This window comes from Streptomyces sp. NPDC020780, assembly GCF_044334475.1.
GTDB lineage: Bacteria > Actinomycetota > Actinomycetes > Streptomycetales > Streptomycetaceae > Streptomyces.
The window spans coordinates 21,485-134,325 of the sequence record NZ_JBIRTB010000001.1 but is presented as its reverse complement, the minus strand read 5'-3'; the positions used below and the strand labels follow the sequence as shown (position 1 = coordinate 134,325).

Here is a 112,841-nt window from a genome sequence, read left to right as displayed (position 1 = left end):
GGACCACAGGCGTCCGGCCCTACCGAACCGCCCGGGCGTGCGGCCAGGAGGCGGTCAGCTGCCCGTCTCGAGCGCCGCGGCCATCTCCGCCAGACGCTCCATGGGGGCCGAGCCCGTGACCACCGTGGTCGCGCCCTTGCCGTGCAGCACGAGGGCGTCGTACTTCGGTCCCTCCCAGCGCTGCCACTCCTCGCCGGCCACCCGCTGTGTGCGCCCCGTGTCCTCCGCCTGCCGGCTGACCTGGGGCACGTACTTCTTCGCCGGTGTCGTGGACTGCTCCACCGCGACGTACCTGCCGTCCGGGTCGAGGAAGCCGAGGTGCCAGCCCGCGCCGTTGTGCCCCTCGTAGGAGACGGACGTCGGCTTCCAGCCCTTCGGCAGCCCGTCCGGGGCGGCGACCGGATACGGAGCGGCGCGCCGCGCGGTCGCGAGCTCGACGCGGTAGTCGACGGCCTTCAGAGGGTCGGCCTTGTCGTCGTGCGGGATGAAGAGGTAGACGACGCCCGCCACTGCGGTGATCACGAGCATCGACAGGAACATGTCCCGGACCGTCTGCTTGCCTCGCTTGCTTGCCACGGACTCAATGGTGGCACGAGGCGGTACGCCACCGGCCAGCGGGGCGCCGCTCATACGTGCCCCGCACTGCTCATTTTATCGACCTACCGATAGAGTCACAGCACCCTCTTTTCCGGTCGTCGTCGTACAGAAAGGTGCGCTCCGATGTCCGAGCATCATCTGCCGTCCCAGCTCGAGGTCTCCCCGGAGGCCCCCGACCGCAACCTGGCCCTGGAGTTGGTCCGGGTCACCGAGGCCGCCGCGATGGCCGCCGGGCGCTGGGTCGGCCGCGGCGACAAGATCGGCGCCGACGGCGCCGCCGTCAAAGCCATGCGCACCCTCGTCTCCACCGTCTCGATGAACGGCATCGTCGTCATCGGCGAGGGCGAGAAGGACGAGGCCCCCATGCTGTTCAACGGCGAGCGGGTCGGCGACGGCACCGGCGCCGAGGTCGACATCGCCGTCGACCCGATCGACGGCACCACGCTCAACGCCAAGGGCATGCCGAACGCGATCGCCGTGCTGGCCGCCGCGGACCGCGGTGCCATGTTCGACCCGTCCGCCGTCTTCTACATGGACAAGCTGGTCACGGGCCCCGAGGCCGCCGACTTCGTCGACATCAACGCCCCGGTGTCGGTGAACATCCGGCGCGTGGCCAAGGCCAAGAGCTCCACCCCCGAGGACGTCACCGTCGTCATCCTGGACCGCCCCCGGCACGACGGCATCGTCAGGGAGATCCGGGAGACGGGCGCCCGGATCAAGTTCATCTCCGACGGCGATGTCGCCGGGTCGATCATGGCGGCCCGCGAGGGAACCGGTGTCGACCTGCTCATGGGTATCGGCGGCACCCCGGAGGGGATCATCTCGGCCTGCGCCATAAAGTGCCTGGGCGGTGTCATCCAGGGCAAGCTCTGGCCCAAGGACGAGGCCGAGCGGCAGCGCGCCCTGGACGCCGGGCACGATCTGGACCGGGTCCTGTCGACCGATGACCTCGTCAGCGGGGACAACGTGTTCTTCGTCGCCACCGGAATCACCGACGGTGAACTGCTGCGCGGTGTGCGGTACCGCGCGGAGACGGCGACCACGGAGTCCCTGGTGATGCGCTCCAAGTCGGGCACGATCCGGAAGATCGACTCCACGCACCGCCTCTCGAAGCTGCGCGCCTACAGCGCGATCGACTTCGACCGGGCGCAGTAGAGCGGGGCGGCGGGTGTTCGGGGCCGCTGGTGCGGGCAGCCCCGAACCCTGCCGGACCGTCGTGTACGAAAGGTCGAACCCCCGGCCCGTAATGCCAGGAGCCTCGGACGAGGCGCCGGTTCCCGTACCCGCAGGCGCCGGTTCCCGTACGGGGGGCGCCGAAAGGGCGACGCTCCCGTGCGCCGGGCGTCAGCCCGCTGCGGCTATGCGCTCCCCGGGGGCCGCCGCCTTGAGTTCGATGTCGCGCCTGCGCCGCCGGGCGAGCGCCACGCGGCGCTCAGCGGCCGTCAGGCCGCCCCACACCCCGTACGGCTCGGGCTGCATCAGCGCGTGTTCCCGGCACTCCACCATGACCGGGCACCGGGCACAGACCTGCTTGGCCGCCGCCTCGCGGGACAGCCGGGCAGCAGTCGGCTCCTTCGACGGGGCGAAGAACAGCCCCGCTTCGTCCCGGCGGCACACCGCCTCCGCGTGCCAGGGCCCCGTCTGGTCCTCCCGCGCGGGACTGCGCTGGGACGGCACGGCGGCGACCTGCAGGGGCTGATGCGGCAGTTGCAGCACGGTCCACTCCTGACGACGGCTTCGGCTTCGTGAGCGAGAGGCGATGCAGCACTCCCTACCCGCTGTACGCACGCCTATGCACTGAGTGGCACCGACTCCGGCTGCCGGCAAGGCCGCGCGGCCCTGTTCTGGCCGAAATGCGGCGGGAGCCGGTCAGCGGTTCTCAGTGGCCGAGGTGTTTGCGCAACTGGGCGTGGAGATCGGCGACGAGCTTGCCCCGCTTGGGCCTCGCCTCGACGTTGCCGAAGACCGAGTAACCGTTCACGACAACCACCGGGGCCTCCGGGTCGGTCGATTCCAGGGTGTCGACCTCGAAGTTGCCGAAGATGCCGGTGCCGCTGCCGCGCAGCGAGATGTTCTCCGGCACCTTGATCTCTACGCTGCCGAAGATGGACGTCGCGTTGATGACCGTCAGACGCTGGCCGAAAAGGGCTTCCGTCAGATCGATCTCCACGCTGCCGAAGAGCGCGAAGGCGTTCGTCCGGCCTCCCACGCGCCAACGCCCTCTGCGTGTCGAGCTGCTGAAGACCGCGACGAGGTTCTCCGCGGGGCCGGCCGGGGCCTCGGGGCCGTAGGCGTACGGGGACGCGGCCGGGCGCGCCGCACCGCCGCTCGCCGGCAGGTCGCTCACCAACGGCTCCAGCTCACCCACGGTCTTGGCCCGGTAGACCAGGTCCACCCGCTCGGCGTGCTCCTCGGCGGTCAGCCGGCCTTCGGCCATGGCCTCTCGCAGGATGTCCGCGATCCGGTCGCGGTCCGCGTCGGACGCACGGATGCCGGCGGGCGCGGGACCGGCCGGAGCGTCGGGCTGCTGGGGCTGCTTCTCGAGGTCCACCGGGTCAGCGTACCCAGACGCGATAGATCGCGACCAGTACCTCTGCGGCCCCGCGCCGGAATACTCCGGGCGGGCGCGCCCGCCCGCCCGCACCACCGTGGGTGAGCCCTACCTCACAGGTTCGGCGCGTCGGCGGCGCTCTACCCTGGTGGATGCGCTGCCCAAGGGAGGTCAGCCGCTGTCGCCGAGTGAGGAATGGCCGTAATGCCAGAGTTTGCGTACTCCGATCTGCTCCCGCTGGGAGAGGACACCACGCCGTACCGGCTGGTGACCGCCGAGGGCGTCTCGACCTTCGAGGCCGACGGCCGTACGTTCCTCAAGGTGGCTCCGGAGGCCCTGCGCACGCTCGCCGCCGAGGCCATGCACGACATCTCGCACTATCTGCGCCCCGCCCACCTGGCGCAGTTGCGGCGCATCGTGGACGACCCCGAAGCCTCGTCCAACGACAAGTTCGTCGCGCTGGACCTCCTGAAGAACGCGAACATCGCCGCCGCGGGTGTGCTGCCCATGTGCCAGGACACCGGTACGGCGATCGTCATGGGCAAGCGCGGGCAGAACGTGCTCACCGAGGGCGGTGACGAGGAGGCGCTGTCGCACGGCATCTTCGACGCGTACACGAAGCTCAACCTGCGTTACTCGCAGATGGCCCCGCTGACCATGTGGGAGGAGAAGAACACCGGTTCGAACCTCCCGGCCCAGATCGAGCTGTACGCCACCGACGGCGGCGCGTACAAGTTCCTCTTCATGGCGAAGGGCGGCGGTTCGGCCAACAAGTCGTTCCTCTACCAGGAGACCAAGGCAGTCCTCAACGAGGACTCCATGATGAAGTTCCTGGAGCAGAAGATCCGTTCGCTCGGCACGGCGGCCTGCCCGCCGTACCACCTGGCGATCGTGGTCGGCGGTACGTCGGCCGAGTTCGCGCTGAAGACCGCCAAGTACGCCTCCGCGCACTACCTGGACGAGCTGCCCGCCGAGGGTTCCCCGACCGGTCACGGCTTCCGGGACAAGGACCTGGAGCAGAAGGTCTTCGAGCTCACCCAGAAGATCGGCATCGGGGCGCAGTTCGGCGGCAAGTACTTCTGCCACGACGTGCGCGTCGTCCGTCTCCCCCGCCACGGCGCCTCGCTGCCCGTCGCCATCGCCGTGTCGTGTTCGGCGGACCGCCAGGCGACCGCGAAGATCACCGCCGAAGGCGTCTTCCTGGAGCAGCTGGAGACGGACCCGGCGCGCTTCCTGCCGGACACCACCGACGAGCACCTGGACGAGTCCGGTGACGTGGTGAAGATCGACCTGAACCGCCCGATGGACGAGATCCTGGCCGAGCTGACCAAGTACCCGGTCAAGACCCGGCTGTCGCTGACCGGCCCCCTGGTCGTGGCGCGCGACATCGCGCACGCCAAGATCAAGGAGCGGCTCGACGCGGGTGAGGAGATGCCGCAGTACCTCAAGGACCACCCGGTGTACTACGCGGGTCCGGCGAAGACGCCCGAGGGCTATGCCTCCGGCTCCTTCGGCCCGACGACGGCGGGCCGGATGGACAGCTACGTCGCGCAGTTCCAGGCGGCGGGCGGCTCCAAGGTGATGCTCGCCAAGGGCAACCGGTCCCAGCAGGTCACGGACGCCTGCGACGCCCACGGCGGCTTCTACCTCGGCTCGATCGGCGGGCCGGCGGCCCGGCTCGCGCAGGACTGCATCAAGAAGGTCGAGGTCGTCGAGTACGAGGAGCTCGGCATGGAGGCGGTCTGGCGGATCGAGGTCGAGGACTTCCCCGCGTTCATCGTGGTCGACGACAAGGGCAACGACTTCTTCACCGAGCCCGCCGCGGCCCCCACCTTCACCAGCATCCCGGTCCGCGGCCCCGGCCTCGGCTGACCGACGACGGCAGAAGGGGCGCTCCGGCCGCGGGGCGCCCCTTCGGCGTGCGGGCGGGAACGCCAGGGCCGACGGGCGGGTGGCGCGGGCGGCCGAGGGGTTCCCACGCCCCCGTTCCGTGACGACCATCACTGTGTTCCGGCGTCCTGCGTGTCGACCGGACACCCCGCTCCGGGCGTATGCCTGGTGAGGCGAGAGATCCGGGAGTGGCCGTTGACCGTCGAGGAGTTCGAAGAGTTCTACGCCCAGCGGGCGGCGCGGCTCACGGGGCAGTTGTACGTGATGCTCGGCGACCTGCACGAGGCACAGGACGTGGTGCAGGAGGCGTTCGTCAAGGGGTGGAACCGGCGGCGGCACCTGGACCGCGACGGGCAGCCCGAGGCGTGGATCCGCACGGTCGCGTGGCGCCTGGCGGTGAGCCGGTGGCGCCGGCGTCGGCGTACGGCGGACGCGTGGACACGCACCGGGACGCCGCCGGACATCGACGGTCCGGGGCCGGAGCGCGTGGCACTGGTGGAGGCGTTGCGCGGACTGCCGCCCCAGCAGCGCCGCACCCTGACGCTGCATTACCTGTGCGACCTCACGGTCGAGCAGATCGCCGGTGAGACCGGGCTGTCGGCCAGCACCGTCAAGACGCACCTGGTCCGCGGCCGGACCGCGCTCGCTCACCGCCTGCAGGACCCGCGCATGGAGGAGGTCACCGGTGCCTGAGCCCCACGAGACGCTGAGATCACTGTTCGAGCAGGCGGCCGCGGCCGGGCAGTCCCACGCCCGGCCCGCGCCGGTGGCGGCCGTCGCCGAACGCGGGCGCCGGGCCCACCGGCGGCGCCTCGCCGCGCTCGCGGCGTGCTGCCTGGTCCTCGTCGGGGGCACCGTGGCCACGTCGACGTCCCTGTCGGCGGGCGCACCGTCCCCGGTGACGCCGGCGACCGGCGCGACCCGCGGCACACCGCCGCCCGCTCCCGCGCCCACCACCGGCAGGCCGCCGTCCGGTCGGTCCGGTGCGACGGAGTCCCCTTCGCGGCCGCCCGGTGCCCGGACGACGGACCGTGCACCCACGACCGCCGGTACGCCGACGGGCTCGACCCCGCCCCCGCCCCCGCCCGGCGGCACCGCCACCGCATCCACACGCTGACCGCCGCGTTCCCGTGACCCGGCGACTGCGCCAGGCCCGCCCCCTCCGGAGAGCACCGTATGTCCGCCACGTCGTCCCGCCCGCGTGAGAGCGCGCCCGTGCCCGAACAACGTCCCGCGCCGGAACGGCTTCCGGCTCCCCCGCCGGCCGGGGACCGGGCCGCCGCCCGCCGCGCGCCGTGGGCCGTCCTCACCTCCCGGCGCCTGCGCCTGGATCCCGCCGACCGGCAGATCCTGTGGCTGTACCTGCTGACGCGCGTGGCCGTCTGGGGGACCGCCTACGCCGCCACCAGGGTGTTCCCCGCCGACCGCGGCGCCCGTCACTCCGGCTCCGTCGCCTCCGCCTTCGAGCGGTGGGACTGGGGGCACTTCCTGCACATAGCCAGGGACGGGTACTTCTTCGGGCGGTCCGGCCCCTGGACGGCCGGCTGGGACCACCGGGAGGCCTTCTTCCCCGGGTTCCCGCTCATGCTCCGGGCCGTCCACACCGTCGTCCCGGACTGGACCGCGGCCGGTCTGCTGGTCTCCTTCGTCTCCGGCGGCGTCGCCGTCCTGGCGCTGGCCCGGATAGCCCGGCTGCACCTGCCCCACCAGGACGTGGGCCGGCGTGCCGTCCTGATGCTGCTGTGCTCGCCGTGCGCGGTCTTCCTCGCCGCGGGCTACTCGGAGTCCCTCTTCCTCGCGCTGGCGCTCCCCGCGTGGCTCGCCGCCCGGCGCCACCACTGGGCCCTGGCCGGCACCCTGACCGCGCTGGCCACCACGGTCCGGGTGAGCGGTCTCTTCCTCGCCGCCGCCCTCGTGGTCCACTTCCTGGTGTCGAAGCCCGCCCACCGGCGCCCGCGCCATCTGCCCTGGCTGGCCCTGCCCGCCCTGCCCGTGGTCGCCTACTCGTCCTACCTGCACGCGCACACGGGCGACTGGATGGCCTGGAAACACGCCCAGGAGAAGGGCTGGTACCGCACCTTCCACACCCCGTGGGAGGCATGGGGCAACACCTGGAACGCCGCGTTCGGCCACGCCCACGACCCCGGGTACGCCTTCATGTCCCAGGCCGAACTCGCCGCCATGGTCGTCGGGCTCCTCCTGTTCGGCCTGCTGCTGCGGCAGCGCCGCCCGGCCGAGGCCCTGTACGTCGGCCTCAGCCTGTGGGCGCTGGGTACCTCCTACTGGTACACGTCCGTCCCCCGCGCCACGCTCCTGTGGTGGCCGCTGTGGATCACGCTGGCCGTGTGGAGCCTGCGCAGACCGCGGTTCATGAGCGCCTACCTGTGCCTGGCCGTGCCCCTGGCGGCCGTCTTCGCCCTCGCCTTCCTCTCGGGGCGGTGGGCCGGCTGACGCCCGGGGGCACGCAAACCGCATGCCCCGGAACGGCGCCGGGGCTGGAGTACAAGGGAGGGGGAATACGGCGGGCCAGCCCCGCGCTCGCTCCAGCAGGAGGTTCACTGACCATGGACGGATCGGCCGACAGCACCCGGTACCGCATCGAGCACGACTCGATGGGCGAGGTGAAAGTACCCGCGCACGCCAAATGGCGGGCCCAGACGCAGCGCGCCGTGGAGAACTTCCCCCTCTCCGGCCTGCGGCTGGAGCGCGCGCACATCGAGGCCCTGGGCCGGATCAAGGCCGCCGCGGCCAAGGTCAACGCCGAACTGGGGGTGCTGGATCCGGAGATCGCCGAGGCGATCCAGGAGGCCGCCGCGGAGGTCGTGGACGGGCGGTGGGACGAGCACTTCCCCGTCGACGTGTTCCAGACGGGTTCCGGTACCTCGTCCAACATGAACACCAACGAGGTCGTCGCCACCCTCGCCACCGAGCGGCTGGGCCGCGAGGTCCACCCCAACGACCACGTCAACGCGTCCCAGTCGTCCAACGACGTCTTCCCGTCATCCATCCACATCGCCGCGACCGCGGCCGTCACCGCCGGCCTGATCCCCGCGCTCGAACATCTGGCCGAAGCCCTGGAGCGGAAATCAGCCGAGTTCGCGGAGGTCGTGAAGTCCGGCCGTACGCATCTGATGGATGCCACGCCCGTCACGCTGGGCCAGGAGTTCGGCGGCTACGCCGCACAGATCCGCTACGGAGTCGAACGCCTCCGGGCCTCGCTCCCCCGTCTCGCCGAACTGCCCCTGGGGGGTACGGCGGTGGGCACCGGCATCAACACGCCCCCGGGGTTCTCCGCCGCCGTGATCGCCGAGGTCGCCCGCACGACGGGCCTCCCCCTCACCGAGGCCCGCAACCACTTCGAGGCGCAGGGGGCCCGGGACGGGCTCGTCGAGGCGTCCGGGCAGCTGCGCACCCTCGCCGTGTCGCTCACGAAGATCTCCAACGACCTGCGCTGGATGGCCTCCGGCCCCCGCACCGGCCTGGCCGAGATCAATCTGCCCGACCTCCAGCCCGGCTCGTCGATCATGCCCGGGAAGGTGAATCCGGTCATTCCGGAGGCCGTCCTGATGGTCGCGGCCCAGGTGACGGGGAACGACGCCACGGTCGCCGCCGCCGGAGCGGCCGGCAACTTCGAGCTCAACGTGATGCTTCCGGTCATCGCCAAGAACCTGCTGGAGTCGGTACGCCTGCTCACGAACGCCGCCCGGCTGCTCGCCGACCGCACGGTCGACGGCATCACCGCCAACGTGGAACGGGCCCGCACGTACGCGGAGTCATCGCCCTCGGTCGTGACCCCGCTGAACAAGTACATCGGCTACGAGGAGGCCGCCAAGGTCGCCAAGAAGTCGCTGGCGGACGGCACGACGATCCGCGAGACGGTGCTGGCGGCCGGTTACGTCGAGCGCGGCGACCTGACCGTGCGGCAGCTCGACGACGCCCTGGACGTCCTGCGCATGACCCGGCCGTGACCGGTGCCCCACCGGGCGGGGCCCTCTAAGATCCTTTCATGACAGCCACGGACGCAGGGGCTACCGAAGCGGGGAACAGCGGGCGCTGGGCGCCGGGGGACCACATCCTCTGGCGCTACCGGGGTAACGGCGGTGACGACGCCGTGCACATCTGCCGGCCCGTCACCGTCGTACAGGACACCGGCGAACTGCTCGCCGTGTGGATGGCGTCGGGCACCGAATGCGTCAAGCCGGTGCTCGCCGACGGCACCCAGGTGCACGCCGAGCCGCTCGCCACCCGCTACACCCGCCCGCGGACCACGGTGCGTTCACGCTGGTTCGGCTCGGGTGTGCTCAAGCTCGCCCGTCCCGGCGACCCCTGGTCGGTGTGGCTCTTCTGGGACCGCGGCTGGCTCTTCCGCAACTGGTACGTCAACCTGGAGGAGCCCCGCTCGCGCTGGTCGGGAGGCGTGGACTCCCAGGACCACTTCCTCGACATCTCCGTGAATCCCGACCGCAGTTGGCAGTGGCTGGACGAGGACGAGTTCGCCCAGGCCCAGCGGGTCGGCCTGATGGACCGGGCCACCGCGCGGCGGGTACGGGCGGCGGGACAGGCCGCCGTCGAGGTCATCCGCGCCTGGGGCTCCCCCTTCGCCGACGGCTGGGAGCACTGGCGGCCCGATCCGCGGTGGCAGGTGCCCCGATTGCCCGATGACTGGGACCGCACCCCTGTCAGCAACCTGCCGTGAGACCCTTGGTGCACCCCAGGGGGACAAACGTAGGATCATCCCCCGTACGCCGCTCCCCCGGACCGCTTCACCGCAACTCGTGGGCGCGCACAGTCAACTGACCACAAGTCACCGTACACATCGCAGGTGTCGCACGGACCACGGAGCCGGGTGACGCGTGCGGTCGAACGCACCACTACGAGGGGGTGGAGACATGCGTGCTGCCCGCTGCCCCGCCACCGGACAGACCCGTACCGGCCCACTGCGCGGCCGAACGGTTTCGGCCCCGTACGCCGGGGCATCCGGTGACAGCCGTTGTTCTCACCGCTCTTGCCGGGGCACAGTGGCGCCCCACGAGGTGATCGCCTCATACAACCGGCCCGGACGGACGGAACCCCACGCGTGACGGAGCATCCCCCCTCCCACGAAGGCCGGCAGCCACTCGCCGCCCGGCCGCAGGAACGCGCCCGGCCCCGGCAGCAGGAGCTCGCACCCGGCGCCGCCGCCACCGCCTCGATCCCCGGCCCTTCGGCGGCGCCGGACCCGGGACCGGCCACAGCCGCCGAGACCGCCCCACCGGGCACCGACCACCAGGCGGCCGCCCGGCGCGAGGGTGACCGGCTGCGGTTCGTCGGGGCGGCCACCCGCCGGATCGCCCGGGGCATAGACCTGGACGAGATCGTGCTGGGCCTCTGCCGGGCCAGTGTGCCCACGTTCTCCGACGCCATACTCGTCTACCTCCGCGACCCGCTCCCGGTCGGTGACGAGCGCCCCGTCAACCCCTTCGTGCTGCGGCTGCGCCGCACGGACAGGCTGCGGCTGACCGACGAGGACACCGACGGCGGGCCGGAGGGCGAGCGGCTGCGGCTGCCCGTCACCGGCCCGCTGGCCGGGCTGATGCCGGCCGCCGACCTCTGCGAGGTCCTGACGGGCGGCGCGCTGGCCGAGGTGCTGCGCGGCGTACGCCCGGTTTTCGGGGACGCCGCCGCGGCGCGCGTCGCCCTGCCCGAGCTCCTGGGCGCCGGTCTGAGCGTGCCCACCGGGCACCGGGCGATCCTGGCACCACTGCGCGGACGGCGCCGGGTGATCGGTGCCGCCGTGTTCCTGCGGGGCACGGACCGCCCGCCGTTCGAGGCCACCGACCTGCTGGTCGCCGCCCAGCTGGCGACGCACACCGCCCTCGGCATCGACAAGGCGGTGCTGTACGGGCGTGAGGCGTACATCGCCGACGAGCTGCAGCGCACGATGCTGCCCGACTCGCTGCCCCAGCCCACCGGCGTACGCCTGGCCTCCCGCTACCTCCCGGCGGCCGAGACGGCCCGGGTGGGCGGTGACTGGTACGACGCGATCCCGCTGCCCGGCAGCAGGGTCGCGCTGGTCGTCGGCGATGTGATGGGTCACTCGATGACCTCGGCGGCGATCATGGGCCAGCTGCGCACGACCGCGCAGACGCTGGCCGGTCTCGACCTGCCGCCGCAGGAGGTCCTGCACCATCTGGACGAGCAGGCGCAGCGGCTGGGCAGCGACCGTATGGCGACCTGCCTGTACGCGGTGTACGACCCCGTCGCCCACCGGATCACCGTCGCCAACGCGGGCCACCCGCCGCCCGTCCTCCTCCACCTGGGCGGCCGGGCGGAGGTGCTGCGGGTGCCTCCGGGCGCGCCCATCGGCGTCGGCGGGGTCGACTTCGAGGCCGTGGAGCTGGACGCCCCGGCCGGCGCAACGCTGCTGCTCTACACGGACGGTCTGGTGGAGTCGCGGATGCGCGACGTCTGGACCGGCATCGAGATACTGCGCGAGCGCCTCGCGGCCACGGCCCAGCTGACCGGGCCGGATCACTCGCCGCCGCTGGAGGCGCTCTGCGACGACGTGCTGGACATGCTCGGCCCCGGTGACCGGGACGACGACATCGCGCTGCTGGCCGCCCGGTTCGACGGGATCGCTCCGAGCGACGTCGCCTACTGGTCCCTGGAGCCGGAGGACGCCGCCCCGGGGCGGGCCCGCCGGCTCGCCCGCCGGGCACTGGACCGGTGGGGGCTGGACGACCTCTCGGACGAGATGGAGCTCCTCGTCAGCGAGGTGGTGACCAACGCCGTGCGGTACGCGGAGCGGCCGGTGACGCTGCGGCTGCTGCGCACGGACACGCTGCGCTGCGAGGTGGGCGACGATTCCCCGCAGCTGCCCCGGCAGCGCCGGGCCCGGGAGACGGACGAGGGCGGGCGCGGCCTGTTCCTGGTCAACCGGCTGGCGAGGCGCTGGGGGGCGACCCGGCTGTCGACGGGCAAGGTGGTCTGGTTCGAGATGGCCACCTCCGGCGCGTAGGCCGTCGGCGGACAGGGTGGAGGGGCGGCGCCGGCCGGCGCATGCCCCTCCACCGCGTTCACTGCACCGGCAGGTTGGGATCGCCGGCCGGGCGCTCGCCGGGCGGCTGGTCCACGTTCCCCGTCGTCGCGGGCGCGCTGGGCGTCTCGCTCGGTGTCGAGGAGGGCGACTCACTCGGCGGCTGGGTCGAGGGCGATGCCTCGCCGGGGGTCTCGCTCGGGCTCTCGGAGGGCGCGTCCGGCTTCTTGGACGGGGTCTCCCGCGGTGACGGCGTCGGCGACGGGGTGGCGGAGGGGCTCTCGGTCACCGAGGTCTCACCGCGTTCCACGCCCTCCAGGTCGAAGGTCGCGTCGGAGCCGCCGCCGAGTGCTCCCAGGGTGTAGTCCGCCCAGATCCTGGCGGGGAAGCCGCCGCCGTTGGCCCGGCCGGAGTTGGCCGTACCGGTGAGGCTGACCTGCGTGCCGCCCTGCGGCGACTCGCCGTACAGCGCGACCACCGTGGTGAGTTCGGGTGTGTAGGCGGCGAACCAGGCCGACTTGTTGTTCTCCGAGGTGCCGGTCTTGCCCGCGGCGTCGTACGCGGAGGTGTTGGCCTCGTGGCCGGAGCCGATGTCGACGACTTCGGTCAGCGCCTTCGTCACGGTGTCGGCCGACGTGCGGCTGATCACCTGGCTGCCGGTGCCGTCGACGGGCTCCATGGCGCGATCGCGGTGCTCGGCGGTCTTGACGATGGTCGGGGTGACCTTCTTGCCGTGGTTGTCGAGCGTGGCGTAGACCCCGGCCATGTCCCACGTCGAGGCGTTCATGGTGCCGAGCGTGATCGCGGGGCTCGCGGGGAAGTTCTTGTCCGGCACTCCCAGGGAGAGCGCGGTCTTCTTCACGGCGCTCGGGGTGACGTCGACGACCATCTGTGCGAAGACGGAGTTGATCGACTTGTCCATCGCCTTCTGGACGGTCGGGCTGTCGTAGCTGACGTCGTCCTCGTTCTCCGGGGCGAACGGGATGTCGCTGCCGACCACGGGGCGCTTGCTGGTGCCGTCGTAGACCGTGTCGAGGCCGATCAGGTCGCCGTCCTGGGTGGTCGAGCCGTTCTCCAGCGCGGAGGCGAGGACGAGCGGCTTGAAGGTGGAGGCGGGCTGGTAGTCCCTGCGGGTGGCGTTGGATATGTAGTGCTCGGTGGCGCCCACACCGCCGTACAGCGCGAGGACCTTGCCGGTCTTCGGGTCCACGGAGGTGGCGCCCGCCTGGACGGTCGCGTCGATCTTGCTGTCCTTGCGGTCCAGCCGGCTCTCCAGCTCGCGGTCGACCGACTTCTCGAGCTGCTTCTGCTTCTTCCTGTCGATGTTGAGGGTGATGGTCCAGCCGCCGGCCTCGCGCATCTCCTCGGTGACGCCCTGGCGCGCCATCTCCTGGTTGGCCGCCTCGACGAGGTAGCCGGTCTGGCCCTCCATGCCGGGGGCGGCTTTCGGCGACTGCGGGACGGGGAAGGTGAGCTTCGCGCGCTCCCCCCTGTCCAGCCATCCCTCGTCGACCATGTTGTCCAGCGTGTAGGCCCAGCGGTTCTTGACGAGCTTCTTGCCGGTCGGGGAGGCGACCGCCCAGTCGTACTGGCTGGGGGCCTGGAGCAGCGCGGCGAGATAGGCGCCCTGGGAGACGTCGAGATCCTTGGCGTCGACGCCGTAGTAGGCCTGGGCCGCCGCCTGGATGCCGCTCGCACCGCGCCCGTAGTAGACGGTGTTGAGGTATCCGGCGAGGATTGCGTCCTTCTTCATGCGCTGGTCGACCTTGAGCGAGATCACCAGCTCCTTGAGCTTGCGGGTGACCGTCTGGTCCTGCGTGAGGTAGTAGTTCTTCACGTACTGCTGGGTGATCGTGGAGCCACCCTGCTTGCCCTTGCCGGTCAGCGTGTTCACCATGCCGCGCGCGGTGCCCTTGAGGTCGACGCCCTGGTCCCGGTAGAAGGACTTGTTCTCGGCGGCGACGAAGGCGTGCTGGACCTTCTTGGGCACGACGTTCAGGTCGACTATCTCCCGGTTGACGCCGGAGCCGGTCCGGGCCAGGAGAGAGCCGTCGCTGTACTCGTAGACGTTGCTCTGCTTCTCGGCCTGGGCGTTGGCGGCCGGCACGTCGACGTACAGGTAGAGCGCCGCGAAGGCGCCCATCACCAGCAGGCAGAGCCCGAAGAAGGTGCCCAGCAACTTCCGCCACGTGAAGAGCCGGCGTATGCCGCCGCTTCCGGCGGCCCGGCGTGCATCCGCTCGACCCATTGCAGTGGTGCTCCTGTTCCTCGCTCGGACCGCTCCGGTCAGACCTGCCAGCTAACACCGAAAGCCTGGACAAATGACAAGCGATCCGGTCTTTTCCGGGCGTGAGAATGAGCACCCGCCCTTGATGGAACCGACTCACGAGGGGTGCGCAGGGTTGCGAAACCAGTTAATGTGTAATCACATTGCTAGCGCGGTGATGCACCGCATGAAACGGGGGACCCATGTCCGCACCTGACGACCGCACCGGCACCACAGGCCCTGGCGCCGACCTGACACCGGATGCGCCCGACATGCCCGCTCCGCAGGTCAGAGAGGTGACGGCCCACTCGATACCCGGCGGCCTCGGCCTGCTGCTGACCGTCCTCGGAGTGTTCCTGGGGATCGGGCTCGCCATCCTCGGCGGAGTGCTCGGCTCCGGCGGCCACGACGGCGTCGGCGTCCCGGTGCTCATCCTCGGCCTGCTGCTCTCCCTCGCCTCCCTGTTCTGCATGAGCGGGGTGAAGATGGTCGCGCCCGGCGAGGCCCGCGTCATCCAGCTCTTCGGCAGGTACGTCGGCACGATCCGGGCGGACGGCCTGCGGTGGATCAACCCGCTGACCTCAAGCCGCAAGATCTCCACCCGCGTCCGCAACCACGAGACGGCCGTCCTGAAGGTCAACGACGCCTACGGCAACCCCATCGAGCTCGCCGCGATCGTCGTCTGGAAGGTGGAGGACACCGCCCAGGCACTCTTCGAGGTCGACGACTTCCTGGAGTTCGTCGCCACCCAGACCGAGGCGGCCGTTCGGCATATCGCGATCGAGTACCCGTACGACGCCCACGAGGAGGGCGGCCTCTCGCTCCGCGGGAACGCGGAGGAGATCACCGAGAAGCTGGCCGTCGAGCTCACCGCACGCGTGCAGGCGGCCGGCGTCCTGATCATCGAGTCGCGTTTCAGCCATCTCGCGTACGCCCCCGAGATCGCCTCCGCGATGCTCCAGCGGCAGCAGGCCGGGGCGGTCGTCGCGGCCCGCCAGCAGATCGTCGAGGGCGCGGTCGGCATGGTCGAGATGGCGCTGACCCGGATCGCGGAGCAGGACATCGTCGAGCTCGACTCCGAGCGCAAGGCGGCCATGGTCAGCAATCTGATGGTGGTCCTGTGCGGGGACCGCGCGGCCCAGCCGGTGCTGAACACGGGCACGCTCTACCAGTGACGGACGACACGGCCCCCACCTCCGGCGGGCCCCGGCGCGGGCCGCAGCAGCGCAAGCAGATGCTGCTGCGGCTCGATCCCGCGGTGCACGACGCACTGGCCCGGTGGGCCTCGGACGAACTGCGCAGTGCGAACGCCCAGATCGAGTTCCTGCTGCGGCGCGCTCTGGCGGAGGCGGGGCGGCTGCCGGGGGCCGCGGCGCCGATCCCGCGCCGCGGGCGCCCGCCGAAGGCCCCGCCGGCACCGCCCGGGGAAGCCGGCCCCGAGGGCTGATCCCGGCTCAGGGCTCCGGCTCCCCGCGCTTCGAGCTGGAGGTTCGGGCCGGGGCTCCGGCTCCCCGGGGGCTTCGGACCGGGAGGTTCGAGCCAGGTGCTCCGGACCGGGAACCCCGGGCCAGGGACTCGGACCGGGAGGTCCGACCAGGGGTCCGACCAGGGGTCCGACCAGGAGGTCCGACCAGGAGCTTCAAGAGGAGAGGTTCGGGCCAGGGGCCCCGGCTTCGGGAGCTCCCGGGCCTGTATACATGCGAGGTATACGCCCCGTGTACAGTGCTCCGCATGTCAATCGGTCACACCCTCCTCGGGCTCCTCGAGTCCGGCCCCCGCCACGGTTACGACCTCAAGCGCGCCTTCGACGAGAAGTTCGGCCACGACCGCCCCCTCCACTACGGGCAGGTCTACGCGACGATGTCCCGCCTGCTCAAGAACGGGCTCGTGGAGGTCGACGGTGTCGAGACGGACGGCGGGCCGGAGCGCAAGCGCTACGCCATCACCGACGCCGGTGTCTCCGACGTCGCCTCCTGGCTCGCCCAGCCCGAGAAGCCGGAGCCGTACCTCCAGTCGACCCTCTACACGAAGGTCGTCCTCGCCCTGCTCACCGGCCGCAGCGCCGCCGGCCTGCTGGACGCCCAGCGCTCCGAGCACCTGCGCCTCATGCGGATCCTCACCGACCGCAAGCGCAAGGGGGACCTCGCCGACCAGCTGATCTGCGACCACGCGCTCTTCCACCTGGAGGCAGACCTGCGCTGGCTGGAACTGACCGCCGCGCGCCTGGACCGGCTCGCCGAGGTGGTCGCCCCGTGATGCCCGCCGGTTCCCTGCTCACCGCCCGCGACCTGCGCAAGACGTACGGCTCCACGGCCGCGCTCGACGGCGCCTCGTTCTCCGTCCACCCGGGGGAGGTCGTCGCCGTCATGGGCCCCTCCGGTTCCGGCAAGTCGACGCTGCTGCACTGCCTCGCCGGGATCGTCGTCCCCGACTCGGGCACGATCAGCTACGCGGGCCGCGAGCTGTCCGCCATGTCCGACGCCGAGCGCAGCGCCCTGCGCCGCAGCGATTTCGGCTTCGTCTTCCAGTTCGGTCAGCTGGTCCCCGAACTGACCTGCGTGGAGAACGTCGCGCTGCCGCTCCGCCTCGGCGGGACCGGGCGCAAGGCCGCCGAGCACACCGCCCTGGAGTGGATGGAGCGCCTGGAGGTCGAGGACCTGGCCGGCCAGCGCCCGGGAGAGGTCTCCGGCGGGCAGGGGCAGCGCGTCGCCGTGGCCCGTGCCCTGGTCGCCTCCCCGAAGGTGATCTTCGCCGACGAGCCGACCGGCGCGCTGGACTCCCTGAACGGCGAGCGGGTCATGGAACTGCTCACGGGCTCCGCCCGGTCCGCCGGCACCGCCGTGGTGCTCGTGACCCACGAGGCCCGTGTCGCCGCGTACTCCGACCGCGACGTCGTGGTGCGCGACGGACGGTCCAGGGACCCGGAGTTCGCCGTATGAGCCGGCTGCGCGACCTCGCCCTCGGCGTTCGGTTCGCCGCCGCGGGCGGGCGCGAGGGCTGGGCCCGGACCGCGCTCACCGCCATCGGCGTGGGACTCGGGGTGGCCCTGCTCCTGACCGCGGCCTCCGTGCCCCATCTGATGGACCAGCGCACCGCCCGCGGCCAGGCCCGTGACGAGGCCCGGGTCTCGCGCGACGCGGCGGTCCCGCGGACGGACAGCACGGTCCTGCGGATCAACGCGGAGACCGAGTACCGGGGCCGTACCGTCGGCGGCTTCCTGATGCGCGCGGAGGGTGCCCGCCCGGCCACCCCGCCCGGCGTCGCCGCCTTCCCCCGTCCCGGGGAGATGGTGGTCTCCCCCGCCCTGCAGGAGTTGCTGTCCTCACCCGAGGGCGCCCTCCTCAGAGAACGGCTGCCCTACCGCATCACCGCGACGATCGGCGACCCCAGCCTGCTCTCCCCGGGCGAGCTGTACTTCTACGCCGGCAGCGGCACCCTGACCACGGCCACCGGCGGGCACCGGCTCGCCGGATACGGGGCTCCCGCCAGGGACGAGCCGCTCCCGCCGACCCTGGTCCTGCTGGTCAGCATCATCTGTGTCGTCCTGCTGGTACCCGTCGCCGTCTTCATCGCGACGGCCGTGCGGTTCGGCGGCGAGCGCCGGGACCGGCGGCTCGCGGCCCTGCGGCTGGTCGGTGCCGATATCCGCTCGACCCGCCGCATCGCGGCCGGGGAGGCGTTGTTCGGCTCCCTGCTCGGGCTGACCGCCGGGGTGGTGTTCTTCCTGGTGGGCCGCAGGTTCGTCGGCGCGATCGAACTGTGGAACCACAGCGCCTTCCCGTCCGACCTGGCGCCCGCACCGTGGGCGGCCGCGCTGGTCTCCGTGGTGGTCCCGCTCTCCGCGGTGTTCGTCACGCTGTCCGCGATGCGGTCCGTGGCCGTCGAGCCGCTCGGCGTCGTACGCGACACGGCCTCCCGCCGCAGCCGCCGCCTGTGGTGGCGCCTGCCGGTGCCGGTCGCGGGACTGGCCGTCCTGGGACTGACCGGCAAGGTGGACGAGTTCGCCCCCGTCGACCCGTACCCCGTCGCGGCCGGCGCCGTCCTCGTCCTGGCCGGGCTCGCCCTGCTGCTGCCCTGGCTGGTCGAGGCGTGCGTCGTCCGGCTGCGCGGCGGACCGCTCTCCTGGCAGCTCGCCGTCCGCCGCCTGCAGCTGAACAGCGGGCCGGCGTCCCGCGCCGTCAGCGGCATCACGGTCGCGGTGGCGGGAGCGGTGGCCCTGCAGATGCTCTTCGCGGCGATGGGTGACGACTTCGACCGGACGACGGGCCAGGACCCCACCCGCGCCCAGTTCTCCACGTTCTCCGAGCGGGTCGACGGGGACGCGGCCACCCGGACCATCGACGCGTTCCGGGCCACCCGGGGAGTCGAAGCCGTCATCGGCACGGTCGAGACGTTCGTGACGAAGCCGGGCACCTACGGGCCCGGGGACGTCCAGCCCACCACCGCCCTCACGGTCGGTGACTGCGCGACCCTGAAGGAGATCGCCGAGATCGGCTCGTGCCGGGAGGGCGACGCCTTCGTCGTCCACCCCCGGGGCGACAAGGAGCTGGCGGACTGGGTCGACGAGACGGCCCGCAAGGGCGAGGAGATCGAGCTCAACCCCACCGTGGGCGAGGACCGGAGCGCCACGTCGGTGCGCTGGACCCTGCCCGCCGACGCCCCGACCGTCGTCACCGCACGCGATCCGCTCGGCGAGGAGCACTGGGGCATCATGGCGACGGTCGGCGCGATCGACCCGCGCGCCCTGCCCACCGCGCAGACCACCGCGCAGATCCGGATCGACGAGAGCGTCCCGGACGCCGCCGAGCACGTCCGCAACACGGCCGCCCGGCTCGATCCCGGCATGCGGGTCACGACCCTCAGCTCCGTGGTGCGCGATCGCCAGTACGCCGGCGTGCAGACGGGTCTGCGGCTCGGCGCCGTGGCGACCCTGCTGCTGATCGCCGCCTCCATGCTGGTCTCCCAGCTGGAGCAGCTCCGCGAGCGGAAGCGGCTGCTGGCGGTGCTGGTCGCCTTCGGCACACCGCGGGCGGTGCTCGGCCGGTCGGTGCTCTGGCAGACCGCCGTCCCGATGACCGTCGGTATCCTCGCCGCGATCGTGGGCGGTCTGGGACTGGGGGCCGCGCTGACCTGGATGATCGACGAGACGGTCACGCGGTGGCTGCTGTTCCTGCCGATGGCGGGAGCGGGCGCGGCCCTCATCGCGGCGGTGACCCTGCTGTCCCTGCCCCTGCTGTGGCGCCTGATGCGCCCGGACGGCCTGCGTACGGAGTGACGGGGGCAGGCCTGGGGGTGGTCCGGCCCGTGCGGGCCGGACCACCCTCATCCGCCTTCCGCCACCCGCACCGGCAGGTCCGCCATCGCCCCGCGCAGCGCGGCGGCGAACTCCTCGAACTCCTCGTGCCGCGCCGTGCCCGCGCGTACGGCCAGCGCCACCCGCCGCGAGGGAGCGGGGTCCGTGAAGTACCCGGTCGACAGCGCCTCGTTGCGCCCGGTCTCCACCGTCACCGCGGTACGGGGCAGCAGGGTCACCCCGAGCCCGCCCGCGACGAGCTGCACCAGCGTCGACAGCCCGGCCGCCGTCGTCGTCACCGGTGCGCCCTCGGTGCGGCCCGCCTCCCGGCAGATGTCCAGCGCCTGGTCGCGCAGGCAGTGCCCTTCGTCGAGCAGCAGCAGCGGCAGGTCGCGCAGCGTCTCGCGCGGCACGTCGACGCGGCCGCCCAGCGGATGATCCTTCTCCATGACGAGCACGAAGTCCTCGTCGAACAGCGGGAGTTCCGTCACACCGGGCACGGAGAGCGGTACGGCGAGCAGCAGCAGGTCCAGCCGGCCCGCCGCCAGCCCGTCCAGCAGCGAGGAGGTCTGCTCCTCGTGGACCTGGAGGTCCAGCTCCGGGTACCGGTCGTGGACCAGCCTGAGCACGGTGGGCAGCAGGTAGGGCGCGACCGTCGGGATCACCCCCAGCCTGAGGACGCCGGTGAACGGCGCGCGCACCGCCTCGGCCTCCTCCATGAGCTCGCCGACGGCCCCCAGGACCGCGTGGGCCCGCAGGGCGAGCCGCTCCCCGGCGGACGAGAGCAGCACCTTGCGCGTCGTACGCTCGATGAGCTGGACACCCAGTGCCACCTCCAGCGCGGACACGGCCCCGGAGAGCGCGGGCTGACTCATCCCGATCGCCGCCGCCGCGTCCCGGAAGTGCAGATGCTCCGCCACGGCCGCGAAGGCGCGCAGCTGGGAGAGGCTGGGCTGCTTGGGCCTGCCAGCCTGATGTACATACGTCACTGATAGGTACCTCCGATCACCACGGCCGAGTGTAGCTATTTCCGTGATCAATGCACTCTGTGCCAGAGTGGTGACCGTCCAACCCTCAGGAACGCCCCCAAAAAGGGATTTCCTACGCTTCAAGGAGTGCGCGTGCTCACTGTCGGTGACAAGTTCCCCGAGTTCGACCTGACCGCTTGTGTGTCGCTGGAAAGCGGCAAGGAGTTCGAGCAGATCAACCACAAGACCTACGAGGGTCAGTGGAAGGTCGTCTTCGCGTGGCCGAAGGACTTCACCTTCGTGTGCCCCACCGAGATCGCCGCCTTCGGCAAGCTGAACGACGAGTTCGCCGACCGTGACGCCCAGATCCTCGGCTTCTCCGGCGACTCCGAGTTCGTGCACCACGCCTGGCGCAAGGACCACCCGGACCTGACCGACCTGCCGTTCCCGATGATGGCCGACTCGAAGCACGAGCTCATGCGTGACCTCGGCATCGAGGGCGAGGACGGCTTCGCCCAGCGCGCCGTCTTCATCGTCGACCAGAACAACGAGATCCAGTTCACGATGGTGACCGCCGGTTCCGTGGGCCGTAACCCCAAGGAGGTCCTGCGGGTCCTCGACGCCCTGCAGACCGACGAGCTGTGCCCGTGCAACTGGACCAAGGGCGAGAACACCCTCGACCCGGTCGCGCTCCTGTCGGGCGAGTGAGCTGATACGGACATGGCTCTCGACGAACTGAAGTCCGCCGTTCCGGACTTCGCCAAGGACCTGAAGCTGAACCTCGGTTCGGTCATAGGTAACAGCGAGCTCCCCCAGCAGCAGCTCTGGGGCACCGTCCTGGCCTGCGCGATCGCCTCGCGCTCGCCGAAGGTGCTGCGCGAGCTGGAGCCGGAGGCCAAGGCGAACCTCTCCGCCGAGGCGTACACCGCGGCGAAGGCCGCCGCCGCCGTCATGGCGATGAACAACGTCTTCTACCGGACCCGGCACCTGCTGTCGGACCCGGAGTACGGCAACCTCCGTGCGGGTCTGCGCATGAACGTGATCGGCAAGCCGGGCGTGGAGAAGGTCGACTTCGAGCTGTGGTCGCTCGCCGTCTCCGCGATCAACGGCTGCGGCCAGTGCCTGGACTCCCACGAGCAGGTGCTGCGCAAGGCCGGCGTGGACCGTGAGACCATTCAGGAGGCCGTCAAGATCGCTTCGGTGATCCAGGCGGTCGGCGTGACCCTCGATGCCGAGGCCGTCCTCGCCGAGCAGTAACCCCTGTACGAGAAGGGCCCCGTGGACGACCGACCGTCCCCGGGGCCCTTCTTACGCGCTGTCCCGCGTGTCACGTGGCGGGCGCCTCGTCCGGGGTGCCCGGGGCATCTCCCGCGCGGCCCGGCCCGTCGGCCGGCCGCGGTCCGGGGTCCGTCCCCCCGGGGGCCGTCCGCGCCGGGGACGTCCACCCGGCGTCCGGGTCGGTCGGCGCCGCCGAGACCGCCGTGGCGCCGTGCGGGCCGGGTCCGTGGCGCAGGGCCGGTTCCAGGCTGTACGACCGCAGGTAGCCGACCACCGTGTTGGTCACGGCCACCAGCGGCACGGCGACGACCGCGCCGCCGATGCCCGCGATCATCCCGCCCGCGGCGACCGAGAGGACGACGGCGAGCGGATGCACGCGCACGGCCCGGCCGAGGATGAACGGCTGCAGGATGTGGCCCTCGATCTGCTGCACGGCGAGCACCACGATCAGCACCATCAGGGCGGTGAACACGCCCTGGGTGACGAGCGCGACCACGACGGCGAGCGCTCCGGAGACCACGGCGCCGACCAGTGGGATGAAGGCGAACAGGAAGATGAAGACGGCGAGCGGTACCGCCATCGGCACGTCGAGGAAGTAGATTCCGAGCCCGATGAAGATCGCGTCGATCAGGGCGACGATCACCGTGCCGCGCACGTAGGCGGTCAGTGTCCGCCAGGCGCGCGGCCCCGCGCCCGCGACTCCCGGGCGGGCCTGGGCGGGGACCAGCTTGAGCACCCACTGCCAGATCCGCTTGCCGTCGTGGAGCAGGAAGAGCGTCGAGAACATCGCGAGCAGCAGCCCGGTCAGGAACTCCACCATCACGGTGACGCCCTGGAGTCCGGCGGAGGTGATCTCCTCCGTGTTGGTGCCGATGGTGTCGCTGAGGTTCTTGGCGATGTCGTTGATCTGCGACTCGGTGACGTGGAAGGGACTGTCCAGCAGCCAGCGCTTCAGCTCGTCGATGCCGTCGCGGACCCGGTCCGAGAGCGTGTCCAGGTTGTCCATCACCTGCCACACGACGAACCAGCCGACGAGGCCGATGACGACGAAGCCGAGAACGGCGGTGACCGTCGTGGCGAGACCGCGCGGCAGCCCGAGCCGCTTCAGCCGTACGACAGTGGGCTGGAGCATCGCCGTGACGAGCAGCGCGGCGACGAAGGCCAGGATGACCAGCTGCACGGCGCTGATGACCCGCATCAGCACCCAGAGCGTGCCCGCGAGGACGAGCAGCCGCCAGCCCGCCTCGGCCGCGACGCGCATCCCCCACGGGATGGCGGCGACCGGATCGGGCCTGGCCGCGACGGCGGGCGCGTACGCGGGCGGGCGCGGCACCTGTTCGGGGGCCGGGGCCGGCGCGGCGGAGAAGTCCGCCCCGCCCACGTCCTCGTCCCCCAGACGGTCGTCCTGGGCGCGCCGCTCTTCCAGGCGCGCCCCGATCTCGGTGAGTTCGGCACCCAGTCGGCCGAACCACCCCGGAAGTCTCGACATGATGTTCCCTTTCCCCCGCCCGCGCCCACCACGCCCCCCGGAGCTCTACGGACCGACCGTACACGTGAAGCCCCGCACCGTAGGACGGTGCGGGGCTTCACGAGGTGGAGAGCCGGGCGGGGCTCCCAGGGTCGTCCGGGTGGCTTCGCGGGCCTCCCGGCGACCTCCTAGTACCAGCTGTTGGCCTGCCAGAAGGACCAGGCGCCGCACGGGCTGCCGTAGCGGCCGTCCATGTAGCTGAGGCCCCACTTGATCTGGGTGGCCGGGTTGGTCTGCCAGTCGGAGCCGGCGGACGACATCTTGGAGCCGGGCAGCGCCTGCACGAGGCCGTACGCGCCGGAGGAGGGGTTGGAGGCCCGGTAGTTCCAGGTCGACTCGTGGTTCACGATGTTGCTGAAGCACTGGAACTGGTCCGCGGGGACCATCTGGCGGGCCATGGCCTGGACTTCCGCCACGCTGTAGGACCCCTGGGCCGAGAACGAGGAGGCGTCGCGGACGGCGGACCGGCTCGCGCGCTCGGCCTCCGCCTTCTCCTTGGCCTCGCGCTCCGCCTCGAGCTTCGCCTCGGCCGCCTTCTTCTTGGACTTGGCGTCCTTGGCGGCCTGGATGCGGGCCGTCTCCTCGGCCGACCTCTTCGCCTCCGCGTCCGCCGCTGACGCCTGGGCGTCCGCCTGCTGCGTGAGCGACGCGGTCTGAACCTGGGCCTGCTGGCCCGCGGGGATGTCTGCGAGCAGCGTGGTGTCGGCTGCGGCCGCCTCGAAGTTGTTGCTGTCGTCGACAGCGGGAGTGCTGCCCGACGCAACGCCTACGACGGCGCCAACGGTGGTGACCGCGGTGGCGGATGCCACGGCGAACCCCCGGACCGAAATCCGGCTCACACGGTGTCCTTCCAGCATCGCCCGCTTAGGTGACCTCGCGGGCGCAATCGTGCCCCTGACACTGGCCTCCCTACTGCTTGGGTCACGGGAGGCACGGGCCCGGTGGGCAGCTCCCCTGCGGGAGTTGCCGCGTGGTACTCGCGGGCGGCATACGGACGGCGGTTGTTGAGTTGTGTGGTGCGTGACGCCTCTGGAGGCGCCCAAGTGCCGTATGCGGGGCCTGACGGAAGCAAGACTCTGCCGGACGGACACGGCCTGTTGCAATTCTGTGTCGGGTGTTAAAGCTCACACCCCGTTTGGCGCACCTCTTTTTCGGAAATGACGGCGCAGCATGATGCCGCCCGGCTAAGCTCCTTCGCTCGCCGGGCGGCACCAATCGGATCTTCCCTGTCAGATGTGGCCTTCCTCCAGCATTTCGGTCACGAGTGCGGCGATCGGCGAACGCTCGGAGCGGGTCAACGTGACGTGGGCGAAGAGCGGATGCCCCTTCAGTTTCTCGACCACGGCCACGACTCCGTCGTACCGGCCCACCCGGAGGTTGTCCCGCTGGGCCACGTCGTGGGTGAGCACCACGCGTGAGTTCGTCCCGATCCGGGACAACACGGTCAGCAGGACGTTGCGCTCCAGCGACTGGGCCTCGTCCACGATCACGAACGCGTCGTGCAGGGAGCGGCCCCTGATGTGGGTCAGCGGCAGGATCTCCAGCATCCCGCGCCCCAGCACCTCTTCGACGACCTCGCGCCCGGCGACCGCCGACAGGGTGTCGAAGACGGCCTGCGCCCAGGGGCTCATCTTCTCGGCCTCGCTGCCGGGAAGGTATCCGAGCTCCTGGCCGCCGACCGCGTACAGCGGCCGGAAGACCATCACCTTCTGGTGCTGTCTGCGTTCGAGGACCGCCTCCAGTCCCGCACAGAGCGCGAGGGCCGACTTGCCGGTGCCCGCCCGGCCGCCCATGGAGACGATGCCGACGTCCGCGTCGAGGAGCAGGTCCAGGGCGATGCGCTGCTCGGCGCTGCGGCCGTGTATCCCGAAGGCGTCCCGGTCACCGCGCACGAGACGGACGTTCCCCTCGGCGGTGACCCGGCCGAGCGCCTTGCCGCGCTCGGACTGGAGGACCAGACCGGTGTGGACGGGGTACTCGGCCGCCTCCGGGACGTACAGCGTCTCCTCGCCGAACAGCAGGTCGACCTGGTCCGCGGCGAGGGTCAGCTCGGCCATCCCGGTCCAGCCGGAATCGGTGACGGCGAGCTCGGCGCGGTACTCCTCGGCGAGCAGGCCGACCGAAGACGCCTTGATCCTCAGCGGCAGGTCCTTGGAGACGACCGTGACGTCGTACCCCTCGGCCTGGAGGTTGCGCGCGACCGCGAGGATCCGTGAGTCGTTGTCCCCCAACCGGTAGCCGGCGGGCAGGACGCCGGGGTCGGAGTGGTTGAGCTCGACGCGGAGCGTGCCGCCCAGGTCCCCGAGCGGGATCGGGGCGTCCAGCCGGCCGTACCTCACACGGAAGTCGTCCAGCAGGCGCAGGGCCTGACGGGCGAAGTAGCCGAGCTCGGGATGGTGCCGCTTGGCCTCCAGCTCCGTGACCACGACGATCGGGAGCACCACTTCGTGCTCGTCGAAGCGGGCCATGGCGTTGGGGTCGGCCAGCAGGACGCTGGTGTCGAGAACATAGGTGCGCCGGTCGTTCATGCGGCGCTTGCTGGTCACCACGGAAGGACGTACCCCCTCGGACGAGGTCGGGGAGTGCGACGGGCGTCGCGCAGCTTCCCGAAGGGAGAGGACGGACCGGGTTCGGGTCCCCTGCGCGGGCCGAACACCGGCCCTCCGCGTCGGCCGCACGGTGTGCGGTCCTTCGTGTGCAAAGGGCCTCCCGGGCGAGCGGGCTGGGTGCCGCTCACTTGGCTGCGACGTCCGCCTGGTTGGTGACCGGACATCGACCTGAGAGGGGTATTCCCAGCCACACGCGAAGCCATGCCGCCGCCTGCGACAAGGTCAGCACGCGTCCCCGTGAACGGACGGCGGCCACCGGGTGGACGACCGGGGCCGGCGTGCGGCCGGACGCGGGGCGGGGGCAGGGCCGCGGGCCCCTGGAAACCCGGGGGGTCAGGTGCCGTAGCGGCGATGGCGGGCCGCGTAGTCACGCAGGGCACGCAGGAAGTCGACCTTACGGAAGGCCGGCCAGAAGACCTCGCAGAAGTAGTACTCCGAATGGGCGCTCTGCCAGAGCATGAAGCCCGACAGCCGCTGCTCCCCGCTGGTCCGGATCACCAGGTCGGGATCGGGCTGCCCGCGGGTGTACAGGTGTTCGGAGATGAGGTCCGTGGAGACGACCTCGGCGAGCTCCTCGAAGGTCGTGCCCTTGGAGGAGTGCTCCAGCAGCAGGGACCGTACCGCGTCCGCGATCTCCTGGCGTCCGCCGTAACCGACGGCGACGTTGACGATTATCCCTCCCCGGGCCCCACCGGCCCCGGAGGCGCCCCCGACGCCCGCCGTGGCCTCCTCGGCCTCCTTGAGCACCGTCTGGGTACGTGCGGGCAGCAGGTCGAGCGTGCCGACGTGGTGGATCCTCCACCGGCCGTCGGAGGCCAGGTTGCGCACGGTGTTCTCGATGATGCCGAGCAGCGGGACGAGTTCCGCCTCCGGCCGGTCGAGGTTGTCCGTGGAGAGCAGCCAGAGGGTGACGACCTCCACGTCGGTCTCGCTGCACCAGCCGAGGAGCTCGGAGATCTTGTCCGCTCCGGCCTGGTGCCCCTGCACGGCCGAGCCGCCGGACGCCTTCGCCCACCGCCGGTTGCCGTCGAGGATGACCCCGATGTGCTTGGGCACCTGGTCGTGGTCCAGGCGGCCCTCCACCCGGCGTGCGTAGAGCCCGTACACCAGGTCGCGCAAGTTCACTGAGTTCACCCTCTCGGTTCCGTACGGGCCCGCGGCCCGTCCTCCCCGTCGCCGGGGCCGGGGGTCGTCCCCCGGGGGAGTGCCGTGCGGTCCGCACACCGCGCTCCCGCGCCGTGGATCGGCACGTCCCGAAGCGGCCACATTACTGCGGGCGGGCCACGGGGGCCCACCCCGGACTGTCACAACCCCGTGATAAGGGTGAAAGGTGACTGATTCCCTTTCCTACCGCGCCGACGCGTCGCGCTACGACTCCATGGAGTACCGCCGCACGGGCCGCAGCGGCCTCAAGCTCCCCGCCGTCTCACTCGGCCTGTGGCACAACTTCGGCGACGACCGCAGCCTCGGCTCCCAGCGGGCGATCCTGCGCCGTGCCTTCGATCTCGGCGTGACCCATTTCGACCTGGCCAACAACTACGGCCCGCCTCCCGGCTCGGCCGAGCTCAACTTCGGCAAGCTCTTCCGGCAGGACTTCGCCCCGTACCGCGACGAGCTCGTCATCTCCACCAAGGCGGGTTACGAGATGCATCCGGGCCCTTACGGGGAGTGGGGCTCCCGTAAGTACCTGCTGTCCTCGCTCGACGCGTCGCTGCGGCGGATGGGCCTGGACCACGTCGACATCTTCTACTCCCACCGCTTCGACCCGCACACCCCGCTCGAGGAGACCATGGGGGCGCTCGCCTCCGCGGTTCACCGGGGCAAGGCCCTGTACGCGGGCGTTTCCTCGTACAACGCCGCACAGACCGCCGAGGCGGCCGGGATCCTGCGCGAGATGGGCGTTCCCGCCCTGATCCACCAGCCCTCCTACTCGATGGTCAACCGCTGGCTGGAGGCCGACGGCCTGCTCGACACGCTGGAGACGGCCGGCATGGGCTGCATCTCCTTCGCGCCGCTCGCCCAGGGCCTGCTCACGGACAAGTACCTCGCGGGCATCCCGGAGGGCTCGCGTGCGAGCCAGGGCAAGTCCCTGGACCCGGGCCTGCTCTCCGACGAGATGGTGCGCCGGCTGCGGGGGCTGAACGAGATCGCACGTGGCCGCGGCCAGTCGCTCGCCCAGCTGGCCCTCACCTGGGTCCTGCGGGACAGCCGTATGACGTCGGCCCTGATCGGCGCGTCGAGTGTGCGGCAGCTGGAGGACAACGTCGCCGCGCTCGGCGCACCGGCACTGTCCGCCGCCGAGCTGGAGGAGATCGACACCTTCGCGGTGGACACCGCTCGCACGAACATCTGGGCGAACCGGGGCTGACAGCTCCTGGGCGTTTCATCCAGATCGGACCGGTACGGCACGAAGGAGAGACCCTCGCCTTCACCTTGCCTCCGCACCCTCCGCACGGCCTTCACGGCGGGTGCCGGGGCGGGGCGCAAAAAAACGGGCCGGTCCGTGGGGGGGGGGATACGGACCGGCCCGAGGGGGGGTTTCCACCATAACCCTTCGTAAGTGCTGATGGGTGCCGCGCCACTCCACAATTACTCTCCGGATGCGCGGGAACGCGCTGCGGAGACGTTTCCGGCAGGCGGCGACCCGGCACAGCTGCCGTGCCGGGCCCTTGCGAGGACGGCCGCGCGCGGGCCCCGGCACCGGCGGAACCGGTCGGAGTGCGGGGACGCCTGCCACCCAGGACCGGCCGCCCTGGGTGGTGGCCGGACACATCCGGTTCTCCTCGGCCCCGGCACGCGGGGTGCAGCCGGGTGCCTGCTTCGACGCGTTCGCCGTTGCCTCCCGGCCCCGCGCACGGCTCCACCCGTGCGCGGCGTACGAGCGCGCCCGGACGGGCGGTCAGGCGGGCAGCTTCCCGGTACTGCCGGTGGACGGCGCCGTCACCGGGGTCCGGCACCGACGGCGCTCCGGGAGACGCATCGCGGTGCGACGCGTCACGGGTAGACGCGTCTCGGGTAGACGCGTCTCGGGGAGGCCGAGCCGCTGCCCGGTTCCGGCGCCGGGCCGGCGCGGTGGGCGGGTGGAACGGCTGGACCTGATGCCGGCGTGCACCGCGGAACTGACGGCGGAACAGGTCGCGGCGTGAGCACACGCGCAGGTGGAGCGCATGCGCAGGGGCCGCCCTCATGTCAGTGGGGAACGAACCGGATCTCCACCGTGTCGCCGCCGTTGACCACGAAATCGCCGTTCTCGCACCGGATCACGGCCTCGCGCACCTCGCCGTACCCGTCGCGGGTCTCGTGCGTCCCGATGACCGTCCATGCCCCGCCGTAGGGCGGTGGTGGCAGCCGGTTCAGCTCCGCCAGCTGCCACTGGCCCGCGGGGACACACCAGTCGGGCAGACGGGGCCAGGCGCCGGAGGTGATGCGCAGTGACCTGTCGGAAGCGCAGGTCAGGAGCACCGACTGCCCGTCGGCGAGCACGAATTCGACAGCTTCCGGTTCACCCGTGCATCCTTCGGGCCGGTAGAAGAGGCCCTGCACGGCGGTGATCCGCGCCCCCGTGAGCCAGTCGGCGTTGCCGTGGCGCGGGCGGCCGGACGGCCGGTCCTCCCGGCCTGGGCTCAGCTCGTCGCCGGACGTTTCCCTTCCCACCGTCATGACCTGCTCCTTCGTTGTGCGCTCAACCACAAGGGTCGCACCACCGGTGAGTAGGACGGTGGGTCAGGTGACGCAGTTGCGTCCGGCGACGGTGAACTCCGCCCGAACCGGGTGCGGTTATGTGCGGTGCGGCATGCGCGCCTCGATCAGGAAGCGGGTGGAGTGCGCGACGAACGGCCCCTCGGCCTCGATGCGGCGGTGCAGGGAGCGGAGCCGGGGCAGGTAGGCGTCGACGGTGAAACCCGGAACCATCCAGATGACCTTGCGGAGGAAGTGGACGACGGCCCCGATGTCGAGGAACTCGACGCGTAGCCGTTCCTCACGCAGGTCGACGACGTCGAGCCCGGCCGCCTCGGCGCCGGCGCGGGCGCGCTGCGGATCGCGGGCCGTACGGGTCCCGGCCGGCTGCGGACCGAGGAAGTACTCGACGAGCTCGAACACGCTGGCGGGACCGACCTGTTGGGAGAAGTACGTGCCTCCGGGCCTCAGCACCCGGGCGATCTCCTCCCACCACGTGGTCACCGGGTGCCTGCTGACCACGAGGTCGAACGCCTCGTCCCCGAAGGGCAGGGGAGGTTCGTCCGCGTCCGCGACGACGACGGCGCCGCGCGGGTGCAACAGGGTGGTGGCGCGGGCGACGTTCGGGGGCCAGGACTCGGTGGCCACCGTCAACGGGGGGAGTACGGGCACCGAGGCGAGGACCTCACCGCCGCCCGTCTGGATGTCGAGAGCCGCCTCGGCCCGTGCCATGCGGTCCGCCATGGCGCGGGCGTACCCCCAGGACGGGCGCTGCTCGGTGGCCCGCCCCTCGAACCAGGAGAAGTCCCAGCCGTCGACGGACACGGCTTCGGCCTCGGCGACCAGGGCGTCGAAACGCGCCTCGGAGGCTGCCGACCCGGTTCGGGACGCGCGGTCGGAATCTCGTACGGACCGGGGTACCGGTCGCGGTGCGGGTGCGGGTGCGGGGCCGGCTGAGGGCGTTTCTCTCATGCTCATGAGGGAAGGGTGTCAGCCGGTGGCGGAGCACGCGACCGTATATCCGGGTGCGCCGGCGCACCCGTACGTCCGCACTCCGGGCTGGTCAGGAAGCGAGTCCTCCGGCCAGGAGGCCGAGGAGCGCCCCCGCGAGCATGAACGGGCCGAACGGGATGCCCGTCCTGCGCCCGGCCCGTCGCAGCAGCATGAGGCCGACGCCGTAGAGGGCGCCGAGCAGGAAGCCGGCGAACCCGCCCGCACACAGCACCGCCCAGCCGTACCAGCCGAGTGCGACGCCCAGGGCGAGCGCGAGCTTCACGTCACCGAAGCCCATGCCGTTCGGGTTGATGAGGAAGAGCAGGAAGTAGAAGCCGCCGAGCGCGGCCCCTCCCAGGAGGGCCGACGGCCAGGAACCGGCGTGTCCGGGGAGCAGGGCCGCGCCTCCCAGCAGCAGGGCGGCGGCACCGGCCAGCGGCAGCGTCAGCCGGTCCGGCAGCCGGTGGACCCGGCGGTCGATGACGGCGAGGAGCACGGCGACGGGGGCGAGCAGGAGCCAGACGGCCAGTTCGGGCCGGGCTCCGGTCGCGGCGGCCAGGACGGTGCAGACAAGCACGGTGACGGCGGGGGCGAGGACCGCGGGCGCGTAGCGCGCGGCCGGGAGGCGGACTTCGGGGGCGGTGCCCCTGGGAGCCGACGGGACGGCTACGGCGCAGGCTGCGCACCGGGTCGAGCCGAGCCAGCCGCCGCCGGGTCCGGTGAGCGTGTGTCCGGCCGGACAGGCGTCCCGCCAGGGCTCCTCCGGCTGGACGGAGAAACGGTACGCGGCGCGCGGCAGCAGCAGTCCGGTGGCGGCGCCCCAGAGCACGGCGACCGCGGTCAGTGTGGCGTCCACGGCCCGACCCTAATCGGGACATCCGGCGGGGTCTTGGGCCCGGGGGCCCACCAGGCGCCGTTCCGGACCCACGCGGTGGCCCCGGAGGCTACGGTCGGTGCCCATGGGGACATGGCGCAACGGCAGCGGCGTACTGACGGTCGGCACGGGGCCCGGGAGCCGGGAGGTGCCGCTGCGGATCGCGGCCTCGTACGGGGCGCGGGCGCGCGGACTGCTGGGCGCGGACGGGGTCGACGGGGCGCTGCTGATCACCCCGTGCGCAAGTGTGCACACCTTCCGGATGCGGTTCGCCCTCGATGTGGCCTACCTGGACCGGGAGTTCACGGTCCTGGCCGTCCGGACGATGAGGCCCGGCCGCCTCGGGCTGCCCCGGCCCCGCGCCCGCCACGTGGTGGAGGCCGAGGCGGGGGCGATGGAGAGGTGGGGACTGCGTCCGGGCACCCGGGTACGGGTTACGGCGGCCGAGGACGCCGGGGCTTCCCGCCCGGCCGCGGACGGCGGCCACGGGCCCGGCTGAACGCAGACAGGTCGCGGACCCCCCGCATCTCCGCCGGCCACGCGACAGCCGCCCCGGACCCACCGCGCCCCCAACCGGCCGCGGACGGCTGCCGGGCGCCGCCTGAACGCGGCCGACCCGGGAGTCCGGTCACGGCGGTCCGGAGCCCAGGAGGGTCCAGGCGCCGAACGCGGCCGAGCCGAGGGCGAGCACGGCGACGCTCACGGCCGCCCGGATTGTCGTGCGCCCGGCGAGGGCGACGGCCGGCGGGAGCAGCAGCGGGAAGGCGGGCATCATCAGGCGCGGCCGGGACCCGAAGTAGCCCGAGCCGATCAGCGAGACGACGACGATCCCGATGCCGTACACCAGCACGGGAAGCGGCTGCCGTTGCCGTACGCACAGGAACACCAGCCATCCCAGCAGTCCCAGGGCCGCACAGAGTCCGAGTGCGGCGGGGAGCGGCAGCCCGGCGATGAACCCGGCCAGTGCCCGGCCCCCGTCGATGCTGTTGCCCCACTGCGCTTGGACCTCGAAGTACGCGAACGGGCCGCTCTCTCGCACGGCGACGAACACCACGTAGCCCAGCCAGCCCAGCGGTGCGACGCATACCCCGAGCAGCATGCGCGCGTTGCGCCGGAGCAGCCCGTCCCCGCCGGTGGTCCGGTACTCCCGTACGAGGACGGCGGCGGCGGTCACGCCGAGGGCGGCGATGAGCGCGGCCGCCGAAGGCCGTGTCAGCCCGGCCGCCACGCTGAGCGCGCCCGCCACGATCCAGCGGTCGCGGAGTACGGCGTACAGCGCCCAGGCTGCCAGCGCGGTGAACAGCGTCTCGGTGTACGCCATCGACTGCACGAACGCCGTCGGGTACACGCCCCACAGCGCGGCCAGCAGTACCCCGGTCCGTCGCCCGTGGAGCCTCTCCCCCACGGCGTACATCCCCCAGGCGGCGACCAGCCCGGCGGTCCAGGCGACGAGCAGACCCGCGCCCCGCACGGTGAGCGGGGTCAGTTCGGCGAGGGAGCGTTCCAGGGCGGGCAGCAGCGGGAAGAACGCGAGGTCGGGATGGAGACTGCCGTCGGGCAGGGTGGCGGTGTAGCCGTAGCCGTGCTCGGCGATGCGCTGGTACCAGACGGAGTCCCACCGACCGCCGAGCAGGTGTGCGGCGTCCTTCCCGGCGGCCGAGGCCCGGAGCTGGAAGACGAGGAGCCCGAGGGCCCGGACGGCCGCGTAGGCGCCCAGGGCGGGTGCGGCGGCGGCGAGCGCGGCTGTGACGCGGTGCCGGCCGGCGGGTGTGCGGGGGGCCGCCGGCCGGGAGCGCGTCTGCTGTTCGGGCATGCGGCCGATTATGACCGCATCCGTCCACGGCCCGGCCCGGCACCGTGGGGGGTGCGCCGGGACGGGCCGTTCCGTGACGGGAGTGACGCTAGCCGTAACCGGGGCCCACGTCGTGGGCCCCAGGACCCAACCTGCTCCCGATTCCGTCCGATGGCCGAGGCTGGCCGGTCGGTGGGGGGATACGGACGCCGAAATGGCGCCAAAGCGGGCGTGATCGCGTCCTCGGCTTCACAACGACCCGCATGTGACGCGCGGGGCGCGTGGGCCCGGGAATGGGGCCGGGGACCCGGGTCAGGCGGCGGGTCACGACCGTACGCTCCCGGCGGACGGGAGCGCGGCACGTGGCGGAGAGAGGTCGGACCGTGAGCGGTGGCGAGGGCTGGGGACGCGGGAACGCGGGCCGTACACCCCCGGGCGGCGGGAGTGGCAGCTGGTTCTTCCCCCTGACCCGCAGCTGGGCGGTGGGCGCGCTCGTGTACATCGCCGCCGGTTACGTCGTCACGCGGGTCCTGGTCGAGACGCTCGTCACCGCCGAGCGACTCGATGTCTTCGGGTGGCGGCTGGTCCTGCTGCACCTGCCGGGCGTCGTCGTCACCGTGCTGACGGTGCTGGCCGCCGCCCGGGCGCTGCCCGAGGAGCGGCGCGACTCGCGGGTGTTCCGTCTGCTCGCCGCGCTGGTGGTGCCGGTGGCCGGGCTCGCCTTCGGCTACGCCGTGTCGTGGGGCGTGGTGGACACCGAGGGTGTCCTGATGCCGCTCGTGGCGATGGTCACCGGCGCGGCTGTGGGGCTGGCGCTGGAACGGCTGCTGGAGGAGCGCGGCTCGGGGCGCCCGGCGCCCTCGCCGCCGTACCACCGCTCGTACGACTGGCGGGACACCGGTGCCACCGCCACGGAGTACCTGGGCGTCATCGTCCTGGTGGCCGCACTGATCGGCGCGCTCGCCATGGCCGGCCTCGGGGGCCGGATCGGTGAGGGCATCCGGTGTGCGATCAGTTCGCTCACCGGTGACGGCGCCGGGTGCACCGCGGGCGGCAACGGTACGGCGAAGCCGAAGACCGACGACGACTACGAGCCCGCGCTCTGCCAGGTCTCGAGCATCTCGGACACCGCGGGCGGCAAGGTCAAGATCGGCTGGTTCGAGTGGGGTGAGGAGTACGGCTTCCAGCAGAAGGTCGCCCAGGCCAAGACCGACGTGAACGAGGACGGGAAGGTCGACGAGAACGACAAGCTCGTCTACATGACCTTCACCGACGCCGCGTCGGCCGGCGTCAACGCCAGTACGCCGGGCGTCAAACTCGGCAAACTCGGCAAGGCGGACATCGACATCGGCGGCGGCGTCAAGATAACCAACGGTGACACCTGGGTGTTCAGGAGCGAGGCGGACGCCCAGAAGATGAGGGACGACATCGAGGAGATGAAGATGTGGGAGACCTCGATGAAGCACAGCGGCGGCTACGGCGGCAACTGGTACTCCGGCATGAAGTGGGCGGAGAAGAAGGAGGACATCGAGAAGAAGATCGGTGAGAAGAAGATCTCCTACTCGACCATCGGCGTCAACGCGTTCGCGGACGGCGGCCTCTCCCTCAAGCCCGGTGACGAAACGAAGCTCGGCGCCAAACTGGGCGGCAAGGCGAAGTTCTCCCCGGACGTGACGATCACCAAGGACGACGTGAAGGGCAACGAGTCCTACACGTACACCGCCAAGCTGGAGATCGAGGGCAAGGTGAGCGGGACCGCGGGCCCGCTCGGCGGCACGGCCGGCGCGAAGGACACCCGCACGGGAGCGCTCACCGTCACCCGCGACCAGAAGACCGGGAAGATCGTCCGGATCGACATGACGCAGACCGTGGAGAAGACCTCGACCTCCGACAAGGGCGAGGCCGGGGGCGACAACGGGGAGAAGGGGAAGGACAAGCGCGGCGGGAAGGGGAGCGTGACCGACTCCTCCGGCGATACGGGCATCGAGGTCCGGACGAACTCGATCGTCTTCGGCAAGGAGACGGACAAGATCACGGAGGCCAAGCGCGACCTGGCCGAACAGTGGCTGGACGGCTCCGGCGACAACACCGCCCCGTTCACGTACATGTTCGGCGACCACTCCCTCGAGAAGAAGCCTGCCGGAAGCGACCCCTTCGAGCAGATGATGTTCGAGGACGGCCTGTCCAGCACGATGCGGTATCACGGGGAGACCGACGCCCAGGAGTTCGGGTTCGAGGTGTCGCTCGGCATGAGTCTGGGATTCTCGGTCTCCGACGAGCACAAGAAGGAGACACTGACCGACGCGCGGTTCCTCGGGGCGCCGCGGGGCGACAAGCGCTCGTACCTCCCGTACAGCTACTGCGCCCAGTGACCGGGCACGACGAAGAGGCGATGACGTTGACGAAGTCCAAGGCGCTGGGCGCGGTGGCCGCCGCCGCCCTCGGTCTGGCAGTGCTCACCGGCTGCGGCGGCGGGGACGCCGCAGCGGTCCCGGAGGGGTGGGGCACGCTGGACACGAAGAGCGTGTCCGTCGGTTACCCGAAGGACCAGGGGTACGCCCCGCAGCCGGCCGCCGAGCGCGGCCGGGCGAACGCGGCGGTCGCGCTCAAGGAGGAGAAAGGACTGCGCACCGGCATGGTCTCGGTGCAGCTGGACTTCGCCACCGGCGTCAGCGACGCGGGCGAGGCCGCCGCCGCGGCAGGCGCCGGGATCGGGCTCGGGGCGACCCGGAAGGACACCCGGGACGTGCGGCTGGCAGGCGAGGAGAGCGCCCGCGACGCCCGCAGGATCGACTACGAGTTCACGTCGGGCGGCGAGGACCGGACCCCGCCGAAGGGCACCCGGATGACCGGGGTCGTGGTGGCCGGCGTGGACTCGCGGGACGTACCGTTCGCGATCCGGGTCAACGCGGTGAAGGGCGCGCTGAGCCCGGCCGACCTCGACGCGTTCGTCGAGTCCATCACGGTCAAGTAGCCGGCTGCGGAGCCCCTTTCATGGACGTACTGCCCGGTGGCACGGCCACCTTCCTGTTGCTGTTCGGCCTGTTCCTCGGGGCGTTCGCGGTCCGCTCCGCACTCCGGCTGGTCCGGGTGCTCCGGCTGGTGAGGCGGGGCGGGCACGCCGAGGGGTGGTGCTCCGAGCGGCGTGTGGTGGACCGGGGTGCGGGGACGGAGCGGCGCTACGCCACGGAGTACGTCTTCGCCTTCCGCGCCCCGGACGGCCGGGAGGTGGAGTTCACCGACCACGCCCCCGGGCCGTTCGGCTTCGAGGTCGGGGCACCGGTGCGGGTCTCCTACGACCCGGCGGCCCCGGCGCGGCGGGCCACCGTGGCGGGGCCGGGCGCGTGGGGGCCGGTGCTGATGCCGGCGGTGTTCGCCGTCGTGCCCGGCCTGTTCTCGCTGGGCCTGCTGCTGGGGTTCGCGGCGATGCGGGGGTGGATCTGACAGGCCGGGGACTGGGTACGCCGGGACAGGTGCCGAGGTCCGGTCCGTAGGGGGGCGCGGCGCTGTGCGAGGGCGAGCGCCGTGGCGCCGGGCCCCACGTGAGGGCGGGCGCCGTGGCACGGGCCTCACGTGAGGGCGGGCGTCGTGGCGCCGGGCCTCACGTGACGGCGGGCGCCGTGGCACGGGCCTCACGTGACGGCGGATGACGTCAGGACGACCGCGAAGAGTACGACCGGTTCCTCGCGGTCCATCTGCCCGACCCCGACCCCGACCCGGCGCCCGTCGCCCGCGTCCCAGAGGTGCAGGTCGCCGTAGTAGCAGAGCTCGAAGAGCGCCTCGAAGAAGGGCGGCACGGATCCGCCCTCCACCTCGCGTTCGGCGTACTCGTCGGTGCACAGCACATGGTGCGGCCCCCAGCGCTCGTCCAGCGCGAGGACCACACCCCAGCGCTCGGTCTCGAACACCTCGTACGCCGCCGCCGATGCCCCGCCGTCGTTCCCGGGGCCGTAGAAGTCCTCGCTGACCCGGAGCGCCACGATCGCGAAGTCCTCGCCGGAGGCGGAGCGGGCAAGGTCGGCGCAGCCGATCCACGGTGGTGCGGTACTGCCGGTACGCAGCGCCTCGATCGCCGCGAGGTCACTGCTCACCCTTGCCTCGAACTCCGGCGCCCCGCTCACCACGCGGGCCGCGGCGCCGACAGCGGCTCCAGCGCGCCCGCGCCGGCCAGCGTCCGCTGGGCGGCGATGACCGCTTCGGCGGTGTCGCCCGTGTCCAGCACCAGCCCTCCGCCCACCGTGGTGTGCCGCGTACCGGGGAAGTCCGCGGGCACGAGGGCGGCGCGGTTCGCGGAGAGGTACGTCGTCCACCCGCAGCGCGGGTGCGAGTTACGCAGGCCGAAGGCGGCCTTGACCGCGCCGAACAGCTCCCGGTCGTACGTCAGCCCGGTGTCGGGCTCCCAGGACTCGGCGAGAACGGTGAGCGCCTCGGACAGCCGGCCGGTGAGGGGTGCCGGCCCGGTTGTTGCTGCGCCGGTTGCTGCTCCTGGGGAGGGGAACAGCTGGAGGGTCGCCGTGAACGGTGTGTACTCGTCGCTACCGCCGCCCTTGGCCCGCAGGTAGGCGTAACCACCGTCCGGCCACCTGCCGACGGCGGCAGCCGTCCGGCCGACGATGTCCGCGTCCTCCTCCGGTCCGCCGGCCTCGACCACCACGGCCACGTCCTCGGCCGTCTCAGGGACGGCCTCGCCCGTGCCCGCGCCGTCCACGTCCCAACGCCAGTCGACAACCGCACCGCCCGACAGCTCCGTCAACTCCGTCAGACCGCGGAGCGTCGCCAGCCAGCGTTCCGCCAGCTCGATGGACGACTCGGGCCGGGGCCCCCACGACACCTTCACTACCACTTCGCCGGACATGCGCGCCTCTCCGCCCTCGTGCGTCCGCTGACGTTACTTCTCTACCGCAGTGTGCTTCACGATCACATCCACGTCGGCGTCGTCGAACGCCTTCTGTGCCGCTTCGGCGACCTTCGGGTTGGAGAAGTTCCACTCGACCGGCTTGCCCCCGGCCGCGCGGAGCTGGCGCTGGGCCTGCTCCACGAACTTCGCCGCCTGCCCCGGTTCGAGGGTGCCGTCCGGCCGCACCTTCTTGCCGTACCCGAACTTCGCCTCCTTGTAGGTCTGCGAGGCGGAGTCCCACCCGTCGAAGTCGACGTCCCGCCCGGTCCGGGGGTCCTTCACGGCGTACTCCTTGCCGCGCTTCACGCCCGACACCTGTTCCTGGTAGCGCATCCAGCGTTCCATGCTCGGCCAGTACGCCACGGACTTCTTGGCCTTCCAGGTGCCGTCGCCGAGGTCCTTGGACCCCTTGCGCGGGTTCTTCAGGTCGCCGTACCAGGAGGGCTTCGCCCACTTGGCCACCTTCTTGCGGCTGGCCTCCTTCGCCGCCGCCTTCGCCGCGTCCGCGTCCTTCTGCGCCTGCTCGGCGGCGTCGACCTCGTCCTGGTCGACGCCCTCGCACTTCTTCTGCGTGACGAGGAGGACGGGCGTTCCCTGCACGCGGTATGCCACCGCCACGTGTCCCGCGGCGTTCACGCCACCGGCGTACGAGGGTTGCTGCGGGCCGGAGCCGTCCGGGCCGGAGCCGAAGGGGCCAGAAACGCTCGGGCCGGGGTCGAACGGGCGGGTGTCGAGCGGCCTCTTGTCGAGCGGCCCTGCGCCGATGACGCATCCCTTGCCCGCCAGCTCCTCAGCGGCGTCGTCGGCGTGCCGCTGGGCCTCGTCCGCGGCCTTCCTCGCCGCCTCGACGTCACCCTTCCCGGCCGCCTTGCGGGCCCGTTCCGCCGCCTTGCCCGCCTTCTGGGCGGCCTCGCCGAGCTTGCCCAGCTTCCCCAGCTTGCCGATTTTCCCGAGCTTCTGGGCTACCTTCGCCTCGCCGTAGCCGGGGATGAAGAGTGACCCGATGTTCCATACGACGTTGGTGCCGGCCCGGGTCTTCTGGCCGTTCTTCCACTGGTCCTTGACGTCCTCGCCGATGAACATGTCGTCGAGGACGGTCAGTCCGGTGTCGAGGGAGGAACCGCCCCAGTCGGTCAGGGCATCCCAGTAGTCGCCCTTGCGCCACTTGTCACCGGCGTCCTTGGTTCCCTCCGACCACGCCTCGCCCAGCGAGCTGCCGTAGTCCTTGAGACCGTCCCAGGTGCCGGGAAGGTCCGTGACCGTGTCCCAGATGCCGGTGACATCGCCCCAGATACCGTCGACGAAGAGACCCCCGCCGACCTGGCTGATCTTGTCTCCCGCACAGGAGAAGAGGGCGCCGAAGCCCGAGAAGCAGTCCTCTTCGTCGCCCCCGTCACCGTCGGACTCCGCCTCGTCGTCCTCCCAGCCCGGCTCGTCCCCGGCTGCGTCGTTCTTCTCGTCCTCGGACTCGTCCCACCCGGCCGGCACGGGAGGCAGGGCCTCTCCTCCACCGGTGCCGTTCGTGCCGCCGGTTCCGCCGGTTCCGCCGGTTCCGCCGGTGGTGTTCGTGCCTCCGGTTCCGCCGGTGCCGCCGGTGGTGTTCGTGCCACCGGTGCCGCCGGTGGTGTTCGTGCCACCGGTGCCGCCGCTCGCGCCCGCACCGCCTGTGCCGTTCGTACCACCGGTAGCGCCCGTGTCACCCGGGTCACCCGTACCGTTCGTGCCACCGGGGTCTCCGCCTCCCCTGCTCTCACCGGGCTCGCCAGGTGCGGTGTCCCCGCCCGCTTCGACCGTCCCGCTGCCGCCGTCCCCCGTTCCGGGGCAGGCGGTTCCGGTCAGCGAGCAGATCGCGGACTGCAGGCCGTTGGATATCTGCCCGCCGACGCCACCCAGGATCAGGGCCAGGATGATCGCTGCGACGAGCGCGATCAGCCCGGCGTATTCGACGGTCGACTGCCCTCGGTCGCGCCGCCAGGTGATCATCCGGGCCAGGGAGAACCGGGACAGGGAGGACGGTCGGTCACCGCCGTCCTCACGCCACGACGCGTCCAGCCGGAACCACGACCTGCTGGACGCGTGGCTGAGGAAGACGAGGATCAGCAGCGGCAGGAACATCTGCGTGAGGCCCCGGTAGGAGCCGTCCCGGAGGCTGGACAGTCCACCGAGCAGCAGCCAGACCTGTACGGCGACCAACCCGCGCCAGACCCCGAGTCCGCCGGTGCGGACCCGGCGCACCAGCACCCAGCCGGCGACGCCGGGGGCCGCACCGTACGCGACCAGCGCCAGCATGGTGGCGTCCAGTACATCGGCGGCGGAGGCCGCCAGCAGCAGCCCCACCCCGCCGAACACCGTGATCGCGAAGAGCAGGTGGACGAGGATGCGTGCCACGCTCAGCAGCTGCGGCATCTCGTGACGTTGGTCGGCAGGCGGCTGCCAGGGACCGCCGTAGCCCGAAGAAACCCCCACGCTGGACATACCGGCCCCAACCCGCCTTCCCCCGAAGCTCGTTGCCCACGACCTTACGAGCCGGAAGCCCCCAGGGCGTGGGCCCTGGGACCCAAATTCCCCCACTCACCCCACCCGGCCACCTGCGCCGAGTCACGAGACTTCATCCACGCCGTCTCACACCAACTCTGAGGAGAACCGACATGGTCGACATCAACTGGGAAGACCCCTACTGCGGAAGGGCAACAGCTGCTTCCGGATAGGCACCGACGCCCAGGGCAACGGCTACATCAGTGTCCTCGGCCGGGAGGAGCACTACCTCACCGACAGTCGCGAGGCGCTTCGGCAGGACCCCGGGGAATTGCATCAGATGCGCGAGGAGCAGGTGCCGAATCCCCTGGTGCTGGGGGAAGTGTAGCCAGGGTCTCTGCTGCCGGAGCCCGCTTCGCCGGATGCTCTGACCTGCTGGTTTGATCAGTGTCATTCGTCAGATGCATGATTTAACCCTCTGGTGAGAGAGGGTGGGAGTGTCCGACAGCACGCGGGAGATACCTGGGGCCGCGCAGTTGGAGCTCGTCTCTGGTGTGCACTTGCTGCACCCGGAGGACATGGTTCTTGAGGCGATGCTGACAGGCTGGGGGCGCCAACAGCTGGGAGGGCGGGGGCTCCAAGCGCGTACGGCTGAGGGCCGCCGCACGATGGTCGAGCAGTTCAGAGACTTCACGAACGAGTACCCGTGGCGCTGGACAGCCGCGCACATCGACGAGTGGATGACCGATCTCGTCGTCAGCCACAACCGGGCTCCGTCGACGCTCCGGGCCTACCAGGGCGCCGTGGGCCTGTTCATGGACTACCTGCTCAACCCGGTCTACGGCTGGGTGGACGTCTGCCTGGAGCGCTTCGGCACGCACCCGACGCCGATCCTGCACGACGGCAACCGTCGAGAACACCTGGCGGACTACGAGGGCGACCCGGGCCGCAGGCCGATGACCCGCGACGAATGCCAGCTGCTGTTCGACCACATCGACGAACGGGTGGAGCGGGCGACCCGCCGCGGCCGGAAGGGCGCCTTGACCGCCTACAGGGACTCAACCCTGTTCAAGACGATCTATGGATGGGGCCTTCGCGTCTCCGAAGCGTCCGGCTTGGACGTCGTGGACCTCTACCGGAACGCGAAGGCTCCCCAGTTCGGCCGGTACGGCATGGTCCACGTCCGCAAAGCCAAGGGCACGAAGGGGTCTGGACCGCGCCGGCGCAACGTCGCCAGCATCATGCCGTGGGCGGTGGAGTCCCTTGAGGACTATGTCGTCAACATCCGCCCCCGATACGGGTTCCCGACTCATCCGGCCCTCTGGCTGACCGAGCGCGGAGGCCGGCTGCGAGCCCGTGAGATCGAGGACCGCTTCGCGCTCTACCGCGAGGAACTTGGCCTGCCGAACGAGCTGACGCCGCACTGCCTGCGGCATTCGTACGTCACGCACAGCATCGAAGACGGGGTCGACCCGAAGTTCATCCAGGAACAGGTGGGCCACCTCTACGCCTCCACGACCGCCCTCTACACGGCCGTCAGCGACGACTTCGCCAACACGATGATGCTCAAGGCCATCGACCTGGCCTTCGACAACGACCCTGGCACCCAGCCCCTGCAACAGAGCGGACGACGATGACTGCCAAGCTCGACTACCGGTGGCACCTGCGCGAGGTGATGGCCACCAAAGGAATGTTCTCCACCACCGACCTGCGGCCACTGCTGGCCGAGCGGGGCATCGAGCTGTCCGCCAGCCAGATCTACCGCCTGGTGGTCGAAACGCCGGAACGGCTCAACCTCAAGGTTCTCATGGCCTTGCTGGACATCCTCGGCTGCACCATGGACGACCTGATCGAGCCCGTGTCCGCCGGCAGGCCGCGCGCGAAGAAGACAGCGAATGGCACTGAGGCCACCGGTGTCGGAGACTTCCGGCCCAAGCGGGCCCGCATCACCCGGCCCTCATGAGGGCTACCGCCCCGTTCGAGGCCGACCCGCATGCCGTGATCTGCGAGCTGGTCGCTGCGGCCGAGCCGGGACTGTCGCCCGAGACCGTTCAGGAGGCGATCCAGCGCGCCGTTGCCTCGAAGCCGGCAGCTGTGCGTCTGGCCCAGGCGCTGGAAGGCGGTCTGCTGACCTCGGGCCGGGCCGAAGGCCCGGCCTCGGTGGAGCGGTTCATCCGCATCCTGCAGGAGCTCGGAGCCGTCAACGTCGTCCGGCCACCCTGCTCGCGTTGCGGCAAACTGCGCCCGCTGACGAACACCAACGGAGCCGGCCTGCGGTTGTGCGCCTCATGTGGCAGCAGCAACAAGACGAAAGGCTGGGCCTGCGCGGTCTGCGGCAACAACGCCACCCCGCGCTACGGGCTCGATCGCACGGGCCGTGAGGCATGCCGCTCGTGTTTCAAGGCCGAATGCACCGAGGACCCGGCCAGCGACCTGCTGCAGTTCCTGGTCGGTCGCCCGCTGGGAGTGAGCGAGGACACTCTGCGGGCGGTCATTGCCGAGGTGACAGAAGGCAAGCTCACCATCTCGCGACGCCTGCACTGGGACGTGCAGAACGACCCTGCCCTGCTCACCGGCCAGGCCGACCACTACTCACCGCGGACTGTGCTCCTGGTCGACCGGCTCCACCACGCCGGCGCCACGGGTGTCTCCGCTCCGAAGTGTCCGCACTGCCAGCGCACCGTCCGGCTCGGACACTCGATCAAACGGCTCCGAGTCTGTGGCAGCTGCTACAACCGCTCCCTCGCCGAACCCTGCAAGTGGTGCAGTCGCTCCCGCACCCCCGCAGGCAGAGACGCCAGCGGGGCCCCGTTCTGCAACACCTGCCGCGACAAGGAGGCGACTTGCCAGGAGACGTGCATCGTTTGCGGCAAATACCGGGCTGTCTCCGCCCGCACTGATCAGGGGCCGATCTGCTCGGCCTGCCGAAAGCCGCCCACGATGACGTGTACCTCATGCGGCAACGTCCGTCCCTGCTTCCACAGCACCACCGACTCCCCCCGCTGCCGGGCCTGCCTGACCACGCCAGAACCCTGCACGGACTGCGGCCGGACGAAGCGGGTCGTTGCCAGGGTCGCCCGCGGCCCGTTCTGCGAAAACTGCTGGGAAGTGGCGCCCGAGGCCCGAAAGCCGTGCGAGGACTGTGGCAAGGTCGAGCGGTTGTTTCATTTCGGTCGGTGCCGTCGCTGCGCCGGTGAGCGGCATCTACGCAGGCTCCTGACGCCGCCGGACGGCAGGCCGCGTCCAGAGCTCGATCAGATCGCAGCCGCTTTGCTCGACCACAATCCCCGCAGGGCACTGCTCTACACGCGCGAGTCGAAAGAGGCCGCCAGCCTCCTGAACGACCTGGCGTCCGGGGTCTGTGAACTCAGTCATGAGGCTCTCGACGCCCGAAGCGCCGGGCACCGCCGCGACCTGGCCGTCGACTGGTTCCGGTCCGTGCTGGTTGCGGCCGGCATCCTGCCTGTCCGCGACGAATACCTCGCCCGCCTGGAACGGTGGATCGAGTACAAGACTGCCGCCCTGGATGATCCCGAGCACCGGCAGCTGATCACCGCCTACGCGCGCTGGGACCGGGTCGCACGCATCCGGCGACGAGCCCGCGGAAAGACGATCACCGCATCGACAGCGGATATCACACAAGTGCAGATCTCCAAGGCCGTGCTGTTCCTGGCCTGGCTCAAGAATCAGGGTGAGAGGCTGCCGACCTGCCGACAAGAACACATCGACCTCTGGCTCACCTCCGAACCCCACCAGGGCCCATACGCCGCCGGTCCTTTCGTCGCCTGGGCCGTCCGCAGCAAGTTCGCCTCCGAGATCAACATCCCCACCCGGGCCCATCGGGTCTCCTACCGCCCGCTCGATGCCGACGAACGATGGAAGATCGCCCGCCAGCTCCTCAACGACGACTCCTTCGAGACCAAGGACCGCGTCGCCGGCCTGATGGTCCTGCTCTACGGCCAGACTCCCGCCAGGACCTGCCGCCTGACCACCGACCACGTCCTGCACGACGAGGACGGCGTCGCACTGCGCATCAACAAGACACCACTCAGGCTGCCACCACCCCTGGACGCCCTTGTCCTGCAACTCGTCGACATCGCGCACAGCCACGAGCACGCGGTCAACAGCAACGAGACAAACGCGCCCTGGCTGTTCCCGACCCAGCGTCCCGGACGAGCACTGACCAGCAGCCGGCTCGCGACCCGTCTGCGGAACATCGGCCTTCCGTCCGAAGCCGGACGATGCGCCGCCCTGCTCGACCTTTGCACACAGATGCCACCGGCCGTGCTGCAACGGCTGCTCGGTATCAGCCCTATGGCGGCCGAACGATGGTCTGCCGGCGCGGTCAGAATGGCCTACGCAGCCGAGGTGGCCCGTCGATCGTGAGCTGCACGCTATCGGCCGCTATCAGGCTTCGATGCGAAGCCACGTGTCGCCAGCGCGAAGCCATAGAAGACCGTCGCGACCCTGACCGCAGCGCATGACCACCCGTCCGGGCACTCGAATCTTGCGCCGCTCGGTCACACCCCAGGTATCACCATCCAGCTCGGCTCGCACCACTTCGGTTGACCGCTGGTTGTGAACGCGCTTGGTCAGGACCGCTCGATGGTCGCGCACGGCGAACCCGTCCGGGTCCCGTACGGGGCTGGGCCAACTGGTCACCTCACCGGTCGACGGGGTGATCCGCGTCAAGAACGTGCCGCCCCGCCGACTGCCGGAATACCAGACCAGCCAGACCCGGTCCCCCTCGGTGGCAGCGGTGCATCCCTCCAGAGGCGCGTCAGGAAGGCGACCTCCCGGAGCCCAGGTTGCCCGACCATCGGCACTCCAGCCGGCAAGACCGGCTGCAGACTCCGGATGCCCTCCGTAGATGCCTTCGTCTCCGTAAGCCGTCCAGATCGATCCCCCGCGATCGGTCACCAGGGCAGGGATGTCGTCGCCGATGCAGAAGGTGGCCTCTTGATCACCACTTTCCAGCGAGAACACCACGGCGTTCGGGCTCCATGCTCCCGACTCCTCCTTGCCCGCTCGACCGCTTGCGATGAGAAGTCGGGTCTCCGGGAGGAGAGCGATGTGACTCGGCCTGACCGGGACGTCCTTGATCGGTCGCCGTTGAAGCGAACCGTCAGCCTGGCGAATCACGAGCACCGCATCGAATGGGACCTGCGGGCCCCATCCCACCCAACCCTTCACGTAGCGGCTTCGGCGTAGGCACTGCCGATGGACGAGCAGAACAGCCAGCTCCCCCGCCGGGCCAACGGTCCACCACAGAGGGCGTCGTCCCGCCCAGAGGTCCGTTACGGACGGCTTCCAGACCCTCTGCTCGTCGACCGTCGACATCACATCCCCCCTGCTTTCAGATGCAGCACCCGAACGTAAGTGCTGATGAGAGGAGTGTATTGATGCCAGAACCAGGAACCGCCCCTGCGTCGTCCGACTGCCCCGCGGTGGGCTCACAGACGCTATTCCGCACAGTCGAATATCCGAACCTGCCGATAATGACCGGGACATCAAGGCCGGCAAGGCGGATCACCTGCTGTGAACGGCTCCGGCCGGACGGCGGCGGGCCGCGTAGGACCAGGCGCCCAGGCCGAGCACCAGGGCCGTGCCGGTGCCGATACCCGCAATGCCCAGGATCCGCATGCCGGGGTTGCCCTTGGTCGCGTCGGCCGGGTCTCCGAGGCCGAAGCCTGCCGCCTCCGGATCACCCTCGTACGGCGGGCCTGACTGTGCCGTTCCCCTGAGATCGACGTCCATCCTCAGGGGAACGGTCTCGCGGGCGCGGTCGCCGAGGGTCACCTGGACGTAGTACCAGCCCTGGAAGCTCATCGCTCGCGCTGCTTCCGTTTCGGCCACGAAGCGGTTGGCGTACGCAGCGGGAGCGGTGCCGAACTCGACTCCGGTCGGCTTGCCCGTGTAGCCCACGGCCTGGTCGGCGACCCGGGCGCGAGCCGGGTTGTACAGCTCCAGGCGCAGACCGTTGGCTGCGAAGAAGGAGCTGCCCGTCCCGGAGCCGGCCACCTGCGCCCGCAGGGACAGCTGCTGTCCCCAGGCCACGGGGACTCGGTAGAAGCGGCTCTCACCGGGCCGGATGTCGTCCTGCCACACGCCTTCCCGGACGGCTGCCGCGTCGTTGAAGCCCGTGCCTCCGGCGGTTTCCTTCCGGGTCATGGTGCTCGGCGCGGGCGGGGCCTCCGAGCTCCAGCCGGTCGGCGCCCTCGGTACGTCGGCGCCGGGCTTCAGGCCGGGCTCGGCCATGTACGTCAACTCGATGGGCCAGGGCTCGGCGGCCTTCTCGGCACCCTTCCCCGAAGGGCCGGACCACTCCACGGTGTAGAGGTATTCCCCCGCCTCCTGGCAGTTCCGGTCGCGCTCCCTACGCCGGGACGCGGCCCCCGCGACGGGCCGGGTGGACTCGCCGCCGAACGTCAGGCTGACGTCGGTACCGCACTTCGAGCCATCGGTCGAGGTCAGCGAGAGCCGGACCCCGTCGGTGAAGCCGATCTCGGTGCCGGGGGGAGGCGCGACAACGGTGGAGACGAAGGCGTTCGACGAGTCGTCCAGGCGTACCCGGTAGTACTTCTTCTCGCCCGGGCCGATGGTGTCCGTGTAGACGGCCGCCTTCTCGATGAACGGGCTGTCGACGCCGGACTCCGCGCCCTGGATGCGCCGGGCGCCGGAGGCGGGTGTGTACGCGGGCCGGTCCTCAGCGGTGGCCGTCACCGGGACCAGGGCAACGCAGAGGGCAGCGGCTCCGACCACGGCACCGCCTCGGGACCACGCCATCATTCCGCTCCTCGCTCCCCCGCACCCGCGCAACCGGACCCACCCTTCCTACCAGGACAGGCGGAGGAACGGGGCACCGCGTCTGGCTGCCCGGCAGGCGCGTGCGTCCCACATCCGTCGCCGGCCGGTCAGCCGGCGACTGTGCCGCCGGCTGACCTGTGCGGGCCCAGCCTGGTCCACGCTCTCCCGCTGCCCGTACGGGTCTTCAGCCATTCGTCGGTGTGGCGAGGAAGGCGACGAGGCTGTCAAGGAGCATGGTGCTGCCCTGCTCCGCCATGTCGCGCTCCTCGGCGGTGTCACAGCTCTGCTGGAGCACGATCTGCGTGCGGTGGTCGTCCTGCTGGTCGATCTCCAGGGCCATCGCAGCGGGCTTCGGTCTGCCGGGGACGTCCATACCGATCACCAGCCGGCGGTTCTCGGCGACCTCGATGTAGGAACCGGTCAGCGGGAACTGCCCGCCGTCGGGGGTGACCATGGTGGCCTTCCACGCGCCTCCCGGCCGCACGTCCATCTCGACGGAGCCGGCGACGGCGCCTGCCCACCGGGCGTACTGCTCCGGGGTGGTCCACGCCCGCCACACCGTGTCCGCGCGGGCGCCCAGGGTGCGGGTCAGCGTGTAGGCGAAGCCGTCGGTCGTAGGGGTCTGTCCGGTGCTCATGAGGTGTCTCCTCGTCCTGTTCCGTGTTCCCGAGCGGTGGTCACCTCTGTAGACGGGCGCAGGCGGACATACTCATCGATAGCGCACGAGGTCACCACCAGAACCGCCGGCACTCCGGCTCCTCTCGTGTCTCCGCCGAGGCCGCCGGGCGTCATGGACACCACCGGCGCGGGCCCATGTCAGCCTGCTTCCACGCGTGCGGCCTGATCGGGCCGGTACGCCCCACTCCCACCCGGCGAGGGTCAGGCACGTCGACGCACGCCAGGCCGCGCGGGTGGTGGTACCGAGTCGTACTCCTCTCACGTTCCCGTGCCGACGTGCGACCGGTCCGCCAGCCACACCTGCAGCTCGCGGTGGCGGAACTGGTAGGCGAAGCCCTCGACGCGCATGATGCCCGCTTCGACGCACCATTCGAAGAAGCCGCCCAGCCCCACGGGGAGCCGGCGGGCAGCGGCGCACTTGAAGAGGACGTAGCGGCGCCAGGCCCTCGCCGCGAGGGTGAATGCGGGGAGGGCGGTGAGGATCGCGCCGTACGCGAAGCCTAGGAAGCTCTCGGTCCGCTGGGCGATCAGCGAGCCGACCCACAGCGAAGTGACGGTCGCCGAGAAGAAGGCGTAACGCAGTTCCGCACGCAGCGGGTCGCGTGGAGCGGTCAGGGTGGCCTGCGGGTGGTCACCCGTCCTCCAGACGGCCTGCGAGGTCACGAACGACAGCACGTTGGCGACCAGGACCAGCGCGAACAGCGTCGCTCCCACGCCTTGGTCCTTCAGGAACATCACCCAGCCGATGACGTACAGCACGTTCCAGCCGATCATCTTCGGCTCTCTCAGCAGCCGCCAGTCGAGGTGTCGTGGAACAGGCTGCCGCCGGGTGCTCTCCAGCACCATGGGGAGCACCGTCTGTGTCAGGAACAGCACGCCGAGAAAGGTGAAGAAACGCGGATACGGGAGGCTGTCCCAGGGCGTGAAGCCGAGCCATTCGGCCAAGCTGATCGAGAGGATGAAGGGCAAGGTCAGCAGCGTGACTTCGGCGTACCGCATCCCGGGACCGCTCTCCATCCGCCACAGCCGGTGCAGCACGAGATCCGTGTCGGAGACCACCTCGTCACGGGGGCGCGAGGCACCGTTCGACCCGTCCGGCTGGTGAGCGTCCCGCAGATGCCTGGCCAGGATCGTCAGCCACTCCTCGACCTTCGCAGGGTCCCGTCGGCCGGCGCCCGGCTGCTGGTTGTGTGTCGACGCGGCGGCGTGGGTGTACAGGGCGAGCAGGTGGGCCGGTACGGCCTCCAAAGGCATCGCCAGGAGTGCGTTGGGGTTGCGCAGCGGCCGGCCTTCGTCGCGCTCGGTGTACGCCGTGGTCAGCAAGGCCATCCGCCACGGGGTGCCGAGGACCCGGGCCAGCCCGCACGGGGTGCCGGTCCAGGTGAGTGCCTCGGCGAGCCGTCGCCATTCGGGCAACCACTCCCCCGTCTCGTCCTGGCCGCTCTCACCCAGGAACGCGAGCTGCTGTTCACTGGAGAGGCGCTGGAGGGTGACGACGGTGGCGCGTTCCAGCCTCTCCTTCGACTTGAGGGTGTTGTAGCGGGAGGCGCGGCAGACCACCACGAGGGGTGCCCGGCCCGTTCGGTAGTTGTAGTCCTCGTTGAGCCGTCGCAGAGCCTTCAGCGCACGCGTCTTCCCGGGTGGTACGTCAGGCGGGTCCATCTCGTCGAGGCCGTCGAGGATGGGCAGGACGAGACGGTCGTCGAGTAGCTGGCGTGCCACGGACCTGGAGGGAACCAGGCCTCTTTCCCTCAGATAGCCGGACAACCAGTCGACGAAATTGAGTTCGGTGTTCCAGGTGGACAGCGGGATGCGTACGGGCACCGGATCCCCGTCCCGCCACCCTTCCATCAAATGGGCCATCAGCTGGGTCGCGGTGACCGTCTTGCCGGAACCCGCGTCGCCGAGGATCACGAGGCGGGCCTTGCAGCGGGACGAGGTGAAGTAGTCCCCCAACGGAACCGACACTGTGGTACCCGGGTGGGCGGAGTCCTCGAAGCCTATGGGGATCACATTGTCGGAACCCGGGAAGTAGCCGCGCGGAGCGGCTATGAGACGCCGGTCCACTTGCCTCTTGAAATCGATCAGTCGGCGTGCGGGGTCGTGTCGTTCGGCCCTGACGGAGAAACCCAACCCGTACAGACTGACACCGACGGACGCCAGGCTGAACGCGGTCGCGAGGATGTCGGCCAGTGGGCTCTCGCGCAGCGGCGCGGTGTCCCTGAGGAAGAAGAGACCGCCCGCAGCCGCCAGACAGACGACAGCCAGAACAGCCCACACCGAAGCGCGATGCGTCCCCCGTGTCACTCTCATACTGCAGAAGTGTGCTGACCCGCAAAGCAGTTGGCAACACGCCGGCCACGCGGCCCCGTAGTCGCGCAGGGGCCCGGCGCACCCGGAGGAGCACGTCGCCGTGCTCGGCAGCGAAATGATTCGCGAGGCTCACACACCCGTGAACGGCGGCCGCACAGGTGCCGCCGCCGTTCTCGCCGTCAGGCCGCGAGGAAGTCCTGGGCTCCCGCGACTTCGTTCGGTTACATCAGCTCTGCGTGCCGCTGGTGCGCGGGAAGGAGACCTCCACGCGGCGGTTCTTCTTGCGGCCCTCTTCGGTGTCGTTGTCGGCGATCGGGTACTGCTCGCCGTAACCACGGATCTCGAAGGTGATGCTCGGGAGCTTCTGTGCCAGCACTCCCTGGACGGCGTTCGCCCGCTCCTTGGAGAGGACGTCACCATGGGCGGAGGAGCCGAGGTTGTCGGTGAAGCCGAAGACCCGCACCTTGGGAGCGTTCTGCGTCTGGATCTCCGCGGCGATGGCGTTGATACGGGCCGTCGCGGCGCTGCTCAGCTTGGCACTGTCCTTACCGAAGAGGACCTCGGCCTGAAGGGCGAAGGTGATGTCGGCGTTGGTGTCCTCACGGCGTTCCTCGCCGCCCATGTCCTCGACGATCGACTTGATGTCCAGGACGCGGACGTCACCGAGGGTCGCCCCGTCACCGAGCATCAGCCCGGGTGAGTTGGCGTCGACCTCGACAGGGGGCGAGGCACTCGGGACGGCGGTGGGGCCGTCGTCGGCGGAGGCTGCGGGGGCACTCCAAAGAGCCGAGGTGCCGAGGACGACCGCCGCGGCTGCGCAGAGACCGACACGGCGGCGCAGCGCGCTCCGCGCGGCAGCCGGTGCGGGGGTGGGTGACTGCATGGCGGTCGTCACCCCGAAATCTTGATCGTCGCGGTGGGCATGGTGGGGATCTGGAAGTCGACTTCGGTGGTGCTCTGCGGCGGGGCCGGGAACTGAGCGAAGAACGGAGTCTCCGCCCCCGGCGTCAGCCCCTCGAACTTGGTGCACAGGCAGCGGCCGTCGGTGTCCCGGAGAATGAGATAGCGCTTCTTCCCCTGTTGATCCACCAGCGTCGCCCCGGCCATGGATGCGCCGTTGCTCACCAACTCCTGCTCGGTCCCCTGCCAGCCAACCGCTGCCCAGATCTGTTTCGAGCCGTTCTTCACCCGCCCCTTGACCGTGACGAATCCCCCCGCTTCGCGCGTGGCCGAGCTGATGACCGCCTCGACACCGTCCTTGCCCTTGATCGAGGCAAGCACCTGAGTCTCGTTGTCCTCGGCGGGTGCGGCTTCCTCACTCTTCTGGCTGGAGGGCGCAGCCGATGAACCTTGTGGCTTGCTCTTCGGCTCGTCCGATCCACCATCGCCCCCACAGGCCGTCAGCACAACAGCCATGGCTACGGAGGCGGCAATGACGGCTGCCCCCTTGAAGCGAATCCGGGTCGTGGCTGCACGCATCGGCGTGTTCCCTTCGGTGACGTTCACTTACTTGTCGGCCAGGTGGACGGAGAAAAGGTCTGCCAGGTCCGGCAGCAGGTCAAGTTCTTTCGGGTCGATACTGAAGTCTTCGTCATCACAGACGACTTTGTACGACTTCTGGTCCTCGACCTCATCCGTGTCGCCGTCGTCGACCTCCTTCGAGGGACCCGGCGCGGGACGCATGTCCTCTTCGATACGGCAGCGGGGCTCGATGACCGCTCTGGCGGTTGCCCTGGCCTTCTCCGTCTTGGTACTGGCTATCACCGAACTGCCGACGGTCTTGTTGGTGGTGACCTCGACGACGTACGCGGCCTCAGGGCCGTCGTCCGGGCCACAGGTGTCCTGGTGGGCGTCGTTCTGCTCCGCCAGCCGGGCGCCCGCGGAACACGAGCCCGACCCGATGTCCTGACCGCTCAGCAGGTCGTCCCACCTCTCAGGGTCGAAGACTCCGGGCCACCGCCATGCGTCCCGCGCGTCCAGCGCCACCGCGAGCGCGGCGGCGTCGGCGGCTGTCTGGGCCTCGTTCTTCTTCACCGATGCCTGGCCGACGGCGAAGTAGGCGAACGCAAGGAAGAGCAGGCCCGCCACCACCGTGATGTAGATGGGGAAGGCCTGCCCTGCTTCACGGGTCCGTCTGGCGATCACGAACCGCCCGTGATCTTGCCGATCTGCGTGGTGATGGCCGTGGCGATCGTGGTTCCGAAGTTCGTCGTCATGAGCACCCCGATGATCGCCACGACCACCACGATGATGCCCAGGTACTCCACCGCGCCCTGCCCCCGGTCCGCCCGGGCCTTCATGCGCGCGACGGACGTGTTCGCCCAGACCTTGGCGTTGACGGACGCCTTCAGCATCAGCTTGCTCATGGTGTTCCCCTCCGGGTTCGGCCGACCGGGTGGCGGCCGACTCGCACGTCTTCGTGATGGCGCCTCCGGTACCGGCTTCCTCCTGGCCGGTGACGTCGGCGACAGGAGAAACGTACGGCCGGGCGGTCCGTTCGGCGCAGGGCCCCAGGGCCCAAAGGCGGGCCCAAAGCACGCGGTGGGCCCGTACTGCCGTCCCCGGGCCGGTCCGCGTCGCCGCGTCCGGGCCCGTCCTCCCCCGTTCAGCCATGGCGGCCTGTCCCCCTCGTCCCAGGTCCCGAGCCCGGCGCCGTGCCGAGCCAGCGGGCGATCGCTTCACTGCGGCTGCCACTGTGCAGCTTGGTGAAGATCCTGTTGATGTGGTTCTTGACTGTCTTCTCGCTGATGAAGCAGGTGGCGGCGATCTGATGGTTGCTCATCCCGGACGCGATGAGATCCATGACCTCCGCCTCCCTCGCACTCAGGTCGTACTGCCGCCTGTCGGGAATCGGCGGCCGGTTGCGGCTTCCGTCAGTCGAAGACTGTGCCACAACTGGTTGCATGTGCGAAAGACCTTCCGGTCGTCCCGTCGCTCCCACGCCGGCGGATCCTGGCGGCGGAGCGGACTGCGGGGCGCTCACCGGGGGCTGGGCCCGGTGGCCGGTCCCCTCCTGGCCGGTAGCGGGCGCCAGGGCCGTGCCCAGCCCCTCGGGGAGGTGGCCCGGCGTCTGGCCGGGGCCCTGGCGCATATGGGCGAGGAGGGCGCTGGAGGCAGTGGCGGTGAAGGGGGCGCGGCCGCTCCGGGTGTCCCGTACGGCCTGCACCAGCTGGTCCGCCGTGAACTCGCCGTGGACCAGGTAGCCGCCCGCGCCCAGGCGCAGCGCCTCGTGGACGATCTCGGTCTCGCGGCTGTACGTCAGCATCATCACAGGTGCAATCTGGACGAGGTGCGGCAAGGCGGAGATACCGTCCACGCCCGGCATCCGGACGTCCAGCAGGACGACGTCGGGCCGGTGGCGAACAGCCGCGTCGTAGGCCTCGCGGCCGTCCGCGGCCTCGGCTACGACCTCGATGTCCGCCCGGCCGCTGAGCAGGACTCCGAGTCCCGCCCGGACGACGGGGTTGTCGTCGGCGACCACGACCCGCAGGGGGCCGGGGGCCGGCAGGTCGGGGGCGCTGGGGAACGGGGGCAGGGCTTCGGCTGCCGGGGAGTGCTGCACGGCCGGGAAGCCGGATGAACTGCGTTCCACACTGGAGGGGTTGGTGTGCGGGGAGGTGTGCTGGGAGACGTGGGGCTGCGGCGTCCGGTTGCGGCCCGAAGCACGGGAGACATCGTCCGGCATTCTGCGACCTCCTCTCGGATGGGATGGGGACGGGTGTCGGAGCGGTGATCGAGTGGTTGTGGAGCGGTAGTCGAGTGGGTTCCTGCCGGTTCAACTGCCTCTGTGGGGACCGGAGTCCGAGTCAGGACCCGGCCCCCGGTCCGAGTCCGGGCGCTGCCCGTGGTCCGAGCCCGCGTACGGCCGCTGGTCCCAGGTCGGGCGCTGCCCGTGGTCCGCGGTCGGGTACGGCCCCTGATCCGAGGCCGGGCGGGACCCCTGATCCAGGCGCGGGTAGGGCCCGGACCGCGGTTCCCCCGGCGCCTCCCCTCCCGGCGCCAGGGCGGCCAGGGGAAGCTCCAGGCGTACCTCCGTCCCCTTGGCCGCCCTGCCCTTGCCGATGCGGATGCGGGCGCCGATCGAGGCCGCGCGTTCGACCATGCCGACGAGGCCGAAGTGGCCGGCCCGCCGGAGGTCGTCGAGGGTGGTGCCCCAGGGGAGGCCCTGGCCGTCGTCGTACACGCTGACGCGCAGGACGTCGCCCTTGATGCCGGCCAGGACGACGAGGTAGGTGGGGTGGGCGTGCCGGTGGGCGTTCTCCATCGCTTCGGAGGCGACCGTGAGGAGCTGGCGGGCGACGACCTGGGGGACCAAGGGGACGGGGGTGTCGCCGAGGGTGCGGAACACGGTGTCCGTGCCGTGGCGACGGGTGAAGTCGTCTGCTCGGGCGCGGAGTTCGCCGACGATGTCGACCCCGCCGTCCAGGCCGGACTCGCGGCGCAGGTCGGAGAGGAGCTCGCGGGACTCGGCGGCGGCCCGCCGGGCGGAGCGGGCCACCAGTTCGGCCTGGTGTCTGACGGTGAGCGGGTCCACGCGGTCGGCGGAGTGGGCCAGGCCGTCGGCGGCGAGGGCCAGGCCGTGGAGGGTCTTGGCGACGGAGTCGTGCATCTCGCGGGCCAGCCGCGCGCGTTCGCCCTCGACGGCCACGCTGACGGCGAGCCGGGCCCGGGTCTCGGTGAGTGCCTGGCTGGCCGAGCCGACGCGGAGCATCAGGTTGCGCAGGGCGACGCCGACCGCCCCGGCGAGGACGCAGAAGCCGGGGAGGAGCAGGACGGAGGCCAGGCCGCCGGTCCGCAGCTGGCCCTCGGCCGCGTAGGCGGCGGCCAGGATGAGGCACTGTACGGCGGCGAAGACGCCCGCAGCCCGCCAGCCGTAGAGCAGTCCGGCCAGGAGCGGGGTGCAGACGACGGCGTAGCCGAGGGACGACTCGGGGGTCGCCGTGAACAGGAGCAGGGCGCCGAATCCCGTGTCGGCGCCGAGCAGGAGCGGGTGGCGGACGAGGAGCGGCCCGAAGCGTTCCCAGTCGCGGTGCAGGGCGTACGAGGCGACGACCGTCACCAGGACGGCGGAGGCGACGAGCCAGCTCGCGAGGCCGGGGGCGGTGTTGGCGAGGGCCTGCGGGGTACCGATGGCGATCATGGCGAGCCGGAAGAGGAACACCTGGCGGGCCAGTGCCGAGAGGGCGTTGACCTGGATGGAGACGGTCGGCGCCGGTCCGGTGGGGGTGGACAGGGCGGCGTGCCGCGACTCCTCGGCGTCCGGGTGCAGGGAGATCGTCATCGGCGGCCGCTCACTCCCCCGTGAGGGATCCGAGGCTGGTGTCGGATCCGAGCAGCATGGCGGCGCCCATGAGGATCATGGTGGCGGGGATCATGAAGGTGGTGACCATCAGGGTGGCCTTCGGGACCGCTTTGGCGGCCTTGCGCCGGGCGTTCTGCGCGTCGGTGCGGCGCATGTCGTTGGCGATGGCGATGAGGGTGTCGACGATCGGCGCACCGAGTTCCTCCCCCTGCTGAAGGGCGGTGACGAACATGGCGACCTGCTCGGAGTCGTTGCGCCGGCGCAGTTCGTCGAAGGCCTGGCGGCGGCTCACGCCCATGTCCATCTGCCGCAGGGTGATGCGCAGTTCGTCGGACCAGGGGCCCTGGTACTTCTCGGCGACCCGGTCGAGGGCCTGGCGGAAGCCGAGGCCCGCGGAGACGACGACGGCGAGGACGTCGAGGAAGTCGGGGAGGGTGCGGTCGATGTCGTCCCGGCGCTTGCGGACGGCGGCCCAGATGCCCACCTCGCCCCAGAACAGGCCGAAGGCGACCATGAACAGGGCCATGAAGATCTTGCCGCTGCTGAGCATGGCGAAGGCGGCGAAGCCTCCGAGGGCGCTGTAGACGGCGCGGCGGGCGGCGTAGCGGTCGAGGGTGAGGCCGCCGGGGTTGCCGGCCATGTCGATCTTGCGGCGCTTCTCGTTGACCTTCTTGGGCCCCATCAGGCGCAGGACCAGGGGGGCCCAGCGCATGCCGAGCCGGTCGATGCCGGAGCCGACGGCGGTGGTGCGCGTCGAGCCGACTTCGAGGGCGAGCGCGAGGTCACCGGGGAGGGTGGCCTCGGCGCGGTACATCCGTACGCCCTTGAAGACGCCGAGCACGCTGAGGCCGACGACGAGGGCGAGCAGCAGTTCCATTCCGGTCCCCTCCTCAGATATCGATCTTGGAAATGCGGCGGATGGCGACGAAGCCCAGGGCGTAGAGGCCGAGCGAGACGATGACGGCGATCTGGCCGGGGACCGATCCCGTCATACGGTCGAGCGCTCCGGGGAGGATCGAGTTGACGAGGAGCATCGCGCCGATGCCGATGGCCGGGACGGCGTAGGCGGTGGTGTTGACCTGGGAGAGCTGGGTGCGGACCTCGCGCCGGGTCTCCTTGCGCTCCTCGAGGGTGACGGTGAGGTTACGCAGGGAGGAGACGACCTGGCCACCGGCCCGGTTGGAGAGGATCAGGGTCGAGACGAGGACGACGAGTTCGCGCGAGGGCAGACGCTCGGCGAGTTCGTCGAGGGCGTCGTCGAGGGTGCGGCCGACGGCGAGCTGGTCGGCCACGACCCGGAGTTCGTCCCCGGCGGGCGCCTCGAGTTCGTCGGCGGCCATGGCGATGGAGGTGCGCAGGGAGAGTCCGGCCTGGGTGGCGTTGGCCAGGACCCGGGAGATCTCGGGCAGCTGGCCGATGAAGGCCTCGGTGCGCTTGGTGCGGTGCCAGGTGAGGAAGGTGTTGGCGCCCCAGATCCCGATGATCCCGGCCAGCGGCCCGAAGAAGGAGGCGAGGACGGAGGCGGCGATCAGCCAGAGGGCCGCCACCGAGCACACGACGTAGAAGAAGTACTCGCCCGGAGTGAGGTCGAGGCCGGTGGCCGCGAGTTTCAGCTCGATCCTCTTGCCCAGCTTCGTACGGCGCAGCCGGCGGTCCAGTGCCCGGAAGCGGCGCTGGGGGCCCATGTCGATCTGCCCGGTCGAGGAGAGCCGGTCGACGAGTGCTTCGCGCTGGGCCTTGCCCGAGGTGTAGGAGTGCAGGCCCATGACGCCGAGTACGCAGCACAGCAGCGTGACGCCGAGGGTGAGCGGTGCGAGGTTGTCCATGTCGGGGTACCTATCTGGCCTCTCGGGTGGCGAGGTATTCGTCCGACGGGGCGACCCCGAAGGCCTGGGGGATCGGCTGGCCGGCCATGTAGAGCCGGTCGGCGATCCGGCGGGGGAGCGGGAGGGCCTGGAACTCGCCGTGGACCACCCCGTCGGTGGACATCGGCCGGGCGTCGAACCGGGCCACCGTGACGATCCGGTAGGGGTCGCGGCCGTGCGAGTCGAGCACCGCGATCTCGGTGACCTTCCTGGTGCCGTCGGCGTGCCGGGTCAGCTGGACGATCACGTCGACCGCGCTGTTGATCTGGTCGTGCAGCGCCTCGAAGGGGATCTTGATCTCGGACATCGACGCAAGGGTCTGGAGGCGCATCAGGGCGTCCTCCGCGCTGTTGGCGTGGACCGTGGCCAGCGAGCCGTCGTGGCCGGTGGACATCGCCTGGAGCATGTCGAGCGACTCTCCGCCACGGACCTCACCGACGACGATGCGGTCGGGGCGCATGCGCAGGGAGTTGCGCACCAGGTCGCGGATGGTGACCTGCCCCTTGCCTTCGACGTTGGCCGGGCGGGTCTCGAGCCGGATCACGTGGTTCTGCTGGAGCTGGAGCTCGGCCGAGTCCTCGATGGTCACGATGCGTTCGCCGTCGGGGATGAGCCCGGAGAGCGCGTTGAGGAGCGTGGTCTTGCCCGTGCCGGTGGCCCCGGAGACGATCACGTTGAACTTGGCCTGGACGAGGCCGGCGAGCAGCAGCAGCATCTGCTGGTCCAGCGAGCCGAAGCCGATCATCTCCTGGAGCGAGAAGGACCGGGGGAAGCGCCGGATGGTCAGGGTCGCGCCGGTGAGCGAGAGCGGCGGGATGATCACGTTGACGCGCTCACCGCTGGGCAGGCGGGCGTCGACCATGGGGTTGGCCTCGTCCACCCGCCGGTTGACCGTGGAGACGATGCGCTCGATGGTCTGCATGAGCTGCTCGTGGCTGGCGAAGCGCATCGGGAGCTGCTCGACGCGGCCCGCGCGCTCCACGAAGATCTGGTCCGGGCCGTTGACCATGATCTCCGTGATGGAGGCGTCCTCCAGGAGGGGTTCGAGGACACCGAGGCCCAGCGCCTCGTCGACGACCCGACGGATGAGCTGGGAGCGTTCGACGGTGGAGAGGACCGGGCCCTCACGGCTGATGATGTGGCCCAGGACGCGTTCCAGCCGGGCCCGGCGGTCGGCGGCGGCCAGCGAGGACATCTCCGCGAGGTCGATCTCCTCCAGGAGCTTCGCGCGGTACGTGGCGACCAGGTGGCCGTCCTCCCGTCCCCCTCCGCGCTCCTCGGGGGCGGTGATGCGGGCCCGCAGGCTCATGGGTCGTACTCCTCGGATGCGATGGGTGTGCTCAGTCGCGGGGCATGGTGGCGGACTTCTCCACGGTCCGGTCACCGAGCAGGCCGAGCAGGACGTCCGGGATCTTCACGCTGACCCTCACCGTGACCGTGTCGCCGCCCGTGGGCGGGGAGATCCGGGCGCGGTCGGCCACCCAGCCGGTCATCGACGCCCTGCCGACGCGCTCGTACGACCCGGACAGGTCGTCCTGCGAGGCGGTGCGGGCGGCCGCCCGGGCGCCGGTGCCCGCCTGCTGGGCGGTGTAGGCGACCAGCCCCAGCTGGAGGCCGGCCAGGCCGATGAGGATGAGCACGGGCAGGAAGCCGAGGTACTCGATGGCGGTCGAGCCGCGGTCCCCGCCTCTGCCCTGCCGCGGGCGGGCGGTACGGGAGGTGCGTACGGCTGCCCTCCGCCTGCCCCGCTCCGGCGGGGCCGTGTGTCGAGTGCGTACGGCCCGATCCGGCAGGGCCGCGTGTGGGGTGCGTACCGGTCCCATGACGCGTCACTTCCCTTCCGCGGCCGCGCCGGCGGTCGCGCTGACGGGGATGGGGAGGTCGGCGAAGCCCGGGAACAGGGCGGGGGCCTTGAGGGTGACGCTGACCGTGACCACGTCGTGGGAATCGGACGAGGGGCAGCGAGTGACCGCGGCACCCTCCCAGGCGCCCGGGAGCCGTTCGTTCACGGCGTCCTGGCAGCGTGCCGTCCGGTCCCGCCCAGCGGCCACCGCCGTGCGTACGCCCTCGTCCGCCGCACCGCTCGCCAGCGTGAACGTGTAGCCCACCAGGACCGCCTGCCAGAGCAGCACCAGCGTCACCAGGATGATCGGTACCATCCCGGTGAACTCGACGATCAGCTGTCCCCGGTCGCTCCTCAGACGCGCTCGTATCCGGTCCGGTGCACCCGTGGTCCGCATCGCTGTCAGCCTCCCCCGCCGCTCGTGCCGCCCTTGCGCCGTCGGCCCCCGATGGATCCCCTGTCGCCGCGCAGTACGCGGCCGCGCGACTCCGCTCCCGGGGAAGGCTTCACGAGTCCGAGCTCTCCCGCCAGGGCCCACAGGGCCTGTTTCACGGTGGAGCGTGGGTCCAGCTCGTGCATCCGCCCGGCGTCCACCGCGCCCTGGAGTTCCTTGAAGTTCGCGGGTACCGCCGTTCCTGCCATGCGGGTCCCGGTGATCCGCTGAATCAGCGGGGGCTGGATCTCCGTGTTGCGGTTGAAGCGGTTGACGAGCGTGACCGTCTCCTCCGCCTTGCGGATCTGGAGCCGGTCCCACATCCGGACGATGCGCTTGGCGCCCCGCACCGCGACCACGTCCGGAGTGGTCACCAGGACCGCGGTGTCGGCCATCTCGATCGCGGCGGCGTTGGCGCCGTTCATCTGGCTTCCGCAGTCGATGACGACGATCTCGTAGCGCGAGCGCAGGGCACTGACGATCTGGCGGGCGGAACGGTCGCTGACCTCTTCCCCGCGTTCGCCCTCGCCGGGTGCCAGCAGCAGCGCCAGGCCCGTGTCGTGCGAGAAGACGGCGTCGGACAGGACCCGCGGCGAGATGTCGGTGATGGCCGCCAGGTCCACGACGGAACGCCGGAACTGCACGTCGAGGTAGGCGGCGATGTCGCCGGTCTGCAGGTCCAGGTCGACGAGTGCCGCCGTGTACCCCGAGGCCTGCGCGGCGAGGGCCAGCTGTACGGCGGCGAGGGTCGCGCCCACTCCCCCCTTGGCCCCCGTCACGGTGACCACGGTGCCCCCGGGCCCGGTGAACACGTCGCTGCCCGCCCCCAGGTGGCGTCGCACCCCGGTGGACCACTGCGCGGCGGCCTGCACCCGGTTGGCGAGTTCCTCGTAGCTCAGGGGGAGGGTGGCCAGCCCCCTCGCCCCCGCGTCCATGGCCGCGGCGAAGAGTCCGGGACTCGCGTCCGCGGTGAACAGCACGACACCCACGGCGGGGAAGCGCAGGGAGACCTCCCGGATCAGTTCCAGGGCGGGCACCGGACCGATGCGCTCGTGCACCAGCACGACCTCGGGCAGCTCCTCGATGGACTCGCCGGCCAGCCGGGCGAGGGTGTCGATGAGCTGCGTCGAGTCGCCGACCGGAGCCGCCGGCTCCGCCTCGGGGAGCTGGCTGAGCAGGGTGGTGACGGACCTGGCCGCGTCGGCGTCACCGACGGCCGGGAGGATTCTGGTGGTCATCCCGTCCTCACTTGTCCTTGTCCAGCGTGTAGGTGCGGTCGCCCGGGCGGATGGTGCCGTCGCTGCCCGGCGCGATGAGTGCGAGACGTACGTGCAGGGCGAAGGACTCGGCGTAGGCCACGCGCTGGGTGTCGAGCGTGCTGAGCGCGAAGGTGATCGGCACGGCCTCGGTCGCCTGGTTCCTGTCGGTCCTGCGCGGCTCCAGCGGGGTCAGCTCGCCGACGTCGAGGACCTTGGCGTTGGAGACGATGACCTTGGACTGGGACGCCTCGCCGTCCCGCTCGCCCTCGAAGGTGGCGTAGATGTTCACCTTGTCGTTCGGCCGGATCTTGCCCGCCACACCGGTCGCGGCGTCGATCATGATGGCGATCTCCTGCTCGCCGGGCTTCAGTTCGGGGCTCCTCGCCATCATGTCGGACTGCATGAGGGAGCCGGCCTTGAGGTCGGTGACGGCGATCTTGCCGTTGACCTCGTCCAGATCCGTGACGGCGTTGTCCGACAGCCAGCGCTTGGGCATCGACACCTTCTCGAACTGCGCGGCGGACAGGTCCGTGTACGGCGATACGTTCTGCTTGAGCCGGTAGGCGGAGACCTCGGGCCCGACCTTGGAGTTGACGTCGCTGATCACCGAGAGCACCCCGGCGAAGGCACCGAAGGCGCACAGGACCGACAGGAGCAGGAGTATCACGCCGCGGCGCTGGCGGGAGTTCATGGCCGGACAACCTCGTTCGAATCGGATGGGTGGGCGGCGGACGGAGGGGGCTGAGCGGCGGAGGGACGGGGTGCGGTGTCCGGGCGGCGGCGCTCGGGTGCTAGGAGCCCGGTGGCGCGGACGCTCCATGGCTCAGGACAGCCGCGGGGCGCATTCGGTTCTCGGGCGGGGCCAGGGGCGAGGAACAGAACCCGCAGCGGTCGCCGATGAGTTCCATTCCGCACCAGGGGCAGTTCTCCCGGCGCACGGAGGAAACGAGTTGGTAGAGCACCGAGATGTCCGGCAGATAGGAGGCGAATTCCACCAGCCTTCCGGTGCCCCACCACCGCGGGGAACCCGAAGGCAGCGGGCATTCGTGAACGGCCTGGACGTTCCAGGCGGGAGCCAGGGTCTGCTGTACCCATTCGGATGACGACTGGCCTTTGGCCACGAGCAGATGAGTGCCGAACGCCGGTCCGGCCGGCGGCTCGGCCCCCGGTCCGATTCTGACGAGCCGGGGGCTGGGTCCGGCGAGTACGGCGAACTGGGAACCCGGCACCCATGACCTGGCGTGCGTCTTCAGGCTGACGGGGACCCGGTCCAGCCGGGCGACCGAGTTCAGCAGCGCGCCGGCGTGGATGTAGTGGGTGAGCAGCCGGGCCGCCGACGCCACCACACCGGGGCTGAAGTCGCAGATCGACAGCTGGCGCAGCTGACGCACCAGCACGGCCACCCCGAGCGGCGGCAGGTCCACCCTGAGCAGGGCGATCCGGTCGCTCTCCATGACGGAGCGGATGGCGTGCAGGCGTCGCTCGTGGGCCTGGCCGATCCCTGACGGATAGATCACGACGACATGGCCGTGCTGCTCCAGAAGCAGGTGCATGTCACCGATCGCGAGGTCGAGGGTCTGGGCGTCGGGGTCCTGCAACAGGGCCGCTGTCGGGGTCTGCTGATCGGTCGGCGGCAGCACCAGATCAGCGCTCGTCACTGCTATTGCGGTCGGCACGCTCTTCCCCGTTCGGCTCCGGCCGCGGTCGTCGTGACCCCGGCCGCAAACACTCCTGTTCCGCGCTTCTTCCTCAGCACTTTAGCCACGTCCTACCAGGCGGAGAACAGATAGCGGAGTCCAGTACGGCAACGTTCCGCGACAGGCGTTCGCAGGGCCTCCGTGCGAAACGGTACGAAAACCGAACTGGTTAACTCCTGTACCACTGCGCAGGGTTACCTCGCGCGCCGGGGTTTGAAGGGCGCGGCAATTCGTTCACCCACGTCAGGGCGGCCCGCGGCCGATCCGTGGCCCCGTGTGCGATATCCCGAGCACGCCCGCTCCGTGACGATCCGGGAAGTGCTCGCGGTTCCGCGGCGACTCACCCGCGCGAGTGCATCCACCGGATCCGGACGTCACCTTCCGGCACCCGCGAGGGCCGCCGGCGGACGCTCCCGGCCGCATCCGCTCCGCCGGAGGCCTTGACAACTCTATTGGTCTGGACCAGTTTATCGCCCAACGGTGGCCACCGTTCCCCGCCGGAACCCCCCGACTCCCCCACCGGAGGCAGCAAGTGGAACGCTCCGCACGCAGCAGACGCAGAAGCCGCCGTACCCGGCCCCTCCTCGGCGCGGCCGTCGCCGTGGTCGCGGCCGGGGCCCTGACCGTCACCGGGCCCGTCAGCAGCGCGGAAGCGGCCGACATCAACGTCGCCAAGAACGCCGGATTCGAATCCGGCCTCGCCGGCTGGACCTGTTCCGGCGGCAGCGGCACCACCGTGTCCTCCCCCGTCCACGGCGGCTCCTCGGCACTCAAGGCCACCCCGGCCGGCCAGGACAACGCCAGGTGCACGCAGACCGTGGCGGTGAAACCCGGCTCCACGTACACCCTGAGTTCCTGGGTGCAGGGCGGTTACGCCTACCTGGGCGCGAGCGGCACCGGCACGACGGACGTCTCCACCTGGACGCCCGGCTCCGGTACCTGGACGCAGCTGAGGACCAGTTTCACCACCGGCCCCTCCACCACTTCCGTGACGGTCTACACCCACGGCTGGTACGGCCAGGCGGCCTACCTCGCAGACGACGTCGCGGTCACCGGACCCGACGGCGGCGGCGGTACGGACGAGCCCGGCCCCGCCGTGCCCGGCGCCCCCGCCGGCCTGGCGGTGGGCACCACGACGTCCTCCTCCGTGGCCCTGTCCTGGAACGCCGTCTCCGGTGCGACCGGCTACACCGTCTACCGGGACGGCGCGAAGGCGGCCACCTCGACCGGCACCGCCGCGACGGTGACCGGCCTGGCCGCGGACACGGCGTACCAGTTCTCGGTGAGCGCAACCAACGCCGCCGGCGAGTCGGTCAGGTCCGCCACGGTCAGCGGCCGTACGGCGAAGGCGGACACCCCCGGCCCAGGCCCGGTGACCTCCGTGCCCAAGCACGCGGTGACCGGCTACTGGCAGAACTTCAACAACGGCGCCACCGTCCAGAAGATCAGCGACGTGCCCGCGCACTACGACATCATCGCCGTCTCCTTCGCGGACGCCACGGCGACTCCGGGCGCCGTCACGTTCAACCTGGACTCGGCGGGACTGGGCGGCTACACGGTCACGCAGTTCAAGGCCGACATCAAGGCCAAGCAGGCGGCCGGCAAGAACGTCATCATCTCGATCGGCGGCGAGAAGGGAACGGTCTCCGTCAACAGCGACGCCTCCGCCACCGCATTCGCCGACTCGGTCTACGCGCTCATCCGGGAGTACGGCTTCAACGGGGTCGACATCGACCTGGAGAACGGTCTGAACTCGACGTACATGACGAAGGCGCTGCGCTCGCTGTCCGCGAAGGCGGGTTCCGGTCTCGTCATCACGATGGCCCCGCAGACCATCGACATGCAGTCGACGTCAGGGGAGTACTTCAAGACGGCACTCAACGTCAAGGACATCCTGACCGTCGTCAACATGCAGTACTACAACAGTGGTTCGATGCTCGGATGTGACGGCAAGGTCTACGCACAGGGCTCGGTGGACTTCCTGACCGCGCTCGCCTGCATCCAGCTGGAGGGCGGCCTCGCCCCGTCCCAGGTCGGTCTCGGCGTCCCCGCCTCGACCCGGGGCGCGGGCAGCGGCCACGTCTCCCCGTCCGTCGTGAACGCGGCGCTGGACTGCCTGGCCAAGGGCACCGGCTGCGGTGCGTTCAAGCCGTCCCGGACGTACCCGGACATCCGGGGGGCGATGACCTGGTCGACGAACTGGGACGCCACGGCCGGCAACGCCTGGTCGAACGCCGTCGGCCCGCACGTCCACGGCCTTCCGTAGCCGAGGACCCGAAGCCGCAGCGCCGCCGCTCCCCCGGCGGCGCTGCCGGCGTTCCGGGCCCCTCCCCCGCCGTGTGCGCCTCTCTCCCCGGGCGGAGCCCGCAGGCGTCACCAGGGCAGCTCGCGCACCTGCTGGACGCACAGCACGACGAACAGCAGGCCCGCCGCCGCGAGCATCCCGTTGCTGAGCCATCCGTTGCGCCACTGCGGCGGGGTACGGGAGGAGTTGAGCAGCCACAGCAGGGTCAGGGCCAGGAAGGGCATGAAGAACGCGCCGAGCACTCCGTAGGCGATGACCAGGCCGAACGGCTCGTCGAGCCAGAGCAGGGCCATCGGCGGGAAGGTCAGCCAGAGCAGGTACGCGCGAAAGGGCAGGGACCGCTCCTGGCGGCCGACCGCGGCGCTCCCCGCGTGCTCCGCGCCCTCGGGGCGGCGGCCGGCCCCCATCCGCTCGACGAAGTCGGCGAACATCAGGCTGACGCCGTGCCACACGCCGATGAGCGATGAGAACGACGTGGCGAAGAAGCCGACCAGGAACAGTTTCGCGGTGGCCGGGCCGAAGCGGTCCTCCAGGACCTGTCCGAGGTCGATCAACCCTCGGTCGCCCTTGGCCAGAGCGAGGTGGGAGGCGTGCAGCAGTTCGGCCCCGACGACGAGCATGGCGACGACGAAGATGCCCGTGGTGATGTAGGCGACCCGGTTGTCGAGCCGCATGACCTTCATCCAGGACGAGTCGGACCAGCCCTTGGCGTTCACCCAGTACCCGTAGGCCGCCATCGTGATGGTGCCGCCGACCCCGCCGATCAGCCCGAGCGTGTAGACGAGGGAGCCGTCCGGGAGCACGGGGAGCAGTCCGGCGAACGAGGCGCCGACGTCGGGGACGACGCGGGCGGCGACGTAGACCACGACGACGAACATCACGCCGACCAGGACCGTCATGACCTTCTCGAAGACGGCGTACTGGTTGAACCAGACGAAGACCAGCCCGACCAGCCCCGTGATGATCGCCCAGGTCTTGAGCCCGGGGCCGTCGGGGAAGAGGGCCACGATGGGCAGGGCGCTGGAGGACATGGCCGTCGCGCCGTACACGAAGCCCCAGACGACGACGTACACCGCGAAGTAGACGGTGGTCCATCCGCCGAGGCTGCGCCAGCCGTCGAACAGGGTGCGGCCGGTGGCGAGGTGCCAGCGGCCGACCGCTTCTGCGAGGGAGATCTTGACGAGGCAGCCGATCACGGCCGCCCACATGAGGGTGTAGCCGAATCTGCTGCCGGCGATGAGCGTCGCGACCAGGTCCCCGGCACCGACGCCGGTGGCGGCGACGACGATACCGGGGCCGATGTACCGCCAGCTGGACGCGCGCTGCGGGGAGCTGGACTCCCCTGTTCCCGTGGTGCTGTTCGTCTCCGCCATGCCGATCAACGAAGCGTACGGAGAGGGATCGCGCAAGAGGGCGTGCGCCGCCGTCCGTCCTCGTGGGGAGCGGAACCTCAGATGACCAGGCTCAGTGCGGCCGCGACCACGAAGCCGGCGACCGAGAGGACCGTCTCCAGGACGGTCCAGGACTTGAGGGTGTCCCGCTCCGAGATGCCGAAGTACTTGGACACCATCCAGAAGCCGCCGTCGTTGACGTGCGAGGCGAAGATGGAGCCCGCCGAGATGGCCATGATGATCAGGGCGAGGTGCGGCTGCGACATGCCCTGGCCCTCGACGAGCGGGACGACGATGCCGGCCGTGGTGACGATCGCGACCGTCGCCGACCCCTGGGCGACCCGCAGCACCACGGAGATCAGCCAGGCGAGCAGGATGACCGGCAGCCCCACGTCGTTGAAGGTGTCGGCGAGCGCGTTCGCGATGCCGCTGCCCTTGAGTACGGCTCCGAAGATCCCGCCCGCGCCGACGACCAGCAGGATGTTGCCGACCGGCTTGAGGGACGAGGTGGAGACCTTTTCGAGCGACGTGCGGGACCAGCCGCGCCGGATGCCCAGCAGGTAGTACGCCAGGAACAGCGCGATCGTCAGCGCGACGAAGGGGTTGCCGAAGAACTCGATGACGGAGCGCGGGGTGGAGGGGTCCAGGGCGATGGAGGAGAACGTCGCGGCGAGGATCAGGACCAGCGGGGTGCCGATGATGGCGAGTACGGTGCCGAGGGCGACGGGCTTCTCGTGCGGGGTGACCCCGGCGGCCCGCTGTTCGGCGGCGACGGCGGCCTTGGCCTCGGCGGCGGCCTCGACCATGTCCTGCGGTACGTCGACGAAGAGGCGCTTGCCGATCCACGCGGCGTACCCCCAGGCGGCGAGGACGGACGGGATGCCGACGACGGCGCCCATCACGATGACCCAGCCGAGGGAGACGTCGAAGAGTCCCGCGGCGGCGACCGGGCCGGGGTGCGGCGGCAGGAACGCGTGGGTCATGGAGAGCCCCGCCAGCAGCGGCATCGCGTACAGCAGGATCGATTTTCCGGAGCGCTTGGCGGCGGCGTAGACGATCGGCGCGAGGACGAAGATGCCGACGTCGAAGAAGACCGGGATGCCGAAGATCAGGCCCGTGAGGCCCATGGCGAGCGGCGCGCGCTTCTCACCGAAGAGGTTCAGCAGGCGGGCGCTCAGCGCCTCCGCCCCGCCGGACACCTCGAGGATCGCGCCGAGCATCGTGCCGAGGCCGATGATGATGGCGACGTGGCCGAGGATGCCGCCCATGCCGGACTCGATGACGGAGACGGCGGCGGACTTCTGGACCGTGCCGAAGAGTTCGGTGACGGAGAGGCCGGCACCCAGGCCGACGGCTATGGAGACGGCGAGCAGCGCGACGAACGGCTGCAGTCTGACCTTGATGATGAGGAAGAGGAGCAACGCGATGCCGAGGGCGGCGACGGTCAGCAGACCGGCGGTGCCGTCGATCAGGAGGAGGAGTCCACCGGTGTGGGGTGGCGCCTCGACCGGCGCGGGGGTGGCGGCGAGCAGCATGGTCGTTCAACTCCGGGGGTGACAGGGGTCCTTCGGGGCAGGGGGGAGCGCGGCACGGCGCTCCCGTGGGACGGGGACGGGGCGCCGGGCCGTGGTGCGGGGTGGTGCGGAGGGACAAGCCGGTCCGGTGGATCAGCCGAGGACCGCGAGGGCGTCGATCTCGATGAGGAGTCCCGCGGGGAGGCCCACGTAGACCGTGGTGCGGGCGGCGGCGGGGGCGGTGAGGCCCTGGGCCTCGAAGTACTCGTTGTAGATCGCGTTCATCTCGGCGAAGTGGTCGACGTCCGTGAGGTAGACACGCATCATCATCACGTCGTCCCAGCTCGCGCCGCCCTCCTCCAGGATCGCCTTGACGTTGGCGAAGGTCTGCAGGGTCTGCTCGCGCAGCGTCGGACCGGCCGGGGTGGGTGCCTGGCCCGGCACGGCGGGCAGGAAGCCGACCTGGCCCGCGACCTGGAGGATGTTCCCCTTCCGCACGCCGTGCGAGAACCTGGCGGGCGGCGTGGTGTGGGTGCTGGGGGTGAGAGCGGTCTTCTCGGTCATGGTGGTTCAGGCTTTCTTGGTGGGGGTGCTGCCGGAGTACTCCCGGCTGATGGCGTCGGCGGTGCGCCGCACCAGGGGGAGCAGGGTGAGGAGTTCCTCGGCCGTGACGACCACGTTCGGCGCGGACACCGACATGGCGGCGACGACCCGCCCGTCCGCACCCCGGATGGGGGCGCCGACGCAGTTGATGGACTCCTCGTGGCCGCCGAGGTCGGTGGCCCATCCCTGTTCGCGTACGACGGCGAGCTCCCGGAGGAACGCGCCGGCGTTCGGGACCGAACGGGACGTGTACATGGGGTAGTCGAGCTTCTCGGCGATCGCGCGCCGCTCCGGCTCGGTCAGGTCGGCGAGGAGCAGCTTGGCGACGGCGGCGACGGTGATCGCGACGGGCTTGCCGATACGGGAGTACATCCGCACCGGGTAGCGGCTCTCGACCTTGTCGATGTAGAGGACCTCGTTCTCCTCGTACACCGCGAGGTGGACGGTGTGTCCGCACTGCTCGTTGAGCTCGACGAGGTGGTTGTGGGCGATCTCGCGCACGTCGAGGTTCTCGACGGCCTCCTGCGCGAGGGCGAAGAGCCGGGCGCCGAGGCGGTAGCGCTGGTCCTGCTGGCGGTAGACGAGTCCGTGCTCGTGGAGCGTGCGCAGGAGCCGCAGGGCCGTGGACTTGTGGACGCCGAGCCGTTCGGCGACCTGTCCGAGATCGGCCGGTCCCTGGGCGAGCAGCGGCAGGATGCTCAGCGCGCGGTCGACGGTCTGGCTCATGTGACTCGTACCTCCTCGGATGCCTGGCCGGCCGCAGTCCAGCCGGGGCCGAGACGAAGTGTCTCCCAGGCGGTGTCGTCCAGTGCCGCGAGGCGGTCGGCATGGGCGCGCGCCGGGGGCGCGGTGAGGTCGCCGGGGGCGGTGAGCACGGCCGCGGCCGCCAGGTGGCCGTGCCGGGCCCGGTCCCGCACGGGCAGGCCGCGCAGGGTTGCGGAGAGGAACCCGGCGGCGAAGGCGTCACCCGCGCCGACGGCGGCGACGACGTCCACGTGCAGGGCGGGGACGGTGGTGACGGTGTCCTCCCGCTCGCCGTCGGTGCGGGCGAAGACCGTCGCACCGTCGGCGCCCCGCTTCACGACGAGGACCTCGGGCTCCGGCAGGGCGGCACGGATCGCGTCGGCCCCCCGCACCCCCCAGGCGTCCTCGGCCTCGTCCTCGCCGACGAAGACGAGGTCGCTGCGGCGGGCCAGGCCGAGCAGGACCTCGGGGCCCGCGTCGCCCGTCCGCCACAGTCCCGGGCGGTGGTTGACGTCGAAGGAGATCAGCGGGCGGCCCTCGCGGGCGGCGGTGAGGTCGTGCAGCAGTGCCAGGCAGTCGGCGGAGAGCGCCGCCGTGATGCCGGACAGGTGCAGGACACGCCCGGTGAGGAGGTCTTCGTAGGGGACGTTGTGCGGGGACATCGCGGAGGCGGCGGACCCTGCCCGGTAGTACGCGACTTCGTAGGTGTCGGTGGCGCGGTCCGTGGCGGTGCGGAAGTAGATGCCGGTGGGGCGGTGCGGATCACGGCGTACGGCGGAGGTGTCGACCCCGTATCCGGCGATCGTGTCGACGAGGTGGTCGCCGAAGCCGTCGGCGCCGACCCGGCCTACCCACTTCGCCCGGTGGCCGGAGGCGGCCAGCGCGCAGGCGACGTTGGACTCGGCGCCGCCGATGCCGCGCGAGAAGGACGGGACGTCGGCGAGGCGGCCGGGCCGCGAGGGCAGGAACGTCACCATGGACTCGCCGAGGCAGACGACGTCCGCGTCCGCCGCGCTGGTCCTGGTCGCGGATCCGGGCACTCTGGGCTCCTCCTGGTCGGCCGTGGGCGCCGGTGCTCACCATTGACCCGGCATCGGCTCGGATGTTAGACAGCGGTTAGCGAGATGCGCAATGGGTGTTGCACAGGATGCAACACCACGTCATCCAGTTCGTCACCGTCATCGAGGAGGCTCCCTTGGCCGCCGAGCAGTCCGCCGAGCAGTCCGCCGAACAGCCCGCCGGGTCCGCGGGTCCGCCCGCCGGGGCCGCAGGGGCTCCCGCGCCGGGGCTCGGCCGGCAGGCCGCACCGGGGACCGACGGCGGGTCCCTGGCGTCGCTCGCCGGGGAGCGGGTCGACCACCGCTTCAAGGCGCTGCCGCCCGACGCCGAGGGCCTGACCGTCGGCGCGCTGGCGGCCGAACGGCGCAACCTCTTCACCGGCGGGTTCACCACGCCCGTGCTGGCCCTGTCCGCCGAGGCGCTCGAAGCCAACCTCGCACTCCTGCAGACCTACAGCCGGCGGCACGGCCTGGCCTTCGCCCCGCACGGCAAGACGTCGATGTCACCGCAGCTCTTCGCCCGCCAGCTGGAGCACGGCGCGTGGGGGATCACGGCCGCCGTGCCCCACCAGGCACGGGTGTACCGCGCCCACGGCATCCGGCGGATCTTCCTCGCCAACGAGGTCGTGGACGCGGTCGCATTGCGCTGGCTGGCCGGCGAGCTGGACGGCGACCCGGACTTCGTCTTCGTCTGCTACGTGGACTCCGTCCGCGGCGTCGAGCTGATGGACGAGGCCCTGCGCGCGGCCGGCGCCGTTCGCCCCGTCGACGTGGTGGTGGAGCTGGGCGCCGGCCAGGGCGCCCGCACCGGCGCCCGCACGGAGGCCGACTGCGCGGCGGTCGCCGACGCGGTGGCCGCCACGTCCACGCTGCGCCTGGTGGGCGTCGCCGGTTACGAGGGCGAGGTGCCGGACGCCTCCCAGGAGCGGGTGAGGGAGTGGCTGCGCCGGCTCGTCGCGCTCGCCGCCGGCTTCGACGCCGCGGGCCGCTTCGGCGAGTTGGCGGACGGCGAGGAGATCCTGGTCAGCGCGGGCGGCAGCGCCTGGTTCGACGCCGTCGCCGAGGTCTTCGCCGAGATCCCCGGTCTCAGCCGCCCGGTGTGCCGACTGCTGCGCTCGGGCGCCTACGTCAGCCACGACGACGGCCACTACCGCCACCTCACCCCCTTCAACCGGGTCCCCGGCGAGGGCGCGCTGCGGCCCGCCTTCCGCCTGTGGGCGCAGGTGGTCTCCCGCCCCACCCCCGAGCAGGCCTTCGTCAACGCCGGCAAGCGGGACGCCGCCTACGACCTGGACCTCCCCGAGGCGCAGGTCGTCCGCTCCGCGCGGGACGGCTCGGTGCGGCCCGCCACCGGAATCACCGTCAGCGGGCTGTCCGACCAGCACGGCTGGGTCCGCACGGAGCCGGGCGCCGAGCTGGAGGTCGGCGACTGGATCGGCATGGGCCTCTCCCACCCCTGCACGTCGTTCGACAAGTGGCAGCTGATCCCGCTGGTGGAGGCGGACGGCACCGTCACCGACTACATCCGCACCTTCTTCTGATCCCGGCGGGCCCTCTCCCCCACCCGAAAGGCGACCTCCCATGGACCTGGTCATCCGCGACGCCCGCGTCGTCGACGGCACCGGTACCCCCTCCTACCGCGCCGACGTGGGCGTCACGGACGGCCGGATCACCGAGATCCGCCGGGAGGGCGGCGGCCCACGCCTCGCCGCCGCCCGCACCCTGGACGCGGACGGCCTCGCTCTGTCGCCGGGCTTCATCGACATGCACGCCCACAGCGACCTGGCACTGCTGCGCGACCCCGACCACAGCGCGAAGGCCGCGCAGGGGGTCACCCTCGAAGTCCTCGGCCAGGACGGCCTGTCGTACGCCCCCGCGGACGACCGGACGCTCGCCGAGGTGCGCCGTTCCATCGCCGGGTGGAACGGCGACGGGTCGGACATCGACTTCGACTGGCGCACCGTCGGCGGTTACCTGGACCGCCTCGACCGCAACTTCGGCGGCCAGGGCATCGCCGTCAACGCCGCCTACCTCGTCCCGCAGGGGACGGTACGGATGCTCGCCGTCGGCTGGGAGGACCGCCCGGCCACGGACGCCGAGCTGGCCCGGATGAGGGAACTCGTCGCGCAGGGCATGGCCGAAGGGGCGGTCGGCATGTCCTCGGGCCTGACGTACACGCCCGGCATGTACGCCGACGACGCCGAACTGACCGAGTTGTGCCGCGTGGTGGCCGCCCACGGCGGCTACTACTGCCCCCACCACCGCTCGTACGGGGCGGGGGCGCTCGCTGCGTACGAGGAGATGGTGGAGCTCACCCGTCAGGCGGGCTGCGCCCTCCATCTCGCCCACGCCACCATGAACTTCGGCGTGAACAAGGGCAGGGCCCCCGACCTCCTCGCCCTCCTGGACGACGCCCTGGCGGCGGGCGCGGACATCTCCCTGGACACCTATCCCTACACCCCCGGCTGCACCACCCTGGTCGCGATGCTGCCCAGCTGGGCGGGTGAGGGCGGTCCCGCGTCCGTCCTGTCCCGGCTCGCGGACGACGCCACGGCGGAGCGGATCCGCCACCACCTGGAGGTCCTGGGCTCGGACGGCTGCCACGGCGTCCCGATCGAGTGGGACACGATCGAGATCTCGGGCGTCGGCGCTCCGGATCTCACCGGATACGTCGGCCGTACGGTCGCGGAGTCCGCCTCCCTGCGCGGCGAGGAACCGTGGGTGACCGCCCGCCGGCTGCTCGTCGAGGACCGGCTCGGCACGACGATCCTCCAGCACGTGGGCCATGAGGAGAACGTGCGCCGGATCATGCGCCACCGGGTGCACACCGGAGGCAGCGACGGCATCCTCCAGGGCGACAAGCCGCACCCCCGCGCGTACGGCACGTTCCCCCAGTACCTCGGCCGTTACGTGAGAGAGCTGGGCATCCTCTCCCTGGAGGAGTGCGTCGCTCACCTCACCTCCCGCCCGGCCGCCCGCCTGCGCCTGCCGGACCGCGGCCTCGTCCGCGAGGGCTACCGCGCGGACCTGGTCCTCTTCGACCCGGCCACGGTGGCGGCGGGCTCGACCTTCGACGAGCCGCGCGTCCTCCCGGTCGGTATCCCGCACGTCCTGATCGACGGCCGCTTCGTCATCGAGGACGGCAGACGGACCTCCACCCTGGCCGGCCGCGCGGTCCGGGGGACGGGCCGCGGCGCGGCCCGGACCGCGAGCTGACGGCCGGGCTCGTTCCTCGCACCGGCCGCCGCCCGTCCGGCTGTCCGCGAGGGCGCTCCCGCGCTTCCCGGTGGATCGGCGCGCGGCGTCGGATATGGTGCGTCGCACGGCGAAGGAGCGTCCGCATACCGGATGTATGCGGACGCTCCTACAACCCGGCGAGGTGCCGTGGCTGTCGTCGCGTGCCCGCCGGGAAGTGCGGGACGGCCCTACGGCTTGGGAAGGGCGCAGCCCGCCCGGGTCAGGTCGATCTGGCTGCCGGGGCCGACGCAGGGCACGATGCCGTACGTCTGCTGCGCGTAGTTGATGCCCTGGCGGACCGTCACCACCCCGTTGGCGTCGACTTCGCACGGATTGTTGTCCGTGCACCGCTGACCGTCCTCGTTACCGGTGTTGTTGACGGCGACGACCTTCCCGGTCGCGTCGTCGATCACCGGCGAGCCGGACGTGCCGCCGATCGTCCGGCAATCCGAGGTGTAGCGGACCGAGTCCTTCCAGGTCCAGGCCCCCTCCTTGAGGCGGTACGCGAACCCGTCGATGGCACAGCTGTACGTGCGCTTCCAGTACCCCGAGACGACCGTGATCGCCGTCCCCTGCACCGGGCGCGCGGCGTTGAGCTCCAGGGCCTTGATGCCGTAGGTGCTCTCGATCTGGGCGTACGTACGGGTGAGCCGGTAGAGCGAGACGTCGGTGTCCGTCATCGTCCCGTACGCGATCCTGTCGGCGCGCAGGGTGCCGACGCCCGTGCCCGCCGCGTTCAGCAGGGTGAAGCTCCGGGTCGACGCCCTGTTGAGGACGACTTCGCCGGGGCCCGGGAAGCCGGTCTCCAGGCAGTGGCCGTTGGACAGGACGAGGGCGGGGTCGCCCGGCAGGGACGAGGGCGTGCGGACGACCGAGCCGGAGCAGTTGCTGAGCGCCACCGTGCCGGCGAAGCCGACCGCCTTCGCGCGGACCTCGGCGGTCTTCGTGCCGGCGTCGGCCGTCCGCGCGGTGACGCCGGTCCCCGTCGCACGGGCCTGGGTGGCGCCCGGGCCCGTGGTCGCGGCCGCGGGGGCTACGCCCGCCCCGAGGAGCAGAACGGCAAGAAATGCGCCGACGAGAGGCTTCTTCATGTGGGGGTCCCCTCCAGATGCGTCTGTCACCGGAGTTCTTCCGGTTTGACATGCGCATGTTGGCGTACACGGAGGGGGCCCACAAGGGGCGGAATCCAGCCGTCGCTTGACGACCCGTCAACCGGAGCCCGCAGCGCCCGCCCCCGCCGTTCCGCGCCCGGGACACCGGGGGCGCCCCGCCCGCCTCACCGGCCGGCCGCCTCCCTGGTGTACGTCACCGCCGCCAGGAGGCTCAGCCCGGGTTCGGCCTTGCGCAGGATCCTGACGGCCTCCACCGAGTCGGCCGGCCCCTCGTACCCGGCCGCCGCGAGCCGCTGCCGCACCCAGCGGCCGCGCACCTCGGAGTCCGGGACGGCCGCGGCCCGCTCGACGAGGGCGAGGGCGCGCTCCAGACCGGGCCGCTCGTCGTCGGGCGCGGTGCTCAACGCCTCCCGCAGGCGCGCGCCGACCTCCTCCGCCTCCCGGAGCACGGTCACGATCTTCTCCTGCCTGGCCCTGCCCGTACGGATCATGAGGTCACCGTTCCCCGTACGCCTCACCGCTGCACCGGGTTTGAGAAACATCTGAGGTGTCTGCGTACTGTCGGGGCATGACTCTCGACCTCGACGCCTACCTCGCTCGCATCGGCTGGTCCGGTGAGCGCCGTCCCACCCCGGAGGTACTGCGGTCCGTGCACCGCGCCCACCTGCTCGGCATCCCCTTCGAGAATCTGGACCCCGTCCTCGGCCGTGTGCCCTCCCTCGCCCTCGCGGACCTGGAGGCCAAGCTCGTCCGCGGCGAGCGTGGCGGGTACTGCTACGAGCACAACACCCTGCTCGCGGCCGCCCTCACCCAACTCGGCTTCCACGTGACGCTCCTGGCCGCCCGCGTGGTGGTGGGCGCCGCCCCCGGCGACATCCGGCCGCGTACCCACATGCTGATGAAGGTGGAGGCGGAGGGCGCCGCCACCCCCTTCCTCGCCGACGCGGGCTTCGGATCGAGCGGGGCACTGCTGGAACCGATCCCCCTGGCCGAGGACACGGAACTGCTCGACACCCCCCGCCACCACCGGCTCGTGCACGCCCCGCACGACGGTCCGCTGGAACTGTGGGAACTGCAGTCGGAGAAGGGCGGTTGCTGGGAGCCGCAGTACGAGTTCACGCTCGAACCGTTCGAGCACCCCGACTTCGAGGTCATCAACTGGCACATCGCGACGAACCCGGACTCACCGTTCCGGCAGGCGGTGTACGCCATGCGCACCCTGCCCGGTCTGCACCGGGCGCTGTCCGGACGCACCCTGGTGGAGACGGCCGACGACGGCACGATCACCGAGTGGGAGCTGAGCGGCCCGGCCGAGGTGCTGCGCGTACTCGCCGACGACTTCGGCCTGCGGCTTCCGGAAGGGACCACCCTGCCCGGCTGAAGCCGCACCAGGGGCCGCGTACGGCCGTCGCCCCCGCCCCGCGTGGCGCATCTCACCAGCCAGGTACGGCACGCCCGCATTCCAAGCCCGCGCGCCGCCCCGACCGGAGGTTCACACGGTCGGCGGCCGGGGCGGCATGCCGATGAAAGAGCGGGCCCGGCGGAGTGCGCCTACGGAGGGGACAACGCGTACGCGAACGGGGCGCAGCGCGCGAAACGCGGCCGTAAGCTCACAGACATGCAGGTCATCCAGTCCACGAAACTCTCCGGCGTCTGTTACGAAATCCGCGGCCCCGTGCTCGAGGAGGCCATGCGGCTGGAAGCCGCCGGTCACCGCATCCTCAAGCTCAACACGGGCAACCCCGCCGCGTTCGGCTTCGAGTGCCCGCCCGAGATCCTCGAGGACATACTGCGCAACCTCTCGGGGGCGCACGGTTACGGGGACGCGAAGGGCCTGCTGTCGGCGCGCCGGGCGGTGATGCAGCACTACCAGACCAAGGGCATCGACCTCGGGGTCGAGGACATCTACCTGGGAAACGGCGTCTCCGAGCTGATCCAGATGTCGATGCAGGCGCTGCTCGACGACGGGGACGAGGTGCTGGTCCCCGCTCCGGACTACCCCCTGTGGACGGCCTCGGTCTCGCTGGCCGGCGGTACGGCCGTGCACTACCGGTGCGACGAGCAGGCCGACTGGATGCCGGACCTGGCCGACATCGAGCGGAAGATCACCGACCGCACCAAGGCGCTCGTGATCATCAACCCGAACAACCCGACGGGCGCGGTCTACGACGAGGAGATGCTGCGCGGGCTGACGGAGATCGCCCGGCGCCACCACCTGGTCGTCTGCTCCGACGAGATCTACGACCGGATCCTGTACGACGGCGCCACCCACACCCCGACCGCGACCGTCGCGCCCGACCTGATGGTGCTCACCTTCAACGGGCTGTCCAAGAACTACCGGATCGCGGGATACCGCTCGGGCTGGATGGCGGTCTGCGGGCCGAAGGCGCACGCCTCCTCGTACATCGAGGGGCTGACGATCCTGGCCAACATGCGGCTGTGCGCGAACATGCCCGCCCAGCACGCAGTGGCCACCGCGCTCGGCGGCCGGCAGTCCATCGACGACCTGGTGCTGCCGGGCGGGCGCATCCTGGAGCAGCGGGACGTGGCGTACGACCTGCTGACGCGGATCCCCGGGGTGACGTGCGTGAAGCCGAAGGGGGCGCTGTACCTCTTCCCCCGGCTCGACCCCAAGGTGTTCAAGGTCAAGGACGACCGGCAGATGGTCCTCGATCTGCTGCGGGCCGAGAAGATCATGGTCGTGCACGGTACGGGCTTCAACTGGCCGGATCCCGATCACTTCCGGGTGGTGACGCTGCCGCCGGCCAAGGACTTGACGGACGCCATGACCCGCATCGGGACCTTCCTGGACGGTTACAGCCAGCCGTAGACCCACCAAGACCGGATCGTACACAACTTTAGACTGAATCCAAGCTAGGATGGTTCTCCTGCACGACCAGGAGGCCATCCATGTACGAGCCGATCCGTGCGAAATCGGTCCACACACCGGCCGACGACGCCGGCTTTCCGCACCGCAGCCGTGAGGAGGAGCTGGACATCCAGCTCGCGGGGCACCTCGCCGCACTCCTCGCGGTGACCGACGAACTGGGGCTCGCCACCACGGGCGACCGCATCGCCGAACAGGTGGCCCGACTCCGCGGCGCGCCGCCCGCCCGGCACGCCGGACGGACCGCCGCGACGCCGGCCGCTCTCCACCACCGCGCCCACGCCCTGGCGGGCCGGGCCCTCCTCGTGGCGGCGTCACGCGCCGACACGGCCGCGGCGATCCTCGCGGCCCAGGCCATGGACGCCCACACAGCGGCCCTGGCCGCGGAGCCCGCTTCCGCACCGGTCGGCGCCCGCTGACGGCCCCGGTCCGCGGGCCGTGAAGGCGGCGTGGACCGGGCCCCCGTCCAGCCCGGTCCTGACGGCTCGGGGCCGGGCGCACGCCCCGCGCGTACCGGGAGGCTCCCCTGGAAGGGGGCGGCCCCCGGAACCGAGGGAGTTCCGGGGGCCTTCCGCGGCCGGCCGTCGACCCCACAGGTCAGGGCGGATGTCCTACGGGCCGGGCCGCGGGGTCGGGGAGACGCCGGGCCGGACCCGGCGCCGGTTCGTACCGGGCGGGGTCAGCCCAGGCGCTGGACCAGCGCGCGGTACTCGTCCCACAGCTCCTTCGGCGTGTGGTCGCCGAAGGTGTTCAGGTGCTCGGGGATCAGCGCGGCCTCCTCACGCCAGACCTCCTTGTCGACGTTCAGCAGGAAGTCGAGGTCGGACTCGGAGAGGTCCAGGCCGTCGGTGTCCAGCGAGCCCTTGGCCGGCAGGATGCCGATCGGCGTCTCGACGCCTTCGGCCGTGCCGTCGAGGCGCTCGACGATCCACTTGAGGACACGGCTGTTCTCGCCGAAGCCGGGCCACACGAACCTGCCCGCGTCGTCCTTGCGGAACCAGTTCACGTAGTAGATCTTCGGCAGCTTCGACTGGTCCGCCTTGTCGGCGCCGACCTCGATCCAGTGCTTCATGTAGTCGCCCATGTTGTAGCCGCAGAACGGCAGCATGGCGAACGGGTCGCGGCGCAGCTCGCCGACCTTGCCCTCGGCGGCGGCGGTCTTCTCCGAGGCGACGTTGGCGCCGAGGAAGACGCCGTGCTGCCAGGTGAAGGACTCGGTGACCAGCGGAACGGCGGAGGCGCGGCGGCCGCCGAAGAGGATGGCCGAGATCGGCACGCCCTTCGGGTCCTCCCACTCCGGCGCGATGATCGGGCACTGCCCGGCCGGCACCGTGAAGCGGGCGTTGGGGTGGGCGGCGGGCGTACCGGACGCGGGGGTCCAGTCGTAGCCCTTCCAGTCCGTGAGGTGTGCGGGCGGCTCCTCGGTCATGCCCTCCCACCACACGTCGCCGTCGTCGGTCAGCGCGACGTTGGTGAAAACGGAGTTGCCCCACATGGTCTTCATGGCGTTGGCGTTGGTGTGCTCGCCGGTGCCGGGAGCGACGCCGAAGAAGCCGGCCTCGGGGTTGATCGCGTACAGCTGCCCGTCCTCGCCGAACCGCATCCAGGCGATGTCGTCGCCGATGGTCTCGACGGTCCAGCCGGAGATCGTGGGCTCCAGCATGGCGAGGTTGGTCTTCCCGCAGGCACTCGGGAAAGCGGCGGCGACGTACCGGCTCTCACCGCGCGGCGGCGTGAGCTTGAGGATCAGCATGTGCTCCGCGAGCCAGCCCTCGTCGCGGGCCATGACGGAGGCGATGCGCAGCGCGTAGCACTTCTTGCCCAGCAGGGCGTTGCCGCCGTAGCCGGAGCCGTACGACCAGATCTCGCGGTCCTCGGGGAAGTGCGAGATGTACTTGGTCGAGTTGCACGGCCACGGAACGTCCTCCTGGCCCTCGGCCAGGGGCGCGCCGAGAGTGTGGACGGCCTTGACGAAGAAGCCGTCGGTGCCGAGCTCGTCGAGGACCTCCTGGCCCATGCGTGTCATGGTGCGCATGGAGACGGCCACGTAGGCGGAGTCGGTGATCTCGACGCCGATCGCGGAGAGCGGTGACCCGACGGGGCCCATGCAGAACGGGACGACGTACATCGTGCGCCCGCGCATGGAGCCGCGGAAGACGCCGTTCGCGCCGGTGAAGATCTCCCGCATCTCCGCGGGGGCCTTCCAGTGGTTGGTCGGGCCCGCGTCCTCCTCCTTCTCGGAGCAGATGAAGGTGCGGTCCTCGACGCGGGCGACGTCGCTCGGGTCCGACGCGGCGTAGTACGAGTTAGGGCGCTTGACCGGGTCGAGCTTGGTGAACGTCCCCTTGGCGACGAGCTCCTCGCACAGGCGCTCGTACTCGGCCTCCGACCCGTCGCACCAGACCACTCGGTCCGGTTCGGTGAGGGCCGCGATCTCGTCCACCCAGGAGACGAGCTCCGGGTGGTCGGTGGGAACAGTGAGGGGAGCCGCGATGTCGCGCGCCACGATCGCTCCTTGAAGTGGGTGTCTGTGGAAGGGGCCCCGTGGGGGCTGCGACCCGGATGCTTCGATTCCCTCTACGCGCTCATCCGGTGCCGACCGCACTCATTTGATGGTCCGCTGCTCGCGCCCATATGTCCAGAGGGCCGCCCAGGTGAGCACAGTGAGTATCGCCACTCCCGCGCACCGGAATCCGACCCGCATGTCCGACAGAACGGGCATACAGCGCCGTATCGGTGTGCAGCGCGGGATACATGACCCCCATACCGGACCGCACAGGGCGTCACGGCAGCGCGAGAAGGTGCTGCGGCCCTCGCCGCCCGTCCGTTCGCGACGACGGGGGCCGGGCCCTACCTACGGTTGCGTAGGTAGCATGCGAACATGACTTCTGCTGCCGCCGCGTCGTCCGGACCCGTAGAACTCACCGACCCCGTGCCGGTCAAACCACGGATGCGCGGATGGCTGCACGCAGGGATGTTCCCCGCCGTGGTGATCGCCGGCATCATCCTGATCGCCCTGGCCGACAGCACCCGCGCGCGGGTGGCCTGCGCGGTCTACATCCTCACCGCCTGCATGCTGTTCGGCGTGAGCGCGGTCTACCACCGCGGTACCTGGGGCCCGCGCGGTGAGGCAGTGCTGCGCAGGCTGGACCACGCCAACATCTTCCTGATCATCGCGGGCACCTACACGCCGCTGACCCTGCTCCTGCTGCCGGAGTCCACCGGCCGGCCGCTCATGTGGGCGGTCTGGGGGGCCGCTGCGGCCGGGATAGCCTTCCGGGTCTTCTGGGTCGGCGCCCCGCGCTGGCTGTACACGCCGTGCTACATCGCCATGGGCTGGGCGGCGGTCTTCTTCCTGCCCGACTTCATGCGCGCCGGCGGCGTCGCGGTGCTCGTCCTGGTCGTGGTGGGCGGCCTGCTCTACAGCGCGGGCGGCGTCATCTACGGCCTCAAGCGCCCGAACCCGTCACCGAACTGGTTCGGTTTCCACGAGGTGTTCCACTCGCTGACGCTGGCCGCGTTCGTCGTCCACTACGTCGGCATCTCGCTGGTGGCCTACCAGCAGTAGAACGCCCTCAACGTGCGACGGGCCCGGCCACCACGGCCGGGCCCTTCGCACGCCGGGACGGCCGGACCCGGGCCCGGCGCCGGTCAGCCGCCGGTCAGCCGCCCAGCTTCGCGGCCAGGTCCGCCGCGTCCGTCGTCGGGGCGTCGCACACGAAGTGGCGGCAGACGTACGCCGTGGGCGCACCGCCCACCGGCGGCCGGTCGGCCAGCAGCGGGAACTCGGTGCCCGCGTCCGGCCCCTCGCCCGCCGCCACGACCGCGCCCGGCGCCCGTCCCAGCAGAGCCGTGCGGTGCAGCTCCCCGGCGACCGGGCCCGCCACCGCCACCTCGCGCGGCCCGTCCAGCAGCGCCTCAGCGACGGCCAGCCCCCAGCCGGTGAAGCGGGGCGCCTTCGGACCGAGCGCGCCCACGATCCCGAGCGCGCCCTCGGCCGCCGTGCGGTGCGCCTCGGAGCCCGTGTGCGCGGCGTACGAGAGCAGGGCGCCCGCGGCGGCGGTCCAGCCGGCCGGGGTGGCACTGTCCGCGGGGTCCTGCGGCCGCCTGATCAGCTGCTCCGCGTCATCGGCGGTGTCGTACAGCTGACCGTTCTCGCCGGTGAAGCGCTCCAGCACGATGTCCAGCAGGAATCCGGCGAACTCCAGCCAGACGCCCTCGCCCGTGACCGAGGCGAGCGCGAGGAAGCCCTCGGCGACGTCGCCGTAGTCCTCCAGCACCCCGGAGTTGTCCCCGGCCCGGCCGTCCCTGGACGTACGGCAGAGCCGGGCGGCGTCGCCCATGTGCACGCGTACCAGCAGGTCGGCGGCCTCGGTGGCCCGCTCGACCAGGTCCGGCCGGCCGAAGTAGGCGCCGGTCTCGGCGAGCGCGGCGACCGCCAGGCCGTTCCAGGCGGCGACGATCTTGTCGTCGCGCTCCGGCCGCACCCGCGTCTCCCGCGCCGCGAACAGCCGGGCCCGCACGTCCGCGGCCCGCTCGGCGTCCCGCGCCTCGCCGGTGCGGGTGAGCCGCAGGACGGAGGAGCCCTCTTCGAAGGTGCCTTCCTCGGTCACCCCGAAGTGCTCGGCGGCGAAGGCGGCGTCCTCCTCCCCCAGGACCTCACGCAACTGCGCGGGCGTCCAGACGTAGAACGCGCCCTCCACGCGACGGCCCCGCGCGTCCTCGCTGTCGGCGTCCAGCGCGGAGGCGAAGCCGCCCTCGGCGGTCCGCAGCTCGCGCACCATGAAGTCCGCGGTCTCCAGGGCCACCCGGTGGGCCAGGTCCGAGCCGGTCGCCCGCCACAGATGGGCGTACACGCGGCACAGCAGCGCGTTGTCGTAGAGCATCTTCTCGAAGTGCGGGACGATCCACTCCCGGTCGACGGAGTAGCGGGCGAAACCGCCGCCGAGCTGGTCGTAGATCCCCCCGTGCGCCATGGCGGCGCAGGTGTCGGCGGCCATCTCCAGGGCGCCCTCGGCCCCCGTACGGGCGTGGTGGCGCAGCAGGAACTCGAGGACCATGGACGGCGGGAACTTGGGGGCGCCGCCGAAGCCGCCGTGCTTCTCGTCGTAGTCCCGGGTCAGCCGCAGCAGCGCCTGCGCGAGCTCGGGTCCGCCGGGCAGCTCCGTGCCACCGTGGGCGAGGGAGCGGCCCGCGAGGTCGCTGACGATGCGCCCGGCCACCTCCGCGACCTCCTCCCGCCGGTCCGTCCACGCGGCCACGACGCCTTCGAGCACCTGGCGGAAGGACGGCATGCCGTGGCGGGGCTCGGGCGGGAAGTAGGTGCCGAAGTAGAAGGGTTCGGCGTCGGCCGTCAGGAAGACCGTCATCGGCCAGCCACCCTGGCCGGTCGCGGCCTGCACGGCCTCCATGTACACGGCGTCGACGTCGGGCCGCTCCTCGCGGTCGACCTTCACCGGCACGAAGTGGGCGTTGAGGTAGCCGGCGAGGGACGCGTCCTCGAACGACTCGTGAGCCATCACATGGCACCAGTGGCACGAGGCGTAACCGACGCTGAGCAGCACCGGCACGTTCCGCTTTCTGGCTTCCTCGAACGCGCCGGGCGACCACGGCCACCAGTCGACGGGGTTGTCGGCGTGCTGGAGCAGGTACGGGGAGGTGGTCTGCGCAAGTCGGTTGGCCATGGCCCCCATCCTCGCGCACCCGCCCCTACGGCACCCGCGCGCCACGGGACGGAAGGCGACCGGGCAGGCGGGACGGGTGCGCGCCGCCGAAGCCGGGCGGCCCGGCATCGGCGGACAGTAGGCTGGCTCCAGCAGCACCGGGACTGCCGAGGCTCCTCGAAGGAGGTACACCATGACCGCCGAGATGGTGGCGCCCGCGTGGATGCATGCGCAGATCAGCGCGGAACAGTACGACTCCTGGTCCGAGGAGCAGTGCGCCGGCATCGAGATCGTGGACGGGATGGTCGTCGTGAGCCCGAGCGCCTCCAAACGGCACAACCGGTTGGCCCGGATCCTGGCCAATGCCCTGGACGCAGCCGCGGGCCCGGACTGGAACGCGGACACGGACTTCGACGTCCGCCTGCAGGACGTTCCGCTCACCAACCGTCGTCCGGACGTCATCGTCTACCGGGCGGAGACCATCGACCTCACGCCCACCCGGCCCGAGCACGTGCTCCTGGTCGTCGAGGTCGTGTCACCCGGTTCGGAGACGACGGACCGGATCGTGAAGGTGGACCAGTACGCCAAGGCCGGCATCCCTTTCTACTGGCGGGTCGAGCAGGCCGCCGCCGGTGTCCCGATCGTCTGTACGTACGTCCTCGACCCCGCCACCAGGGCTTACCGAGACGGTGAGATGTTCACCAGCACGGTGAAGGCCACCGTGCCTTTCTCCGTCACGGTCGATCTTGGGGTCCTGTAGGACGGAGAGGTCCCCCGCTTCGGACGGCTGACCGGCAGCGCCCGGACAGTCGTTGTTCGCGGACCGATCGGACCTCCCCCCGCCTCCGGGCCGGCGACGCCCCACCTGCGGGTGCCGTGCCGGCTCGTGAGCGATCGTTCAGCCGTGCCCGTCAGGAACTGATCAAGGTCTCGTCGACGGAAGATCGCGCCGACCCGGGCAGCTGCTCACGCAACTGATCCAGGTCTCGGCATCCGGTTGCGGCTCATCGACGCGAACGGGCCACGACTGCCCCGCTCTGCCATCGCGTACGCGGCTCCCCGCCCGGCTGATCGCCTCGCTCCCTCGCGCTGACGCCCCGTTCGCAGGACACTGGGTGGCCATGACGGCCGGCCGGACCGGCATCGCACGGGACCTAGGGGGACGCATGCGGGACAGCCATCGGGCGGAAGCCGAAAGGCTGTTGGTGCGCGCCGTGGAGGAGGAGGCGCGGCGGACCGGTGGCCGGACCGACTCCGGCGCGCTCCTGGCGCGGGCGCGGGGCCACCTGGACGCCATGGCGGCGGGCGCGGCCGAGGAGTACGCCGCGTACACCCAGGCACTCGACGCGGCGGACGCCGGGAAGCAGCCGCTGTCCGAGCGGTTCAGTGGCGCGACCTTGGGAACGCCTCTGCTGGTGACGGGAGTTGCCGCCGCCGCTGCTTTCGGCGCGGACCTGGCGCTCGGCACCGCGACCGGTCTGGCCCTGGGAGCCGGGGCCGTCGTCGCCGTGGCCGGGACGACGGCGACGGTGGCCCGGGTGACCGCCTCGCACTGGCCCGCCGCCCACCGCAGGGCGGGCGCGCTGAACCAGCCCGGCGGTCCCGAACAGCTGAGGCTCGCGTGGCTGACGGCGCTGGAGGTACGCGGCATCCGCCCGTTCCTCGACCAGCAGCGGGTGCTGACGGCGGCGGCCCGCCCCGCGAAGAAGAGGGCCACCGCCTCCGTGGTGCCGCAACTGCGGGGCGGGGACCGCAGCGCGGCCGCCCGCACCCGTGCGGTCCTCGAACAGTCCTTCGGTCATCTGCCCGCCGCAGACGGCCCGTTCGCGGGGCGGAAGGCGGAACTGGCGCAGATCGCCCGGTGGGTGCACGCCGCCCGCGCCACCACCTCGACCGAGCCGACCGTCGTCGTCCTGCACGGCGCGCCGGGCGCCGGGCGCACCACCCTCGCCGTACGCGCGGCGCACGCGCTCAGGGACCAGTTCCGGGGGGCGTGCGTCGTCGACCTGCGCGGCGACGTGGCCGGGGAGGCACCCCTGCCGACCCGGGACGCGCTCCTGCACCTGCTCAACCGGCTGGGCGCGCCCCGCGAACAGTTGCTGTTCCGCGAGGGCGCCGGCTCGGACCGGGCGGAGCCGGGCTCCCGGGGGAGGTCGTCGGCCGAGCAGCAGGTGCGCCGCCTGAGCGAGCTCTACCACCAGCACCTGACGGGCACGCCCGTCACGATCGTCCTCGACGACGCCACCGACGCCGCCCAGGTCCGCACGCTGATTCCCGAGCGCTCCGACAGCCTGGTCCTCGTCACGGCCCGCGAGCCCCTCGCCCTTCCCGACGACGTCCCGGCCCGGGTGTACCACCTGCCGGTCGCCGGGCTGGACGCGGCGGGCGCCGAGGAACTGCTGCGGGAGGCGGCGGAGGGCGAGGAGGACGGCCCGTACGACTACCCGTCCACCGACGCCGTCGCCGAGCTCTGCGGCGGGCTGCCGCTGGCCCTGCGGGTCGCGGGCTCCTCCCTCGGTACGCGTACCCGCGCCGAGCTCGCCACGGCGCTCGGCGCGTACGGTCCGGTCGGGCCCGTCGAGCGGGCCCTGTGGCTGCGTTACACCGACCAGCCCGAACAGGCCAGGCGGCTGCTGCGGCGTCTCGCCCTTGCGGGGCGCGCCAGCCTCGGGGCCGCCGCCGCCGCGTCACTGCTGTCGGCCGGCGAGCAGGAGGCCGGGCGGCTGCTGGACGCGCTGTGCCGGGCGGGGCTCCTCACGCATGTGCGGGGCGCGCGCTACCGGCTGCACGACCTCGTACGCGACTTCGCGCTGGCCCGGCTGCTGGACGAGGAGGAGGAGGCGGACCGTACCGCTGCCCAGGAGCGTCTCGTCCAGAACTACGCGGAGCTCGCCGACGCCGTGATCCGCATGGTCGACGGCAAGATGTCGACCCGGGCCGGCCAGTTCGGCTCGCACGGCTTCAGCTCCCTGGACGCGGCGCTGCGCTGGCTGGACGAGGAGTCGAGTTTCATCACCGCGGCGCTGCGGCACGCCGAGGGCGTCGACCAGGGGGCGGTGCTCCACCTGCTGGGCGCGCTGTGCGACTACTGCCTGCTGCGCGGTGACCTCTACCGGCTCGGCGAGATCGGTGAGCTCACCCGGGCCGTCGACAAGGGGCTGCTCGACCGGTCGGTCCAGTGGCGCACGGGCATCGCGGCCCGGCAGCTCGGCGAGCTCGACAAGGCCGCCACGACGCTGTCGTCCGTCGTCGGTCTGTACCGGGAGGCGCAGAACGACGCGGGCGCCGCACTGGCCCTGTGCTCCCTGGGCATCACGCTGCACCACCAGGGCAATCTGACCGAGGCCTCGGCCCGCCTGCGCGAGGCAATCGCCCTGCAGGCCTCCGACGAGCAGGCCGAGGACCGGGCCTGGTCCCTGCACGCCCTGGCCGCCGTGGAGCGCGACCGGGCGAACCTCGCCGAGGCCCTGACCCTGCTCGACACCGCGCTCGTCCTGCACCGCGAGGGCGAATCCCTGCACGGCGAGGCGTGGTCGCACTTCCAGCTCGGGCAGGTCTGTCTGCGGATGGGCGAGGTGGCGCGGGCCGAGGAGGAGCTCACGACCGCGCTGGACCTGTACGGCCGCACGCAGGACGAGCGCGGCGAGGCGTGGGCCCTCACCCAGCTGGCCCGCGCCCGGCTGATGGAGGGGAACGGCGGCACGGCCACCGCGGTGGAGGAGCTGCGCGGCGCCCTGGACCGGCACCGGGCGAACGAGGACGCGCGGGGTGAGGCGTGGACGCGGTACTACCTCGGGCAGGCGCTGGAGGAGGACGGCGACACCGACCAGGCGGTACGGGAGCTGGAGCGGGCCCGCACGATGTTCTCCCGGATGCGGGACGTGTACGGGCTGGCCTGCGCCCGCCACCACTCGGGGCGGGTCACCCGTGACCAGCGGGCCGCGCAGACGGGCAACCTCCGCAACTCCGGCTTCGCCCGCCAGCTCCTGATGGACGCCCGCGCCGACTTCCGGCGGATCGGGGTGGCCCACGGCGAGGCGTGGACCTGTCTGGAGCTGGCCCTGATCGACGGCGGCAACAACCGTACGGCGCAGGCGCTGCGGCTGTGCGACGAGGCGATCGGCCTGTTCGCCTCGTACGGGGACGTCCGGGGCGGGGACTGGGCGGTGTTCCTGCGGTGCACGCTGCTGCCCTACGCCTCCCCCGGCGGCAGCGAGGTGGGCACGGCGGTGGCCCAGCAGGAGCTGGCGGACCTGCTCCGGGACGCGCATCCGCTGCGGGACCCCGGGCTGGAGGACTGCGCCGAGGCCTTCCGGGTGGTCCTCAACCGCGGGGTGGACCTGGACGACGGCTGGCAGGCCTGGCGCCTCGGCCTGACCCCCTCCCGGCACGCCCGCGAGGTGATGGGCGTACCGGTGGGCGCACGGCCGTGACGTCCCTGCCCGGAACAGGCGGGGCAGGGACCGCGGCACCCACCCGGAACACGCGGGGCGCGGACTGAGCCACCCCGCCCGCTGCGGGACGCCCGGACCCGGCCCGGCCAGGCGCGCCGCGCCGGGCCGGGTCCGGGCGAGTGCCGGGCGTCAGCCCTTGCGGGCGGTGTCCGCCTTCGCGCCGACGGCGGCCTTCGCGCCGGATCCGCCCTCGTCCCCGGCGGCGGCCTTCTCGGCCGGGTCGGGGGCCTCCTCGAAGTCGACCCTGCCCATATGGCGATTCATCGACTTCATCAGCAGCCACACCCCGACGGCGAGGGCCGCGAAGACGAGGAAGCCGAGGACGCCGGGGGTCACCTTGTTCTTGTCGAGCTCCTCGGCGGCGAACGGAACGAGCTGCGTCAGTGCCTGGGTCGCGTACATATCAGGCATTGTCGCGGATGCCCGCGAAGAGGTCGCTCTCGGGGAGGGAGGTATCGACCAGGGACTTGGCGAGCTCGTACTCCTCGGTCGGCCACACCTCCCGCTGGACGTCCATCGGGACCCGGAACCAGCCGCCGTCCGGATCGATCTGCGTGGCGTGCGCGATCAGCGCCTTGTCACGGATCTCGAAGAAGTCGTCGCACGGGACGTGCGTGGTCAGCGTGCGTTCGGCGCGCTCGAACTCCTTCCAGCGCTCCAGCCACTCGCCGTACGGGGACTCCATTCCGCGGGCGAGCAGGGCCTCGTGGAGGGCGACCGTGCGCGGCTTGTTGAAGCCCTGGTTGTAGTACAGCTTCTGCGGCTGCCAGGCCGGACCGAACTCCGTCTCGGGGAACTTCTCGGTGTCCGCGGCCCCGTCGAAGGCGATCATCGAGATGGTGTGCGTCTTGATGTGGTCGGGGTGCGGGTACCCGCCGTTCTCGTCGTACGTGGTGATCACCTGGGGCCGGAACGCGCGGATCTTCGCGACGAGGCGCCCCGCCGCCTTGACGTCGTCCTCCAGGGCGAAGCAGCCCTCGGGCAGCGGCGGCAGCGGGTCGCCCTCGGGAAGGCCGGAGTCGACGAAGCCGAGCCACTCCTGCTTGACGCCCAGGATCTCCCGGGCCTCGTCCATCTCCTTCTTGCGCACCTCGTGGATGTGCTCCTCGATGTACGCGTCCCCCTGGAGCTTCGGGTTGAGGATGGAGCCCCGCTCGCCCCCCGTGCAGGTGACGACGAGGACGTCCACCCCCTCGGACACGTACTTGGCCATGGTGGCCGCACCCTTGCTCGACTCGTCGTCGGGGTGGGCGTGGACGGCCATCAGTCTCAGCTGCTCGGTCAAGACTCGGTCCTCAGTCATCGGTCGCGGTGGTCGGCTTCTATAGTGACTGAACCGGGGGGTGGAAAATTCCTCGGTCCCCGGTACGGGAGGAACGATCATGACGGCGGTGCGGGAGGCCGTGCCCGACGGGCGCTACGGCCGGTCACGGGACGAGCGCGCGGACCGCGGGCTGAAGATCACCGGTTCCGTGTTGGGCGTGCTCCTCCTCGCCGTGATCGGCTGGTTCGGTTACGACTACGTCGCCGGCCAGGACCTCAGCGCCGAGCTGATCAAGTCCGACGTCGTCTCGGACACCCGGGCCGAGGCGCATCTCGAGGTCCGCAAGGAGCGGGACGCCCAGGGGTACTGCACGGTCCGCGCCCTGAGCAGGGACGGCGGCGAGGTGGCCCGCAAGGACTTCCGCTTCGACGAGCGCTCCGAGCGGATCGACCGGGTCGTCGCGCTGCGCACGACGTCCAGAGCGACCGCCGTGGAGCTGATGGCCTGCACCGCCGACGGCTGAGGACCGTGCGGGGCGCGCACCGCACCCGCCGCGGGCGGCGGTGACGCGCGAGCGCCGGTTTACCTTCTCCCCCTTTTCGCGGGGAATTGTTAGGCTCGTTGTTTCGCCCACCCGTGGCAGCGCATGCTTGGGGTAGGGCGATGCTTTGTATTCCCAGTACCGACGAGGAGCACCCTGTGACCCAGACCAGCGATAACGTCACCTGGCTCACGCCGGAGGCGTACAACCAGCTGAAGGCGGAGCTGGAGTACCTGTCTGGTCCCGCGCGCACGGAGATCTCCGTCAAGATCGCGGCGGCCCGCGAGGAGGGTGACCTCCGCGAGAACGGCGGGTACCACGCGGCCAAGGAGGAGCAGGGCAAGATGGAGCTCCGGGTGCGTCAGCTCACCCAGCTCCTGGAACACGCGAAGGTCGGCGAGGCACCTGCCGACGACGGCGTGGTCGAGCCCGGCATGGTCGTGACGATCGCCTTCGACGGTGATCCGGACGACACGATCACCTTCCTGCTCGCCTCCCGCGAATACGCCAGCTCGGACATCGAGACGTACTCGCCCCAGTCCCCGCTCGGCGTGGGCGTGAACGGCAAGAGGGTGGGTGACGAAGCCGAGTACGAGCTGCCGAACGGCAAGAAGGCCTCCGTGAAGATCATCTCGGCGAAGCCCTACACCGGCTGATCCGCCCCTCGCACGGAGAAGCCCCGGCCGATCGCGGCCGGGGCTTCGTGTGCGCCGGTGCGGGTGGTCAGGCGGTGGCCGAGCGGTACTTGCGGACCGCGAGGGTCCGGAAGACCACCAGGATGACGATCGACCACAGCACCGAGGCGATGACGGGGTTCCGCATGGGCCAGGCGTCCGGGGTCACGAAGCCGGGTGGCAGGTTGCCGAAGAGCACCCGGCAGGCCTGCACGGTGGCGCTGAAGGGGTTCCACTCGGCGATGGTGCGCAGGAACACCGGCATCTGGTTGGCGTCCACGAAGGCGTTCGAGATGAACGTCAGCGGGAAGAGCCAGATCAGCCCGCCGGACGTGGCGGCCTCGGGCGTGCGGACGATCAGGCCGATCAGCGCGCCGATCCAGGAGAACGCGTAGCCGAGCAGGAGCAGCAGCAGGAAGCCCAGCAGCACCTTGCCGAAGTTCTCGTGGACCCGCCAGCCGACGATGAGCGCGACGCCCGCCAGCACGACGAGGGTGAGCGCGGTCTGCACGAGGTCGGCGAGCGTACGTCCGGTGAGGACGGCGCCCCGGGCCATGGGCAGGGAACGGAAGCGGTCGATCAGCCCCTTGTGCATGTCGTCGGCGATGCCCGCCCCGGCCCCCGCAGTGGCGAAGGTGACGGTCTGGGCGAAGATGCCGGCCATCAGGAACTCGCGGTAGGCCGCGGGCGAGATGGTGGCGCCGACCTTGATGGAGCCGCCGAAGACATAGGTGAACAGCACCACGAACATGATCGGCTGAACCAGCCCGAAGACCACCATTTCGGGGATCCGGATCATGCGGAGCAGGTTCCGGCGGGCGACGACCAGGGAGTCCACGACCGACTGCGCGAGCGCGCCCCGGTTCACCCTGGGGGTGGCTTCCGACGGCGGAGTGATAACGGTCACCGTGCGTCCTCCTCGGGGTGCGGGTGGTCCTCGGCCGGTCCGGGCCCGTTGTTCCTCGCCTGCTCGGCGGCGTGCCCGGTGAGTGAGATGAAGACGTCGTCGAGGGTGGGCCGGCGCAGCCCGATGTCGTCGATCTCCACTCCGCGCGCGTCGAGGTCGCGGATGACCTCGGCGAGCAGTCTGGCCCCGCCGGCGACCGGGACGGTCAGCTCGCGGGTGTGCGGGGAGACGGCGATCTCGCCCTTCCCGAAGGTGGCGAGCACCGAGCGGGCGGGCTCGATCTGGTCGCTGCGGTGGACGACGACCTCGACGCGTTCACCGCCCGTGCGGGCCTTGAGCTGGTCGGAGGTGCCGCGGGCGATGACCTTGCCGTGGTCGATCACGCAGATGTCGTGGGCCAGGCGGTCGGCCTCCTCCAGGTACTGCGTGGTCAGCAGCAGGGTCGTACCGCCGGCGACGAGGTCCTGGATGACCTCCCAGAGCTGCTGCCGGTTGCGCGGGTCGAGTCCGGTGGTGGGCTCGTCCATGAACATGACCGGCGGGGAGACGACGAGCGCCGCCGCCAGGTCGAGACGGCGGCGCATGCCACCGGAGTACGTCCTGGCGGTGCGGTCGGCCGCGTCGGCGAGGTGGAACCGCTCCAGCAGCCGGTCGGCCCGTTTCTTCGCGTCCCGCGCGCTCATCTGGTAGAGCTGACCGACCATCCGGAGGTTCTCGCGGCCGGTGAGGTACTCGTCGACGGCCGCGAACTGGCCGGAGAGGCCGATCGAGCGGCGTACCTCGTCGGGGTTCTTCAGTACGTCGATGCCCGCCACGACCGCCCGCCCGCTGTCCGGCTGGAGAAGGGTGGTCAGGACGCGCACGGCGGTCGTCTTGCCGGCCCCGTTGGGCCCCAGCAGTCCCAGGACGGTGCCCTCCGGTACGTCGAGGTCGACGCCGTCCAGTGCTCGTACATCGCCGAAGGTCTTCACCAGACCTTCGGCGTAAATGGCGCCTGGCATCGTGGGATCCCCCAGTTGCTGTCGGGTGACTTCCTCGGCAGATCGTAGATTCGCCCGTGCCCCCTGGCCCGGAGGCACGGACGGTCCGGCGCGCACGCTAGGGCGATACGGCACGGCCCACAACCGGTTTTGGCCCTTTGTCCCGCCTCGGGCGCTCAGTCCCGCACGAGGTAGCCGGCGGACCGCAGCGCCGAGGCGACCTCCTCGCAGTGCTCCGGCCCCTTGGTCTCCAGGTGCAGTTCCACCTCCGCCTCCGTGAGACCGAGCCGGGGATCGGTCCGTACGTGGCTGATGTCGAGCACGTTGGCATCGGCGACGGACAGCGTGGCGAGCATCGCGGCCAGCGCCCCCGGGCGGTCGGTGAGCCGGAGCCGCAGGCTCAGGTAGCGGCCCGCCGCGACCATCCCGTGCGTCAGGATGCGCTGCATCAGCAGGGGGTCCACATTGCCGCCCGACAGCACGGCGACGACGGGCCCGCGGAACGACTCCGGGTCGCTCAGCAACGCCGCGACGGGGCTCGCACCGGCGGGCTCGACCACCATCTTGGCCCGCTCCAGGCACAGCAGCAGCGCGCTGGAGAGCTCGTCCTCGGAGACGGTGCGGACCTCGTCCACCAGCTCCTGGACCAGCGGGAACGTGAGGTCGCCGGGCCGTCCCACCTTGATCCCGTCCGCCATGGTCTGCACCGGTCCGAGCGCCACCGGACGCCCGGCGGAGAGCGAGGGCACAAAGGCGGCCGCGCCCGCCGCCTGCACACCGACGATCCTGACGTCGGGGCGCAGCGCCTTCACGGCGACGGCGATCCCGGCGGCGAGTCCGCCGCCGCCGATGCCGACGACGATGGTGCGGACCTCGGGGCACTGTTCGAGGATCTCCAGGCCCACGGTGCCCTGCCCCGCGATGATGTCCGGGTGGTCGAAGGGGTGGATGAAGACGGCCCCGGTCTCCTCGGCGTACTCCTGGGCGGCGGCGAGCGTCTCGTCGACGACCGTCCCGTGCAGCCGCACCTCGGCCCCGTACTCGCGGGTCGCTGCCACCTTCGGAAGGGGCGCGCCGACCGGCATGAAGACCGTGGAGCGTACGCCGAGCAGCGAGGAGGCCAGTGCGACACCCTGCGCGTGGTTCCCGGCACTCGCGGCCACCACTCCGGCGGCCCGTTCGACGGGGGTGAGGCCGGAGATGCGTACGTACGCGCCCCGCAGTTTGAAGGAGCCGGTGCGCTGGAGGTTCTCGCACTTGAGGTGGACCGGGGCGCCGACCAGTGCGGTGAGGTGGCGGCTGCCCTCCATGCCGGTCGTTCTGGCCACCCCGGACAGCATCTTCTGCGCCCCCCTGATGTCGTCGAGGATCAGCGGGGGGAAAGGACCCGGGGTACGGAAGCTCATGGCAGCAAGTCTTGCAGCTCGCAGGCCTCGGAGCCGTCGCATCTCATGGCGGGCTGCGGTGGTGTCCACAGGTTTGTGCGGCCCTGGCACGCGTTGCCCCGGGGCCGCGTACTCTGTCCCCCACCCATCCGACACCGCACGAAGAGAGCCCCCGGCCATGCCCCCTCAGGACATGACGACTGCTGCGTCTCCTTCCGGGGGCGCGACCCCCGGACATCCGGGATCCGACCACCTCCTGGACGCTCTTCAGCACCAGGTGGCCGTCTTCGCCCGCCGTGCCGAGCAGACCCGCCTCGGCGGTGTCGGCCAGGTCCGCAACTCGATGGACCGGGCTGCCTATCTGCTGCTCAACCGGCTCGACCTGGAGGGGCCGATGGGCGTCAAGGCGCTGGCGGCCGGCATGGGGATCGACTCCTCGACGGTGACGCGCCAGGTCGCGCCGCTCGTCGATACCGGTCTGGTCAAGCGCACCTCGCATCCGGAGGACGGGCGCGCCGTGGTGCTGCAGCTGTCGCCGCGCGGCCAGTCCCGTCTGGAGGAGGTCCGTGCCTCGCGGCGCGAACTGATGTACCAGGTGACGGGTGACTGGAGCGAGGAGGAGCGCGACACCTTCTGCACCCTGCTGACGCGGTTCAACGCCTCGCTGGCGGCCCGGCAGGCCGCGCACCACCCGGTCCAGGAGAGCTGAGCGGCACCGTCCGGGCCGGCCCGGACGGCCGGAGCCGTTCCATCCCGCCTTGACCTGCTCGCGGTTCTATGCTGGAAGAGTCGCTACGGCACCCGAGTCGAGGAGGCCGTCATGACACGGAAGATCGCCGACTGCCGTAAGTACCCGAGCGTCTCCAACTGCTCGCTCACCATCTCGGGCGAGGAGGACGAAGTCGTGCGCGCCGCCACCGAACACGCCGTCTCGGTCCATGAGCACACGGACAGCCCGGAGCTGCGTGAGCAGGTCAGGGCCTCGCTGGAGGACGAGAAGGCCGCCGTCTGACGGCGGACCGCGGACGTCCGGCGGCCGGGATCCTCTCCCGGCCGCCGGACGGATTCCCAGGGCGTGTGTCGAAAGTAGCGCCGTCTGCCCGAAGGGCAGGCTCGCGGTGTCCGGTGCGTGCGATCGCAAGGCGGAGGGACGCCCCGATACTGGATGTATCGGGGCGATCCCGACAACGCGGCGAGTGTGCGTGCCGGACACCGCCGGGCAGGCGGAACTTTCGATACACGTCCTAACCGAGCGCCTGCGTCAGGTCGGCCAGCAGGTCGTCGGCGTTCTCGATGCCGACGGAGAGCCTGACCAGGTCGGCCGGGACCTCCAGCAGGGAGCCGGCGGTGGACGCGTGCGTCATCCGGCCCGGGTGCTCGATCAGCGACTCCACGCCGCCGAGCGACTCGCCGAGCGTGAACAGCTTCGCCCGGTTGCAGACCTCGACCGCCGCCTCCTCACCGCCCGCGACGCGGAACGACACCATTCCGCCGAACGCCTTCATCTGCTTGGCGGCGATCTCGTGCCCCGGGTGCTCCGGCAGCCCGGGATACAGGACCTGCGTCACCTTGGGGTGCCGGGTCAGCAGGTCGGCCACCTTGGTGGCGTTCTCGTCGTGGCGGTCCATGCGCACCGCGAGCGTCTTGATGCCACGCAGGACCAGCCACGCGTCGAACGGACCGGCAACAGCCCCCATCGCGTTCTGGTGGTAGGCCAGTTCGTCGGCCAGCGCCGGGTCGCTGACGACGAGCGCGCCCCCGACGACGTCCGAGTGGCCGCCCATGTACTTCGTCGTCGAGTGCACCACGACGTCCGCGCCGAGGGCGAGCGGCTGCTGGAGGTAGGGGCTGGCGAAGGTGTTGTCGACGACGAGGCGCACCCCGGCCTGCCGGGCGACGCCCGCGACGGCCGCGATGTCGGTGATGCCGAGCAGCGGGTTGGACGGGGTCTCGACCCAGATCGCCTTGGTCCGGGGGGTGAGGGCCGCGCGCACCGCGCTCACGTCGGAGGTGTCGGCGACCGAGAACTCGACGCCCCAGCGCGAGGCGACCTTCGCGAACAGCCGGAACGTGCCGCCGTAGGCGTCGTTCGGGATGACCACGTGGTCGCCGGGCGTGAGCAGCGTCCGCAGGAGGCAGTCCTCGGCGGCCAGGCCGGAGGCGAACGCGAGCCCGCGGCGCCCGCCCTCCAGTGCCGCCAGGTTCTCCTCCAGGGCGGTGCGGGTCGGGTTGGCGCTGCGGCTGTACTCGTAGCCGCCGCGCAGGCCGCCGACGCCGTCCTGCTTGTAGGTGGACACCTGGTAGATCGGCGGGACCACGGCGCCGGTGCGGGGATCCGCCGTGTTGCCGGCATGGATCGCAAGGGTCTCGAAGCTGTGCTGGTCGCTCATGAGGCCCGAGCGTAGTTCGTCAGGAGGGCCCTCACGGGCCACTGCGCAGTCCGGGTACCCGTCCGGGGACAATGGGCCGCATGGAGATTCTGTGGTTCCTGCTCGCGCTGTGCATGCTCGCCGCGGTCGCCGGCCCGATCATGCTGCGCCGTCGTGGCGGTATCCGCCAGGTCGCGCCCGGTTCACCGGACGCGGCCGACCCGGACACCTACGGCTTCGTACGCCAGGAGGAGCTGGACGTCCGGCTGCCGGGGCCCGACCAGGACCTCCTGGACGTCCTGGACGTCGTGCAGGGCACGCAGAACTGGCGGGCCGCCTCCCAACTGCTGGCGGGTACGCCCAAGGAGAGCGAGACACGCTGGCAGCGCGTGCAGGCGTTCGCGGGAGCGGCCTCCCTGGAGCTGGCGCAGCGGCCCGGCGCGGGCGGGGCGTGGCTGCGCGCCTGGCGGGCCGAGGCCCCGAAGGACGCGGGCGCCGCGGCGGTGCACGCGGAATTCCTGGTGCAACAGGCGTGGCGCACCGGCACCGTGGGGACCGACGACTTCCGGATCATCCTGGAGGAGGCGCGTACGGTCTGCGGGGAGGCGGCCCTGCTGGCTCCGGGCGACCCGGTCCCGTACATCGTGGAACTGGCCGTAGCCCGCGGACTGGGCTACTCCCCCGAGCAGTTCGACCAGCTCTGGGCGAAGATCATCGACCGGGCGCCCGCGCACATGGGCGCGCACATCGCCGCCCTGCACTTCTGGTGCGAGAAGTGGCACGGCTCCCGCGAGGACGCCGCCCGGTTCGCGACGGCCGCCGCCGCCCGCGCCCCGCAGGGCTCGCTGCTCGCCGCGCTGCCGCTGTTCGCGGTGTACGAGCATCTGCCGGAGGTCAACCTCGTGCAGGGCTTCTACCGGAGCGCCGTCGTCACGCAGGCGGTCGAGGGCGCGATGTTCGCGGTCCACGCGGCCCGCGCGGACGACCCCGTGCTCGCCCATGTTCGACACCTGCTGGTCCTCTTCCTGGTTCGCATGGAACGCTGGTCGGAGGCCGTGCACCAGCTCGTCCACATCGACGGGCACGTGGGCGCCCTGCCCTGGACCCAGAGTTCCGACCCGGCCGCCGAGTACACGGTGTACCGGGCGCTGGCCGTCGCCGGATTCGAGGCGAACGGCGGCAGCCCGGCGAGCCTGCCGCACTGATCTGTCACTCCTCCTGGATGGGAACGGCCCCCCTATGACCCGACTGATCCCGCTCGTCCTGATAGCCCTCGCACTCTGGTTCTGGCTGCGGGCCAGAAGGAAGACGGCCGCGTACATGGCCTCCTACGAGGCACCCGAGGCGAACCGGGACCACCGGGACCACCGGGAACCTCCGGCCCCTGCTCCCTGAGGCGGCGGAATCCCGACCGCCCCCGGCGTGTTGTACGCCATGGAAACCGACCCCCGGAGGAGCCCCCGCATGTTCCTGAACCACCGCACCCCGCAGCTCCCCACCCGTGAGGAGGCCCTGCGCGGGCGCCCCGTCCCCGAATTCACGGTGCCCTCCCGCCACACGGTGCTCGGCAACCCGCTGACCGGCCCGTACCCCCAGGGCCTCGAAATCGCCGACTTCGCCCTGGGCTGCTTCTGGGGCGCCGAGCGTAAGTTCTGGCAGACGGAGGGCGTCTGGACGACCCTCGTCGGCTACCAGGGCGGTTACACGGAGAACCCGGCGTACGAGGAGGTCTGCTCGGGCCTGACGGGCCACACGGAGGCCGTCCGGGTGGTCTTCGACCCGCAGGTCGTCAGCTACGCGGAGCTCCTGAAGCTCTTCTGGGAGTCCCACAACCCCACCCAGGGCTTCCGCCAGGGCAACGACGTGGGGACCCAGTACCGCTCGGCGGTCTACACCCACTCCCCCGAGCAGGCGGAGGGCGCGGCGGCGTCCCGCGAGGCCTTCCAGCGGGTGCTGACCGGCGCGGGCTTCGGCGAGATCACCACCGAGATCCTCCCGGCCGAGGGCCGCACCTTCTGGCCCGCGGAGGCGTACCACCAGCAGTACCTCGACAAGAACCCGGACGGCTACTGCGGCATCGGCGGTACGGGAGCCACCTTGGAGTTCCCCTCCGAGACCAACTGGGGCCGCGCCTGCCCGACGGGCATCGCCCCGGCTCCCGCGGCCGACTGACCGCGGCGGACCGCGTGACCGCACCCGCTTGAAGAAGGCGGACCGAGGAGCCGGGCCGCCGCCGCCCGGCCCCTCACCCGCGCGGATCGCGGCACGGTGCTCCCGGGCGCTCTGCCCGCGGCGAATCTGCTGCGGGCCGAGATTCCGGACATCGGGCTCCCGGCGGGCCAAGAGTGGAGGGAGCGCGGCCGAACCGGCCGCCACCGTCACCGGGAGGTCCGATGTCACCCCACTCCGCCGTCCGTCCACGCGCCGCCGACGAGGACACACCCCCGACCCGGTTCGACGACCACCTCGCCGCACAGCTCCTCGGCCGGCGGATCGTCCTCCTGGGGACCCAGGTGGACGAGGTCTCCGCGAACCGCGTCTGCGCGCAGCTGCTGCTCCTGTCCGCCGAGGACCCGCGCACCGACATCAGCCTCTACATCAACAGCCCCGGCGGGTCCGTCACGGCCGGGCTGGCGATCTACGACACGATGCAGCTCGTCCCGAACGACGTCTCCACCCTGGCCATGGGCTTCGCCGCCAGCATGGGGCAGTTCCTGCTCACCGTCGGGGCGCCGGGCAAGCGGTTCGCCCTGCCGAACGCGCGGATCATGATGCACCAGCCGTCGGCCGGCATCGGCGGGTCGGCGTCCGACATCGCGATCCAGGCCGAGAACCTCGCGTTCACGAAGCAGGCCGTCGAGCGGATCACGGCCGCGCACACCGGGCAGAGCGAGGAGACGATCTCCCGCGACGGCGACCGGGACCGGTGGTTCACGGCCGAGCAGGCGAAGGCGTACGGCATGGTCGATCACGTCGTCGAGTCCCTCGACGACGTGAGCCCCGCCGGTTCGCGGCGACGGATGGGACTCTGACATGGGCCGGTACACGATCCCCCACGTCGTCGAACGCACCCCGCAGGGCGAACGCTCCTACGACGTCTTCAGCCGGCTGCTGTCCGAGCGGATCATCTTCCTCGGTACGGAGATCGACGACGATGTCGCCAACGTCGTCATCGCGCAGCTGCTGCACCTGGAGTCGTCCTCCCCGGACACCGAGATCGCGGTCTACATCAACTCACCCGGTGGCTCCTTCACCTCGCTCATGGCGATCTACGACACGATGAGTTTCGTGACCGCCCCCATCTCGACGTTCTGCGTCGGGCAGGCCGCTTCGACCGCCGCGGTGCTCCTGGCCGGCGGGGACCCGGGGCGGCGATTCGTCCTGGAGCACGCGCGGGTGCTGCTGGGGCAGCCGGCCAGCGGTGGCCGGCAGGGGACCGTGTCGGACCTCCGGCTGCACGCGAAGGAGATGCTGAGGGTCCGCTCGCAGGTCGAGGAGGTCCTGTCCCGGCACACCCACCACGACCCGGCGACGCTGCGGGCCGACACCGACCGGGACAGGGTCTTCACCGCGCGGGAGGCGGTGGACTACGGCCTCGCGGACGAGGTCCTCAGCCGCCGGATCCCGTCCGCCGCCTGACCACCCGCACCCGGCCCCCGCCCCCTCCCGGGCCCGCCGTCAGGCGGCCAGCCGCACCTCGCCCATCGGCGCGCGGGAAGAGGACGACATCCGGGACGGGGACAGCCAGGTGGAGGACAGCTGGGTGGAGGACAGCCGGGCAGGGGCCGGCCGGGCGGCGGTCGTACGGGACGGCAGCCGGACCCGGCTCCGGCGGGCGAGCTCCTCCTGGGCCAGGGACAGCACCTCCGCCAGCCCGAGTCCGAGGGAACGGGCCGCGGCCGCGAGGACCTCCGAGGAGGCCTCCTTGCGGCCGCGCTCGATCTCGGAGAGGTAGGGCATCGAGATGCGGGCGGCCTCGGCCACGTCCTTGAGCGTCCGCTCCTGGGCGAGCCGCTCGCGGCGCAGGACGTCACCGACGACATCCCGCCAGAGAGGTTCTCTGGGAGCGGGAGCCGGGGTGGGCCCCGGCGTCACGGTGACGAGTCGAAGGGAGACGACGCGGGCTCGGGCTCGGTTCTGCGCGTGGCTGCTCATCGCCCCAGCCTAGGAGCGCCGTGCCCGGCGCGGGAGGTGGAAGCGTTCCGCGCCGGGCGAATCTGCTGGTGGCTAATCCGCGTGTGGACGACCGACCGGGGCCGTACCGGACTCCCGGCGCCCCGAGCGTGCGTCAGATCAGGCCCTGCGCCAGCATCGCGTCCGCGACCAGCTCGAAGCCCGCGATGTTCGCGCCGGCCACGTAGTTGCCCGGGCTGCCGTACTTCTCGGCCGTGGTGAAGCAGGAGTCGTGGATGTGGCGCATGATCTCGGCGAGGCGCTCCTCCGTGTGGGCGAAGGTCCAGGAGTCACGGGAGGCGTTCTGCTGCATCTCCAGGGCGCTCGTGGCCACCCCTCCCGCGTTGGCCGCCTTGCCGGGGGCGAAGGCGACGCCTGCCTCCTGCAGCACACGGACCGCCTCGGGGGTGGTCGGCATGTTGGCGCCCTCGGCGACCGCCTTCACACCGTTGCGTACGAGGGCGAGGGCGTCGGGCTCGTGGAGTTCGTTCTGGGTGGCACAGGGCAGTGCCACGTCCACGGGGACGGCCCAGACGCCCGTGCCCTCGACGTACCGCACGTGCGGGCCGCGCCGCTCGGCGTACTCGGAGATCCGGCCGCGGCCGGTCTCCTTGACCTCCTTGAGCAGGGCCAGGTCGATGCCCTTCTCGTCGACGACGTAGCCGCCCGAGTCGGAGCAGGTGACGACGGTCGCACCGAGCTGCTGGGCCTTCTCGATGGCGTAGATGGCCACGTTCCCGGAGCCGGACACGCTGATGCGCTGGCCGTCGAGGGATTCGCCGCGGACCCGGAGCATCTCGGCCGTGAACAGCACGCAGCCGTACCCGGTCGCCTCCGTGCGCACCAGCGCGCCGCCCCAGCCGAGGCCCTTGCCGGTGAGGACGCCGGACTCGTACCGGTTGGTGATGCGCTTGTACTGGCCGAAGAGGTAACCGATCTCCCGGCCGCCGACGCCGATGTCACCGGCGGGGACGTCGGTGTACTCGCCCAGGTGGCGGTGGAGTTCGGTCATGAAGGACTGGCAGAACCGCATGATCTCGGCGTCCGTGCGGCCCTTGGGGTCGAAGTCCGACCCGCCCTTGCCGCCGCCGATCGGCATACCGGTCAGGGCGTTCTTGAAGATCTGCTCGAAACCGAGGAACTTCACGATGCCGAGGTTGACCGAGGGGTGGAAGCGCAGTCCGCCCTTGTACGGGCCGAGTGCGCTGGAGAACTCGACGCGGAAGCCGCGGTTGACGTGGATGTCCCCCGCGTCGTCCGCCCACGGCACCCGGAAGATGAGCTGGCGCTCCGGCTCGCAGATCCGCTCGATGATCCGTGCGTCGACGAACTCCGGCCGCCGGTTCAGCACCGGGCCGAGGGTTTCGAGGACCTCGCGTACCGCCTGGTGGAATTCCGTCTCGCCCTGGTTGCGGCGCAGCACCTCCGCGTAGAGCGGCTCGATGACGGGGTTGTCGACGGTGTGCTGGATGACGGGGTCGGAGCTGGCCGGCATGTGATCAAGACCTTCCGTGGGTGGGCTCGTGCGCGTCGGCGCTCCCTGTCCCCGGAGGCGCCACCGGTCCATGGCGGACCGCCGCACCGGCCGATTGTCCCAGCGGGTCGTCGCATTCCCGGGAGCCGTTTCACATAGTGGCCTCGCGCCCCGGCTCCCGGCGGGGGCGCCGCGGATCCCGGGGACCGCTTCCGGCGGGCCGGAACGGGTCGCGGGTGTCCGGACCGCACCGCGCCCCGGCGTGGCGAACCTCACAGCCCGGCGGGAGGCGCCGTGAGGGTCCTGGCCGCCGCCCGGCCGCCGGTGCGCACCGGCCCGCGACCTTGGCCATGCGTCCGCTCGCGCCCGAGGAACCGAGCCGGGCGGTGAGGGGGTGGGGCCGACGGCGGTCACGGCGTACCCGCCGGCGACTGACCGGCGCCCCGGACCTCGCACCGCGGCTGCCCCTGGCCGCCGCCCGTGCCCCTGCCCGGAGCTCCGGTCGGAATCTCCCGGGCCCGCGTACGCCGAAGGCGGCGGCACCCGGTGAGTCCGGGTGCCGCCGCCTTCGGAAGGGGGAAGAAGCGCGGGGGGATCGCGCGGTCAGGCCTGGGAGCCCGCCGTCCACTGCGACCAGCTCATGTTCCAGCCGTTGAGCCCGTTGTCGGGGGCGATGGTCTTGTCCGGGGAGTTCGTGACGACGACCACGTCACCGATCATGGAGTTGTCGTAGAACCACGCGGCGGCCGTGTCGGGGTCGTCCGCGCCCTTGGTGTCGGACAAGCCGACACAGCCGTGGCTGGTGTTGGCGCTGCCGAAGATGGACTTGGCGCCCCAGTAGTTGCCGTGGATGAAGGTGCCCGAGGTGGACAGCCGCATGGCGTGCGGTACGTCCTTGATGTCGTACTCGCCCTTGCCGTCGTCGTCCGTGAAGCCGACCGTCGAACCGTCCATGCGGGTCTCCTTGAACTTCTCGGAGATCACCATCTGGCCGTTGTACGTCGGGTTGTCGGGGGATCCGGCGGAGATCGGGATCGTCTTGACCGTCTTGCCGTCCCGGGTGACGGTCATGGTCTTCGCCTTGGCGTCGACGGTCGAGACCTGGTTGCGGCCGACCTTGAAGGTGACCGTCTTCTGCTGCACACCCACGACGCCGTCGGCACCCTCGACGCCGTCCAGCGCCAGCTTCAGCGTGACGGTGGAGCCGCCCTGCCAGTAGTTCTCGGGGCGCAGGTCCAGGCGCTGGCTGTTGAACCAGTGGCCGACGACTTCCTGGCCACTGCTCGACGTCACCGTGATGCCGGCCTGGACGGCCTTCTTGTCGGTGATCGGCTTGTTGAAGTTGATCGAGACGGGCATGCCGACGCCGACCGTGGAGCCGTCCTCGGGGGTGAAGTTCCCGATGAAGCTGTTCTCCGGGGAGACGGTGGTGAAGGAGCTGTTGCCGTGGGCCGCGCGGCCCTTCGAGTCGGCCGCCGTCGCACTGATCTTGTACGTGGTCGAGCGTTCGAGCTGACCCTTCGGCTTCCAGCTGGACCCGTCGGCGGCGAGGGTGCCCTCGACGGCGTCGCCGGACGCCGTGGCCATGGTGACCTGGGTCAGCTTGCCCTTGGCGACGGTGACCAGGGCCGCGTTGTTGATACTCGCGTTGACGGCGCCGTTCTTCGGCGCGATCGTTATCTGCGCTTCGGAGGTGTCCTTGGCGGCCGCCTCGTCCACCTGCGCCTGCGACGCCTTCGAACTGTCGGCGCTCGCGCTCGTACCACCGCCGCCGTCATTGCAGGCCGAAAGCACCAGCACACCGCCGAGCAGTGCGGACGCGGCCATGAGGCCCCTGCGCCGCTTGCTGACCGTCATCACACGCTTCTCCATCGTTGCCGATTCCCCGAAAAGATCCCCGGACGAGGCCGCCTGACGGCGAACCCGTCAATGTTCCAAGAACACCTGGAACAGGTGTTCCGTTCCACGTCTGCCGTATATGTGGGGAACACCACTCATCGACGCGTGCGCGGCGCCCGTGGTTCCCGCACTCCCACAGACGTGTCCGCCGACGTCAGCGTTCCGTGTTCCCGCCGATTTCCTCGTCGTCCGTGGCATTCTCCCCGACTCCGCAGTAGGTCTCGTCCTCGTCCTGCCCCGCCGACCGGTCCTCGGCGTCGGGGTCGTAGTCGACCGTCTCGCTGCTCCATGACGCCTCGGCCAGTTCCACCCCGGGCACCTGGCCGATCAGGTCGAACGGGTCGATGAGCGAGGCGAGGGCCTCCGCTCCGTCTTCCCTGACCGTCTCCTCGGCATGCGTACGTTCCTCGGCGGACTCGTCGGACGACGCTCCCGAGGCGGTGAAGTCGGCGGCGATGCTCTCGAGCGCGGTGCCGGTCAGGGCGTCCGGGTCGGTGATCTCCAGCACCATCTCCACGCGAAGCCGAACAAATACGGGTGTCTCTGCACTGGTCATACGCCGGAGCGTACGGCTTGCGGGACCTGCGGGTTTCCTCCGGCCCGCAGGTTTGCTTAGCATCGGCGTACGGGGTCAACCGATGGCTGTCGCAAGGGGATCGATTACGTGTCCGTCGCTCGTCGCATGCTGCTGACCACCACGGCGGCAGGCACCCTGCTCTGTGCTCTCTGGTTCGTCCCCTCCGCCAACGCCACCGACGGGACGGCTCCGCGCAGCGGCTCCGCTCCGTCGTCCGCCGGCTCCGCGGCCCCGGCGACGCAGGGCACGCAGGAGGCACCTGCCGCCCCGGCGGGGGAACCCGTCCCGCAGGACAGGCTCGCCGACACCGGCGCCGGGGTCGACACCACCCCGTACGTGATCGGTGGCACGGTCTCCCTGGCCGTCGGCGCGGGCCTCGTCGCCTACTCGGTGCGCCGGGCCGGCACGGCCGCCTTCTGAGACCGGGCCCGGCCGGGAGCGCGACGGCCGGGACGGCCCGCCGCGCTCCCGCCCCGGCTCAGGCCAGACGCCCGGTCACCGTCTCCGCGACCTCGACCAGCTTCCCCTCGCGTACGAAGGCGTCGGCGGCGGCCAGGTCGGGGGCGAGGAAGCGGTCGGGTCCCGGCCCCTGGACCCCGGCGGCCCGCAGCGCCTCGATGACGGCCCGCGACGCGGGTGCGGGGATCAGGCCCCCGGCGGCGCGCAGTTCGACCGCGCGCGTTGCGGCGTACAGCTCGACGGCCACGATGCGCGCGAGTCCGGTGACGGCCGTACGGAGCTTGCGCGCGGCCGACCAGCCCATGGAGACGTGGTCCTCCTGCATCGCGGAGGACGGGATCGAGTCCACGGACGCGGGGACGGCGAGCCGCTTCAACTCGCTGACCAGCGCGGCCTGGGTGTACTGGGCGATCATCAGCCCCGAGTCGACCCCGGCGTCGTCGGCGAGGAACGGCGGCAGCCCGTGCGAACGGTTCTTGTCCAGCAGGCGGTCCGTGCGGCGCTCGGTGATCGACCCGAGGTCGGCGGCGACGATGGCGAGGAAGTCGAGGACGTAGGCGACGGGCGCGCCGTGGAAGTTGCCGTTGGACTCGACCCGGCCCCCCGGAAGCACGACCGGGTTGTCGACGGCGGCGGCCAGTTCGCGGTCGGCGACGAGCCGGCCGTGCGCGAGGGTGTCGCGCCCGGCCCCGTTGACCTGGGGCGCGCAGCGTACGGAGTAGGCGTCCTGGACCCGGGGCGCGTCGCCCGTGACCTCGGAGTGCCGTCCGGTCAGGCCGGAACCCGCGAGCACCCGCATCATGTTGTCGGCGGAGGCACCCTGACCGGGGTGCGGGCGTATGGCGTGGAGCTCCGGCGCGAGGACCTTGTCCGTGCCGAGGAGGGCTTCCAGGGAGAGGGCGGCGGTGATGTCGGCCGAGGTGTAGAGGTTCTCGAGGTCGGCGAGGGCCATCACCAGCATGCCGAGCATGCCGTCGGTGCCGTTGAGGAGGGCGAGCCCCTCCTTCTCGCGCAGTTCGACGGGTGTGATGCCGTGGGCGGCCAGGAGCTCGCCGGCGGGACGTACGGTCCCGTCGGGGCCCTCCGCGTCCCCCTCGCCCATCAGGGCCAGGGCGCAGTGCGAGAGCGGGGCCAGGTCGCCGGAGCAGCCGAGCGAGCCGTACTCGTGGACGACGGGCGTGATGCCGGCGTTCAGCACATCGGCCATGGTCCGGGCGACCTCGGGGCGTACGCCGGTGTGCCCGGAGGCGAGGGTCTTCAGCCGCAGGAACATCAGCGCCCGGACGACCTCGCGCTCGACGCGGGGGCCCATGCCCGCCGCGTGCGAGCGGACGATGTTGCGCTGGAGCTGCGCGCGCAGCTCGGGGCCGATGTGCCGGCTGGCGAGGGCGCCGAAGCCGGTGGAGACGCCGTAGACCGGTTCCGGCCTGGCGGCGAGCGCGTCGACGATCTCGCGGGCGGCGGCCAGCGCCTCGACGGCGGCCGCGGAGAGCTCGACCCGGGCGCCCTTGCGGGCCACGGCGATGACGTCCTCGGCGGTGGTGCCGGACGTCCCCACCACGACTGTATGCATATCCATATTCAGAAGCGTACGGACTGAATCGCCGCATGTCACCAGTGATCGCCCGGCCGACCCCTTACCGAGGCCTCAGCCCCCGCCCCCGGGCGGGCTCCCCCGGAGCCTGCGGCGGTCGTGCGGGGAGCGGGGCGGGGAGTCGGCGAGCCGGATGACCTCGCCGTCCCGCCCCGCCACCACGGGCGTCCTGGAGTGTGCAGCCTTCGCCTGGTACTGGGCGGCGTCGGCCAGCCGGAAGAGCCGGCGCGCGGAACGTACGGGACCGATGTCGTCTCCGGTCGACGCGACGCCGCAGGCGACGCCGTTCCCGAGCTCCAGGCGGACGGCCCGCGCGCAGAGTTCCTCGGCCACCCGGACCACCTCGTCGGCGCCGGGCCCCACGGTCAGCAGACAGAACTCGTCCCCGCCCAGCCGGGCCGCCAGCGCCCCGGGAAGTATCGCCCCGCAGAGCGAGAGGACGGAGCCGAATCGTTCCAGCAGACGGTCGCCGACGGCGTGGCCGTGCGTGTCGTTGACCTCCTTGAGGCCGTTCAGGTCACAGACCACCAGGCTGACCACCGCATCCTCCGCCCGGTGCCGCTCCACCGCCTCGTCGAGCCGGATGTCGACCGCGCGGCGGTTGGCGAGCCCGGTGAGGGGGTCGGTGAAGGCCAGCTTCCGGACCTCCTCCAAGCGCTCCGTCTGGGCGATTCCCGCCGCGGCGACGGCCGCGAGCACGGTCGCGAAGTCCGCGTCGTCCCGGTCGAAGACGGGCGCCCCCGCCCGCCGGGCCACGTAGAGCTCGCCCCAGGCGCGGCCGTGCAGGACGATCGGCGCCACGACGCAACAGCCCCGGCCGCGCCGCCGCAGGGCCGCCACCCGCTGGTGGCAGTACGGCCGGGACCCCCGGGCAGGGGCCCCGGCGGCACGGCTGCCGTCGGCGGTCTCCACCCAGGCGTCCGGCTCGCCGCCGCCGGCCCACCGCTCGTGCAGGAACTCGGTGATCTCCGGGAACTGGTGCACCGGGTAGGTCTCCTCCTCGGGGAACTCCTCCTCCCCCGGCGCCCGCTCCCCCACGTTCACCAGCACCCTGAGCCTGCCCCGGTCGCGTTCCCAGACGGACAGCGCGGCGAAGCTGCCGCCCAGGGCCTCGCACGCGCCGAGCGCGGCCGCCCGCCAGGAGTCCCGCGGGGTGGAGGCCGCCGCCATCGTCTGCGCCAGCGCCACCACGGCACGCAGCCGCACCTCATCACCGCCCATCGCTCCAGCTTAGGTAGGTTTGCGGCGATCCGAGCGGTTCACGGAGCTGATGATCTTCACTACGGGTGCGCCCGCACGCCCGGTCCCGCGGGGGCCCACCCCGCGGACCCGCACGGACGGTGCTCGCACCGGCCCGCCGGGGCCGCGCTCACTCCCCGGGCCAGACGGGCTTCCGCTTCTCGTTGAACGCGGCCACGCCCTCGGCCCGGTCCCCGGAGAACGCCACCGACCGCCAGGCCGCGTCCTCGACCTCCAGTCCGGCCCGCAGGTCGAGCCCGTGCCCGAGCCGCAGCGCCCGCTTCGCGGCGCGCAGCCCCACCGGGGAGTTGGCGGCGATACGGCCGCCGAGTGCCAGCGCCGCCTCCCGGTCGCCGCCCGCCTCGACCAGTTCGTCGATCAGGCCGAGCTCCCGCGCCTCGGCCGCCTCCACGCGCCGGGCGGTGAACACCAGCTCGGCGGCGCGCGCCGCGCCGACCCTGCGGGGCAGCAGCTGCGTACCCCCGCCGCCCGGGATGACCCCGACGGACACCTCGGGCAGGCCCACCACGGCCGTGCGGTCGGCCACGATCACGTCGCAGGCCAGTGCCAGCTCGAAGCCGCCACCGAGGGCGAATCCGTGCACCGCGGCGACGACCGGCATCGGCAGTTCCAGCACGCCGGTGTACGCGGCCCGGGCGGTGGGCCGCTGCCGCACCAGCTCGGCGTCCGTGAAGGAGTTCCGCTCCTTGAGGTCCGCGCCCACGCAGAAGGCCCGGTCGTGACTGGAGGTGAGGACGGTGGCCCGCACCTCCGGGTCGGCGCCGAGCGCGGCGCAGGCCTGGCCGATCGAGCGGGCCATGGCGGTGGACACGGCGTTCATGGCCTTGGGCCGGTCGAGGACCAGTTCGGCGACATGGTCCTGGCCCTCGTGCCGCCGTACGACGACGAATTCCCCGAACCTCTGCTCGGACGTGACGGTCATGGCGCACCCCTCCGGTTAACGAGCGTTACCGGGATCCTAGGACGCGGGCGCCCCGAGCCCCAGGGGGCGGGGGCCCGAGGAGGAGCGGCGGGCGCACGGGCCGCGTCCCCCGGCCGCCGGGCGGGGTCAGGACGACGGCGTGCCGCGCCGCGCCAGCAGCCACGGCTCGATCACGCCCAGCCCGCGCACCGGCCGCTGCCACATCGGCTGCAGCCCGAAGCGGTACGCCGGCAGGGGCGGCTCCTCGTCCTGCCGGCCCTCCTTCTCGGCCAGCCGGGCGCGCTCGGCCGCGGCGGCGGCCTCCTCGGCCGCCTGGGCCTCGGAGGCGGGGGCGTCCCCGGTCCGAGTGAGCTCCTGGGCGAACGCGCCGTCGACCAGCACGGCGTCCTTCGGCGCTATCGACGTGAGCCTGCTGGCCAGGTTCACCGTCGTACCGAACACGTCGCCCATGCGCGTGGTCACCGTGCCGAAGGCGATGCCGACCCGCAGCGCGGGCATCGTCGTGTCCTGGCCCATCGCCTCGACCAGCCGGAGCGCTATCTCGCCCGCCGTGCCCGCGTCGTCCGCGGCGAAGAGGACCTCGTCGCCCAGCGTCTTGATGAGCCGCCCGCCGTGGGCGGCGACCAGGTCGGCGGAGGTCGTCTCGAAGGCCTCGACCAGTTCGCCCAGCTCCTCCTCCTCCAGCCGCCGGGTCAGCCGGGTGAAGCCGACGAGGTCGGCGAAGCCCACGGCGAGCCGCCTGTCGACCATCTCCTCGTCGTCCGCCGCCTGCACGACCCGCCCGGTCGCGGCGGCGAGCTGGCGCCGCCACACGTACACCAGGAACTCCTGGAGCTCGGGCAGGAGCAGCTCGATCAGCGGGTAGGTGACCTCCGTGCGGGTCATGCCGGGCTCGGGGGGCTCGGTCAGCCCCTCCAGGAAGGAGTCGATCTGCCACTCGGCGAGCCGGGCGGTGGTCTGCCCGGTCGACCGGGCCACCTGGATCGCCATCGGCTCACTGAGCAGCCCGGCCTCCACCAGACCGGCCAGCCGGCGCAGGGCCAGCACGTCGGCCTCGGTGAGCGCCTTGGCCTGCCCGATGTCGGCGAAGCCCATGGCCCGCCAGAAGCGGGACGCGAGGTCCATGGAGACCCCGGCGGTCCTGGCCGCCTGGAACGGCGTGTACCGGCGGTCGGCCCCCAGGATCAGCTGTTCCAGCCGGATCGCGAGGGGGTCGTCGCTCGGTTCGGCCGTGTGGTCGACCTCGTGGTGCGGCGTGGGATGGACCGAGGGCTCCGCCGGAGGGTCCGCACCCTCGCCGGAACTCGTGTCGTCGACGGTCACCGGCCGCCTCCTGCCCGTTCCCTGCGCACTGCCCTGCCGATCTGTCGCTGGATCGCCTCAACGATACGGCAGATGTGCCGTGGCTCACGTCCCCGGCCGTCCGGTCCGGGTGCCTCATGGACGACATCACCCGTGGTGGCGGCCCCACGCGGGCCGCCGGCCCGGTCAGGTCAGCCCGCCCTCCGCGCCGCGCAGGTGGACGATGTCGCCGGCCGACACGGGTTCCTGGAGCCCGTCGCCGGTCGCCAGGACCAGCCGGCCGTCGCCGTCGATCGCGACGGCCTCACCCACGAGCGTCCGGTCGCCCGGGAGCTCGGCCCGCACCGTCCTGTCCAGCGTGGCGCAGCCCGCCGCGTACGCCGCCTGGAGCCCGCACTCGGCGGCGTCGCCCTTCGCCTCGCGCCACCGCCCGTACCACTGCTCCAGCGAGCGCAGGACGGCCCGCAGCAGCGTCTCGCGGTCGGTGGAGACCGCGCCGGCGAGTGCCAGGGAGCCGGCGTGCGGGGCGGGCAGTTCGGCCGCGCGCAGCGAGACGTTCACGCCGATGCCGATGACGACGCCGTCCCCGGCCCGCTCGGCGAGGATGCCGCCGGTCTTGCGTTCCGTGTCCCCGACGGTCACCAGGAGGTCGTTGGGCCATTTCAGTGCGAGGTCGACGCCCGCGGACCGCGCGAGCCCGGTGGCGGCGCCGACTCCGGCCAGCAGGGGCAGCCACCCCCAGCGCTCGACGGGCACCTCCAAGGGCGTGAGGCGGACCGAGAAGAACAGCCCCGACCGGGGCGGTGCCGACCACCTCCGGTCCAGCCGCCCGCGGCCCTCGGTCTGCTCCTCGGCGACCAGCACCGCGCCCTCGGCCGCCCCGGGGCCGGAGACACGCGCCGCGAGGTCGGAGTTGGTGGAGCCGGTCCGCTCGACGACGTCGAGGGAACTCCACAGCCCGCCCGGCCGCACCAGGGCGCGCCGCAGCGCGGAGGCGTTCAGGGGCGGCCTGTCGAGGTCCGACCAGCGGTTGTGTGCGGCGTCCGGAGGTGTCATACGCCCCACATTAGGTGTGTCCAACGACGCACTGCCGAACGGTATCCGCGCCGATACGCTACGGATCAGTAGCAAGACCGGCCGGCGAGCAGGTTGCCGTCGAGCCGTCCGTGTCCGGCGCCGCACCGGAGGTGCCGGACAGCACGAACCAGCCGTCCCCGTGACCAGGCAGGGAGCCGCCACCCGATGTCCGAGCCGCAGAGCGACATCCACACGACCGCGGGAAAGATCGCGGACCTGCAGCGCCGTATCGACGAGGCCACACACGCGGGTTCCGCACGCGCCGTGGAGAAACAGCACGCCAAGGGCAAGCTGACCGCCCGTGAGCGCGTGGAACTCCTGCTCGACGAGGGTTCCTTCGTGGAGCTCGACGAGTTCGCACGTCACCGGTCCACCAATTTCGGCATCGACAAGAACCGCCCCTACGGGGACGGGGTCGTCACCGGCTACGGCACCGTCGACGGGCGCCCCGTCTGCGTGTACTCGCAGGACTTCACGATCTTCGGCGGCTCGCTCGGCGAGGTCTACGGCGAGAAGATCGTGAAGGTCATGGACTTCGCGATGAAGACCGGATGCCCGGTGATCGGCATCAACGACGGCGGCGGCGCCCGTATCCAGGAGGGCGTGGTCGCCCTCGGCCTGTTCGCCGAGATCTTCCGCCGCAACGTCCACGCCTCGGGTGTCGTCCCGCAGATCTCCCTGATCGTCGGCCCGTGCGCCGGCGGCGCGGTCTACTCCCCGGCGATCACCGACTTCACGGTCATGGTCGACCAGACCTCGCACATGTTCATCACGGGCCCCGACGTCATCAAGACGGTCACCGGCGAGGACGTCGGCTTCGAGGAGCTGGGCGGCGCCCGCACGCACAACACCACCTCCGGGGTGGCGCACCACATGGCGGGTGACGAGAAGGACGCCATCGAGTACGTCAAGTCCCTGCTGTCGTACCTCCCGTCGAACAACCTCTCCGAGGCCCCCGCCTTCCCGGAGGAGGCCGACCTGGGGACGACGGACGAGGACCGCGAGCTCGACACCCTCATCCCGGACTCGGCGAACCAGCCGTACGACATGCACACCGCCATCGAGCACGTGCTCGACGACGGCGAGTTCCTGGAGACGCAGGCGCTGTTCGCGCCGAACATCATCACCGGCTTCGGCCGTGTCGAGGGCTATCCGGTCGGCATCGTCGCCAACCAGCCGATGCAGTTCGCCGGCTGCCTGGACATCGACGCGAGCGAGAAGGCCGCCCGCTTCGTGCGCACCTGCGACGCGTTCAACGTGCCGGTCCTGACCTTCGTGGACGTGCCCGGCTTCCTGCCCGGTGTCGACCAGGAGTACGGCGGCATCATCCGCCGCGGAGCCAAGCTGATCTACGCCTACGCCGAGGCCACCGTCCCGCTGATCACGGTGATCACCCGCAAGGCCTTCGGCGGCGCGTACGACGTCATGGGCTCCAAGCACCTGGGCGCCGACCTGAACCTCGCCTGGCCGACCGCGCAGATCGCGGTGATGGGCGCGCAGGGCGCGGTGAACATCCTGCACCGCCGCACGATCGCCGCGGTCGAGGACGCCGACGAGAGGGAAGCCGCCCGCGCCAAGCTGATGGCGGACTACGAGGACACCCTCCTGAACCCGTACGTCGCGGCCGAGCGCGGATACGTCGACGCGGTGATCATGCCGTCCGACACCCGGGCACACCTCGTCAGGGGCCTGCGCCAGCTCCGTACGAAGCGAGAGTCGCTGCCGCCGAAGAAGCACGGCAACATCCCCCTCTGACCCAGCCACCGGGAGCCACCATGATCAAGGTCGTACGGGGCAATCCGACCCCGGAAGAGCTCGCCGCCGCGCTCGCGGTGGTCCGGGCGCGTGCGGCGGCGGTCGCCGCCCCGCCGCCCGGCGCCCCTCTTCCCCCGGAACAGTGGTCGGACCCGGGCCGAATCGCCCGCCAGGGGGCGCCGCGCCCCGGTCCGCGCTCCTGGGCACGGACGTACTGGCCCGTGTGACGGCGCACCGAGCGGGAGCGCCGTGGGGGGGGGGGGGGGGGGGCGGGGGGGCCCCCCCCCCCGGCGCGCGCCGCCACGAGGAGGTCGGGGGTGGGGGGGAGGGGCGCCAGGCCGCGGCCCCATCCCGACGCGC

General features: G+C 71.4%; 102 protein-coding genes. 44 read left to right on the top strand and 58 right to left on the bottom strand.

The window, feature by feature from the left end; genetic code table 11:
- Positions 1-54: 54 nt before the first annotated feature.
- Positions 55-576, bottom strand: a complete 522-nt coding sequence (locus ACH4VO_RS00620) for a DUF4245 domain-containing protein (protein ID WP_360993048.1) — start codon at positions 574-576, stop codon at positions 55-57.
- A 144-nt stretch (positions 577-720) separates the two neighbouring features.
- Here ACH4VO_RS00620 and glpX point away from each other — a divergent pair, with 144 nt between their 5' ends.
- The gene (gene glpX, locus ACH4VO_RS00615) at positions 721-1,752 is read left to right on the top strand and encodes a class II fructose-bisphosphatase (protein ID WP_360993051.1); all 1,032 of its coding nucleotides are present in this window, start codon (positions 721-723) and stop codon (positions 1,750-1,752) included.
- 189 nt (positions 1,753-1,941) lie between these two features.
- On the opposite strand, the gene ACH4VO_RS00610 is transcribed toward glpX, so the two are convergent.
- A complete protein-coding gene (locus ACH4VO_RS00610) occupies positions 1,942-2,313 on the bottom strand; it encodes a WhiB family transcriptional regulator (RefSeq protein WP_360993053.1) in 372 nt (123 codons plus the stop codon).
- Between the two features lie 163 nt (positions 2,314-2,476).
- A complete protein-coding gene (locus tag ACH4VO_RS00605; RefSeq protein WP_360993056.1) occupies positions 2,477-3,148 on the bottom strand; it encodes a DUF1707 domain-containing protein in 672 nt (223 codons plus the stop codon).
- Positions 3,149-3,352: 204 nt separating this feature from the next.
- Here ACH4VO_RS00605 and ACH4VO_RS00600 point away from each other — a divergent pair, with 204 nt between their 5' ends.
- From ACH4VO_RS00600 to ACH4VO_RS00570, 7 genes are all read left to right on the top strand, one after another.
- Positions 3,353-5,020, top strand: coding sequence for a fumarate hydratase (locus tag ACH4VO_RS00600; protein ID WP_360993059.1), 1,668 nt, complete (start codon positions 3,353-3,355; stop codon positions 5,018-5,020).
- Between the two features lie 213 nt (positions 5,021-5,233).
- A complete protein-coding gene (locus tag ACH4VO_RS00595) occupies positions 5,234-5,731 on the top strand; it encodes a SigE family RNA polymerase sigma factor (protein WP_360993062.1) in 498 nt (165 codons plus the stop codon).
- Positions 5,724-6,155: a hypothetical protein gene (locus ACH4VO_RS00590; RefSeq protein ID WP_360993065.1), complete on the top strand. Its 432-nt coding sequence runs from the start codon at positions 5,724-5,726 to the stop codon at positions 6,153-6,155. The genes ACH4VO_RS00595 and ACH4VO_RS00590 overlap by 8 nt, the downstream gene beginning before the upstream one ends.
- A 59-nt stretch (positions 6,156-6,214) precedes the next feature.
- Complete coding sequence (locus ACH4VO_RS00585) at positions 6,215-7,489, top strand: mannosyltransferase family protein (RefSeq protein ID WP_360993067.1); 1,275 nt, start codon at positions 6,215-6,217, stop codon at positions 7,487-7,489.
- A gap of 113 nt (positions 7,490-7,602) precedes the next feature.
- A complete protein-coding gene (locus ACH4VO_RS00580; protein WP_360993070.1) occupies positions 7,603-9,006 on the top strand; it encodes a class II fumarate hydratase in 1,404 nt (467 codons plus the stop codon).
- 38 nt (positions 9,007-9,044) lie between these two features.
- Positions 9,045-9,734, top strand: coding sequence for a DUF402 domain-containing protein (locus ACH4VO_RS00575; protein ID WP_360993073.1), 690 nt, complete (start codon positions 9,045-9,047; stop codon positions 9,732-9,734).
- A 381-nt stretch (positions 9,735-10,115) separates the two neighbouring features.
- Complete coding sequence (locus ACH4VO_RS00570) at positions 10,116-12,035, top strand: ATP-binding SpoIIE family protein phosphatase (RefSeq protein WP_360993076.1); 1,920 nt, start codon at positions 10,116-10,118, stop codon at positions 12,033-12,035.
- A 58-nt stretch (positions 12,036-12,093) separates the two neighbouring features.
- Here ACH4VO_RS00570 and ACH4VO_RS00565 read toward each other — a convergent pair whose 3' ends face one another.
- Positions 12,094-14,301 (bottom strand): transglycosylase domain-containing protein, encoded by a 2,208-nt coding sequence (locus tag ACH4VO_RS00565; protein WP_360993078.1) that lies wholly within the window; start codon positions 14,299-14,301, stop codon positions 12,094-12,096.
- A gap of 221 nt (positions 14,302-14,522) precedes the next feature.
- Here ACH4VO_RS00565 and ACH4VO_RS00560 point away from each other — a divergent pair, with 221 nt between their 5' ends.
- The 5 genes from ACH4VO_RS00560 to ACH4VO_RS00540 all read left to right on the top strand — a co-directional run bounded on the left by ACH4VO_RS00560 (position 14,523) and on the right by ACH4VO_RS00540 (position 19,594).
- A complete protein-coding gene (locus ACH4VO_RS00560; RefSeq protein WP_360993080.1) occupies positions 14,523-15,494 on the top strand; it encodes an SPFH domain-containing protein in 972 nt (323 codons plus the stop codon).
- Entirely contained in the window at positions 15,491-15,766 is a 276-nt protein-coding gene (locus ACH4VO_RS00555; RefSeq protein ID WP_360993083.1) for a hypothetical protein, read from the top strand. The genes ACH4VO_RS00560 and ACH4VO_RS00555 overlap by 4 nt, the downstream gene beginning before the upstream one ends.
- A gap of 284 nt (positions 15,767-16,050) precedes the next feature.
- A complete protein-coding gene (locus tag ACH4VO_RS00550) occupies positions 16,051-16,575 on the top strand; it encodes a PadR family transcriptional regulator (RefSeq protein WP_360993086.1) in 525 nt (174 codons plus the stop codon).
- Complete coding sequence (locus ACH4VO_RS00545) at positions 16,572-17,258, top strand: ABC transporter ATP-binding protein (RefSeq protein WP_360993089.1); 687 nt, start codon at positions 16,572-16,574, stop codon at positions 17,256-17,258. Before ACH4VO_RS00550 ends, ACH4VO_RS00545 begins: the two co-directional genes overlap by 4 nt.
- Positions 17,255-19,594: an FtsX-like permease family protein gene (locus ACH4VO_RS00540; RefSeq protein ID WP_360993091.1), complete on the top strand. Its 2,340-nt coding sequence runs from the start codon at positions 17,255-17,257 to the stop codon at positions 19,592-19,594. The genes ACH4VO_RS00545 and ACH4VO_RS00540 overlap by 4 nt, the downstream gene beginning before the upstream one ends.
- 47 nt (positions 19,595-19,641) lie before the next feature.
- Here ACH4VO_RS00540 and ACH4VO_RS00535 read toward each other — a convergent pair whose 3' ends face one another.
- A complete protein-coding gene (locus ACH4VO_RS00535) occupies positions 19,642-20,601 on the bottom strand; it encodes a LysR substrate-binding domain-containing protein (RefSeq protein WP_360993094.1) in 960 nt (319 codons plus the stop codon).
- Between the two features lie 132 nt (positions 20,602-20,733).
- On the opposite strand from ACH4VO_RS00535, the gene ACH4VO_RS00530 reads away from it, so the two are divergent.
- Positions 20,734-21,288 (top strand): peroxiredoxin, encoded by a 555-nt coding sequence (locus tag ACH4VO_RS00530; protein WP_299532842.1) that lies wholly within the window; start codon positions 20,734-20,736, stop codon positions 21,286-21,288.
- Between the two features lie 12 nt (positions 21,289-21,300).
- On the top strand, positions 21,301-21,837 hold the full coding sequence (locus ACH4VO_RS00525; RefSeq protein WP_069170939.1) for an alkyl hydroperoxide reductase: 537 nt from the start codon (positions 21,301-21,303) through the stop codon (positions 21,835-21,837).
- Positions 21,838-21,907: 70 nt separating this feature from the next.
- Here the strand turns inward: ACH4VO_RS00525 and ACH4VO_RS00520 are convergent, their stop codons facing one another.
- The 4 genes from ACH4VO_RS00520 to ACH4VO_RS00505 all read right to left on the bottom strand — a co-directional run bounded on the left by ACH4VO_RS00520 (position 21,908) and on the right by ACH4VO_RS00505 (position 27,120).
- Positions 21,908-23,347: an AI-2E family transporter gene (locus tag ACH4VO_RS00520; protein WP_360993096.1), complete on the bottom strand. Its 1,440-nt coding sequence runs from the start codon at positions 23,345-23,347 to the stop codon at positions 21,908-21,910.
- Between the two features lie 167 nt (positions 23,348-23,514).
- Positions 23,515-24,225 carry a lytic transglycosylase domain-containing protein gene (locus ACH4VO_RS00515; protein WP_360993099.1) on the bottom strand — a complete coding sequence of 237 codons (711 nt, stop codon included), beginning with the start codon at positions 24,223-24,225 and terminating at the stop codon, positions 23,515-23,517.
- 390 nt (positions 24,226-24,615) lie between these two features.
- Complete coding sequence (locus ACH4VO_RS00510) at positions 24,616-25,914, bottom strand: PhoH family protein (protein ID WP_360993310.1); 1,299 nt, start codon at positions 25,912-25,914, stop codon at positions 24,616-24,618.
- A 414-nt stretch (positions 25,915-26,328) separates the two neighbouring features.
- Positions 26,329-27,120, bottom strand: a complete 792-nt coding sequence (locus ACH4VO_RS00505; protein WP_360993313.1) for an isoprenyl transferase — start codon at positions 27,118-27,120, stop codon at positions 26,329-26,331.
- Positions 27,121-27,325: 205 nt separating this feature from the next.
- Between ACH4VO_RS00505 and mgrA the strand changes: the two genes are divergently transcribed.
- Positions 27,326-28,363, top strand: coding sequence for an L-glyceraldehyde 3-phosphate reductase (gene mgrA / locus ACH4VO_RS00500; protein WP_360993102.1), 1,038 nt, complete (start codon positions 27,326-27,328; stop codon positions 28,361-28,363).
- 821 nt (positions 28,364-29,184) lie between these two features.
- On the opposite strand, the gene ACH4VO_RS00495 is transcribed toward mgrA, so the two are convergent.
- The 3 genes from ACH4VO_RS00495 to ACH4VO_RS00485 all read right to left on the bottom strand — a co-directional run bounded on the left by ACH4VO_RS00495 (position 29,185) and on the right by ACH4VO_RS00485 (position 31,522).
- Positions 29,185-29,655: a hypothetical protein gene (locus tag ACH4VO_RS00495; RefSeq protein WP_360993105.1), complete on the bottom strand. Its 471-nt coding sequence runs from the start codon at positions 29,653-29,655 to the stop codon at positions 29,185-29,187.
- 117 nt (positions 29,656-29,772) lie between these two features.
- Complete coding sequence (locus ACH4VO_RS00490; RefSeq protein ID WP_398440856.1) at positions 29,773-30,645, bottom strand: class I SAM-dependent methyltransferase; 873 nt, start codon at positions 30,643-30,645, stop codon at positions 29,773-29,775.
- A gap of 91 nt (positions 30,646-30,736) precedes the next feature.
- Positions 30,737-31,522 (bottom strand): A24 family peptidase, encoded by a 786-nt coding sequence (locus ACH4VO_RS00485; RefSeq protein WP_360993109.1) that lies wholly within the window; start codon positions 31,520-31,522, stop codon positions 30,737-30,739.
- Positions 31,523-31,625: 103 nt separating this feature from the next.
- On the opposite strand from ACH4VO_RS00485, the gene ACH4VO_RS00480 reads away from it, so the two are divergent.
- Positions 31,626-32,039 (top strand): DUF192 domain-containing protein, encoded by a 414-nt coding sequence (locus ACH4VO_RS00480; RefSeq protein ID WP_360993111.1) that lies wholly within the window; start codon positions 31,626-31,628, stop codon positions 32,037-32,039.
- 129 nt (positions 32,040-32,168) lie between these two features.
- On the opposite strand, the gene ACH4VO_RS00475 is transcribed toward ACH4VO_RS00480, so the two are convergent.
- On the bottom strand, positions 32,169-33,353 hold the full coding sequence (locus ACH4VO_RS00475) for a hypothetical protein (protein WP_360993113.1): 1,185 nt from the start codon (positions 33,351-33,353) through the stop codon (positions 32,169-32,171).
- 362 nt (positions 33,354-33,715) lie between these two features.
- On the opposite strand from ACH4VO_RS00475, the gene ACH4VO_RS00470 reads away from it, so the two are divergent.
- Genes ACH4VO_RS00470 through ACH4VO_RS00460 form a run of 3 tightly spaced genes read left to right on the top strand, consistent with a single transcriptional unit; the run spans position 33,716 to position 36,776 of the window.
- On the top strand, positions 33,716-35,704 hold the full coding sequence (locus tag ACH4VO_RS00470) for a hypothetical protein (RefSeq protein ID WP_360993116.1): 1,989 nt from the start codon (positions 33,716-33,718) through the stop codon (positions 35,702-35,704).
- Between the two features lie 20 nt (positions 35,705-35,724).
- Positions 35,725-36,306: a hypothetical protein gene (locus ACH4VO_RS00465; RefSeq protein WP_360993119.1), complete on the top strand. Its 582-nt coding sequence runs from the start codon at positions 35,725-35,727 to the stop codon at positions 36,304-36,306.
- Positions 36,307-36,326: 20 nt separating this feature from the next.
- Entirely contained in the window at positions 36,327-36,776 is a 450-nt protein-coding gene (locus tag ACH4VO_RS00460) for a DUF3592 domain-containing protein (RefSeq protein ID WP_360993122.1), read from the top strand.
- A gap of 188 nt (positions 36,777-36,964) precedes the next feature.
- Here the strand turns inward: ACH4VO_RS00460 and ACH4VO_RS00455 are convergent, their stop codons facing one another.
- The 3 genes from ACH4VO_RS00455 to ACH4VO_RS00445 are packed head-to-tail and all read right to left on the bottom strand — an operon-like array spanning position 36,965 to position 40,635.
- Positions 36,965-37,423 carry a hypothetical protein gene (locus ACH4VO_RS00455; protein ID WP_360993124.1) on the bottom strand — a complete coding sequence of 153 codons (459 nt, stop codon included), beginning with the start codon at positions 37,421-37,423 and terminating at the stop codon, positions 36,965-36,967.
- 26 nt (positions 37,424-37,449) lie between these two features.
- Positions 37,450-38,187 carry a hypothetical protein gene (locus ACH4VO_RS00450; protein ID WP_360993127.1) on the bottom strand — a complete coding sequence of 246 codons (738 nt, stop codon included), beginning with the start codon at positions 38,185-38,187 and terminating at the stop codon, positions 37,450-37,452.
- Positions 38,188-38,220: 33 nt separating this feature from the next.
- Positions 38,221-40,635, bottom strand: a complete 2,415-nt coding sequence (locus tag ACH4VO_RS00445; protein ID WP_360993129.1) for a restriction endonuclease fold toxin 5 domain-containing protein — start codon at positions 40,633-40,635, stop codon at positions 38,221-38,223.
- Positions 40,636-41,201: 566 nt separating this feature from the next.
- On the opposite strand from ACH4VO_RS00445, the gene ACH4VO_RS00440 reads away from it, so the two are divergent.
- The 3 genes from ACH4VO_RS00440 to ACH4VO_RS00430 are packed head-to-tail and all read left to right on the top strand — an operon-like array spanning position 41,202 to position 45,090.
- Positions 41,202-42,341, top strand: coding sequence for a tyrosine-type recombinase/integrase (locus ACH4VO_RS00440; protein ID WP_360993132.1), 1,140 nt, complete (start codon positions 41,202-41,204; stop codon positions 42,339-42,341).
- Positions 42,338-42,667 carry a helix-turn-helix transcriptional regulator gene (locus ACH4VO_RS00435; RefSeq protein ID WP_360993134.1) on the top strand — a complete coding sequence of 110 codons (330 nt, stop codon included), beginning with the start codon at positions 42,338-42,340 and terminating at the stop codon, positions 42,665-42,667. Before ACH4VO_RS00440 ends, ACH4VO_RS00435 begins: the two co-directional genes overlap by 4 nt.
- Positions 42,664-45,090, top strand: coding sequence for a hypothetical protein (locus tag ACH4VO_RS00430; RefSeq protein ID WP_360993136.1), 2,427 nt, complete (start codon positions 42,664-42,666; stop codon positions 45,088-45,090). Before ACH4VO_RS00435 ends, ACH4VO_RS00430 begins: the two co-directional genes overlap by 4 nt.
- 21 nt (positions 45,091-45,111) lie before the next feature.
- Here the strand turns inward: ACH4VO_RS00430 and ACH4VO_RS00425 are convergent, their stop codons facing one another.
- The 18 genes from ACH4VO_RS00425 to ACH4VO_RS00340 all read right to left on the bottom strand — a co-directional run bounded on the left by ACH4VO_RS00425 (position 45,112) and on the right by ACH4VO_RS00340 (position 62,862).
- Positions 45,112-45,693 (bottom strand): hypothetical protein, encoded by a 582-nt coding sequence (locus tag ACH4VO_RS00425; RefSeq protein ID WP_360993139.1) that lies wholly within the window; start codon positions 45,691-45,693, stop codon positions 45,112-45,114.
- Positions 45,694-46,233: 540 nt separating this feature from the next.
- Positions 46,234-47,490 carry a hypothetical protein gene (locus ACH4VO_RS00420; RefSeq protein ID WP_360993142.1) on the bottom strand — a complete coding sequence of 419 codons (1,257 nt, stop codon included), beginning with the start codon at positions 47,488-47,490 and terminating at the stop codon, positions 46,234-46,236.
- A 205-nt stretch (positions 47,491-47,695) separates the two neighbouring features.
- Complete coding sequence (locus tag ACH4VO_RS00415) at positions 47,696-48,148, bottom strand: SRPBCC domain-containing protein (RefSeq protein WP_360993145.1); 453 nt, start codon at positions 48,146-48,148, stop codon at positions 47,696-47,698.
- A 299-nt stretch (positions 48,149-48,447) separates the two neighbouring features.
- Entirely contained in the window at positions 48,448-50,502 is a 2,055-nt protein-coding gene (locus ACH4VO_RS00410; protein ID WP_360993148.1) for an NACHT domain-containing protein, read from the bottom strand.
- A gap of 226 nt (positions 50,503-50,728) precedes the next feature.
- On the bottom strand, positions 50,729-51,385 hold the full coding sequence (locus ACH4VO_RS00405; RefSeq protein WP_360993316.1) for an OmpA family protein: 657 nt from the start codon (positions 51,383-51,385) through the stop codon (positions 50,729-50,731).
- Between the two features lie 8 nt (positions 51,386-51,393).
- The gene (locus tag ACH4VO_RS00400) at positions 51,394-51,981 is read right to left on the bottom strand and encodes a hypothetical protein (RefSeq protein ID WP_360993319.1); all 588 of its coding nucleotides are present in this window, start codon (positions 51,979-51,981) and stop codon (positions 51,394-51,396) included.
- Positions 51,982-52,008: 27 nt separating this feature from the next.
- Positions 52,009-52,647: a pilus assembly protein TadG-related protein gene (locus tag ACH4VO_RS00395; RefSeq protein ID WP_360993151.1), complete on the bottom strand. Its 639-nt coding sequence runs from the start codon at positions 52,645-52,647 to the stop codon at positions 52,009-52,011.
- Positions 52,644-52,868 (bottom strand): hypothetical protein, encoded by a 225-nt coding sequence (locus tag ACH4VO_RS00390; RefSeq protein WP_360993153.1) that lies wholly within the window; start codon positions 52,866-52,868, stop codon positions 52,644-52,646. The genes ACH4VO_RS00395 and ACH4VO_RS00390 overlap by 4 nt, the downstream gene beginning before the upstream one ends.
- A 239-nt stretch (positions 52,869-53,107) precedes the next feature.
- A complete protein-coding gene (locus tag ACH4VO_RS00385) occupies positions 53,108-54,187 on the bottom strand; it encodes a response regulator transcription factor (protein ID WP_360993156.1) in 1,080 nt (359 codons plus the stop codon).
- Between the two features lie 90 nt (positions 54,188-54,277).
- Positions 54,278-55,783 (bottom strand): histidine kinase, encoded by a 1,506-nt coding sequence (locus tag ACH4VO_RS00380; RefSeq protein WP_360993159.1) that lies wholly within the window; start codon positions 55,781-55,783, stop codon positions 54,278-54,280.
- Between the two features lie 10 nt (positions 55,784-55,793).
- Positions 55,794-56,681, bottom strand: a complete 888-nt coding sequence (locus ACH4VO_RS00375; protein WP_360993162.1) for a DUF5936 domain-containing protein — start codon at positions 56,679-56,681, stop codon at positions 55,794-55,796.
- Positions 56,682-56,694: 13 nt separating this feature from the next.
- Positions 56,695-57,630 (bottom strand): type II secretion system F family protein, encoded by a 936-nt coding sequence (locus ACH4VO_RS00370; RefSeq protein ID WP_360993165.1) that lies wholly within the window; start codon positions 57,628-57,630, stop codon positions 56,695-56,697.
- 10 nt (positions 57,631-57,640) lie between these two features.
- On the bottom strand, positions 57,641-58,978 hold the full coding sequence (locus ACH4VO_RS00365) for a CpaF family protein (protein ID WP_360993168.1): 1,338 nt from the start codon (positions 58,976-58,978) through the stop codon (positions 57,641-57,643).
- A gap of 31 nt (positions 58,979-59,009) precedes the next feature.
- Positions 59,010-59,492 carry a TadE/TadG family type IV pilus assembly protein gene (locus ACH4VO_RS00360; RefSeq protein WP_360993171.1) on the bottom strand — a complete coding sequence of 161 codons (483 nt, stop codon included), beginning with the start codon at positions 59,490-59,492 and terminating at the stop codon, positions 59,010-59,012.
- Between the two features lie 6 nt (positions 59,493-59,498).
- Positions 59,499-59,909: a pilus assembly protein gene (locus ACH4VO_RS00355; RefSeq protein WP_360993174.1), complete on the bottom strand. Its 411-nt coding sequence runs from the start codon at positions 59,907-59,909 to the stop codon at positions 59,499-59,501.
- Positions 59,910-59,914: 5 nt separating this feature from the next.
- A complete protein-coding gene (locus ACH4VO_RS00350; protein WP_360993178.1) occupies positions 59,915-61,183 on the bottom strand; it encodes an AAA family ATPase in 1,269 nt (422 codons plus the stop codon).
- A gap of 7 nt (positions 61,184-61,190) precedes the next feature.
- On the bottom strand, positions 61,191-61,895 hold the full coding sequence (gene cpaB / locus ACH4VO_RS00345) for a Flp pilus assembly protein CpaB (protein ID WP_360993181.1): 705 nt from the start codon (positions 61,893-61,895) through the stop codon (positions 61,191-61,193).
- 100 nt (positions 61,896-61,995) lie between these two features.
- Positions 61,996-62,862: a hypothetical protein gene (locus ACH4VO_RS00340; protein WP_360993184.1), complete on the bottom strand. Its 867-nt coding sequence runs from the start codon at positions 62,860-62,862 to the stop codon at positions 61,996-61,998.
- Between the two features lie 571 nt (positions 62,863-63,433).
- On the opposite strand from ACH4VO_RS00340, the gene ACH4VO_RS00335 reads away from it, so the two are divergent.
- Entirely contained in the window at positions 63,434-65,167 is a 1,734-nt protein-coding gene (locus ACH4VO_RS00335; RefSeq protein ID WP_360993187.1) for a glycoside hydrolase family 18 protein, read from the top strand.
- Between the two features lie 107 nt (positions 65,168-65,274).
- Here ACH4VO_RS00335 and ACH4VO_RS00330 read toward each other — a convergent pair whose 3' ends face one another.
- From ACH4VO_RS00330 to ACH4VO_RS00310, 5 genes are all read right to left on the bottom strand, one after another.
- Positions 65,275-66,579 (bottom strand): Nramp family divalent metal transporter, encoded by a 1,305-nt coding sequence (locus ACH4VO_RS00330; protein ID WP_360993189.1) that lies wholly within the window; start codon positions 66,577-66,579, stop codon positions 65,275-65,277.
- Positions 66,580-66,656: 77 nt separating this feature from the next.
- On the bottom strand, positions 66,657-68,132 hold the full coding sequence (locus ACH4VO_RS00325) for a gluconate:H+ symporter (protein WP_360993191.1): 1,476 nt from the start codon (positions 68,130-68,132) through the stop codon (positions 66,657-66,659).
- A gap of 132 nt (positions 68,133-68,264) precedes the next feature.
- Positions 68,265-68,675 (bottom strand): RidA family protein, encoded by a 411-nt coding sequence (locus tag ACH4VO_RS00320; RefSeq protein ID WP_360993194.1) that lies wholly within the window; start codon positions 68,673-68,675, stop codon positions 68,265-68,267.
- A 6-nt stretch (positions 68,676-68,681) separates the two neighbouring features.
- On the bottom strand, positions 68,682-69,440 hold the full coding sequence (locus ACH4VO_RS00315; protein WP_360993196.1) for an IclR family transcriptional regulator: 759 nt from the start codon (positions 69,438-69,440) through the stop codon (positions 68,682-68,684).
- The gene (locus ACH4VO_RS00310) at positions 69,437-70,498 is read right to left on the bottom strand and encodes a sugar kinase (RefSeq protein ID WP_360993199.1); all 1,062 of its coding nucleotides are present in this window, start codon (positions 70,496-70,498) and stop codon (positions 69,437-69,439) included. The genes ACH4VO_RS00315 and ACH4VO_RS00310 overlap by 4 nt, the downstream gene beginning before the upstream one ends.
- A gap of 107 nt (positions 70,499-70,605) precedes the next feature.
- On the opposite strand from ACH4VO_RS00310, the gene ACH4VO_RS00305 reads away from it, so the two are divergent.
- Positions 70,606-72,057 carry an alanine racemase gene (locus ACH4VO_RS00305; protein ID WP_360993201.1) on the top strand — a complete coding sequence of 484 codons (1,452 nt, stop codon included), beginning with the start codon at positions 70,606-70,608 and terminating at the stop codon, positions 72,055-72,057.
- A gap of 40 nt (positions 72,058-72,097) precedes the next feature.
- A complete protein-coding gene (locus ACH4VO_RS00300) occupies positions 72,098-73,732 on the top strand; it encodes a D-aminoacylase (RefSeq protein ID WP_360993204.1) in 1,635 nt (544 codons plus the stop codon).
- Between the two features lie 209 nt (positions 73,733-73,941).
- Here the strand turns inward: ACH4VO_RS00300 and ACH4VO_RS00295 are convergent, their stop codons facing one another.
- Together ACH4VO_RS00295 and ACH4VO_RS00290 are read right to left on the bottom strand one after the other, a co-directional pair.
- On the bottom strand, positions 73,942-74,844 hold the full coding sequence (locus ACH4VO_RS00295) for a serine protease (protein WP_360993207.1): 903 nt from the start codon (positions 74,842-74,844) through the stop codon (positions 73,942-73,944).
- 185 nt (positions 74,845-75,029) lie between these two features.
- The gene (locus ACH4VO_RS00290; RefSeq protein WP_360993209.1) at positions 75,030-75,356 is read right to left on the bottom strand and encodes a hypothetical protein; all 327 of its coding nucleotides are present in this window, start codon (positions 75,354-75,356) and stop codon (positions 75,030-75,032) included.
- 77 nt (positions 75,357-75,433) lie between these two features.
- On the opposite strand from ACH4VO_RS00290, the gene ACH4VO_RS00285 reads away from it, so the two are divergent.
- The 3 genes from ACH4VO_RS00285 (at position 75,434) to ACH4VO_RS00275 (ending at position 78,171) form a co-directional block, all read left to right on the top strand.
- Positions 75,434-76,246, top strand: coding sequence for an arylamine N-acetyltransferase (locus tag ACH4VO_RS00285; RefSeq protein WP_360993212.1), 813 nt, complete (start codon positions 75,434-75,436; stop codon positions 76,244-76,246).
- Between the two features lie 237 nt (positions 76,247-76,483).
- On the top strand, positions 76,484-77,695 hold the full coding sequence (locus tag ACH4VO_RS00280) for a pyridoxal phosphate-dependent aminotransferase (protein WP_360993215.1): 1,212 nt from the start codon (positions 76,484-76,486) through the stop codon (positions 77,693-77,695).
- An 80-nt stretch (positions 77,696-77,775) separates the two neighbouring features.
- The gene (locus ACH4VO_RS00275; RefSeq protein WP_360993217.1) at positions 77,776-78,171 is read left to right on the top strand and encodes a hypothetical protein; all 396 of its coding nucleotides are present in this window, start codon (positions 77,776-77,778) and stop codon (positions 78,169-78,171) included.
- A gap of 260 nt (positions 78,172-78,431) precedes the next feature.
- Here ACH4VO_RS00275 and ACH4VO_RS00270 read toward each other — a convergent pair whose 3' ends face one another.
- Entirely contained in the window at positions 78,432-80,258 is a 1,827-nt protein-coding gene (locus ACH4VO_RS00270; RefSeq protein ID WP_360993220.1) for a phosphoenolpyruvate carboxykinase (GTP), read from the bottom strand.
- Positions 80,259-80,633: 375 nt separating this feature from the next.
- Between ACH4VO_RS00270 and ACH4VO_RS00265 the strand changes: the two genes are divergently transcribed.
- Complete coding sequence (locus ACH4VO_RS00265) at positions 80,634-81,320, top strand: hemolysin III family protein (protein WP_360993223.1); 687 nt, start codon at positions 80,634-80,636, stop codon at positions 81,318-81,320.
- Between the two features lie 94 nt (positions 81,321-81,414).
- Here ACH4VO_RS00265 and ACH4VO_RS00260 read toward each other — a convergent pair whose 3' ends face one another.
- Positions 81,415-83,436, bottom strand: coding sequence for a thioredoxin domain-containing protein (locus ACH4VO_RS00260; RefSeq protein ID WP_360993225.1), 2,022 nt, complete (start codon positions 83,434-83,436; stop codon positions 81,415-81,417).
- Between the two features lie 172 nt (positions 83,437-83,608).
- Here ACH4VO_RS00260 and ACH4VO_RS00255 point away from each other — a divergent pair, with 172 nt between their 5' ends.
- Positions 83,609-84,175: a Uma2 family endonuclease gene (locus ACH4VO_RS00255; protein ID WP_360993227.1), complete on the top strand. Its 567-nt coding sequence runs from the start codon at positions 83,609-83,611 to the stop codon at positions 84,173-84,175.
- A gap of 406 nt (positions 84,176-84,581) precedes the next feature.
- Complete coding sequence (locus ACH4VO_RS00250) at positions 84,582-87,848, top strand: tetratricopeptide repeat protein (protein WP_360993230.1); 3,267 nt, start codon at positions 84,582-84,584, stop codon at positions 87,846-87,848.
- 150 nt (positions 87,849-87,998) lie between these two features.
- Here the strand turns inward: ACH4VO_RS00250 and ACH4VO_RS00245 are convergent, their stop codons facing one another.
- Positions 87,999-88,271 (bottom strand): hypothetical protein, encoded by a 273-nt coding sequence (locus tag ACH4VO_RS00245; protein WP_360993233.1) that lies wholly within the window; start codon positions 88,269-88,271, stop codon positions 87,999-88,001.
- A gap of 1 nt (position 88,272) precedes the next feature.
- Complete coding sequence (gene mca, locus ACH4VO_RS00240; RefSeq protein ID WP_360993235.1) at positions 88,273-89,154, bottom strand: mycothiol conjugate amidase Mca; 882 nt, start codon at positions 89,152-89,154, stop codon at positions 88,273-88,275.
- A gap of 97 nt (positions 89,155-89,251) precedes the next feature.
- Here mca and ACH4VO_RS00235 point away from each other — a divergent pair, with 97 nt between their 5' ends.
- Both ACH4VO_RS00235 and greA read left to right on the top strand, forming a co-directional pair.
- Positions 89,252-89,656, top strand: coding sequence for a DUF4307 domain-containing protein (locus ACH4VO_RS00235; RefSeq protein ID WP_360993238.1), 405 nt, complete (start codon positions 89,252-89,254; stop codon positions 89,654-89,656).
- Between the two features lie 176 nt (positions 89,657-89,832).
- Positions 89,833-90,330, top strand: a complete 498-nt coding sequence (greA, locus tag ACH4VO_RS00230; protein WP_360993240.1) for a transcription elongation factor GreA — start codon at positions 89,833-89,835, stop codon at positions 90,328-90,330.
- Between the two features lie 67 nt (positions 90,331-90,397).
- Here greA and ACH4VO_RS00225 read toward each other — a convergent pair whose 3' ends face one another.
- The 3 genes from ACH4VO_RS00225 to ilvA all read right to left on the bottom strand — a co-directional run bounded on the left by ACH4VO_RS00225 (position 90,398) and on the right by ilvA (position 93,641).
- Positions 90,398-91,246, bottom strand: a complete 849-nt coding sequence (locus ACH4VO_RS00225; RefSeq protein ID WP_398440855.1) for an ABC transporter permease — start codon at positions 91,244-91,246, stop codon at positions 90,398-90,400.
- Between the two features lie 5 nt (positions 91,247-91,251).
- Positions 91,252-92,256, bottom strand: coding sequence for an ATP-binding cassette domain-containing protein (locus tag ACH4VO_RS00220; protein WP_360993245.1), 1,005 nt, complete (start codon positions 92,254-92,256; stop codon positions 91,252-91,254).
- 155 nt (positions 92,257-92,411) lie between these two features.
- On the bottom strand, positions 92,412-93,641 hold the full coding sequence (ilvA, locus tag ACH4VO_RS00215) for a threonine ammonia-lyase (protein WP_360993247.1): 1,230 nt from the start codon (positions 93,639-93,641) through the stop codon (positions 92,412-92,414).
- A gap of 157 nt (positions 93,642-93,798) precedes the next feature.
- On the opposite strand from ilvA, the gene ACH4VO_RS00210 reads away from it, so the two are divergent.
- Entirely contained in the window at positions 93,799-94,329 is a 531-nt protein-coding gene (locus tag ACH4VO_RS00210; RefSeq protein WP_360993250.1) for a MarR family transcriptional regulator, read from the top strand.
- Between the two features lie 111 nt (positions 94,330-94,440).
- On the top strand, positions 94,441-94,632 hold the full coding sequence (locus ACH4VO_RS00205; protein ID WP_360993253.1) for a DUF1059 domain-containing protein: 192 nt from the start codon (positions 94,441-94,443) through the stop codon (positions 94,630-94,632).
- Between the two features lie 232 nt (positions 94,633-94,864).
- On the opposite strand, the gene ACH4VO_RS00200 is transcribed toward ACH4VO_RS00205, so the two are convergent.
- Positions 94,865-96,010, bottom strand: a complete 1,146-nt coding sequence (locus tag ACH4VO_RS00200) for a cystathionine gamma-synthase (protein WP_360993256.1) — start codon at positions 96,008-96,010, stop codon at positions 94,865-94,867.
- Between the two features lie 80 nt (positions 96,011-96,090).
- Here ACH4VO_RS00200 and ACH4VO_RS00195 point away from each other — a divergent pair, with 80 nt between their 5' ends.
- The 5 genes from ACH4VO_RS00195 (at position 96,091) to ACH4VO_RS00175 (ending at position 99,628) form a co-directional block, all read left to right on the top strand.
- On the top strand, positions 96,091-97,194 hold the full coding sequence (locus ACH4VO_RS00195) for a hypothetical protein (RefSeq protein ID WP_360993259.1): 1,104 nt from the start codon (positions 96,091-96,093) through the stop codon (positions 97,192-97,194).
- Positions 97,195-97,228: 34 nt separating this feature from the next.
- The gene (locus tag ACH4VO_RS00190; RefSeq protein WP_360993261.1) at positions 97,229-97,384 is read left to right on the top strand and encodes a hypothetical protein; all 156 of its coding nucleotides are present in this window, start codon (positions 97,229-97,231) and stop codon (positions 97,382-97,384) included.
- A gap of 69 nt (positions 97,385-97,453) precedes the next feature.
- A complete protein-coding gene (msrA, locus tag ACH4VO_RS00185) occupies positions 97,454-98,161 on the top strand; it encodes a peptide-methionine (S)-S-oxide reductase MsrA (protein WP_360993264.1) in 708 nt (235 codons plus the stop codon).
- A 221-nt stretch (positions 98,162-98,382) separates the two neighbouring features.
- Entirely contained in the window at positions 98,383-99,021 is a 639-nt protein-coding gene (locus ACH4VO_RS00180) for an ATP-dependent Clp protease proteolytic subunit (protein ID WP_360993267.1), read from the top strand.
- A 1-nt stretch (position 99,022) separates the two neighbouring features.
- Positions 99,023-99,628, top strand: a complete 606-nt coding sequence (locus ACH4VO_RS00175) for an ATP-dependent Clp protease proteolytic subunit (RefSeq protein ID WP_360993270.1) — start codon at positions 99,023-99,025, stop codon at positions 99,626-99,628.
- Between the two features lie 39 nt (positions 99,629-99,667).
- Here the strand turns inward: ACH4VO_RS00175 and ACH4VO_RS00170 are convergent, their stop codons facing one another.
- The 4 genes from ACH4VO_RS00170 to ACH4VO_RS00155 form a co-directional block, all read right to left on the bottom strand.
- Positions 99,668-100,144 carry a helix-turn-helix transcriptional regulator gene (locus ACH4VO_RS00170; RefSeq protein WP_360993273.1) on the bottom strand — a complete coding sequence of 159 codons (477 nt, stop codon included), beginning with the start codon at positions 100,142-100,144 and terminating at the stop codon, positions 99,668-99,670.
- Between the two features lie 133 nt (positions 100,145-100,277).
- The gene (gdhA, locus tag ACH4VO_RS00165) at positions 100,278-101,657 is read right to left on the bottom strand and encodes an NADP-specific glutamate dehydrogenase (RefSeq protein ID WP_360993276.1); all 1,380 of its coding nucleotides are present in this window, start codon (positions 101,655-101,657) and stop codon (positions 100,278-100,280) included.
- A gap of 582 nt (positions 101,658-102,239) precedes the next feature.
- Positions 102,240-103,508 (bottom strand): Ig-like domain-containing protein, encoded by a 1,269-nt coding sequence (locus ACH4VO_RS00160; RefSeq protein WP_360993279.1) that lies wholly within the window; start codon positions 103,506-103,508, stop codon positions 102,240-102,242.
- Between the two features lie 181 nt (positions 103,509-103,689).
- Positions 103,690-104,091, bottom strand: a complete 402-nt coding sequence (locus ACH4VO_RS00155) for a hypothetical protein (protein ID WP_360993281.1) — start codon at positions 104,089-104,091, stop codon at positions 103,690-103,692.
- Between the two features lie 108 nt (positions 104,092-104,199).
- Here ACH4VO_RS00155 and ACH4VO_RS00150 point away from each other — a divergent pair, with 108 nt between their 5' ends.
- Positions 104,200-104,532, top strand: a complete 333-nt coding sequence (locus tag ACH4VO_RS00150) for a hypothetical protein (RefSeq protein WP_360993284.1) — start codon at positions 104,200-104,202, stop codon at positions 104,530-104,532.
- A gap of 58 nt (positions 104,533-104,590) precedes the next feature.
- Here the strand turns inward: ACH4VO_RS00150 and hutH are convergent, their stop codons facing one another.
- From hutH to ACH4VO_RS00125, 5 genes are all read right to left on the bottom strand, one after another.
- Entirely contained in the window at positions 104,591-106,150 is a 1,560-nt protein-coding gene (hutH, locus tag ACH4VO_RS00145; protein WP_360993286.1) for a histidine ammonia-lyase, read from the bottom strand.
- Between the two features lie 69 nt (positions 106,151-106,219).
- A complete protein-coding gene (locus ACH4VO_RS00140; protein WP_360993289.1) occupies positions 106,220-107,386 on the bottom strand; it encodes a GGDEF domain-containing protein in 1,167 nt (388 codons plus the stop codon).
- Between the two features lie 148 nt (positions 107,387-107,534).
- Positions 107,535-108,347, bottom strand: coding sequence for an enoyl-CoA hydratase-related protein (locus ACH4VO_RS00135; protein ID WP_360993292.1), 813 nt, complete (start codon positions 108,345-108,347; stop codon positions 107,535-107,537).
- A gap of 126 nt (positions 108,348-108,473) precedes the next feature.
- Positions 108,474-109,670: an adenylate/guanylate cyclase domain-containing protein gene (locus ACH4VO_RS00130; RefSeq protein ID WP_360993294.1), complete on the bottom strand. Its 1,197-nt coding sequence runs from the start codon at positions 109,668-109,670 to the stop codon at positions 108,474-108,476.
- A 165-nt stretch (positions 109,671-109,835) separates the two neighbouring features.
- Entirely contained in the window at positions 109,836-110,705 is an 870-nt protein-coding gene (locus ACH4VO_RS00125; RefSeq protein WP_360993298.1) for a biotin--[acetyl-CoA-carboxylase] ligase, read from the bottom strand.
- A gap of 186 nt (positions 110,706-110,891) precedes the next feature.
- On the opposite strand from ACH4VO_RS00125, the gene ACH4VO_RS00120 reads away from it, so the two are divergent.
- Both ACH4VO_RS00120 and ACH4VO_RS00115 read left to right on the top strand, forming a co-directional pair.
- On the top strand, positions 110,892-112,481 hold the full coding sequence (locus ACH4VO_RS00120) for an acyl-CoA carboxylase subunit beta (RefSeq protein WP_360993301.1): 1,590 nt from the start codon (positions 110,892-110,894) through the stop codon (positions 112,479-112,481).
- A gap of 20 nt (positions 112,482-112,501) precedes the next feature.
- On the top strand, positions 112,502-112,708 hold the full coding sequence (locus tag ACH4VO_RS00115; RefSeq protein ID WP_360993304.1) for an acyl-CoA carboxylase epsilon subunit: 207 nt from the start codon (positions 112,502-112,504) through the stop codon (positions 112,706-112,708).
- The last annotated feature ends 133 nt before the right edge of the window (positions 112,709-112,841 follow it).

What these genes read in the sequence shown, in the direction of transcription:
- ACH4VO_RS00170 (WP_360993273.1), bottom strand. Translation starts at nt 100,144, where the DNA reads ATGAGCAGCCACGCGCAGAACCGAGCCCGAGCCCGCGTCGTCTCCCTT.
- ACH4VO_RS00255 (WP_360993227.1), top strand. Translation starts at nt 83,609, where the DNA reads ATGACCGCCGAGATGGTGGCGCCCGCGTGGATGCATGCGCAGATCAGC.
- ACH4VO_RS00400 (WP_360993319.1), bottom strand. Translation starts at nt 51,981, where the DNA reads ATGCGTGCAGCCACGACCCGGATTCGCTTCAAGGGGGCAGCCGTCATT.
- ACH4VO_RS00480 (WP_360993111.1), top strand. Translation starts at nt 31,626, where the DNA reads ATGGGGACATGGCGCAACGGCAGCGGCGTACTGACGGTCGGCACGGGG.
- ACH4VO_RS00410 (WP_360993148.1), bottom strand. Translation starts at nt 50,502, where the DNA reads ATGAGAGTGACACGGGGGACGCATCGCGCTTCGGTGTGGGCTGTTCTG.
- ACH4VO_RS00575 (WP_360993073.1), top strand. Translation starts at nt 9,045, where the DNA reads ATGACAGCCACGGACGCAGGGGCTACCGAAGCGGGGAACAGCGGGCGC.
- ACH4VO_RS00180 (WP_360993267.1), top strand. Translation starts at nt 98,383, where the DNA reads ATGTCACCCCACTCCGCCGTCCGTCCACGCGCCGCCGACGAGGACACA.
- ACH4VO_RS00390 (WP_360993153.1), bottom strand. Translation starts at nt 52,868, where the DNA reads ATGAGCAAGCTGATGCTGAAGGCGTCCGTCAACGCCAAGGTCTGGGCG.
- ACH4VO_RS00520 (WP_360993096.1), bottom strand. Translation starts at nt 23,347, where the DNA reads ATGTCGAGACTTCCGGGGTGGTTCGGCCGACTGGGTGCCGAACTCACC.
- ACH4VO_RS00450 (WP_360993127.1), bottom strand. Translation starts at nt 38,187, where the DNA reads ATGTCCGGCGAAGTGGTAGTGAAGGTGTCGTGGGGGCCCCGGCCCGAG.
- ACH4VO_RS00200 (WP_360993256.1), bottom strand. Translation starts at nt 96,010, where the DNA reads ATGAGCGACCAGCACAGCTTCGAGACCCTTGCGATCCATGCCGGCAAC.
- ACH4VO_RS00285 (WP_360993212.1), top strand. Translation starts at nt 75,434, where the DNA reads ATGACTCTCGACCTCGACGCCTACCTCGCTCGCATCGGCTGGTCCGGT.
- hutH (WP_360993286.1), bottom strand. Translation starts at nt 106,150, where the DNA reads ATGGATATGCATACAGTCGTGGTGGGGACGTCCGGCACCACCGCCGAG.
- ACH4VO_RS00525 (WP_069170939.1), top strand. Translation starts at nt 21,301, where the DNA reads ATGGCTCTCGACGAACTGAAGTCCGCCGTTCCGGACTTCGCCAAGGAC.
- ACH4VO_RS00415 (WP_360993145.1), bottom strand. Translation starts at nt 48,148, where the DNA reads ATGAGCACCGGACAGACCCCTACGACCGACGGCTTCGCCTACACGCTG.
- ACH4VO_RS00510 (WP_360993310.1), bottom strand. Translation starts at nt 25,914, where the DNA reads ATGAACGACCGGCGCACCTATGTTCTCGACACCAGCGTCCTGCTGGCC.
- ACH4VO_RS00305 (WP_360993201.1), top strand. Translation starts at nt 70,606, where the DNA reads ATGCAACACCACGTCATCCAGTTCGTCACCGTCATCGAGGAGGCTCCC.
- ACH4VO_RS00430 (WP_360993136.1), top strand. Translation starts at nt 42,664, where the DNA reads ATGAGGGCTACCGCCCCGTTCGAGGCCGACCCGCATGCCGTGATCTGC.
- ACH4VO_RS00550 (WP_360993086.1), top strand. Translation starts at nt 16,051, where the DNA reads ATGTCAATCGGTCACACCCTCCTCGGGCTCCTCGAGTCCGGCCCCCGC.
- ACH4VO_RS00370 (WP_360993165.1), bottom strand. Translation starts at nt 57,630, where the DNA reads ATGGACAACCTCGCACCGCTCACCCTCGGCGTCACGCTGCTGTGCTGC.
- ACH4VO_RS00120 (WP_360993301.1), top strand. Translation starts at nt 110,892, where the DNA reads ATGTCCGAGCCGCAGAGCGACATCCACACGACCGCGGGAAAGATCGCG.
- ACH4VO_RS00320 (WP_360993194.1), bottom strand. Translation starts at nt 68,675, where the DNA reads ATGACCGAGAAGACCGCTCTCACCCCCAGCACCCACACCACGCCGCCC.
- ACH4VO_RS00330 (WP_360993189.1), bottom strand. Translation starts at nt 66,579, where the DNA reads ATGGCGGAGACGAACAGCACCACGGGAACAGGGGAGTCCAGCTCCCCG.
- ACH4VO_RS00155 (WP_360993281.1), bottom strand. Translation starts at nt 104,091, where the DNA reads ATGACCAGTGCAGAGACACCCGTATTTGTTCGGCTTCGCGTGGAGATG.
- ACH4VO_RS00585 (WP_360993067.1), top strand. Translation starts at nt 6,215, where the DNA reads ATGTCCGCCACGTCGTCCCGCCCGCGTGAGAGCGCGCCCGTGCCCGAA.
- ACH4VO_RS00495 (WP_360993105.1), bottom strand. Translation starts at nt 29,655, where the DNA reads ATGACGGTGGGAAGGGAAACGTCCGGCGACGAGCTGAGCCCAGGCCGG.
- ACH4VO_RS00190 (WP_360993261.1), top strand. Translation starts at nt 97,229, where the DNA reads ATGACCCGACTGATCCCGCTCGTCCTGATAGCCCTCGCACTCTGGTTC.
- cpaB (WP_360993181.1), bottom strand. Translation starts at nt 61,895, where the DNA reads ATGAACTCCCGCCAGCGCCGCGGCGTGATACTCCTGCTCCTGTCGGTC.
- ACH4VO_RS00350 (WP_360993178.1), bottom strand. Translation starts at nt 61,183, where the DNA reads ATGACCACCAGAATCCTCCCGGCCGTCGGTGACGCCGACGCGGCCAGG.
- ACH4VO_RS00565 (WP_360993078.1), bottom strand. Translation starts at nt 14,301, where the DNA reads ATGGGTCGAGCGGATGCACGCCGGGCCGCCGGAAGCGGCGGCATACGC.
- glpX (WP_360993051.1), top strand. Translation starts at nt 721, where the DNA reads ATGTCCGAGCATCATCTGCCGTCCCAGCTCGAGGTCTCCCCGGAGGCC.
- ACH4VO_RS00475 (WP_360993113.1), bottom strand. Translation starts at nt 33,353, where the DNA reads ATGCCCGAACAGCAGACGCGCTCCCGGCCGGCGGCCCCCCGCACACCC.
- ACH4VO_RS00460 (WP_360993122.1), top strand. Translation starts at nt 36,327, where the DNA reads ATGGACGTACTGCCCGGTGGCACGGCCACCTTCCTGTTGCTGTTCGGC.
- ACH4VO_RS00405 (WP_360993316.1), bottom strand. Translation starts at nt 51,385, where the DNA reads ATGCAGTCACCCACCCCCGCACCGGCTGCCGCGCGGAGCGCGCTGCGC.
- ACH4VO_RS00325 (WP_360993191.1), bottom strand. Translation starts at nt 68,132, where the DNA reads ATGCTGCTCGCCGCCACCCCCGCGCCGGTCGAGGCGCCACCCCACACC.
- ACH4VO_RS00360 (WP_360993171.1), bottom strand. Translation starts at nt 59,492, where the DNA reads ATGGGACCGGTACGCACCCCACACGCGGCCCTGCCGGATCGGGCCGTA.
- ACH4VO_RS00365 (WP_360993168.1), bottom strand. Translation starts at nt 58,978, where the DNA reads ATGAGCCTGCGGGCCCGCATCACCGCCCCCGAGGAGCGCGGAGGGGGA.
- ACH4VO_RS00245 (WP_360993233.1), bottom strand. Translation starts at nt 88,271, where the DNA reads ATGTACGCGACCCAGGCACTGACGCAGCTCGTTCCGTTCGCCGCCGAG.
- ACH4VO_RS00560 (WP_360993080.1), top strand. Translation starts at nt 14,523, where the DNA reads ATGTCCGCACCTGACGACCGCACCGGCACCACAGGCCCTGGCGCCGAC.
- ACH4VO_RS00125 (WP_360993298.1), bottom strand. Translation starts at nt 110,705, where the DNA reads ATGACACCTCCGGACGCCGCACACAACCGCTGGTCGGACCTCGACAGG.
- ACH4VO_RS00210 (WP_360993250.1), top strand. Translation starts at nt 93,799, where the DNA reads ATGCCCCCTCAGGACATGACGACTGCTGCGTCTCCTTCCGGGGGCGCG.
- ACH4VO_RS00580 (WP_360993070.1), top strand. Translation starts at nt 7,603, where the DNA reads ATGGACGGATCGGCCGACAGCACCCGGTACCGCATCGAGCACGACTCG.
- ACH4VO_RS00175 (WP_360993270.1), top strand. Translation starts at nt 99,023, where the DNA reads ATGGGCCGGTACACGATCCCCCACGTCGTCGAACGCACCCCGCAGGGC.
- ACH4VO_RS00280 (WP_360993215.1), top strand. Translation starts at nt 76,484, where the DNA reads ATGCAGGTCATCCAGTCCACGAAACTCTCCGGCGTCTGTTACGAAATC.
- ACH4VO_RS00235 (WP_360993238.1), top strand. Translation starts at nt 89,252, where the DNA reads ATGACGGCGGTGCGGGAGGCCGTGCCCGACGGGCGCTACGGCCGGTCA.
- ACH4VO_RS00135 (WP_360993292.1), bottom strand. Translation starts at nt 108,347, where the DNA reads ATGACCGTCACGTCCGAGCAGAGGTTCGGGGAATTCGTCGTCGTACGG.
- ACH4VO_RS00435 (WP_360993134.1), top strand. Translation starts at nt 42,338, where the DNA reads ATGACTGCCAAGCTCGACTACCGGTGGCACCTGCGCGAGGTGATGGCC.
- ACH4VO_RS00375 (WP_360993162.1), bottom strand. Translation starts at nt 56,681, where the DNA reads ATGGAACTGCTGCTCGCCCTCGTCGTCGGCCTCAGCGTGCTCGGCGTC.
- ACH4VO_RS00250 (WP_360993230.1), top strand. Translation starts at nt 84,582, where the DNA reads ATGCGGGACAGCCATCGGGCGGAAGCCGAAAGGCTGTTGGTGCGCGCC.
- ACH4VO_RS00385 (WP_360993156.1), bottom strand. Translation starts at nt 54,187, where the DNA reads ATGCCGGACGATGTCTCCCGTGCTTCGGGCCGCAACCGGACGCCGCAG.
- ACH4VO_RS00490 (WP_398440856.1), bottom strand. Translation starts at nt 30,645, where the DNA reads ATGAGAGAAACGCCCTCAGCCGGCCCCGCACCCGCACCCGCACCGCGA.
- ACH4VO_RS00275 (WP_360993217.1), top strand. Translation starts at nt 77,776, where the DNA reads ATGTACGAGCCGATCCGTGCGAAATCGGTCCACACACCGGCCGACGAC.
- ACH4VO_RS00380 (WP_360993159.1), bottom strand. Translation starts at nt 55,783, where the DNA reads ATGACGATCTCCCTGCACCCGGACGCCGAGGAGTCGCGGCACGCCGCC.
- ACH4VO_RS00355 (WP_360993174.1), bottom strand. Translation starts at nt 59,909, where the DNA reads ATGCGGACCACGGGTGCACCGGACCGGATACGAGCGCGTCTGAGGAGC.
- ACH4VO_RS00445 (WP_360993129.1), bottom strand. Translation starts at nt 40,635, where the DNA reads ATGCCGCAGCTGCTGAGCGTGGCACGCATCCTCGTCCACCTGCTCTTC.
- ACH4VO_RS00315 (WP_360993196.1), bottom strand. Translation starts at nt 69,440, where the DNA reads ATGAGCCAGACCGTCGACCGCGCGCTGAGCATCCTGCCGCTGCTCGCC.
- ACH4VO_RS00115 (WP_360993304.1), top strand. Translation starts at nt 112,502, where the DNA reads ATGATCAAGGTCGTACGGGGCAATCCGACCCCGGAAGAGCTCGCCGCC.
- ACH4VO_RS00420 (WP_360993142.1), bottom strand. Translation starts at nt 47,490, where the DNA reads ATGGCGTGGTCCCGAGGCGGTGCCGTGGTCGGAGCCGCTGCCCTCTGC.
- ACH4VO_RS00600 (WP_360993059.1), top strand. Translation starts at nt 3,353, where the DNA reads ATGCCAGAGTTTGCGTACTCCGATCTGCTCCCGCTGGGAGAGGACACC.
- ACH4VO_RS00220 (WP_360993245.1), bottom strand. Translation starts at nt 92,256, where the DNA reads ATGCCAGGCGCCATTTACGCCGAAGGTCTGGTGAAGACCTTCGGCGAT.
- ACH4VO_RS00300 (WP_360993204.1), top strand. Translation starts at nt 72,098, where the DNA reads ATGGACCTGGTCATCCGCGACGCCCGCGTCGTCGACGGCACCGGTACC.
- ACH4VO_RS00205 (WP_360993253.1), top strand. Translation starts at nt 94,441, where the DNA reads ATGACACGGAAGATCGCCGACTGCCGTAAGTACCCGAGCGTCTCCAAC.
- ilvA (WP_360993247.1), bottom strand. Translation starts at nt 93,641, where the DNA reads ATGAGCTTCCGTACCCCGGGTCCTTTCCCCCCGCTGATCCTCGACGAC.
- ACH4VO_RS00465 (WP_360993119.1), top strand. Translation starts at nt 35,725, where the DNA reads ATGACGTTGACGAAGTCCAAGGCGCTGGGCGCGGTGGCCGCCGCCGCC.
- ACH4VO_RS00160 (WP_360993279.1), bottom strand. Translation starts at nt 103,508, where the DNA reads ATGGAGAAGCGTGTGATGACGGTCAGCAAGCGGCGCAGGGGCCTCATG.
- gdhA (WP_360993276.1), bottom strand. Translation starts at nt 101,657, where the DNA reads ATGCCGGCCAGCTCCGACCCCGTCATCCAGCACACCGTCGACAACCCC.
- ACH4VO_RS00260 (WP_360993225.1), bottom strand. Translation starts at nt 83,436, where the DNA reads ATGGCCAACCGACTTGCGCAGACCACCTCCCCGTACCTGCTCCAGCAC.
- msrA (WP_360993264.1), top strand. Translation starts at nt 97,454, where the DNA reads ATGTTCCTGAACCACCGCACCCCGCAGCTCCCCACCCGTGAGGAGGCC.
- ACH4VO_RS00290 (WP_360993209.1), bottom strand. Translation starts at nt 75,356, where the DNA reads ATGATCCGTACGGGCAGGGCCAGGCAGGAGAAGATCGTGACCGTGCTC.
- ACH4VO_RS00265 (WP_360993223.1), top strand. Translation starts at nt 80,634, where the DNA reads ATGACTTCTGCTGCCGCCGCGTCGTCCGGACCCGTAGAACTCACCGAC.
- ACH4VO_RS00195 (WP_360993259.1), top strand. Translation starts at nt 96,091, where the DNA reads ATGGAGATTCTGTGGTTCCTGCTCGCGCTGTGCATGCTCGCCGCGGTC.
- ACH4VO_RS00140 (WP_360993289.1), bottom strand. Translation starts at nt 107,386, where the DNA reads ATGGGCGGTGATGAGGTGCGGCTGCGTGCCGTGGTGGCGCTGGCGCAG.
- ACH4VO_RS00295 (WP_360993207.1), bottom strand. Translation starts at nt 74,844, where the DNA reads ATGAAGAAGCCTCTCGTCGGCGCATTTCTTGCCGTTCTGCTCCTCGGG.
- ACH4VO_RS00540 (WP_360993091.1), top strand. Translation starts at nt 17,255, where the DNA reads ATGAGCCGGCTGCGCGACCTCGCCCTCGGCGTTCGGTTCGCCGCCGCG.